Origin of the sequence: Dorea sp. AM58-8 (assembly GCF_003464045.1) — a bacterium.
Lineage (GTDB): Bacteria > Bacillota > Clostridia > Lachnospirales > Lachnospiraceae > Claveliimonas > Claveliimonas ammoniilytica.
Genome location: NZ_QSDM01000002.1, coordinates 115,344 through 226,877 on the forward strand (window position 1 = coordinate 115,344; position 111,534 = coordinate 226,877).

Annotated in this window: 141 protein-coding genes, 6 pseudogenes and 1 other annotated feature (2 of these 148 running past the window's edge); of the genes and pseudogenes, 134 read left to right on the top strand and 13 right to left on the bottom strand. The window is 43.6% G+C overall.

The features are described 5' to 3' along the window. A protein-coding gene (locus DXA18_RS02185; protein ID WP_243006998.1) for a LysR family transcriptional regulator crosses the window boundary here: on the bottom strand, positions 1–160 show its beginning. Its footprint begins 779 nt before the window's first position; 160 of the gene's 939 nt are visible here — the first part of the coding sequence; its start codon is at positions 158–160; its stop codon lies off the left edge, out of view. Between the two features lie 425 nt (positions 161–585). Here DXA18_RS02185 and rpsJ point away from each other — a divergent pair, with 425 nt between their 5' ends. The 40 genes and pseudogenes from rpsJ (at position 586) to DXA18_RS02385 (ending at position 27,784) form a co-directional block, all read left to right on the top strand. Then, positions 586–903 (top strand): 30S ribosomal protein S10, encoded by a 318-nt coding sequence (gene rpsJ / locus DXA18_RS02190; RefSeq protein WP_118382489.1) that lies wholly within the window; start codon positions 586–588, stop codon positions 901–903. 65 nt (positions 904–968) lie between these two features. Then, positions 969–1,652: a 50S ribosomal protein L3 gene (rplC, locus tag DXA18_RS02195; protein WP_118382490.1), complete on the top strand. Its 684-nt coding sequence runs from the start codon at positions 969–971 to the stop codon at positions 1,650–1,652. 31 nt (positions 1,653–1,683) lie between these two features. Beyond that, entirely contained in the window at positions 1,684–2,304 is a 621-nt protein-coding gene (gene rplD / locus DXA18_RS02200) for a 50S ribosomal protein L4 (RefSeq protein ID WP_118382491.1), read from the top strand. Next, a complete protein-coding gene (gene rplW, locus DXA18_RS02205; RefSeq protein ID WP_118382492.1) occupies positions 2,304–2,609 on the top strand; it encodes a 50S ribosomal protein L23 in 306 nt (101 codons plus the stop codon). The genes rplD and rplW overlap by 1 nt, the downstream gene beginning before the upstream one ends. A 68-nt stretch (positions 2,610–2,677) precedes the next feature. Continuing rightward, complete coding sequence (gene rplB / locus DXA18_RS02210; RefSeq protein ID WP_118382493.1) at positions 2,678–3,520, top strand: 50S ribosomal protein L2; 843 nt, start codon at positions 2,678–2,680, stop codon at positions 3,518–3,520. Positions 3,521–3,543: 23 nt separating this feature from the next. Next, complete coding sequence (gene rpsS, locus DXA18_RS02215; protein WP_118382494.1) at positions 3,544–3,825, top strand: 30S ribosomal protein S19; 282 nt, start codon at positions 3,544–3,546, stop codon at positions 3,823–3,825. A gap of 29 nt (positions 3,826–3,854) precedes the next feature. After that, positions 3,855–4,241 (top strand): 50S ribosomal protein L22, encoded by a 387-nt coding sequence (gene rplV, locus DXA18_RS02220; RefSeq protein WP_118382495.1) that lies wholly within the window; start codon positions 3,855–3,857, stop codon positions 4,239–4,241. A gap of 11 nt (positions 4,242–4,252) precedes the next feature. Then, positions 4,253–4,906, top strand: coding sequence for a 30S ribosomal protein S3 (rpsC, locus tag DXA18_RS02225; RefSeq protein ID WP_118382496.1), 654 nt, complete (start codon positions 4,253–4,255; stop codon positions 4,904–4,906). A gap of 2 nt (positions 4,907–4,908) precedes the next feature. After that, the gene (gene rplP, locus DXA18_RS02230; RefSeq protein WP_118382497.1) at positions 4,909–5,346 is read left to right on the top strand and encodes a 50S ribosomal protein L16; all 438 of its coding nucleotides are present in this window, start codon (positions 4,909–4,911) and stop codon (positions 5,344–5,346) included. Next, entirely contained in the window at positions 5,336–5,539 is a 204-nt protein-coding gene (gene rpmC / locus DXA18_RS02235; protein ID WP_118382498.1) for a 50S ribosomal protein L29, read from the top strand. The genes rplP and rpmC overlap by 11 nt, the downstream gene beginning before the upstream one ends. 29 nt (positions 5,540–5,568) lie before the next feature. Beyond that, positions 5,569–5,823 (top strand): 30S ribosomal protein S17, encoded by a 255-nt coding sequence (rpsQ, locus tag DXA18_RS02240; RefSeq protein ID WP_118382499.1) that lies wholly within the window; start codon positions 5,569–5,571, stop codon positions 5,821–5,823. A gap of 20 nt (positions 5,824–5,843) precedes the next feature. After that, on the top strand, positions 5,844–6,212 hold the full coding sequence (gene rplN, locus DXA18_RS02245; RefSeq protein WP_118382500.1) for a 50S ribosomal protein L14: 369 nt from the start codon (positions 5,844–5,846) through the stop codon (positions 6,210–6,212). A gap of 16 nt (positions 6,213–6,228) precedes the next feature. Beyond that, on the top strand, positions 6,229–6,540 hold the full coding sequence (rplX, locus tag DXA18_RS02250; RefSeq protein ID WP_118382501.1) for a 50S ribosomal protein L24: 312 nt from the start codon (positions 6,229–6,231) through the stop codon (positions 6,538–6,540). A 71-nt stretch (positions 6,541–6,611) separates the two neighbouring features. Beyond that, positions 6,612–7,105, top strand: a pseudogene (rplE, locus tag DXA18_RS02255) (50S ribosomal protein L5). A gap of 11 nt (positions 7,106–7,116) precedes the next feature. Beyond that, a complete protein-coding gene (locus DXA18_RS02260) occupies positions 7,117–7,302 on the top strand; it encodes a type Z 30S ribosomal protein S14 (RefSeq protein ID WP_118382502.1) in 186 nt (61 codons plus the stop codon). A gap of 26 nt (positions 7,303–7,328) precedes the next feature. Continuing rightward, positions 7,329–7,730: a 30S ribosomal protein S8 gene (gene rpsH, locus DXA18_RS02265; protein WP_118382503.1), complete on the top strand. Its 402-nt coding sequence runs from the start codon at positions 7,329–7,331 to the stop codon at positions 7,728–7,730. A 267-nt stretch (positions 7,731–7,997) separates the two neighbouring features. Beyond that, positions 7,998–8,540 (top strand): 50S ribosomal protein L6, encoded by a 543-nt coding sequence (gene rplF, locus DXA18_RS02270; protein ID WP_118382504.1) that lies wholly within the window; start codon positions 7,998–8,000, stop codon positions 8,538–8,540. 19 nt (positions 8,541–8,559) lie between these two features. Next, a complete protein-coding gene (rplR, locus tag DXA18_RS02275) occupies positions 8,560–8,928 on the top strand; it encodes a 50S ribosomal protein L18 (protein WP_118382505.1) in 369 nt (122 codons plus the stop codon). Positions 8,929–8,942: 14 nt separating this feature from the next. Continuing rightward, positions 8,943–9,452 carry a 30S ribosomal protein S5 gene (gene rpsE / locus DXA18_RS02280; protein ID WP_118382506.1) on the top strand — a complete coding sequence of 170 codons (510 nt, stop codon included), beginning with the start codon at positions 8,943–8,945 and terminating at the stop codon, positions 9,450–9,452. 18 nt (positions 9,453–9,470) lie between these two features. Continuing rightward, on the top strand, positions 9,471–9,650 hold the full coding sequence (gene rpmD, locus DXA18_RS02285) for a 50S ribosomal protein L30 (RefSeq protein ID WP_118382507.1): 180 nt from the start codon (positions 9,471–9,473) through the stop codon (positions 9,648–9,650). A gap of 30 nt (positions 9,651–9,680) precedes the next feature. Continuing rightward, positions 9,681–10,121, top strand: coding sequence for a 50S ribosomal protein L15 (gene rplO, locus DXA18_RS02290; RefSeq protein ID WP_118382508.1), 441 nt, complete (start codon positions 9,681–9,683; stop codon positions 10,119–10,121). Next, on the top strand, positions 10,121–11,437 hold the full coding sequence (gene secY, locus DXA18_RS02295; protein ID WP_118382509.1) for a preprotein translocase subunit SecY: 1,317 nt from the start codon (positions 10,121–10,123) through the stop codon (positions 11,435–11,437). Before rplO ends, secY begins: the two co-directional genes overlap by 1 nt. A 60-nt stretch (positions 11,438–11,497) precedes the next feature. Continuing rightward, complete coding sequence (locus DXA18_RS02300) at positions 11,498–12,142, top strand: adenylate kinase (RefSeq protein ID WP_118382510.1); 645 nt, start codon at positions 11,498–11,500, stop codon at positions 12,140–12,142. Positions 12,143–12,145: 3 nt separating this feature from the next. Beyond that, positions 12,146–12,910 (top strand): type I methionyl aminopeptidase, encoded by a 765-nt coding sequence (map, locus tag DXA18_RS02305; protein ID WP_118382511.1) that lies wholly within the window; start codon positions 12,146–12,148, stop codon positions 12,908–12,910. 21 nt (positions 12,911–12,931) lie between these two features. Next, entirely contained in the window at positions 12,932–13,180 is a 249-nt protein-coding gene (locus DXA18_RS02310; RefSeq protein WP_118382512.1) for a KOW domain-containing RNA-binding protein, read from the top strand. Positions 13,181–13,193: 13 nt separating this feature from the next. After that, the gene (gene infA / locus DXA18_RS02315) at positions 13,194–13,412 is read left to right on the top strand and encodes a translation initiation factor IF-1 (RefSeq protein WP_004607275.1); all 219 of its coding nucleotides are present in this window, start codon (positions 13,194–13,196) and stop codon (positions 13,410–13,412) included. 139 nt (positions 13,413–13,551) lie between these two features. After that, positions 13,552–13,665, top strand: coding sequence for a 50S ribosomal protein L36 (gene rpmJ, locus DXA18_RS02320; protein ID WP_005339020.1), 114 nt, complete (start codon positions 13,552–13,554; stop codon positions 13,663–13,665). A 416-nt stretch (positions 13,666–14,081) separates the two neighbouring features. Further along, positions 14,082–14,450 (top strand): 30S ribosomal protein S13, encoded by a 369-nt coding sequence (gene rpsM, locus DXA18_RS02325; protein WP_118382513.1) that lies wholly within the window; start codon positions 14,082–14,084, stop codon positions 14,448–14,450. Between the two features lie 28 nt (positions 14,451–14,478). Further along, positions 14,479–14,874 carry a 30S ribosomal protein S11 gene (rpsK, locus tag DXA18_RS02330; protein WP_118382514.1) on the top strand — a complete coding sequence of 132 codons (396 nt, stop codon included), beginning with the start codon at positions 14,479–14,481 and terminating at the stop codon, positions 14,872–14,874. Between the two features lie 53 nt (positions 14,875–14,927). After that, a complete protein-coding gene (gene rpsD, locus DXA18_RS02335) occupies positions 14,928–15,521 on the top strand; it encodes a 30S ribosomal protein S4 (RefSeq protein WP_118382515.1) in 594 nt (197 codons plus the stop codon). 39 nt (positions 15,522–15,560) lie between these two features. Next, the gene (locus DXA18_RS02340) at positions 15,561–16,520 is read left to right on the top strand and encodes a DNA-directed RNA polymerase subunit alpha (protein ID WP_118382516.1); all 960 of its coding nucleotides are present in this window, start codon (positions 15,561–15,563) and stop codon (positions 16,518–16,520) included. Between the two features lie 119 nt (positions 16,521–16,639). Then, positions 16,640–17,176, top strand: a complete 537-nt coding sequence (locus DXA18_RS02345; RefSeq protein ID WP_118382517.1) for a bL17 family ribosomal protein — start codon at positions 16,640–16,642, stop codon at positions 17,174–17,176. Positions 17,177–17,589: 413 nt separating this feature from the next. Then, positions 17,590–20,210: pseudogene (gene adhE, locus DXA18_RS02350) on the top strand (bifunctional acetaldehyde-CoA/alcohol dehydrogenase). A 154-nt stretch (positions 20,211–20,364) separates the two neighbouring features. Beyond that, positions 20,365–20,955: a hypothetical protein gene (locus DXA18_RS02355; RefSeq protein ID WP_118382518.1), complete on the top strand. Its 591-nt coding sequence runs from the start codon at positions 20,365–20,367 to the stop codon at positions 20,953–20,955. Continuing rightward, positions 20,936–21,772 carry a Cof-type HAD-IIB family hydrolase gene (locus tag DXA18_RS02360; RefSeq protein WP_317258762.1) on the top strand — a complete coding sequence of 279 codons (837 nt, stop codon included), beginning with the start codon at positions 20,936–20,938 and terminating at the stop codon, positions 21,770–21,772. Before DXA18_RS02355 ends, DXA18_RS02360 begins: the two co-directional genes overlap by 20 nt. A 32-nt stretch (positions 21,773–21,804) precedes the next feature. Continuing rightward, entirely contained in the window at positions 21,805–22,632 is an 828-nt protein-coding gene (locus DXA18_RS02365) for an undecaprenyl-diphosphate phosphatase (protein ID WP_118382519.1), read from the top strand. Positions 22,633–22,825: 193 nt separating this feature from the next. After that, the gene (locus tag DXA18_RS02370; RefSeq protein ID WP_118382520.1) at positions 22,826–23,506 is read left to right on the top strand and encodes an amino acid ABC transporter permease; all 681 of its coding nucleotides are present in this window, start codon (positions 22,826–22,828) and stop codon (positions 23,504–23,506) included. Positions 23,507–23,518: 12 nt separating this feature from the next. Further along, positions 23,519–24,241, top strand: coding sequence for an amino acid ABC transporter ATP-binding protein (locus DXA18_RS02375; RefSeq protein ID WP_118382521.1), 723 nt, complete (start codon positions 23,519–23,521; stop codon positions 24,239–24,241). 124 nt (positions 24,242–24,365) lie between these two features. Continuing rightward, a complete protein-coding gene (locus DXA18_RS02380; protein WP_118382522.1) occupies positions 24,366–25,169 on the top strand; it encodes a transporter substrate-binding domain-containing protein in 804 nt (267 codons plus the stop codon). Positions 25,170–25,318: 149 nt separating this feature from the next. After that, the gene (locus DXA18_RS02385) at positions 25,319–27,784 is read left to right on the top strand and encodes an Ig-like domain-containing protein (protein ID WP_158567076.1); all 2,466 of its coding nucleotides are present in this window, start codon (positions 25,319–25,321) and stop codon (positions 27,782–27,784) included. A gap of 80 nt (positions 27,785–27,864) precedes the next feature. Here the strand turns inward: DXA18_RS02385 and DXA18_RS02390 are convergent, their stop codons facing one another. Then, positions 27,865–29,016 carry a double-cubane-cluster-containing anaerobic reductase gene (locus DXA18_RS02390; RefSeq protein WP_118382524.1) on the bottom strand — a complete coding sequence of 384 codons (1,152 nt, stop codon included), beginning with the start codon at positions 29,014–29,016 and terminating at the stop codon, positions 27,865–27,867. A 243-nt stretch (positions 29,017–29,259) separates the two neighbouring features. Here DXA18_RS02390 and mutY point away from each other — a divergent pair. From mutY to proC, 6 genes and pseudogenes are all read left to right on the top strand, one after another. Next, positions 29,260–30,311: pseudogene (gene mutY, locus DXA18_RS02395) on the top strand (A/G-specific adenine glycosylase); the annotation flags it as partial. Positions 30,312–30,322: 11 nt separating this feature from the next. Then, a complete protein-coding gene (locus DXA18_RS02400) occupies positions 30,323–30,961 on the top strand; it encodes a GntR family transcriptional regulator (RefSeq protein ID WP_118382656.1) in 639 nt (212 codons plus the stop codon). A 30-nt stretch (positions 30,962–30,991) separates the two neighbouring features. Continuing rightward, positions 30,992–31,684, top strand: a complete 693-nt coding sequence (locus DXA18_RS02405; RefSeq protein WP_330424362.1) for a diacylglycerol/lipid kinase family protein — start codon at positions 30,992–30,994, stop codon at positions 31,682–31,684. Continuing rightward, positions 31,681–31,914 carry a diacylglycerol/lipid kinase family protein gene (locus DXA18_RS16520; protein ID WP_330424382.1) on the top strand — a complete coding sequence of 78 codons (234 nt, stop codon included), beginning with the start codon at positions 31,681–31,683 and terminating at the stop codon, positions 31,912–31,914. Before DXA18_RS02405 ends, DXA18_RS16520 begins: the two co-directional genes overlap by 4 nt. 18 nt (positions 31,915–31,932) lie before the next feature. After that, positions 31,933–32,754, top strand: coding sequence for a glycerophosphodiester phosphodiesterase (locus DXA18_RS02410; protein WP_118382525.1), 822 nt, complete (start codon positions 31,933–31,935; stop codon positions 32,752–32,754). Positions 32,755–32,875: 121 nt separating this feature from the next. Next, positions 32,876–33,670, top strand: coding sequence for a pyrroline-5-carboxylate reductase (proC, locus tag DXA18_RS02415; RefSeq protein ID WP_118382526.1), 795 nt, complete (start codon positions 32,876–32,878; stop codon positions 33,668–33,670). A gap of 66 nt (positions 33,671–33,736) precedes the next feature. Here proC and DXA18_RS02420 read toward each other — a convergent pair whose 3' ends face one another. After that, on the bottom strand, positions 33,737–34,399 hold the full coding sequence (locus DXA18_RS02420; RefSeq protein WP_118382527.1) for a phosphatase PAP2 family protein: 663 nt from the start codon (positions 34,397–34,399) through the stop codon (positions 33,737–33,739). A gap of 244 nt (positions 34,400–34,643) precedes the next feature. Here DXA18_RS02420 and DXA18_RS02425 point away from each other — a divergent pair, with 244 nt between their 5' ends. The 7 genes and pseudogenes from DXA18_RS02425 (at position 34,644) to tyrS (ending at position 42,178) form a co-directional block, all read left to right on the top strand. Then, the gene (locus DXA18_RS02425; RefSeq protein ID WP_118382528.1) at positions 34,644–35,162 is read left to right on the top strand and encodes a peptidylprolyl isomerase; all 519 of its coding nucleotides are present in this window, start codon (positions 34,644–34,646) and stop codon (positions 35,160–35,162) included. A gap of 48 nt (positions 35,163–35,210) precedes the next feature. Beyond that, positions 35,211–36,055, top strand: a pseudogene (locus tag DXA18_RS17260) (energy-coupling factor transporter ATPase). After that, entirely contained in the window at positions 36,040–36,891 is an 852-nt protein-coding gene (locus DXA18_RS02435) for an energy-coupling factor transporter ATPase (RefSeq protein ID WP_118382529.1), read from the top strand. The pseudogene DXA18_RS17260 and the gene DXA18_RS02435 overlap by 16 nt, the downstream one beginning before the upstream one ends. Then, complete coding sequence (locus DXA18_RS02440; protein WP_118382530.1) at positions 36,884–37,708, top strand: energy-coupling factor transporter transmembrane component T family protein; 825 nt, start codon at positions 36,884–36,886, stop codon at positions 37,706–37,708. Before DXA18_RS02435 ends, DXA18_RS02440 begins: the two co-directional genes overlap by 8 nt. Before the next feature lie 23 nt (positions 37,709–37,731). Continuing rightward, positions 37,732–38,483: pseudogene (gene truA, locus DXA18_RS02445) on the top strand (tRNA pseudouridine(38-40) synthase TruA). Positions 38,484–38,672: 189 nt separating this feature from the next. Further along, positions 38,673–40,424, top strand: coding sequence for a Na/Pi cotransporter family protein (locus tag DXA18_RS02450; RefSeq protein ID WP_118382531.1), 1,752 nt, complete (start codon positions 38,673–38,675; stop codon positions 40,422–40,424). Positions 40,425–40,559: 135 nt separating this feature from the next. After that, positions 40,560–40,839, top strand: a binding site (T-box leader). A 118-nt stretch (positions 40,840–40,957) separates the two neighbouring features. Next, on the top strand, positions 40,958–42,178 hold the full coding sequence (tyrS, locus tag DXA18_RS02455; protein ID WP_118382532.1) for a tyrosine--tRNA ligase: 1,221 nt from the start codon (positions 40,958–40,960) through the stop codon (positions 42,176–42,178). A 153-nt stretch (positions 42,179–42,331) separates the two neighbouring features. On the opposite strand, the gene DXA18_RS02460 is transcribed toward tyrS, so the two are convergent. Continuing rightward, a complete protein-coding gene (locus DXA18_RS02460; RefSeq protein WP_118382533.1) occupies positions 42,332–43,639 on the bottom strand; it encodes an alpha-amylase family glycosyl hydrolase in 1,308 nt (435 codons plus the stop codon). A gap of 149 nt (positions 43,640–43,788) precedes the next feature. Further along, entirely contained in the window at positions 43,789–44,514 is a 726-nt protein-coding gene (locus DXA18_RS02465; protein WP_118382534.1) for a helix-turn-helix domain-containing protein, read from the bottom strand. Between the two features lie 337 nt (positions 44,515–44,851). Between DXA18_RS02465 and DXA18_RS02470 the strand changes: the two genes are divergently transcribed. The 4 genes from DXA18_RS02470 (at position 44,852) to rpsI (ending at position 48,422) form a co-directional block, all read left to right on the top strand. Further along, positions 44,852–46,141: an MFS transporter gene (locus tag DXA18_RS02470; RefSeq protein ID WP_118382535.1), complete on the top strand. Its 1,290-nt coding sequence runs from the start codon at positions 44,852–44,854 to the stop codon at positions 46,139–46,141. Between the two features lie 62 nt (positions 46,142–46,203). Beyond that, complete coding sequence (locus tag DXA18_RS02475) at positions 46,204–47,220, top strand: M24 family metallopeptidase (protein WP_118382536.1); 1,017 nt, start codon at positions 46,204–46,206, stop codon at positions 47,218–47,220. Positions 47,221–47,572: 352 nt separating this feature from the next. Next, a complete protein-coding gene (gene rplM, locus DXA18_RS02480) occupies positions 47,573–48,001 on the top strand; it encodes a 50S ribosomal protein L13 (protein WP_118382537.1) in 429 nt (142 codons plus the stop codon). 28 nt (positions 48,002–48,029) lie between these two features. After that, positions 48,030–48,422, top strand: a complete 393-nt coding sequence (rpsI, locus tag DXA18_RS02485) for a 30S ribosomal protein S9 (RefSeq protein WP_118382538.1) — start codon at positions 48,030–48,032, stop codon at positions 48,420–48,422. Positions 48,423–48,627: 205 nt separating this feature from the next. Here rpsI and DXA18_RS02490 read toward each other — a convergent pair whose 3' ends face one another. From DXA18_RS02490 to DXA18_RS02500, 3 genes are all read right to left on the bottom strand, one after another. Further along, a complete protein-coding gene (locus tag DXA18_RS02490; RefSeq protein WP_003506114.1) occupies positions 48,628–48,966 on the bottom strand; it encodes a hypothetical protein in 339 nt (112 codons plus the stop codon). A 13-nt stretch (positions 48,967–48,979) separates the two neighbouring features. Continuing rightward, entirely contained in the window at positions 48,980–50,071 is a 1,092-nt protein-coding gene (locus tag DXA18_RS02495) for a tyrosine-type recombinase/integrase (RefSeq protein ID WP_118382539.1), read from the bottom strand. A gap of 165 nt (positions 50,072–50,236) precedes the next feature. After that, entirely contained in the window at positions 50,237–50,806 is a 570-nt protein-coding gene (locus DXA18_RS02500; RefSeq protein WP_118382540.1) for a hypothetical protein, read from the bottom strand. A 70-nt stretch (positions 50,807–50,876) separates the two neighbouring features. On the opposite strand from DXA18_RS02500, the gene DXA18_RS02505 reads away from it, so the two are divergent. After that, the gene (locus DXA18_RS02505) at positions 50,877–51,020 is read left to right on the top strand and encodes a helix-turn-helix domain-containing protein (RefSeq protein ID WP_243006999.1); all 144 of its coding nucleotides are present in this window, start codon (positions 50,877–50,879) and stop codon (positions 51,018–51,020) included. Between the two features lie 310 nt (positions 51,021–51,330). On the opposite strand, the gene DXA18_RS02510 is transcribed toward DXA18_RS02505, so the two are convergent. Both DXA18_RS02510 and DXA18_RS02515 read right to left on the bottom strand, forming a co-directional pair. Next, positions 51,331–51,519 (bottom strand): hypothetical protein, encoded by a 189-nt coding sequence (locus DXA18_RS02510; protein ID WP_141711045.1) that lies wholly within the window; start codon positions 51,517–51,519, stop codon positions 51,331–51,333. After that, positions 51,516–51,887, bottom strand: a complete 372-nt coding sequence (locus DXA18_RS02515; protein WP_118382541.1) for a helix-turn-helix domain-containing protein — start codon at positions 51,885–51,887, stop codon at positions 51,516–51,518. Before DXA18_RS02515 ends, DXA18_RS02510 begins: the two co-directional genes overlap by 4 nt. Positions 51,888–52,310: 423 nt before the next feature. On the opposite strand from DXA18_RS02515, the gene DXA18_RS02520 reads away from it, so the two are divergent. From DXA18_RS02520 to DXA18_RS02750, 51 genes are all read left to right on the top strand, one after another. Beyond that, on the top strand, positions 52,311–52,574 hold the full coding sequence (locus tag DXA18_RS02520) for a DUF6874 family protein (RefSeq protein ID WP_069424308.1): 264 nt from the start codon (positions 52,311–52,313) through the stop codon (positions 52,572–52,574). A 250-nt stretch (positions 52,575–52,824) separates the two neighbouring features. Then, positions 52,825–53,142 (top strand): hypothetical protein, encoded by a 318-nt coding sequence (locus DXA18_RS02525; protein WP_004605244.1) that lies wholly within the window; start codon positions 52,825–52,827, stop codon positions 53,140–53,142. An 85-nt stretch (positions 53,143–53,227) separates the two neighbouring features. Further along, positions 53,228–53,449, top strand: a complete 222-nt coding sequence (locus DXA18_RS02530; RefSeq protein WP_003506129.1) for a hypothetical protein — start codon at positions 53,228–53,230, stop codon at positions 53,447–53,449. 5 nt (positions 53,450–53,454) lie between these two features. Beyond that, positions 53,455–53,616, top strand: coding sequence for a hypothetical protein (locus DXA18_RS15755; protein WP_003506130.1), 162 nt, complete (start codon positions 53,455–53,457; stop codon positions 53,614–53,616). Between the two features lie 307 nt (positions 53,617–53,923). Beyond that, a complete protein-coding gene (locus DXA18_RS02535) occupies positions 53,924–54,844 on the top strand; it encodes a rolling circle replication-associated protein (RefSeq protein ID WP_118382542.1) in 921 nt (306 codons plus the stop codon). Beyond that, on the top strand, positions 54,841–55,632 hold the full coding sequence (locus tag DXA18_RS02540; RefSeq protein ID WP_118382543.1) for a lytic transglycosylase domain-containing protein: 792 nt from the start codon (positions 54,841–54,843) through the stop codon (positions 55,630–55,632). The genes DXA18_RS02535 and DXA18_RS02540 overlap by 4 nt, the downstream gene beginning before the upstream one ends. Positions 55,633–55,742: 110 nt before the next feature. After that, entirely contained in the window at positions 55,743–56,258 is a 516-nt protein-coding gene (locus DXA18_RS02545; RefSeq protein WP_069424306.1) for a VRR-NUC domain-containing protein, read from the top strand. 14 nt (positions 56,259–56,272) lie between these two features. Next, positions 56,273–56,557, top strand: coding sequence for a hypothetical protein (locus DXA18_RS02550; RefSeq protein ID WP_069424305.1), 285 nt, complete (start codon positions 56,273–56,275; stop codon positions 56,555–56,557). A gap of 15 nt (positions 56,558–56,572) precedes the next feature. After that, a complete protein-coding gene (locus tag DXA18_RS15590) occupies positions 56,573–56,713 on the top strand; it encodes a hypothetical protein (protein WP_004605252.1) in 141 nt (46 codons plus the stop codon). Positions 56,714–56,749: 36 nt separating this feature from the next. Then, complete coding sequence (locus tag DXA18_RS02555) at positions 56,750–57,529, top strand: ParA family protein (RefSeq protein ID WP_069424304.1); 780 nt, start codon at positions 56,750–56,752, stop codon at positions 57,527–57,529. Between the two features lie 2 nt (positions 57,530–57,531). Continuing rightward, on the top strand, positions 57,532–58,320 hold the full coding sequence (locus DXA18_RS02560) for a hypothetical protein (RefSeq protein WP_081337313.1): 789 nt from the start codon (positions 57,532–57,534) through the stop codon (positions 58,318–58,320). 15 nt (positions 58,321–58,335) lie between these two features. Further along, positions 58,336–58,497, top strand: coding sequence for a hypothetical protein (locus DXA18_RS15595; protein WP_158567077.1), 162 nt, complete (start codon positions 58,336–58,338; stop codon positions 58,495–58,497). Beyond that, positions 58,472–59,446: a DNA cytosine methyltransferase gene (locus DXA18_RS02565; RefSeq protein ID WP_118382544.1), complete on the top strand. Its 975-nt coding sequence runs from the start codon at positions 58,472–58,474 to the stop codon at positions 59,444–59,446. The genes DXA18_RS15595 and DXA18_RS02565 overlap by 26 nt, the downstream gene beginning before the upstream one ends. A gap of 25 nt (positions 59,447–59,471) precedes the next feature. Beyond that, positions 59,472–59,867, top strand: coding sequence for a hypothetical protein (locus tag DXA18_RS02570; protein ID WP_227056826.1), 396 nt, complete (start codon positions 59,472–59,474; stop codon positions 59,865–59,867). A gap of 14 nt (positions 59,868–59,881) precedes the next feature. Continuing rightward, on the top strand, positions 59,882–60,199 hold the full coding sequence (locus DXA18_RS02575) for a hypothetical protein (RefSeq protein WP_243007000.1): 318 nt from the start codon (positions 59,882–59,884) through the stop codon (positions 60,197–60,199). Continuing rightward, complete coding sequence (locus DXA18_RS02580; protein ID WP_118382546.1) at positions 60,141–61,505, top strand: ParB/RepB/Spo0J family partition protein; 1,365 nt, start codon at positions 60,141–60,143, stop codon at positions 61,503–61,505. The genes DXA18_RS02575 and DXA18_RS02580 overlap by 59 nt, the downstream gene beginning before the upstream one ends. Positions 61,506–61,532: 27 nt before the next feature. Beyond that, positions 61,533–62,114, top strand: a complete 582-nt coding sequence (locus tag DXA18_RS02585; protein ID WP_118382547.1) for a type II toxin-antitoxin system PemK/MazF family toxin — start codon at positions 61,533–61,535, stop codon at positions 62,112–62,114. After that, on the top strand, positions 62,111–62,698 hold the full coding sequence (locus DXA18_RS02590; RefSeq protein ID WP_118382548.1) for a hypothetical protein: 588 nt from the start codon (positions 62,111–62,113) through the stop codon (positions 62,696–62,698). Before DXA18_RS02585 ends, DXA18_RS02590 begins: the two co-directional genes overlap by 4 nt. Then, positions 62,695–63,126 carry a single-stranded DNA-binding protein gene (locus DXA18_RS02595; RefSeq protein WP_003506157.1) on the top strand — a complete coding sequence of 144 codons (432 nt, stop codon included), beginning with the start codon at positions 62,695–62,697 and terminating at the stop codon, positions 63,124–63,126. The genes DXA18_RS02590 and DXA18_RS02595 overlap by 4 nt, the downstream gene beginning before the upstream one ends. Positions 63,127–63,146: 20 nt before the next feature. Next, positions 63,147–63,521, top strand: a complete 375-nt coding sequence (locus DXA18_RS02600; RefSeq protein ID WP_069424299.1) for a hypothetical protein — start codon at positions 63,147–63,149, stop codon at positions 63,519–63,521. Further along, positions 63,469–63,906 (top strand): hypothetical protein, encoded by a 438-nt coding sequence (locus DXA18_RS02605; protein WP_003506159.1) that lies wholly within the window; start codon positions 63,469–63,471, stop codon positions 63,904–63,906. Before DXA18_RS02600 ends, DXA18_RS02605 begins: the two co-directional genes overlap by 53 nt. A 250-nt stretch (positions 63,907–64,156) precedes the next feature. Next, on the top strand, positions 64,157–64,690 hold the full coding sequence (locus DXA18_RS02610) for a hypothetical protein (RefSeq protein ID WP_243007001.1): 534 nt from the start codon (positions 64,157–64,159) through the stop codon (positions 64,688–64,690). A 64-nt stretch (positions 64,691–64,754) separates the two neighbouring features. Beyond that, entirely contained in the window at positions 64,755–65,297 is a 543-nt protein-coding gene (locus tag DXA18_RS02615; RefSeq protein ID WP_003506163.1) for a phage terminase small subunit P27 family, read from the top strand. Further along, positions 65,298–67,091 carry a terminase large subunit gene (locus DXA18_RS02620; protein WP_118382549.1) on the top strand — a complete coding sequence of 598 codons (1,794 nt, stop codon included), beginning with the start codon at positions 65,298–65,300 and terminating at the stop codon, positions 67,089–67,091. After that, complete coding sequence (locus DXA18_RS02625; protein ID WP_055062305.1) at positions 67,088–68,518, top strand: phage portal protein; 1,431 nt, start codon at positions 67,088–67,090, stop codon at positions 68,516–68,518. The genes DXA18_RS02620 and DXA18_RS02625 overlap by 4 nt, the downstream gene beginning before the upstream one ends. 2 nt (positions 68,519–68,520) lie before the next feature. Beyond that, positions 68,521–69,348, top strand: a complete 828-nt coding sequence (locus DXA18_RS02630; protein WP_003506170.1) for a head maturation protease, ClpP-related — start codon at positions 68,521–68,523, stop codon at positions 69,346–69,348. Between the two features lie 19 nt (positions 69,349–69,367). Further along, the gene (locus DXA18_RS02635; RefSeq protein WP_100932005.1) at positions 69,368–70,735 is read left to right on the top strand and encodes a phage major capsid protein; all 1,368 of its coding nucleotides are present in this window, start codon (positions 69,368–69,370) and stop codon (positions 70,733–70,735) included. Positions 70,736–70,788: 53 nt separating this feature from the next. Beyond that, positions 70,789–71,100, top strand: a complete 312-nt coding sequence (locus tag DXA18_RS02640; protein ID WP_003506174.1) for a head-tail connector protein — start codon at positions 70,789–70,791, stop codon at positions 71,098–71,100. Next, positions 71,097–71,414: a phage head closure protein gene (locus DXA18_RS02645; protein ID WP_003506176.1), complete on the top strand. Its 318-nt coding sequence runs from the start codon at positions 71,097–71,099 to the stop codon at positions 71,412–71,414. Before DXA18_RS02640 ends, DXA18_RS02645 begins: the two co-directional genes overlap by 4 nt. A gap of 29 nt (positions 71,415–71,443) precedes the next feature. Next, entirely contained in the window at positions 71,444–71,899 is a 456-nt protein-coding gene (locus DXA18_RS02650) for an HK97-gp10 family putative phage morphogenesis protein (RefSeq protein ID WP_118382550.1), read from the top strand. A gap of 5 nt (positions 71,900–71,904) precedes the next feature. After that, positions 71,905–72,273, top strand: a complete 369-nt coding sequence (locus DXA18_RS02655) for a hypothetical protein (protein WP_004605269.1) — start codon at positions 71,905–71,907, stop codon at positions 72,271–72,273. Then, positions 72,270–72,905 (top strand): major tail protein, encoded by a 636-nt coding sequence (locus tag DXA18_RS02660; protein ID WP_003506181.1) that lies wholly within the window; start codon positions 72,270–72,272, stop codon positions 72,903–72,905. Before DXA18_RS02655 ends, DXA18_RS02660 begins: the two co-directional genes overlap by 4 nt. Positions 72,906–72,937: 32 nt before the next feature. Continuing rightward, positions 72,938–73,273 carry a phage tail assembly chaperone G gene (gene gpG, locus DXA18_RS02665; RefSeq protein WP_118382551.1) on the top strand — a complete coding sequence of 112 codons (336 nt, stop codon included), beginning with the start codon at positions 72,938–72,940 and terminating at the stop codon, positions 73,271–73,273. Next, the gene (locus DXA18_RS02670) at positions 73,270–73,794 is read left to right on the top strand and encodes a hypothetical protein (protein ID WP_055062299.1); all 525 of its coding nucleotides are present in this window, start codon (positions 73,270–73,272) and stop codon (positions 73,792–73,794) included. Before gpG ends, DXA18_RS02670 begins: the two co-directional genes overlap by 4 nt. A gap of 20 nt (positions 73,795–73,814) precedes the next feature. Further along, complete coding sequence (locus DXA18_RS02675; RefSeq protein WP_243007002.1) at positions 73,815–77,168, top strand: hypothetical protein; 3,354 nt, start codon at positions 73,815–73,817, stop codon at positions 77,166–77,168. 4 nt (positions 77,169–77,172) lie between these two features. After that, on the top strand, positions 77,173–77,880 hold the full coding sequence (locus tag DXA18_RS02680; RefSeq protein WP_055062298.1) for a phage distal tail protein: 708 nt from the start codon (positions 77,173–77,175) through the stop codon (positions 77,878–77,880). 11 nt (positions 77,881–77,891) lie between these two features. Then, positions 77,892–78,902, top strand: coding sequence for a phage tail protein (locus DXA18_RS02685; protein WP_207724089.1), 1,011 nt, complete (start codon positions 77,892–77,894; stop codon positions 78,900–78,902). Between the two features lie 4 nt (positions 78,903–78,906). Further along, positions 78,907–79,758 (top strand): BppU family phage baseplate upper protein, encoded by an 852-nt coding sequence (locus DXA18_RS02690; protein WP_055062297.1) that lies wholly within the window; start codon positions 78,907–78,909, stop codon positions 79,756–79,758. 17 nt (positions 79,759–79,775) lie between these two features. Then, on the top strand, positions 79,776–80,162 hold the full coding sequence (locus DXA18_RS02695) for a hypothetical protein (RefSeq protein WP_003506196.1): 387 nt from the start codon (positions 79,776–79,778) through the stop codon (positions 80,160–80,162). Beyond that, complete coding sequence (locus tag DXA18_RS02700; protein WP_118382552.1) at positions 80,162–81,400, top strand: hypothetical protein; 1,239 nt, start codon at positions 80,162–80,164, stop codon at positions 81,398–81,400. The genes DXA18_RS02695 and DXA18_RS02700 overlap by 1 nt, the downstream gene beginning before the upstream one ends. A 457-nt stretch (positions 81,401–81,857) precedes the next feature. Further along, the gene (locus DXA18_RS02705) at positions 81,858–83,156 is read left to right on the top strand and encodes an RNA-directed DNA polymerase (protein ID WP_118382553.1); all 1,299 of its coding nucleotides are present in this window, start codon (positions 81,858–81,860) and stop codon (positions 83,154–83,156) included. Between the two features lies 1 nt (position 83,157). Next, a complete protein-coding gene (locus DXA18_RS15600; protein ID WP_004605279.1) occupies positions 83,158–83,307 on the top strand; it encodes a hypothetical protein in 150 nt (49 codons plus the stop codon). A gap of 1 nt (position 83,308) precedes the next feature. Beyond that, entirely contained in the window at positions 83,309–83,461 is a 153-nt protein-coding gene (locus tag DXA18_RS02710; protein ID WP_081337312.1) for an XkdX family protein, read from the top strand. After that, positions 83,458–83,697 carry a hypothetical protein gene (locus DXA18_RS02715; RefSeq protein WP_003506202.1) on the top strand — a complete coding sequence of 80 codons (240 nt, stop codon included), beginning with the start codon at positions 83,458–83,460 and terminating at the stop codon, positions 83,695–83,697. Before DXA18_RS02710 ends, DXA18_RS02715 begins: the two co-directional genes overlap by 4 nt. Next, entirely contained in the window at positions 83,687–84,001 is a 315-nt protein-coding gene (locus DXA18_RS02720; RefSeq protein WP_004605281.1) for a hypothetical protein, read from the top strand. The genes DXA18_RS02715 and DXA18_RS02720 overlap by 11 nt, the downstream gene beginning before the upstream one ends. A 48-nt stretch (positions 84,002–84,049) precedes the next feature. Continuing rightward, a complete protein-coding gene (locus tag DXA18_RS02725; protein WP_003506207.1) occupies positions 84,050–84,418 on the top strand; it encodes a hypothetical protein in 369 nt (122 codons plus the stop codon). Further along, on the top strand, positions 84,415–84,780 hold the full coding sequence (locus DXA18_RS02730) for a hypothetical protein (RefSeq protein WP_004605283.1): 366 nt from the start codon (positions 84,415–84,417) through the stop codon (positions 84,778–84,780). Before DXA18_RS02725 ends, DXA18_RS02730 begins: the two co-directional genes overlap by 4 nt. Further along, positions 84,773–85,108 carry a hypothetical protein gene (locus DXA18_RS02735; protein ID WP_055062292.1) on the top strand — a complete coding sequence of 112 codons (336 nt, stop codon included), beginning with the start codon at positions 84,773–84,775 and terminating at the stop codon, positions 85,106–85,108. Before DXA18_RS02730 ends, DXA18_RS02735 begins: the two co-directional genes overlap by 8 nt. Next, a complete protein-coding gene (locus DXA18_RS02740; protein WP_118382554.1) occupies positions 85,105–85,920 on the top strand; it encodes an SH3 domain-containing protein in 816 nt (271 codons plus the stop codon). Before DXA18_RS02735 ends, DXA18_RS02740 begins: the two co-directional genes overlap by 4 nt. A gap of 17 nt (positions 85,921–85,937) precedes the next feature. After that, complete coding sequence (locus DXA18_RS02745) at positions 85,938–86,663, top strand: hypothetical protein (RefSeq protein WP_118382555.1); 726 nt, start codon at positions 85,938–85,940, stop codon at positions 86,661–86,663. Between the two features lie 341 nt (positions 86,664–87,004). Continuing rightward, a complete protein-coding gene (locus DXA18_RS02750; RefSeq protein ID WP_118382556.1) occupies positions 87,005–87,202 on the top strand; it encodes a zinc ribbon domain-containing protein in 198 nt (65 codons plus the stop codon). 334 nt (positions 87,203–87,536) lie between these two features. Here the strand turns inward: DXA18_RS02750 and DXA18_RS02755 are convergent, their stop codons facing one another. The 3 genes from DXA18_RS02755 to DXA18_RS17265 are packed head-to-tail and all read right to left on the bottom strand — an operon-like array spanning position 87,537 to position 89,472. Then, positions 87,537–88,439, bottom strand: a complete 903-nt coding sequence (locus DXA18_RS02755) for a TlpA disulfide reductase family protein (RefSeq protein WP_118382557.1) — start codon at positions 88,437–88,439, stop codon at positions 87,537–87,539. 27 nt (positions 88,440–88,466) lie between these two features. Next, the gene (locus DXA18_RS02760) at positions 88,467–89,339 is read right to left on the bottom strand and encodes a 4Fe-4S binding protein (protein ID WP_118382558.1); all 873 of its coding nucleotides are present in this window, start codon (positions 89,337–89,339) and stop codon (positions 88,467–88,469) included. Beyond that, a complete protein-coding gene (locus DXA18_RS17265; protein ID WP_118382559.1) occupies positions 89,332–89,472 on the bottom strand; it encodes a CD1871A family CXXC motif-containing protein in 141 nt (46 codons plus the stop codon). Before DXA18_RS17265 ends, DXA18_RS02760 begins: the two co-directional genes overlap by 8 nt. A gap of 159 nt (positions 89,473–89,631) precedes the next feature. Here DXA18_RS17265 and DXA18_RS02770 point away from each other — a divergent pair, with 159 nt between their 5' ends. The 25 genes and pseudogenes from DXA18_RS02770 to DXA18_RS02885 all read left to right on the top strand — a co-directional run. After that, the gene (locus DXA18_RS02770; protein WP_243007011.1) at positions 89,632–90,255 is read left to right on the top strand and encodes a response regulator transcription factor; all 624 of its coding nucleotides are present in this window, start codon (positions 89,632–89,634) and stop codon (positions 90,253–90,255) included. Then, entirely contained in the window at positions 90,252–91,409 is a 1,158-nt protein-coding gene (locus DXA18_RS02775; protein WP_118382561.1) for a sensor histidine kinase, read from the top strand. Before DXA18_RS02770 ends, DXA18_RS02775 begins: the two co-directional genes overlap by 4 nt. Positions 91,410–91,486: 77 nt before the next feature. Next, a pseudogene (locus DXA18_RS02780) lies at positions 91,487–93,069 on the top strand (glucose-6-phosphate isomerase). Between the two features lie 108 nt (positions 93,070–93,177). Further along, positions 93,178–94,008, top strand: a complete 831-nt coding sequence (rfbD, locus tag DXA18_RS02785) for a dTDP-4-dehydrorhamnose reductase (protein ID WP_118382562.1) — start codon at positions 93,178–93,180, stop codon at positions 94,006–94,008. An 11-nt stretch (positions 94,009–94,019) separates the two neighbouring features. Further along, positions 94,020–95,300, top strand: a complete 1,281-nt coding sequence (locus DXA18_RS02790; RefSeq protein WP_243007003.1) for a dicarboxylate/amino acid:cation symporter — start codon at positions 94,020–94,022, stop codon at positions 95,298–95,300. 272 nt (positions 95,301–95,572) lie between these two features. Further along, positions 95,573–96,271, top strand: coding sequence for an ABC transporter ATP-binding protein (locus DXA18_RS02795; protein ID WP_118382564.1), 699 nt, complete (start codon positions 95,573–95,575; stop codon positions 96,269–96,271). A 10-nt stretch (positions 96,272–96,281) separates the two neighbouring features. Then, positions 96,282–97,319: an ABC transporter permease gene (locus tag DXA18_RS16540; protein WP_330424365.1), complete on the top strand. Its 1,038-nt coding sequence runs from the start codon at positions 96,282–96,284 to the stop codon at positions 97,317–97,319. Positions 97,320–97,413: 94 nt separating this feature from the next. Next, a complete protein-coding gene (locus DXA18_RS16545; RefSeq protein ID WP_330424366.1) occupies positions 97,414–98,610 on the top strand; it encodes an ABC transporter permease in 1,197 nt (398 codons plus the stop codon). A 129-nt stretch (positions 98,611–98,739) separates the two neighbouring features. After that, positions 98,740–99,243, top strand: a complete 504-nt coding sequence (gene greA, locus DXA18_RS02805) for a transcription elongation factor GreA (RefSeq protein WP_118382565.1) — start codon at positions 98,740–98,742, stop codon at positions 99,241–99,243. A 37-nt stretch (positions 99,244–99,280) separates the two neighbouring features. Further along, positions 99,281–100,018 carry an amino acid kinase family protein gene (locus DXA18_RS02810; protein WP_118382566.1) on the top strand — a complete coding sequence of 246 codons (738 nt, stop codon included), beginning with the start codon at positions 99,281–99,283 and terminating at the stop codon, positions 100,016–100,018. A 15-nt stretch (positions 100,019–100,033) separates the two neighbouring features. Continuing rightward, a complete protein-coding gene (locus DXA18_RS02815; RefSeq protein ID WP_330424368.1) occupies positions 100,034–100,291 on the top strand; it encodes a hypothetical protein in 258 nt (85 codons plus the stop codon). 382 nt (positions 100,292–100,673) lie between these two features. Continuing rightward, the gene (locus tag DXA18_RS02820; RefSeq protein WP_158567078.1) at positions 100,674–101,759 is read left to right on the top strand and encodes a pyridoxal-phosphate dependent enzyme; all 1,086 of its coding nucleotides are present in this window, start codon (positions 100,674–100,676) and stop codon (positions 101,757–101,759) included. Further along, positions 101,746–102,489: an amino acid ABC transporter ATP-binding protein gene (locus DXA18_RS02825; RefSeq protein ID WP_118382568.1), complete on the top strand. Its 744-nt coding sequence runs from the start codon at positions 101,746–101,748 to the stop codon at positions 102,487–102,489. The genes DXA18_RS02820 and DXA18_RS02825 overlap by 14 nt, the downstream gene beginning before the upstream one ends. Before the next feature lie 10 nt (positions 102,490–102,499). Continuing rightward, positions 102,500–103,318, top strand: coding sequence for a transporter substrate-binding domain-containing protein (locus DXA18_RS02830; RefSeq protein ID WP_158567079.1), 819 nt, complete (start codon positions 102,500–102,502; stop codon positions 103,316–103,318). A gap of 34 nt (positions 103,319–103,352) precedes the next feature. Next, entirely contained in the window at positions 103,353–104,021 is a 669-nt protein-coding gene (locus DXA18_RS02835) for an amino acid ABC transporter permease (protein WP_118382570.1), read from the top strand. Then, positions 104,014–104,823, top strand: coding sequence for a M55 family metallopeptidase (locus DXA18_RS02840; protein WP_118382571.1), 810 nt, complete (start codon positions 104,014–104,016; stop codon positions 104,821–104,823). The genes DXA18_RS02835 and DXA18_RS02840 overlap by 8 nt, the downstream gene beginning before the upstream one ends. A 9-nt stretch (positions 104,824–104,832) precedes the next feature. Beyond that, complete coding sequence (locus DXA18_RS02845) at positions 104,833–105,282, top strand: GNAT family N-acetyltransferase (protein WP_118382572.1); 450 nt, start codon at positions 104,833–104,835, stop codon at positions 105,280–105,282. Between the two features lie 131 nt (positions 105,283–105,413). Continuing rightward, positions 105,414–106,304, top strand: a complete 891-nt coding sequence (locus tag DXA18_RS02850; RefSeq protein WP_118382573.1) for a YitT family protein — start codon at positions 105,414–105,416, stop codon at positions 106,302–106,304. A gap of 113 nt (positions 106,305–106,417) precedes the next feature. After that, positions 106,418–107,131, top strand: a complete 714-nt coding sequence (locus DXA18_RS02855; protein WP_118382574.1) for an IMP cyclohydrolase — start codon at positions 106,418–106,420, stop codon at positions 107,129–107,131. 13 nt (positions 107,132–107,144) lie between these two features. Next, on the top strand, positions 107,145–108,323 hold the full coding sequence (locus DXA18_RS02860; protein WP_118382575.1) for a phosphoribosylaminoimidazolecarboxamide formyltransferase: 1,179 nt from the start codon (positions 107,145–107,147) through the stop codon (positions 108,321–108,323). Positions 108,324–108,508: 185 nt separating this feature from the next. Further along, positions 108,509–109,144, top strand: a complete 636-nt coding sequence (locus tag DXA18_RS02865; RefSeq protein ID WP_118382576.1) for an endonuclease III domain-containing protein — start codon at positions 108,509–108,511, stop codon at positions 109,142–109,144. 58 nt (positions 109,145–109,202) lie between these two features. Then, positions 109,203–109,496, top strand: a complete 294-nt coding sequence (locus DXA18_RS02870) for a hypothetical protein (protein ID WP_118382577.1) — start codon at positions 109,203–109,205, stop codon at positions 109,494–109,496. Beyond that, positions 109,493–110,059 carry a glycerol-3-phosphate responsive antiterminator gene (locus tag DXA18_RS02875; protein WP_118382578.1) on the top strand — a complete coding sequence of 189 codons (567 nt, stop codon included), beginning with the start codon at positions 109,493–109,495 and terminating at the stop codon, positions 110,057–110,059. The genes DXA18_RS02870 and DXA18_RS02875 overlap by 4 nt, the downstream gene beginning before the upstream one ends. A gap of 114 nt (positions 110,060–110,173) precedes the next feature. Then, positions 110,174–110,386 carry a helix-turn-helix domain-containing protein gene (locus DXA18_RS02880; protein ID WP_118382579.1) on the top strand — a complete coding sequence of 71 codons (213 nt, stop codon included), beginning with the start codon at positions 110,174–110,176 and terminating at the stop codon, positions 110,384–110,386. Between the two features lie 3 nt (positions 110,387–110,389). Continuing rightward, positions 110,390–111,534, top strand: partial view of a type II toxin-antitoxin system HipA family toxin gene (locus DXA18_RS02885; RefSeq protein ID WP_118382580.1) — the 5' portion only. Its footprint extends 139 nt past the window's final position; 1,145 of the gene's 1,284 nt are visible here — the first part of the coding sequence; it begins with the start codon at positions 110,390–110,392; its stop codon lies beyond the right edge, outside the window.

Consider the following 111,534-nt stretch of genomic DNA (forward strand, 5'->3'; position numbering starts at 1 on the left):
TGCCGGACTGTGTGTAGCCCAGCTCTTCGCCTACGCGGGTAAAGCTGCCGTAGTCATCTGCGGCAAGCATGACTTTCCATCTTTTTGTATCCATGTAATTCCCTTCTTTCCTATTATAATGGATATATGATATGATGGTAAAAGAAGAATCCTTAACCATAACGTTTCCTTATATATAACATGATATAATATAATGGCACAATGGTCAATGGCAATAGAAATGGATATTTCTGGATAACAGGTATGGTTTTTGAATGTGAAAAGTGTAAAAATACCGGACTCGGGATTGTATGTAAAAAAGTACAATAAAAACAAAAAAAACCTTGCAAATATAAAAGATATCCGATATACTGAAAAAGCTGTGACATTGATAGCTGTGAAGCGCGAGGTTGCCGTCTGAAAATGACGGGTTTTCCGTGGAGCGAATGTCAAGTTAGGAAACTGGCGACAAGTCACTGTACGAAACTATAACGGCCACTGAGATGTGGTAACAACGTGTGAGTTTCTCACGACACACACGGGAGAGTGTACAGTCACCGCTTGTCGTACTGAAGTTAAAAGTACGAAAAGGAGGCGACTTTTTTTATGGCAAGTCAAGTAATGAGAATCACTTTGAAAGCGTATGATCATCAGCTGGTTGATGCGTCCGCTAAGAAAATTATCGAAACTGTAAAGAAGAATGGAGCACAGGTGAGTGGACCGGTTCCGCTTCCAACTAAGAAGGAAGTTGTAACAATTCTGAGAGCCGTTCACAAATACAAAGATTCCAGAGAACAGTTCGAGCAGAGAACTCATAAGAGACTGATTGATATCATCGCACCTACACAGAAAACTGTAGATGCACTGTCCAGACTGGAAATGCCGGCTGGTGTTTATATTGATATCAAAATGAAAAACAAATAAGCAGTCCTAACATTTAGGATGAACACTCATGTAGTGTTCCGCTGTAAATCAAGGAGGTAATTATAATGAAGAAAGCTATTTTGGCTACGAAGGTCGGAATGACTCAGATCTTCAACGAAGACGGAGTACTGACTCCTGTAACAGTTCTTCAGGCTGGTCCTTGTGTAGTAACACAGATCAAGACTGCAGAGAATGATGGATACAGTGCAGTACAGGTTGGTTTTGTTGACAAGAAAGATAAGACAGTTAACAAAGACAAAAATGGTAAAAAAGAAATCGTTCATCGTCACGGTGTGACAAAGGCTGAGCAGGGACATTTTGCAAAGGCTGGTGTTACAAGCAAAAGATACGTGGCAGAGTTCAAATTTGAGAACGCTGATGAATATGCACTGGCTCAGGAAATCAAAGCTGATATCTTTGAGGCTGGTGACAAGATCGATGCAACTGCAATCTCTAAAGGTAAAGGATTCCAGGGCGCGATCAAGAGACACAATCAGCACAGAGGACCTATGACACATGGTTCTAAGTTCCACCGTCATGCTGGTTCCAACGGAGCTGCATCTGATCCGAGCAAGGTATTCAAAGGAAAGAAGATGCCAGGACAGATGGGTAACAAGAAGATCACAATCCAGAATCTTGAGGTTGTTCGCGTAGACGCTGAAAAGAACCTACTTCTGGTTAAGGGATCTGTACCGGGACCAAAGAAATCTTTAGTAACAATCAAAGAGACAGTAAAGTCTGGCAAGTAGGCTTTAACTAAGGAAAGGAGGAACGCTAGAGATGGCAAACGTAGCAGTTTACAATATCGAAGGTAAAGAAGTTGGTACAATGGAACTGAACGATGCTGTATTTGGTGTAGAAGTTAACGAGCACTTAGTACACATGGCAGTTGTTAACCAGCTTGCAAATAAACGTCAGGGTACACAGAAAGCTAAAACACGTTCTGAAGTATCTGGTGGCGGAAGAAAACCATGGAGACAGAAAGGAACAGGTCATGCAAGACAGGGTTCTACAAGATCTCCACAGTGGACAGGCGGCGGAGTAGTATTCGCACCGACTCCAAGAGATTATTCATTCAAGATGAATAAGAAAGAGAAGAGAGCTGCTCTGAAATCTGCGCTTACAGCAAAGGTTGAAGAGAACAAGTTCATTGTTATCGACGAGATCGCACTTAGCGAGATCAAGACAAAGAGCATTGCTAACATGCTGAAGGGCTTAGATGTAAGCAAGGCACTGGTTGTTCTTGAAGATGGTAATGTAAATGCAGAGATCTCTGCTAGAAACATTGCTGATGTTAAGACAGCTAAGACAAATACAATCAACGTATTTGACGTTCTGAAATATAACACAGTAGTAGCTACTAAGGCTGCTGTACAGGCAATTGAGGAGGTGTACGCATAATGGCAAACATTCAGTATTATGATGTAATCCTTAAACCAGTAGTAACTGAGAAGAGCATGGAGCTGATGGGTGAGAAGAAATACACATTTCTGGTACACACAGAGGCAACAAAGTCTCAGGTAAAAGAAGCTGTAGAGAAAATGTTCGCAGGAACAAAAGTAAAGAGCGTTAACACCATGAACCTTGACGGAAAACAGAAGAGAGTACGTGGAACATGGAAGTTCGGTAAGACAGCTAAGACTAAGAAAGCAATCGTTCAGCTGACAGATGACAGCGCAGATATCGAGATTTTCGAGGGACTGTAAGAACGAAACTGAGTATACGGTGCAATTCCGTGAGATGAATAATTAGTAATTCGAAAGGAGAAGTAATCATGGGAATTAAGACATATAACCCATATACGCCTTCCAGAAGACAGATGACTGGATCTGATTTTTCAGAGATCACAAAGAAGACTCCTGAGAAATCTCTGCTGGATTCTAAGAGCAGACAGGCAGGACGTAACAACCAGGGTAAAATCACAGTTAGACACCGCGGAGGCGGAGCTAAGAAGAAATACAGAATCATCGACTTCAAGAGAAGAAAAGATGGTATTCCGGCAACTGTAATCGGAATCGAGTACGATCCGAACAGAACAGCTAATATCGCACTGATCTGCTACGCAGATGGTGAAAAAGCATATATCCTTGCACCAGCTGGACTTACAGATGGTATGAAGATAATGAATGGACCTGAAGCAGAGGTTAGAGTAGGTAACTGCCTTCCTCTTTCAGAAATTCCGGTAGGTACACAGATCCACAACATCGAGCTGTACCCTGGAAAAGGTGGTCAGCTTGTTCGTTCCGCTGGTAACAGCGCGCAGCTGATGGCTAAAGAAGGCAAATACGCAACACTTCGTCTTCCATCAGGAGAGATGAGAATGGTTCCGATCGTTTGCCGTGCTTCTATCGGTGTGGTTGGTAATGGAGACCACAGCCTGATCAACATTGGTAAAGCAGGACGTAAGCGTCACATGGGTATCAGACCTACAGTACGTGGTTCTGTTATGAACCCTAACGACCATCCGCACGGTGGTGGTGAAGGTAAGGCTGGAATCGGACGTCCAGGTCCGTGTACTCCTTGGGGTAAACCGGCACTCGGCCTGAAGACCCGCAAGAAGAACAAGCAGTCTAACAAGCTGATCGTAAGAAGACGTGATGGTAAAGGTATTAAATAATAGATTCGCAAGGAGGTAGAACCATGGCTCGTTCACTTAAAAAAGGACCATTCGCAGACGCTAGTCTGCTTAAGAAGATTGATGCTATGAACGCATCTGGCGACAAGTCAGTTATCAAGACCTGGTCTCGTCGTTCTACAATCTTCCCAAGCATGGTTGGACATACAATCGCCGTTCATGACGGAAGAAAACACGTACCGGTGTATGTGACAGAAGATATGGTTGGACACAAGCTTGGAGAGTTTGTTGCAACCAGAACATACAGAGGACACGGAAAAGACGAAAAGAAATCTAAAGTTAGATAATTAACAGTATTTGAAAGGAGGGTTCATCCATGGCTAAAGGACATAGATCCCAGATCAAGAGAGAAAGAAATGCTAACAAGGACACAAGACCTTCAGCAAAGTTATCTTACGCTAGAGTGTCAGTTCAGAAAGCATGCTTCGTATTGGATGCCATCAGAGGTAAGGATGTACAGACAGCACTTGGTATTTTAACTTACAATCCAAGATATGCTTCAAGCTTAATAAAGAAATTATTAGAGTCAGCAATCGCAAACGCTGAGAACAACAACGGTATGAGCGCTGATAACCTTTACATTGCAGAAGCTTATGCAAATAAAGGACCAACAATGAAGAGAATCAGACCTAGAGCCCAGGGTAGAGCTTACAGAATCGAAAAGAGAATGAGCCACATTACACTGGTACTGGATGAAAGATAAGGAGGGCAATCATGGGACAGAAAGTTAATCCTCATGGCTTAAGAGTCGGTGTTATCAAGGATTGGGACTCTAAGTGGTATGCTGAGAAGGAATTCGCAGATTACCTTGTAGAAGACCATGAAATCAGAACATTTCTTAAGAAGAAATTATATAGCGCTGGTGTTTCTAAGATTGAGATCGAAAGAGCATCTGACCGCATCAAGATCAGCATTTACACTGCTAAACCGGGCGTAGTTATCGGTAAGGGCGGTTCTGAGATCGAAAAAGTAAAAGCTGAACTTGCTAACTACACAGACAAGAAGTTGATTGTAGATATCAAAGAAGTTAAGAGACCTGACAAAGACGCTCAGCTCGTAGCTGAGAACATTGCACTGCAGCTGGAGAATCGTATTTCGTTCAGACGTGCTATGAAGTCTTGCATGTCCAGAACAATGAAGTCCGGAGCACTTGGTGTGAAGACATCTGTTTCAGGACGTCTGGGTGGAGCTGATATGGCTCGTACAGAGTTCTACAGTGAGGGAACAATCCCGCTTCAGACACTGAGAGCAGACATTGACTACGGATTCGCTGAGGCCAATACAACTTACGGAAAAGTTGGTGTTAAGGTATGGATTTACAAAGGCGAAGTTCTTCCGGAAAAAACAGCTAAGGAAGGAGATAGATAATCATGTTAATGCCAAAAAGAGTTAAACGTCGTAAACAGTTCCGTGGATCCATGAAAGGAAAAGCTCTTCGTGGAAACACTCTTTCATATGGTGAATTTGGTATTGTTGCAACAGAACCTTGTTGGATCAGATCTAACCAGATCGAGGCTGCCCGTGTTGCTATGACTCGTTATATCAAGCGTGGTGGTAAAGTTTGGATTAAGATTTTCCCAGATAAACCAGTAACTACAAAACCAGCTGAAACACGTATGGGTTCCGGTAAAGGTACCCTTGAGTACTGGGTAGCAGTTGTGAAGCCAGGCCGCGTAATGTTCGAGATCGCAGGCGTATCTGAGGAAGTTGCAAGAGAGGCACTTCGTCTTGCTACACACAAATTACCTTGTAAATGTAAAATCGTTTCTCGCGCAGACTTAGAAGGCGGTGATAACAGTGAAAATTAATGCATTTGTAGAAGATTTAAAGACAAAATCAGCTGCAGAGCTGAATGAAGAATTAGTAGCTGCTAAAAAGGAACTCTTTAACTTGAGATTCCAGAACGCAACAAACCAGTTAGACAATACCAGCAGAATCAAAGAAGTTAGAAAGAATATCGCAAGAATCCAGACTGTGATCACTGAGACACAGAGAGGTTAATTAGCTTCTTAAAGAAAGGAGTAAATGTCGTGGAAAGAAATCTTAGAAAAACACGTGTAGGCAAAGTTGTCAGCAATAAGATGGATAAGACTATCGTAGTTGCTGTAGAAAATCATGTGAAACATCCACTTTACAATAAGATTGTAAAAAGAACTTATAAATTAAAAGCTCACGATGAAGAGAACACATGCAACATCGGAGATATTGTTAAAGTTATGGAGACAAAGCCAATCTCTAAGGATAAGAGATGGAGACTTGTCGAAGTTATGGAAAAAGCGAAATAGTATAAGGAGGGAAACCTGCAATGATACAGCAAGAAAGCAGATTGAAAGTAGCGGATAATACAGGTGCTAAAGAGTTACTTTGCATCCGCGTGCTTGGCGGCTCAACCAGAAGATATGCAAGCATTGGCGACGTTATTGTTGCAACTGTTAAAGATGCAACACCAGGCGGCGTTGTTAAAAAAGGCGACGTTGTGAAAGCTGTAGTTGTTCGTACTGTAAAAGGTACTCGTCGTAAAGACGGATCTTACATCCGTTTTGATGAAAATGCTGCTGTAATTATTAGAGACGATAAGAACCCAAGAGGAACCCGTATCTTTGGGCCAGTAGCGAGAGAGCTTCGTGACAAACAGTTTATGAAGATTGTTTCCTTAGCTCCGGAAGTACTTTAAGGAGGTGCGATCACAAATGGCGACAATGAAAATCAAAAAAGGCGATATGGTTAAAGTAATTGCCGGAAAAGATAAAGATAAAGAAGGCAAAGTTATCGCTGTTAATCATAAAAATGGAACAGTCCTTGTCGAAGGCGTCAATATGCTGACAAAGCACACAAAACCAAGTATGGCTAACCAGAATGGTGGAATCATTCACCAGGAAGGACCGATCGACGCATCTAACGTTATGTACCTTCACAAAGGTGAAGCTACAAGAATCGGTTTCAAGATGGATGGCGACAAGAAGGTTCGTGTTGCTAAGAAAACAGGCGAAGTAATTGATTAATTTGAGGAAGGAGGTCCAGAGCTTTGAGTAGCAGATTAAAAGAACAGTACCAGAACGAGATCGTTGATGCAATGATCAAGAAGTTCGGTTATAAGAATATTATGGAAGTACCAAACTCGATAAAGTTGTTATCAACATGGGTGTTGGTGAAGCAAAAGATAATGCAAAAGCTTTAGATTCAGCAATCGCTGATATGGAGAAGATCACAGGACAGAAAGCCGTTGTTTGTAAGGCTAAGAAGTCAGTGGCTAACTTCAAGATCAGAGAGGGCATGGCAATTGGATGCAAGACTACCTTAAGAGGAGATAAGATGTACGAGTTCGTTGACCGTCTGGTTAACCTTGCTCTTCCACGTGTACGTGACTTCAGAGGTGTTAATCCGAATGCATTTGACGGAAGAGGAAATTACGCTCTTGGTATCAAAGAGCAGCTTATCTTCCCAGAGATCGAGTACGATAAGGTAGATAAGGTTAGAGGAATGGATGTTATCTTCGTAACAACTGCTAAGACTGACGAAGAAGCAAGAGAACTGCTGAAACAGTTCAACATGCCATTCACAAAATAAGGAGGTAAATTATGGCTAAGACAGCAATGAAAATCAAACAGCAGCGCAAACCAAAATTCTCTACAAGAGAATACAGCCGTTGCAGAATCTGCGGACGTCCACATGCGTATTTGAGAAAATATGGAATCTGCCGTGTTTGCTTCCGCGAACTGGCTTACAAGGGACAGATCCCAGGCGTAAAGAAAGCTAGCTGGTAAACATTAGAAAAGGAGGATACAGATCCATGACTATGAGTGATCCAATTGCAGATATGCTTACAAGAATTCGTAATGCGAATACTGCTAAACATGATACAGTAGATATTCCTGCATCTAAGATGAAGATCGCAATCGCTGATATTCTGGTAAATGAAGGATATATCGCAAAATATGACATCGTAGAAGACGGAGCGTTCAAGACAATCCGTGTAACACTGAAGTATGGTGTTGATAAGAATGATAAAGTTATTACAGGTCTTAAGAGAATCTCTAAACCAGGTCTGCGTGTATACGCTAACTGCGAAGAGCTTCCTAAAGTTCTTGGAGGACTTGGAACAGCTATCATTTCTACAAATCAGGGCGTAATCACAGACAAAGAGGCTAGAAAAGCCGGTGTAGGTGGAGAAGTACTTGCATTTGTATGGTAGGCACTGAACACTTGGCAAAGCCAAGCGTCCAGCGCCGGCTGAACCTAGTGTGAAGGTCGTTCTTTGAGCTTAGCGAAAAGAACTTCTATAGATAGAGCACACGTTGTGTGAAGGAAACACCATCGTCACTAGACTTGTGGGAAACCTCGTCAAGTGCCGAGGTGTACGTTCGCACTAAACTCGGGAATACCTCGTTAAGTGCTCATAGTAACTGAAAACAGAGGAGTTAATGACTTCTCCGAGAATCTAAGTTAAGGAGGAAAGGCAATGTCACGTATCGGAAGACTGCCAATCGCAATTCCAGCAGGAGTAACTGTTGAAATCGCAGAGAATAATGTAGTGACCGTTAAAGGTCCTAAGGGAACTCTTACAAAAGAGCTTCCAGTAGAGATGGAAATCAAGCAGGAAGGCGAGACCATCGTAGTAACAAGACCAAACGATCTGAAGAAGATGAAATCTCTTCATGGTCTTACAAGAACACTGATCAATAACATGGTTGTTGGTGTTACCGAAGGATACAAGAAAGTTCTGGAAGTAAACGGTGTTGGTTATAGAGCGGCTAAATCAGGAAATAAACTGACTCTGAGCCTTGGATACTCTCACCCGGTTGAGATGATCGATCCAGAAGGTCTTGAGACTGTTCTGGAAGGACAGAATAAGATCACTGTTCAGGGTATTGATAAAGAAAAAGTTGGCCAGTATGCGGCTGAGATCAGAGACAAGAGAAGACCGGAGCCATATAAGGGCAAGGGAATCAAGTATGCTGATGAAGTAATCAGACGTAAAGTTGGTAAGACAGGTAAAAAATAATTAAGGAGGGTGAGAGATAATGGTTAGCAAGAAATCAAGAAGCGAAATTCGTGTTAAAAAGCACATGAAAATACGTAACCGTTTCAGCGGTACACCTGAATGCCCGCGTTTAGCAGTATTCAGAAGCAATAATCACATGTATGCTCAGGTTATTGATGACACAGTTGGAAAGACTCTGGTATCCGCTTCCACTCTTCAGAAAGATGTGAAAGCCAATCTGGAAAAGACCAACAATGTAGAAGCTGCTGCATACCTTGGAAAAGTGATCGCTGAGAGAGCACTTGAAAAGGGCGTTAAGGACGTAGTCTTTGACAGAGGCGGATTCGTTTATCATGGAAAGATTAAAGCATTAGCAGACGCAGCAAGAGAAGCTGGTTTGAATTTCTAGAAGGAGGAGCACACATGAAACAGGAACGTATTGATGCTAGTTCATTAGAATTAACAGAAAAAGTAGTATCAATTAAGCGTGTTACCAAGGTTGTTAAGGGTGGTCGTAATATGAGATTCACAGCTTTAGTAGTTGTTGGCGATGGTAACGGCCATGTTGGTGCAGGCTTAGGAAAGGCAACCGAAATTCCGGAAGCTATCCGCAAAGGAAAAGAGGATGCAGCTAAGAAGCTTATTTCTGTAGCATTAGATGAAAATGGAAGTATTACACATGATTTGATCGGTAAATTCGGAAGCGCTTCAGTATTACTGAAGAAGGCACCTGAAGGTACTGGAGTTATCGCCGGTGGTCCGGCACGTGCCGTTATCGAGATGGCAGGTATTAAGAACATCCGTACAAAATCTCTCGGATCTAACAATAAGCAGAACGTAGTTCTTGCTACTATTGAAGGTCTGAAAGAGGTTAAGACTCCAGAAGAAGTGGCTAAGCTTCGTGGAAAATCCATCGAAGAGATCTTAGGCTAATAAGGAGGTAGAACCGAAATGGCAAATTTGAAAATCACATTAGTAAAATCTACAATCGGCGCTGTACCGAAGCATAAGAAGACTGTAGAAGCTCTTGGACTGAAGAAGGTTAACAAGACTGTTGAACTTCCAGACAACGCTGCTACAAGAGGTATGATCAAACAGGTACAGCACCTGGTAAAAGTTGAGGAAGCTTAATTAATTTATATTGAGTAAGGAGGTGTCACGATGGACTTATCTAATTTAAGACCAGCTGACGGAGCAAAGCAGAGCGATAACTTCAGAAGAGGACGTGGACATGGTTCTGGAAATGGTAAGACTGCAGGTAAGGGACACAAGGGTCAGAAAGCTCGTTCAGGCGGCACAAGACCTGGTTTCGAAGGCGGACAGATGCCACTGTACAGAAGAATTCCTAAGAGAGGATTCACTAACAGAAATTCTAAGACAATCGTTGGAATTAATGTAAGTGCTCTGGAAGTATTTGATAATGATGCTGTAGTTTCAGTAGAGACATTGATCGAAGCAGGAATCGTTAAGAACCCAAGAGATGGCGTTAAGATTCTTGGTAACGGTGAACTGACAAAGAAACTTACAGTTCAGGCAAATGCATTTAGTGCCGGTGCGGCAGCTAAGATTGAGGCTCTTGGTGGAAAAGCAGAGGTGATCTAATGTTCAAAACAGTTCGGCGGGCATTTCAGATTGAAGATATTCGAAAGAAAATCTTTTACACCTTCATGATGCTGGTTGTGGTTCGTTTAGGATCACAGCTGCCGACTCCAGGTGTAAACCCGGACTATATTAAAAACTTTTTTGCACAGAACACGGGGGATGCGTTTAACTTTTTTAACGCATTCACCGGTGGATCTTTTGAGCAGATGTCAGTATTTGCTCTGAGTATTACACCATACATTACTTCATCTATCATCATTCAGTTGCTCACAATTGCAATTCCTAAGTTAGAGGAAATGCAGCGCGAGGGCGAGGATGGAAGAAAGAAGATCGCATCTTTTACAAGATACCTTACTGTAGCTCTGGCATTGATGGAATCAACTGCTATGGCAATTGGTTTTGGACGTCAGGGTCTGCTTCAGGAATACAATTTTGTAAATGCAGCAATTGTTGTATTAACGCTGACTGGCGGATCCGCACTTCTGATGTGGATTGGTGAGCGTATCACAGAGAATGGTGTTGGAAATGGTATTTCAATCGTATTGTTGATTAATATCCTTTCGCGTGTTCCTAGTGATCTGAACACACTGTTTGAACGTTTTGTAAAAGGCAAGACTATTGCTAAGGGCGGACTTGCAGCAATTATTATTGCAGCAATTATCCTGGTTCTTGTTGTAATGGTTGTTATTCTTCAGGATGGAGAACGCAGAATTGCCGTGCAGTATTCACAGAAGATGCAGGGTAGAAGAACTTATGGCGGTCAGTCAACTCATATTCCTATGAAGATTAATACTGCTGGAGTTATTCCTATTATCTTTGCTTCTTCTCTGATGCAGTTTCCGATTGTAATCGCATCATTCCTTGGAAAAGGTAACGGAAGCGGGATTGGAAGCGAGATTCTTCGAGGAATGAATCAGAGCAACTGGTGTAACCCACAGAATATTAAGTATTCCTGGGGACTGGTTGTATACATTATATTAACCGTATTCTTCGCTTATTTTTATACCTCCATCACATTTAACCCGATGGAGATTGCAAATAATATGAAGAAGAGCGGTGGATTTGTCCCAGGTATCAGACCGGGACGTCCAACGGTCGAGTATTTGACCAGAATTCTGAACTACGTCATTTTTATGGGCGCAGTTGGACTGGTAATCATTCAGTTTGTGCCGATCCTGTTTAATGGATGGCTGGGAGCAAAAGTATCATTTGGTGGTACTTCCCTTATCATTATCGTCAGTGTTATACTGGAGACATTGAAGCAGATTGAGTCGCAGATGCTCGTTCGCAATTACAAAGGATTTTTAAATAACTAAGCATTTTGACCTGCGGATTATTTCGCGGGTTAAAATACTATAAAGGAGGATGTGTATAGTATGAAGATCATTATGCTGGGTGCACCTGGTGCAGGTAAAGGAACACAGGCTAAGAAAATTGCTGCAAAATACGGAATTCCGCATATTTCTACAGGAGATATTTTCCGCGCCAATATTAAGAACGGAACAGAGCTTGGAAAAAAAGCTAAGACCTACATGGATCAGGGACTTCTTGTTCCAGATGAACTGGTAGTTGACTTGGTAGTTGACCGTGTCAATCAGGATGACTGTAAGAATGGTTATGTTCTGGACGGTTTCCCGCGTACGATTCCTCAGGCTGAAGCATTGACAGAAGCTCTTGAGAAAATGGGACAGAAGGTAGATTTTGCAATTGATGTAAATGTACCGGATGAGAACATTGTAAAACGTATGGGCGGAAGAAGAGCATGTGTGACATGTGGTGCTACATATCATATGGTATATGCTCCGACCAAGAAGGAAGGTATCTGTGATACCTGTGGCGGAGAGCTGATCCTCAGAGATGATGATAAGCCGGAGACAGTTCAGAAGAGACTGAATGTATACCATGATCAGACACAGCCGTTAATTGACTACTATACCAGTCAGGGAATCCTCCGTACAGTGGATGGAACTGTAGATATTGATGATGTATTCCGCGCAATTACGGAATTTCTGGGAGCATAAGTTATGCCGATTACCGTAAAATCACCTAGAGAAATTGAACTGATGGCTGAAGCAGGACGTATCCTGAGTCAGGTACATCAGGAACTTGGTAAGGCATTGCACCCTGGAATGAGTACCCTGGATATTGACCGATTGGGTGAGGAGATTATAAGGGGATACGGATGTATCCCTTCTTTCCTTAATTATAATGGCTATCCGGCATCTATCTGTGTATCATTGAATGAAGAGGTCGTCCATGGAATACCGTCAGCTGACCGTATTATCAAAGAGGGCGATATAGTCAGCCTGGATGCAGGAGTCATTTACAAAGGCTACCATTCTGATGCTGCCAGAACTCACGCAGTGGGCGAGGTCAGTAAAGAAGCCGAGGACTTGATCAGAGTTACCAGAGAAAGCTTTTTTGAAGGCATAAAATATGCGAAAGAAGGCAATCATTTATTTGATATCTCCGGAGCTATTGGCAGATATGCTGAAGAACGAGGCTATGGGGTAGTAAGAGATCTGTGCGGACATGGAATCGGGACAGCACTTCACGAAGCGCCTGAGATTCCGAATTACGAGATGAATCGTAAAGGTGTGCTTCTGAAAGCCGGTATGACGCTGGCAATTGAGCCGATGATCAATGCCGGAAGCTGGGAAGTTGACTGGATGGATGATGACTGGACCGTAGTGACCAGAGACCGTCGCCTGTCAGCGCATTATGAAAATACCATATTAATCACAGACGGAGAACCGCGCATTCTGTCCCTGACGGAAGATACACCGTAGTGCGGAAGAAGCGAGGGATATATGGACAGATATAGAAAAGGAATGCTGGTAAGGTCAAAAGCCGGACACGATACCGGAAAGGTATATATAATAGTAGAAAACGTAGACACATATGTGCTGGTCTGTGACGGCAGGATCCGGACACTTGCCAATCCGAAGAAAAAGAAGTTCAAACATTTGCAGATCATTAACCGGGAATATCCGATCGAGACAATGAATGATGTTCAGATCAAACGGATATTGAAAGAATATAACAGGGAAGAGATTTAGGAGGATATAAGATATGTCAAAGGCTGACGTAATTGAAATTGAAGGAACAGTTGTAGAGAAACTTCCAAATGCGATGTTTCAGGTAGAACTTGAGAATGGACATCAGGTTCTCGCACATATCAGTGGTAAGCTGAGAATGAATTTTATCAAGATCCTTCCGGGAGATAAGGTAACACTTGAGCTGTCACCATACGATTTATCTAAGGGAAGAATTATCTGGAGAGATAAATAAAAAAAGTATTGACGTAGTAATATTAGTGATGCTATAATATGTAAGCACGTTTTTGGGTGCTTTTATTTCGTTATGCAATTTTAAAGGCACACAAAGCAAAGAAACTAAAGGCAAAGCAATGGATGAAAGGAGGATCCCCGTGAAGGTTAGATCATCAGTAAAACCAATTTGCGAAAAGTGCAAAGTAATTAAAAGAAAAGGAAGCGTTCGTATTATTTGCGAAAATCCAAAGCATAAACAGCGTCAGGGATAGGCATTGAACACTATTATTTGAGATGCATTTATGAATTTTGGAGTGAATTAGGCGGCTGATAGCAGATACGCCAGGCGGCGTGTAAGCTATTTAATATACAAGGAAGCACCAAAGCCGGTGAAGTCCTCGTATATTGCTTCTAATGCCGGCTCGTCATTACCGGGACAAGACCGGTGGCCGGAAAGGGCGTGATACCGAACACGCCTGGGAACCAGGAGTTCCCCTATTAAAGACAATATGTAACACAAAGACGAAGTGGCGAGGACGTAAAGTCTGACGTTGCAAGCTCGCTTGCAAAACGGCAGAACTCAAGGACGAGTTAGGGCGTTAGCCCGACATCGAGGCAGAGCGAAGCGAAGCCGAGATGATCACTTCGGCAGAACAGCAAAAAGCAGGAAAAATGGAGGAAAAATCACATGGCTCGTATTGCAGGTGTAGACTTACCAAGAGACAAACGTGTTGAGATCGGATTGACTTATATCTACGGAATCGGTAGAACAAGTGCAACTCGTATTTTGACAGAAGCAGGAGTTAATCCTGACATTCGCTGCAGAGATCTGACAGACGAAGACGTTAAGAAGATCAGTGCAGTAATCGATGAAACTCAGGTTGTAGAAGGTGATCTTCGTAGAGAGATCGCTCTGAACATCAAGAGATTACAGGAGATCGGATGCTACAGAGGTATCCGTCACAGAAAAGGACTTCCGGTTCGTGGTCAGAAGACAAAGACCAATGCAAGAACAAGAAAAGGTCCTAAGAGAACAGTAGCTAATAAGAAAAAATAAGTTAAGGAAAGTGTAGGTTAGTTTTATTATGGCAAAGAAAGTTACAAAAAAAGTGACAAAAAAACGTGTCAAGAAAAACGTTGAACACGGACAGGCACATATCCAGTCATCTTTCAACAACACAATTGTTACATTAACAGATGCACAGGGTAATGCTCTTTCATGGGCAAGTGCTGGTGGTCTTGGATTTAAAGGTTCAAGGAAATCTACTCCATATGCAGCACAGATGGCAGCTGAGACAGCAGCTAAGGCAGCATTAATTCATGGTTTGAAGACAGTAGACGTATTTGTAAAGGGACCTGGTTCAGGAAGAGAAGCAGCAATCAGAGCACTTCAGGCATGCGGAATTGATGTAACAAGCATCAGAGACGTAACACCGGTACCGCACAACGGATGCCGTCCGCCGAAGCGCAGAAGAGTCTAGTCGAAACATTGATAACCATAAATTGGCGAAATAATTAGGAGGATATATAGAACATGGCAGTAAATAGAGTTCCGGTTCTTAAGAGATGCCGTTCCCTCGGAATGGATCCGGTATATTTGGGAATTGATAAAAAGTCTAACAGACAGTTAAAGAGATCTAATAGAAAAATGAGTGAGTACGGTCTTCAGCTGCGTGAGAAACAGAAAGCTAAGTTTATCTACGGCGTACTTGAGAAACCTTTCAGAAACTATTTCGAGAAAGCTCAGCGTCAGCCGGGTATGACAGGTCCTAACCTGATGATCCTGCTTGAGAGCAGACTTGATAATGTAGTATTCCGTATGGGTCTTGCTAGAACACGTCGTGAGGCTCGTCAGATCGTTGACCACAAGCATGTTACAGTTAATGGTAAGCAGGTAAACATCCCATCTTACCTTGTTAAAGCTGGTGATGTGATCGAAATCAAAGAGAAATGCAAAGGATCTCAGAGATACAAAGATATCCTTGAGGTAACAGCAGGACGTCTCGTTCCAGGATGGATTGAAGCAGATCAGGAGAACCTGAAAGCTACAGTTAAGGAACTTCCTACTCGTGATGAGATTGATGTTCCAGTTGACGAGATGCTGATCGTCGAGTTGTATTCTAAATAATAAGATTTAGGTATTCATCCCACAAGGAGGGACTATATAGTGTTTGATTTTAATAAACCAAATATCGAGATAACCGAGATTTCAGATGACAAGAGATATGGAAGATTTGTTGTAGAGCCTTTGGAAAGAGGATATGGTACAACACTTGGAAATTCTCTCAGAAGGATCATGCTTTCTTCACTTCCTGGTGCTGCAATCAGCCAGATTAAGATTGATGGAGTACTGCATGAGTTCAGTTCCATCCCGGGTGTAAAAGAAGATGTTACAGAGATCGTTATGAACCTGAAATCACTGGCGATCAAGAACACATCAGAAACTGACGAACCAAAGACTGCTTACATTGAGTTCGAAGGTGAAGGTGTGGTAACAGGCGCAGATATCCAGGTGGATTCAGACATTGAGATCATGAATCCTGAGACTGTTATTGCCACATTGAATGGTGGAGCTGACAGCAAGCTGTATATGGAACTTACCATTACAAAGGGTCGTGGATATGTGAGTGCAGATAAGAATAAGACAGAAGACCTGCCAATCGCAGTAATTCCGATCGATTCTATCTATACACCGGTAGAGCGCGTTAACCTTACTGTGGAGAATACACGTGTTGGTCAGATTACAGACTTTGACAAACTGACATTAGATGTTTGGACAAACGGAACTCTGCTTCCGGATGAGGCTGTAAGTTTGGCAGCAAAGGTATTAAGTGAGCATTTGAAACTGTTTGTAGATCTGTCTGAGGTGGCTCAGTCAGCAGAAGTAATGATCGAAAAAGAAGACGATGAGAAGGAAAAAGTGCTTGAGATGAGCATTGATGAACTTGAGTTGTCTGTTCGTTCTTACAACTGCCTGAAGAGAGCGGGAATCAATACAGTAGAGGAACTTACAAACAGAACACCAGAAGACATGATGAAGGTACGTAACCTTGGTCGCAAGTCTCTGGAAGAAGTATTAGCAAAGTTAAAAGAGCTGGGTCTCGAACTCAGCCAGGGAGAGGAATAGAATTCCGTCCTTACGTAAATATAAACCAAGGTATCAGTAAGACCAAAGAGCGTGATATCGCATTTGGCTAGTAAGCCCGATGAATGCATAACCAAGTGTCAAAATGGAGGAAATAAGAGATGGCAAAGTATAGAAAGCTCGGCAGAACATCAAGCCAGAGAAAAGCATTAATCAGAAACCAGGTAACAGCACTTCTGAACAACGGTAAGATCGTTACAACAGAAGCGAAAGCAAAAGAGATCCGCAAAGTTGCTGAAGGTCTGATCGCTATGGCTGTTAGAGAAAAAGACAATTACGAAGAAGTAACTGTTAAGGCTAAAGTTGCTCGTAAAGACAAAGATGGTAAGAGAGTTAAAGAAGTTGTAGACGGTAAGAAAGTAACTGTATACGACGAAGTTGAGAAGACAATCAAGAAAGATATGCCTTCAAGACTGCATGCCAGAAGAGAAATGCTTAAAGTTCTCTACCCTGTAACAGAAGTTCCTGCACAGGGAGCTGGAAGAAAGAAAAATACTAAGGAAGTTGATCTTGTAGCTAAGCTGTTTGACGAGATTGCACCTAAGTATGAGAATCGTAACGGTGGTTACACAAGAATCGTTAAGATCGGTCTCCGTAAAGGTGACGCAGCAATGGAAGTTCTTCTTGAGCTTGTATAATAACGATATAGAACAGAAAGCATATAGACGCACTCTGAGAAATCAGGGTGCGTTTTCTTTGTGTATTGTGCTTAAATATCAGATAAAAAGGTATTCTGCAGGGTTAGGAAAATAGCTTGTAAATGTTATAAATATAACAAAAAATTATCTATATCAGAAATAGTAAATGATTTAATTGTGCACACAATAATGATGAGTTATCAAATAAGTTTTTGCTATATAAAAATACTATAGTATTTCTCACCATGCATTTTGTGAAAAACTCACAATGAAATCTTGAAATGTTATAAATGTTTGAATATATTCACAAATTCGTTAAAAATATATCATTTTTAATTGACAATTAATTAACGGAGGAATATACTTGGAGACAGTTAAAGCAAGACGATTTCTACACAAGGGAGGATATAGTTATGGCAAAAGAAGTAAAACAGGCAGTGGCAGAACCAGAGGTAAATACCGCTGAATGGTTGGAGCAGAAGATGGCCAAGATGAAAGAGGCCCAGAAGATCTTCGCAACATACACTCAGGAACAGGTTGATAAGATTTTTTTCGAGGCGGCTATGGCAGCTAATAAGGCACGTATTCCGCTGGCAAAGATGGCAGCCGAAGAGACAGGAATGGGAATCGTAGAAGATAAGGTTATCAAGAATCATTACGCAGCAGAATATACATATAATCAGTATAAGAGAACCAAAACCTGTGGTGTGATTGAAGAAGATAACTCATACGGAATTAAGAAGATCGCAGAGCCGGTTGGTCTGGTTGGAGCTATTATTCCTACAACAAACCCGACATCAACAGCAATTTTTAAAACACTTATTGCATTAAAAACAAGAAATGCTATTATCATCAGTCCACATCCACGTGCTAAGAAATCAACGAGAGCAGCAGCAATGCTGGTATATGAAGCAGCTGTTAAGGCAGGAGCACCGGAAGGCATTGTAGAATGTCTGGAAGAACCTACGGTTGAGATGTCTGGTCTGATCATGGCTAACGCAGATGTGATTCTTGCAACAGGAGGTCCTGGAATGGTAAAGGCAGCTTACTCTTCAGGAAAACCGGCCATCGGTGTTGGACCTGGTAATACACCTGTTATCATGGATTCAAGCTGTGATATTCAGACAGCAGTGTATTCAGTTATCCACTCTAAGACATTTGACAATGGTATGATCTGTGCATCTGAACAGTCTGTTACAGCACTGGCTGACATTTATGATGATGTGAAGAAAGAATTCATTAAGAGAGGATGCCATGTACTGAACAAGAAAGAACTGGATATGGTTCGTGAGATTATCCTGACACCTGCAGGAAGCGTTAATCCTAAGATTGTAGGACAGCCTGCGGCAGAGATCGCTAAGCTGGCTGGATTTGAAGTTCCGGAAGATACGAAGATCCTGATTGGTGAAGTAACCTCTGTTAACGTAGAAGAGCCATTCGCACATGAGAAATTATCTCCTGTACTTGCTCTTTATAAAGCAAAAGATTTTGAAACCGCGCTTCAGATGGCAGAACAGCTTGTTGCTGATGGTGGATACGGACATACATCTTCTCTTTATATAAATGTAAGTGAAAAAGAAAAAATGGCAGAACATGCAGATCGCATGAAGACCTGTCGTATTTTGGTAAATACACCTTCTTCACAGGGTGGTATCGGTGACCTTTACAACTTTGGATTAGCTCCATCTCTGACTCTGGGCTGTGGTTCTTACGGCGGTAACTCTGTATCAGAGAACGTAGGAGTAAAACATCTGTTAAATGTTAAGACGGTTGCTGAAAGGAGAGAGAATATGCTGTGGTTCAGAACACCTCAGAAAGTATACTTTAAGAAAGGATGTCTGCCGGTTGCACTGGATGAGCTGAAGAATTATTATAACAAGACGAAGGCATTTATCGTAACTGACGGATTCCTGTTCAGCAGCGGAATGACAGCTCCGATCACAGATAAGCTTGATAAAATGGGTATCCAGCACGCATGCTTCTATGAGGTAGCGCCAGACCCGACATTGCAGATCGCAAGAAAAGGTCTGGATCAGCTGAAAGCATTTGGACCAGATGTGATCATCGCACTTGGTGGTGGTTCAGCAATGGATGCAGCGAAGATCATGTGGCTGATGTACGAGCATCCGGAGTGCAACTTCGAAGATCTGGCTATGGACTTCATGGATATCCGTAAGAGAGTATACACATTCCCGAAGATGGGCGAGAAAGCTATGATGGTAGCAATTCCTACTTCATCAGGTACAGGTTCTGAGGTTACACCGTTTGCAATCATCACAGATGCAGACACAGGTACAAAATGGCCGATCGCTGACTACGAGCTTCTGCCGAACATGGCAATCGTAGATACAGACTTCATGATGACTCAGCCGAAGGGACTGACCAGTGCGTCAGGTATCGATGCCCTGACACATGCTCTGGAAGCATATGTATCTATCATGGCTACTGATTATACAGATGGTCTGGCTCTCAAAGCTGGTAAGAACATCTTCACATATTTGCCAGATGCATATGAGAAGGGCGCTGCTGATCCGATCGCAAGAGAAGGAATGGCTAATGCATCTACAATGGCTGGTATGGCATTTGCCAATGCATTCCTGGGAGTTTGCCACTCTATGGCACACAAGCTTGGTGCATATCACCACCTGCCACACGGTATTGCTAATGCATTGCTGATTGAACATGTAATGCGCTTTAATGCAGATCCGGCACCGGCTAAGATGGGAACATTCTCTCAGTATCCATATCCGAGGCTAAAGAGAGATATGCTGAATTTGGAAGATTCTGCGGAGTAACAGGAAAGAATGATGATGAAGTATTTGAGAACTTCATCAAAGCAATCGCAGACCTGAAGGCAAAAGTTGGAATCAAGAGAACAATTAAAGATTACGGTGTTAAGGAAGAAGATTTCCTCGCTACATTGGATGAAATGGTAGAGAATGCATTCAATGACCAGTGTACAGGTGCTAACCCAAGATATCCTCTGTTTAAAGAGATCAAAGCAATGTACCTGAAAGCATACTACGAAGGTTAATCAATTTACAGCATCATAACAAAATAAAGCAATAGATCCACGCGTTGTATATTTATTAAGATATTTATACGGATGCGTGGATTTATTGCTTTATTTGTATTTTTTTGGTATAGTGGAAATGTTAAATAAAAATATTATGGCAAAGGAGCCAGTTATGAAGAAATACGAAGAAGAACATTATTTGTATGATAATATTAAGGATCAGATTTATCCGTGGGTGTCAAGCACATTATCACTGCCTGAGACATTGAATGGTAAGAATATATCCGAGAAAGATACACCATTAATTGAATTTGTAGGTGCTTTGAAGATCCTGTTTGTCATAAAGAGAGGCGAAGAAACATATGAAGTCATTAAAGATAATATGCTTCCGCCGGAATGTGATATACCGGCATTATATCATCAGGCATGCGAGAATTTGGTGCGGGACGTGGAATTTGTAATCGGTAATACCATGTATGGAGCATTTTCTATTCTGGCAGATGGCAAGCATGAGGCAAGTTCCCTGTGCTTTCAGCATATCTGGAATGTATGCTCGGAGAAATTACAGGACGATCTGCTGATTATGGCACCACGTACAGATACGGTGTTGTTTGCGCCGCTGTCTCAGCCAAAAGCAATAGAAACGATGAAAACACATGCGGAACAGGCATATACAATGGGAACGAACAAAATCAATACAGATATGTATTTATTTACGCGAGACGGGAAGGAATTATTGACTTATGATGAAACGCAACATTAAGATGATCGGTTTTGACCTGGATGGAACGCTGTTAAACAGTAATAAGGAGATCAGTGATTATACACGGGACGTCATGAGGGAAGCTGTTGAGCAGGGCGTGATCATTCTTCCGGCGACGGGAAGACCGCTGACCGGTATACCAAAGCCAGTTATGGCACTTCCTGGCATCCGATATGCAGTCACAGCTAACGGTGCCAGAGTAGTAGACGTGCAGGAGGATAAAGTTCTGCATGAAGCATTGCTTCCATATGAAAAAGGTAAGGAATTGCTGGAGATCTTTGCAAAATACGATACATACAGGGAAGTGTATTATGAGGGATTCGGTTATGCAACTGCGGATATGGTAGAGCGTATTGAGGAATATATGCCGATTAAGCCGATGATTGAATATATGCGTACTACCAGACGCCGGGTGCCGGATGTGGAAGCTATGTTCCATGAGAAAAAGATGGCAGTGGATAAGCTACAGGCACTGTTTCGCGATACAGAAACAAGAGATCTGGCAATGAAAGAAGTAAAAGAGAAGGTTCAGGGAGCAGCCGTTACCAGTGCGTTAGGCAATAATATTGAAGCGAACGGGGAAGATGCACAGAAGGGTATCGCGCTTTTGAAGCTGGGAGAGATCCTTGGTATTAAGAAGGATGAGATCATGGCATTTGGTGATGGTTCTAATGATATGGATATGATTCGCAGAGTCGGTTTTGGTGTGGCTATGGAGAATGGTATTGATGAGATCAAAGAAGCAGCAGACTATATCACTGTGACCAATGATGAGCATGGCGTTGCAAAAGCAATTGAAAAATTTGTATTGAGGTAGTATCTGGCAGATGTGAATAAAAGGAGGCAGATATGTTAGATTTTATTAAAGTTGTGATCCTGGGTATCGTAGAAGGAATCACCGAATGGCTTCCGGTCAGCAGTACCGGCCATCTGATTCTGGTCGGCAGCGTATTGAAGCCGGGACTCAGTGATGCATTTATGGAAATGTTTGACGTGGTGATCCAACTTGGTGCGATCATGGCTGTTGTGGTGCTCTATTTCCACAAATTGAATCCGTTTTCCCCAAGAAAATCCGAACGTCAGAAGATGTTGACCTGGCAGATGTGGATTAAAGTGGCGATCGCGTCAGTTCCGGCAGCGATTGTGGGATTATTGTTTAATGATTATCTGGATGCGATTTTTTATAAACCGGTGCCGGTTGCAATCATGCTGATCGTATATGGTGTGTTGTTTATTATAATAGAAGATAAGCACAGAGGAAAACAGCCAAAGGTTACCAGGATTTCACAGCTTACACTTAAGATGCTGTTGTGGATCGGTGTGTTCCAGATGCTTGCATTGATTCCGGGAACTTCAAGATCCGGTGCGACAATTGTAGGAGCGCTAATCATTGGAGTATCCAGAGAGACAGCGGCGGAATTTACATTTTTCCTTGCAATTCCGGTTATGTTCGGAGCAAGCTTCCTGAAGCTGTTGAAATTTGGATTAGCATTTTCAGCGGCAGAGTTCGGTTTCCTGATGCTTGGATGTATTGTATCATTTGGGGTATCTATATTTGCTATCAAGTTTCTGATGGGATATATTAAACAGCATGATTTTAAGGTATTTGGATATTATCGTATTGCGCTTGGAGTATTGATTCTGATCGTGTCGATCTTCCAGGTGATCATGGGATAATATAAAAGAAGAAATTAAGGGGCATTTTTGTACGAAATAAATTAATTTTGCATAAAAATACCCCTTTAAATGTATAAAAATACAGTTGCAATTTGGCGTGAACGTGCTAAAATATAACGCATAGTGTGGAATAAGTAGGAATAAAAAATGCATAATCATAAGATTATGAAGAGAGGCGGTTATTTATGAATAGTTGGACGGCGGATATGCAGATACATTTGCGCGCTGCTTTATCAGAGAAGATAGGTATAAACTTCTGATCAGTGGTATTGGTGTGACGATTAAAGTGTCAATCGTAGCGGTTATCCTTGGAATTCTGATCGGTTTTCTGATTGCACTTTGTAATTTGTCTAAGAACAAATTCCTCAGAGCAATCGGTAAGATATATACTGATATTATTCGAGGTACACCTTCAGTCACACAGCTGATGATCATTTACTTTGTAATTTTTGCGACCGTTGATATTGAAAAATGGATTATTGCAGCGATAGCATTTGGTATTAATTCGGGTGCGTATGTATCGGAAATCATCCGTGCCGGAATCCTTTCTATAGATAAAGGACAGACGGAGGCGGGAAGATCATTGGGATTAAATGCTTACCAGACGATGACAAGAATCGTAATCCCGCAGGCATTGAAGAATATTTTTCCGGCACTTTGTAATGAATTTATTGTACTTATCAAAGAGACTGCAATTGTCGGTTACGTTGGACTGATGGATATTCAGAAAGCAGGAGATTTCATTAAGAGCGCTACGTATGAGGCATTTATGCCGTTGATCGGTACAGCAATCATTTACTATGTTCTGATTAAGGTTCTTACATTGATACTTGGCATATTTGAGAACAAGTTGAGAAAATCGGACATAAGATAAGGGGGCTGTGAGATGATAAAAGTAAAGAATCTGCATAAAAAATTTGATGAATTAGAAGTATTAAAAGGAATTGATGAACATATCAGACCAGGAGAAGTAGTTGTAGTCATTGGACCATCCGGTTCGGGAAAAAGTACTTTTCTCCGTTGCCTGAATCAGCTTGAGACAGCTACAGAAGGCGAGATTTACGTAGATGATGAATTGATCACAGATCCGAAATGTGATGTAAATAAAGTTCGTCAGAAAATGGGAATGGTATTTCAGCAGTTTAATCTATTCCCACACCTTACGATTCTGGAGAATATTACGCTTGCGCCGGTTATGTTGAAAAAAATGACAAAAGATCAGGCGAAGGAAAAAGCGATGGAACTGTTAAAGAGAGTTGGTCTGGAAGAAAAAGCGGAGGCATATCCGGTACAATTATCCGGTGGACAGAAGCAGCGTGTAGCAATCGCGAGAGCACTGGCAATGAATCCGGAGATCATGCTTTTTGATGAGCCGACTTCCGCACTTGACCCTGAGATGGTCGGAGAGGTTCTTGATGTAATGAAGGATCTTGCAGAATCTGGTATGACGATGGTTATTGTAACTCATGAGATGGGATTTGCCAGAGAAGTTGCATCACGTGTGATTTTTATGGATCAGGGTATCATCATGGAGAACGGAACACCGGAAGAAGTGTTTACGAATCCGAAAAATGAGAGAACAAAGCTATTCTTAAGTAAAGTGTTATAGTCAGGTGCTGCAATGATATTTGATATTCTGCAAACAGTGTTTGCATGATATAGAGATAACCGATCAATGTTTTGATCAATGTAAAAGCGCAGGTAACTACTTGTGAGGAAAAGGAGAATGTATTATGAAAAAGATGACAAAAATGCTTTCTGTTATTCTTACAGTTGCAATGATGGCAGCAATGCTTGTTGCATGTGGAAGCAGCGACAGTAAGAAGAGTGATGAAAAGACAGAATCTACAGATTCAAAAGATACGATTAAATTCGGTACAAATGCTGAATTTCCACCGTTTGAGTATGTAACACAAGAAGGTGTGATCGGAGAGTTTGATGGTATTGATATCGCAATCGCAAAAGATATCGCTGAAGAGAATGGAATGGAAGCTGAAGTCGAGAACATGGAGTTTGATTCCCTGATCGTTGCTCTTCAGAATGGACAGGTTGATGCTGTTATTGCCGGTATGACTGTAACAGATGAAAGAGCAGAAGCAGTTGATTTCTCTACACCATATTATACAGCTACTCAGGTAATGGTAGTAAAAGATGGTTCTGACATTACAAAAGCATCTGATATGGAAGGAAAGAAAATCTGTGTTATCCAGGGATACACAGGTGAGACTTGCGTAAAGGATCTTGGCTATGATTACGAAGCATTCAAAAAAGGTACAGAAGCAATCATGGAGCTTGTAAATGACAAGTGTGATGTTGTTGTTATCGACTCTGCAACAGCTCAGAAATATGTTGCTGATAATGACGGTCTTAAGATTGTAGAGGATAACGATGCATTTGATTCTGAGGAATATGCTATTGCTGTTCAGAAAGGCAATACAGAACTTCTGGATAAGATCAACACAGCAATCGAGAAACTGATCAGCGATGGAAAAGTTTCAGAGTATGCTGCAAAATATACAGACGCAGACGCTGAATAATCTGAATTAAATCTGTTAAAAGGGAGCACCGCTTTAGCGATAAAAATCGTGAAGCGGAAGCTCCTTTTTTGTTGCATTCGAATTGGGGGGGGGTACTATAGGAGATAAGAGGAACCATAGACTGGGAGCGCACAAATGGAGGAATGAGAATGAAAAAACGAATATTAAGTTTGATGCTTACTTTATGCATGATATTAGTCATGCTTCCGGTGACTGCATTTGCAGCGGGTAACATTACGGAAGTGACAACGAAAGAGGAGTTGACTGCTGCGCTTGCAGATGCCAGTATCAAGGAGATTCATGTTGCTGGGGATGTGACATTTACCGATTCGTTAAATGCCAGTAAGCTGATTGAAGTAGAGCCGGGAGTGACATTGACGATCGGAGGATATCAGACAACAGTGTCCGGCACGATCGTTAATAATGGTACGATCAAAGTGACCAGCACAAGGCAATGCATCTGGAAGGCTACGACAAGTGGAAACGGCAAGCTTGTGGCTGCGAATCAGAAGTGGGGCGAATATCAGACCTATGTAGATTATGGATGTGTTCCAGAATCGATGATGGAGAACTGCAAGATTAATATCGTGAAGGATATTTCCGTGCAGCCAACGGTCAGCCTGCCGGAGAACATGCAGGTGGGAGATACGATTACACCGACAGTTACGAATCTAATCGATGGCGTGGACATGGCAAAAGTATTTCAATATACATGGAAGAATGGAAACAGCAGCGTTGTGTATAACGGTTCGGCAAATCCTACACTGACAGCGAAGGGAACATTGAAGCTGAATCTTGCCGCAAAAAATCCCTATGTGATGTGCTCAGCTTCCGGAACTTATGGAAGCATCGATGTATCAGGAACTGTTAAGGAAAAGACGCTGGATGTCGTGTATGTAGATTCTACTAACGGCAGTGATTCTAATATAGGAGACGGCGCATCGACAGCACTGAAAAACATTAGTACAGCAGTGGATAAAGTGAATGCTGGTGGAAGGATTGTGCTTTGCGGAGATTATTCCAGAACGATGGCATATATAGAAAAGAATGTGACAATCGGAAGCAATAGTGAGGATACAGTAAAGCTTGCACTGAGTGGTTTCGATGGTCTTATGATTGCCGGAGGAGTGAGCGTGACGCTGGATCACATTGATATGGCAGGAACTAAGGTTACGGCTTCTGGAAGCGGTTCGGACAGAACCATTGTATTCAGCAATTGCACAGGGGAGACGGAACTTACCAATGGAAAGGCACAGTTTGGAACAGTGACGCTTAATAATAGTAATCTGTCCGGATATCTCTATGTGGCGGACAGCCTGACAATGAATGCTTCTACATTTTCCGGACAGTTTGTGACAAAGAACTTTGCATCTACAGGAACCAGTAGGATTATTTCAAAGAAGAATGCGCCAGTCAGCATTGACGGTACTATTACGACGGAATCACCGGTAATAATCACGCCGGCTGAGTTAACAAGAGGTGAAAAGCTTGTAGAAGTGGCGGAAGGTTCTGCTGATGATACAGAGAATCACTTTGTGCTTGCAGACAGTCAGAATGGTAAGTATGTGATTAAATGCAGAGTCCGCTATAATGGTACATATATTGGAGTATCTGAACGTGTGGCATCTGAGAATGTAAGATTTGCAGTGGCGGATGAACCGGTTATTGGTGAAGCAGTGCCGGATAAGGGTGTGATAAACATAGACCGTACGAAAATCGGCTCAGCAGGAATATCGATCAGTGCAATGTGGAGCGGATATGCAGACGAGAATAATAAAAAGTGGAGTCTTGGAGATTTTCCAAAACTTACAATAACGATGAGTACCGATGTATATGATAATCCGTTTTCACATTTTGATGATAGCTTTGATGTCAATGAGTTAGGAATCTGTACCTGGGCAGACAAGGATAATGAGCCGTCAAGCTTTGATGACGCTCTGTTGAATAAAGCGGTAACGTGTGGAGAACGACAGATCAGTGATGATGGACGGACATTGACATTTACTGTCAGTTATCCGGAAGTAACCAGATTGCAGCAGAAGATTAAGATAGATACTGCTGAACGTGCAGCAAATTGCGGTGATGTACTGGAGGCAAGAGAAGCATCCGCACAGAGCAGAATCACATATGAAAGCAGTGATCCTAAGATCGCATCCGTTGATCCGGAGACTGGTGAGATTACGGTGCATAAGGCTGGTGAAGTGACGATCACACTCCGGGCAGAACAGACCGATATATACGAAGCGGCAGAAGCGGAGTATAAGCTTATCGTAACACATAAGTTTTCAGATGAATGGAAACATGATGATAAGGAACACTGGAAAGAGTGTGCTTGCGGAGAAAAAAGTGAAGTGGGTGCTCATTCTGGCGGCAAGGCAGATACAGCTCATAAAGCGAAGTGTTCTGTATGTGGCACCGAGTATGGAGAGTTAGTAAAAGCTGATAATACTCAGACGAAGAATAAGACGAAGAACAGTGGAGCGCAGCAGAATAATAATCGCAAAGGTGTTGTGAAGACAGGAGACTATCAGCCTGTTATGATGTGGATAATGTTACTCCTTATCAGTGGTATGGTTGTGGCGGTAGTGATGTTGAGAAGAAAAGACAGAACATAAGATTGTAAGAAGACAAAATGACGGTAAAATAATAGGGGCTGTCGCACATTTTAGTGCGACAGTCCCTATGTTGATTAATATTACAACATCTCGAGGAATGCGGTCAGTCTGGTATTAAGCTGTCCGATATCGGCCTGAGAGTAATCAGTCTCTACATGGATATATGGAATACCTTTCTTCTCATTGACAAATCTGCGGATTGCAAGTGTCTCTACATTGTATGTATGGCATGCCTGCAGAGTCATCTCTACGACACCGTCTACCTGGAACTCATCGATCAGCTCATCGAGCAGTTTCAGACGGTTTGGATTCGGAGTCATCACGGAACATCCGATATTCAGGTATCTCTTGGCGATTGCATCATATACATCCGGATTCTCTTCATCTACTAACTCAGCAGTAGATTTGGCACCGGAGCAGTTCTCGTAAGCAACTACGATACCGCCGTTGTCTTCGATAGCGCGGATTACCTTTTCAGGAGCACCTCCGATCGGACATCCTGTGATCAGGATACGAGGTTTCTTTTCCTCCATTTTGCCTTCTGCGTATTCTTTTTCAATCTTATCTACCAGAGCATTGATCTCTGCCGGAATCGCTTTGCGGTCAAATTTGAATCCGCTTCCGTATAATACTTTCCACAGATCGTATCCCTTGATCGGTGCCGGATTGTATTTCATTACACCGTACAGATTCTTAAGAGCGGTACGAACAGCGTTCTCTTCTTTGATCGCTTCTTTAACGGCTTCGTCTGTGATCGTTGTCTCAAAATGCTCTTCCAGATATTCCTTAAAACGAATGATCTCACTTTTCCATAACTTCTGGGCTGCTTCGTTCTGTGTGTTCGGCAGTTCCATAATGTAGACGTTCTTGAAGTCAGACATATACTCGTACATCTTCTTCTTACCATCACAGGTGGTCTCACCGACTACTACATCGGAGAAGTAGAAGAAAGGACATTTGTCTGTTACTGCGAATCCGTAGCTGGATTTGATCAATGGACATAAATTCTTTGGCAGATCTTTCTCTGCATCCGGGATTGTCTCATCAGATGTAGAGCATAAGCCGACAGTGACAGCTCCCATGGCCATGGCGATCTCTCTTGGAAAGTAAGTACAGTATGCACCGACTACCGGTGTGCCCTGATCTTTGATCTTCTTTAATGCCAGAAATGAATTCTTACGCTGTTCGGCAAATTCTTCAAATACTTCTGGCAAATCTTTAATTAATTCCATAATGTATCTCCTTTTGTGTTTAATCATTACCTATATTTTATCACTAATGAAAATAAACGACAATGAAACAAGGGGAAAATCGAAGGATTAGTCATTTGAAAATATAATGAATGTGAGGATATATTTAGATTATCTATAAGTACAGAAAGACTTTTTTAGTATGGAATAAAATGTTATACTTAAATTAAATACGGAGATATAGAAAAGCAGGATAGATTTATGATTTATGAGAATATACAGGAAGAATTACAGATATTAAAGCAATTACCGGAGCCTGTAGTGACATGGTTTCGTGCTAATAAGCGGGAGCTCCGTGGCGGGATCATCCGGATGCTTACCGCGTGTGGGTGTCGGAGATCATGCTGCAGCAGACCCGTGTGGAGGCGGTGAAGTCTTATTATCATAGATTTCTGGAAGCGTTGCCGGATGTGAAGGCACTGGCAGAAGCAGAGGAAGATCAGTTATTGAAACTGTGGGAAGGGCTTGGATATTATAATCGTGTCCGCAATATGCAGAAAGCGGCAACGCAGATCATGGTAGATTACGGCGGCGAGTTTCCGCAGACATATGAAGAAATCCTGAATCTGACCGGTATTGGAAGCTATACAGCAGGGGCGATCAGTTCGTTTGCATATGGACTGGCAAAACCTGCGGTGGATGGTAATGTGCTCCGGGTAATTTCGAGAATTACCGGAAGTGACCGTGATATTATGAAGCAGAGTGTCAGAAAACGGATGGAGACGCTCCTGGAACAGGTGATCCCGGCAGACGCATCCAGTGATTTTAATCAGGGGCTGATTGAAATTGGGGCAATCGTCTGTGTGCCAAATGGCGAACCAAAGTGTCAGGAATGTCCGGCAAAGGAGTTCTGTGTGGCACATAAAAAGGGCATCGAGATGGAACTCCCTGTGAAGAAGAAGGCAGCAGCCAGACGGATTGAGAAGAGAACGGTATTGATCTTCCGGGACGGAGAGACCAGAGGTATCCGCAAACGTCCGGCAAAAGGACTGTTGGCAGGCTTATATGAACTTCCGGGGGTGGATGGACACCTGACGATGGAAGAAGCGATAGAATATAGCAAAAAGATTGGGCTGACGCCGGTCCGCGTAAAGGAGGCAGGCGAAGCAAAGCATGTATTCAGCCATGTGGAGTGGCATATGATCGGGTATCAGATCCAGGTGGATGAGCTGGAAGAATCCTGTACAGAGGATATGATCTTTGCACATCCGGAAGAGATCCAGCAACGTTATCCGATTCCGTCAGCATTTGAAAAATATATGAAGTATGTGATATGAGAGGAGCAGCTATGAGTGGAAAAGCAAAGTCACTTGCCGATCAGGCATATGAGACGATCAAACAGAATATATTGAACCTGACGTATCCGCCGGGCATGCCTTTGACTGAGGCGAAGCTCGCAGAGGAACTGGGGATGAGCCGGAGTCCGGTACGTACTGCGCTTCGCATGCTACAGACAGATGGACTTATTGTGACTGATTATTATAAATCTATGACGGTCAAAGAGATTACCGAAGAGGATATTAACCAGATTTATCAGTTAAGAGAATTGATAGAGCTTCCGGCGTTTAAGCTGATTTTTGATTCAGATAAATATGAAGAATTCTCTTACCGTATCGAGGAAAAGGTAGTGCGCATGTGTGCGGTAGCATCCGATCCATTTGCATGGGAGATTGCGGATATTGCATTTCATATGGAAATTGTAAGTATCTATGAAAATGAGCGGATCGATCGGATTTATCATAATAATCTGTCGGAGCTTACTCGTATGGGTGTGCATTCGGTCAAGAATGGCATGGAGATCCAGCAGACGAATGACCATTTGAAGGATCTTGTGGAGTATATGCGTCAGGGAGATTATGAACATGCAGTAAAGATATTGAAGGATGATCATTTTGGTACAGGAAGAACGACTGCTATGTCAAAATGATAGCGGTCGTGATACGAAGGAGATAAAGCTATGTACGATTTTATAGTGAATCCGAATGCCAGATCAGGGCTTGGTGGCAGGATCTGGAAAGAACTCGAGCAACTTCTGAAAGAGCAGAAGGCAGAGTATCGGGTACATTTTACCAAATACCAGAGGCATGCAAGCCGGATTGCGGAAGAGATTACCACAGATGGGGAAGAACATACCATTGTGGTAATTGGCGGTGACGGCACGGTAAATGAAGTGCTGAATGGAATTACCGAATTGTCTAAGGTGACGATGGGATATATTCCTATGGGTTCCAGCAATGATTTTGCCAGATATTTTAAGATGGCAGCAGAACCTGTGGAATGTCTGACACGGATATTGCATCCTAAGAAAATGGTGGATATGAATGTGGGAATCATGTCTTATAAAAATGGTGAAAAGTCCAGACGGTATGCGGTCAGCACAGGAATCGGATTTGACGCGGCTGTATGTCATCAGGCGGTCATTTCTAAGATGAAGGTATTCTTAAATAAGATTCATCTTGGTAAGCTTACCTATCTTGGAATTGCTCTTTCCCGCATGATTGCATTGCGACCGGGTAAGATGCGGGTCCGTCTGGATGATGGAGAATGGATTGAATACGACAGAGCTTATTTCGCGACAGCGATGAATCATCATTCGAAGGTGGAGGATTTAAGTTTTGCCCGGATGCAGATCCGTGTGATGATATCCTGAATGTGACGGTGATATCTGGTTTGCCGAAATGGAAGGTGCTGTGCCTGCTTCCAACTGCGTTTAAAGGATGGCATATCCGCTTCAGAGGCATTGATACATATACCTGTAAAAAAGTTGAGATTGACAGTGAGCAGGCATTGCCGGTACATACAGATGGAGAACCGGTATTTCTGCAGCGGAAAATGACAGCAGCATTAGAACCGGACAAGATCAGACTTATTGTTGGATAATTTGAGGAGGCGCAGAAAATGGCAGCAGGATATATTTTTCTCGTGGTGTTATTACTTGGTGTATTGTATCTGCTGTTGATCCGACCGGAGAACCGGAATGCAGAAATGGCAGTATATCGACGCACGATGTTTGCACATCGGGGATATCACAATAAGGAAAAACTGATTCCGGAGAATTCAATGGCCGCATTTCGGGCAGCAGTCGCTCATGGCTATGGTATAGAACTGGATATACATATTACCAGAGATGGAAAAGTGGTGGTATTTCATGATGATACACTGGAGCGGATGTGCGGAGAACATGGCAAGGTAGAAGATTATACATTGGAAGAGTTACAGAAGTTTCATCTGCTGAATACGACAGAGAGGATCCCGGAATTACAGGAAGTGTTGGAATATGTGGATGGCAGGGCACCACTTCTGGTTGAACTTAAGATACCGGGACGGGATCTGAGGGTCTGTGAGGCATCATATGATATTCTGAAGACATACCATGGAAAATATCTGGTGCAGTCATTCAATACATTAGGGTTACAATGGTATCGCAAATATGCACCGGCGATACTGCGAGGTCAGCTTTCGTCCAACCTTACTGCAGATCCATTGAATGATCCATACATACTCCGGTTTCTGGTAAAATATCTGATGCTGAATGTGATTGGAAGACCAGATTTTATTTCTTACAAATTAAAGGACCTTCCGAATTGCAGTGTTCTTTTATGCAGATGGCTATGGAGAATTCCGGTAGCAGTGTGGACGCTTCGAACGGAACAGGCACTTCAGCAGGGAAAAGCGAAGTATGATATGTACATTTTTGAGAAAAGCGGAGAAAATTATTAAAAGTTACCACCATAGTATTGACATGTAATTAACGAGGTGTTATATTGTAGAAAACAAGTTGTATACAAATTATAGATTTGTATACAATGAAACTTTTCTCAAATATTAAGGAGGTAACGTCATGAAATTAGGGTTTATCGGAACTGGTAATATGGCTTCAGCAATTATGGGAGGAATCATTTCAAAAGGAGTCATCCCGGCAGATGAGATCATTGGAGCTGACCTGTTTGCCCCTGGTAGAGAACGTGTAAAAGAGAAATTTGGAATTCATGTAACCGCAGATAACAACGAAGTAGTAGAGAAGGCTGATGTAGTACTTCTGTCAGTAAAACCTCAGTTCTACGCAGATGTTATCTCTGGTATTAAAGATAAGATCAGACCGGATCAGATTGTGATCACAATTGCACCTGGTAAAACACTTTCATGGCTTGCTGAGCAGTTTGGTAAAGATGTTAAGATCGTACGCTGTATGCCGAATACACCGGCTATGGTTGGTGAAGGTATGACTGCTGCATGTCCGAATGAGCATATGACAGAAGAAGAAATCGAATATGTGAAAACACTGCTTTCAAGCTTCAGCCTGGTAGAGATCGTACCTGAGAAGCTGATGGACACGGTTACAGCAGTAAGCGGAAGTTCCCCGGCCTACGTATTCATGTTTATCGAAGCGATGGCAGACGCTGCTGTATTAGATGGTATGCCGAGAGCGCAGGCTTATAAGTTTGCAGCACAGGCTGTATTGGGAAGTGCTAAGATGGTACTTGATACAGGAAAGCACCCGGGAGAGCTGAAAGATATGGTATGCTCACCGGCAGGTACTACAATTGATGCAGTACGTGTGCTGGAAGAGTGTGGATTCAGAGGAACAATCATTGACGCTGTTCAGACATGTGTAGAGAAGTCGAGAAGTCTGTAAATAGAAGAATAAGGAATTCAAAAAAATAAGAACCTCAGGATTGACCTGAGGTTCTTTTGCTATACTTTAAATGACCGGTTCATGCATCAGCTTGCGTGCCTGTCTGGCCTGCCTGGCATAGACCAGCTGATATAAAATGCCATCCATTACCAGAGCAGCTGCTACATCTGTTACCGAATGCTGCTTCAGAAACATGGTAGAAAGCACAATGATAAATGAGAGGATTCCGGCGGCAATTCGGATGCCGTGTTTATCCTTTAGTGCCGGCGTACGGTTCAATGCCATGCACATACCTACGGAGAGGAATACATGCATGCTTGGCAATACATTGGTCGGCGTGTCTGTGGAGTAGACAATCTTTACAAGATCAACAAATACATTATCGTGAGCAAAGACGGTTGGGCGTAATGCCAGACCATTTGGAAATATTGTACAGATGATCAGGAAAATGGTCATGCCGCTGATCGCAAATCTGGCTGCCTGCAGGAATCCTTTTTTGTCTTTGAAAAAAAGAAAACATGCACCGACTGCAAGATATACGAACCACAGTAGATAAGGAACGATAAAATACTCCACAAATGGTATATAATCGTCCAGAGGTGAGTGGATCAGATAAAAATCAGCAGTCACATGGCGCTCTAGATATGTGAACCATGGCATGTAGATCAGTGCATATAACAGTACCCACGCATGATTATATTTTTTAAACAGTTCTTTTAACTTCTTCATGCAGATACACCCTTTCGATGTATATAGTATAAGATTAATATATTTCAAACCCATAGGATTATAACACGAAAAAATTGAATCAACAACCGACTTTACAAGGAATTAATAAAATCTTTTGAAACAGGACAGATGTAAGAACTCCGTATCCTTTGCGTTGATTTTGCATAAGTGACGTGTTACAATTGACTCAATATGTGATCCGATATGGATAGAAATAAAGAAATAAAAAAGCGAGGTATATAAAATGGCAAATCCAATCGTAACTTTTGAAATGGAAAATGGCGATATTATGAAAGCAGAACTGTATCCGGAGATTGCACCGAATACGGTCAATAACTTTATCTCATTGGTAAAGAAAGGATTCTATGATGGATTGATCTTTCACCGTGTCATTAATGGATTTATGATTCAGGGCGGATGCCCGGACGGAACCGGTATGGGTGGTCCGGGATACCAGATCAAGGGCGAGTTTTCTCAGAATGGCGTGAAGAACGACCTGCTTCACACAGAGGGTGTGTTGTCTATGGCACGAGCTATGCATCCGGATTCAGCAGGTTCCCAGTTCTTTATCATGCATAAGAACTCGCCGCATCTTGACGGACAGTATGCAGCATTTGGTAAGATTATTGAAGGTATGGACATTGTGAATAAGATTGCAACAGTACAGACAGATTTCAGAGATCGTCCGCTCCAGGAGCAGAAAATGAAAAAAGTAACAGTAGATACACAGGGAACTGAGTATCCGGAGCCGGAGAAGGCATAAGACTGTTACGTGAATAAAGAGAAGGAGGCTGAAACTATTATGAAGAAAATGGTTCAGACCGATGACCTGATATTTGAATATGCAAAGAGAGACGAAGAAGGCAATGTGATCGGCAGCTACCGCGCTATTGATCAGGTGAATCTGGAAGTGGAAGAGGGGCAATTTATTGCTGTGTTAGGGCATAATGGCTCCGGAAAATCGACGCTGGCGAAGCACCTGAATGCGATTCTGGTGCCGACAGAAGGTACAGTGTGGGTAGATGGAACGAATACCAGTGATCCGAATGAATTGTGGAATGTAAGGCAGTCAGCGGGGATGGTATTTCAGAATCCGGATAATCAGATCATCGGGACGGTGGTAGAAGAAGATGTGGGATTCGGACCAGAGAATTTGGGTGTGCCGACGGATGAGATCTGGCAGCGCGTGGAGGACAGCCTGAAAGCAGTCGGAATGATCAGCTACAGACATCATTCGCCGAATAAGCTGTCCGGCGGTCAGAAGCAGCGTGTAGCGATTGCGGGAGCATTGCCATGAAGCCGAGATGCATTGTGCTGGATGAACCGACTGCGATGCTGGATCCGAACGGACGAAAGGAAGTCCTTCGTACCGTAGAGGAACTGCGCAAAAAAGAGAAGGTTACGGTAATACTGATTACGCATTATATGGAAGAAGTGATTGATGCAGATAAAGTATTTGTCATGGATCACGGACATGTGGTAATGGAAGGAACACCGCGGGAGATATTTTCGCAGGTGGATACATTGAAAAAGTATCGGCTGGATGTGCCACAGGTGACCATACTTGCAGATGAATTGAAAAAACGCGGACTGGATATTCCAGCCGGGATTTTGAGGAAAGAAGAATTGGTAGAAGCGATATGTCGATTAAAATAGAACATTTGAATTATGTATATAGTGCAGGTACGGCGTATGAGAAACAGGCACTCAAAGATATCTGCCTGGAGATTCCACATGGGGAATTTGTAGGTGTGATCGGACATACGGGATCCGGTAAGTCTACGCTGATCCAACATCTGAATGGTCTGATCAGGGCTACGAGTGGAGCATTGTACTATAACGGAGAGAATATTTACGAAGACGGTTATAATATGAAAGCGCTTCGTAATCAGGTGGGACTGGTATTTCAGTATCCGGAGCATCAGCTGTTTGAGGTGGATGTGCTGTCGGATGTGTGCTTTGGACCGAAGAACCAGGGGCTTTCTAAGGAAGAATGCGAGAAGAGAGCCAGAGAGGCGCTGAAGCTTGTAGGCTTAAAGGAAAAGTACTATGATGCATCGCCGTTTGAACTGTCCGGCGGACAGAAGCGGAGAGTGGCAATCGCAGGCGTGCTTGCCATGGAACCGCAGGTGCTGATCTTGGATGAGCCGACCGCAGGACTTGATCCGAAAGGCCGTGATGAGATTTTGGATCAGATTGCATATCTTCATAAGAAAAGAAATCTGACGGTTATTCTGGTGTCCCATAGTATGGACGATATTGCAAAATATGCAGATCGCATTATTGTAATGAACCAGGGCGAAGTGATGTATAACGATGTGCCGAAAAAAGTATTTGCGCACTATAAAGAACTGGAACAGGTCGGACTTGCAGCGCCACAGGTGACTTATATCATGCATGAACTGAAAGCACATGGCCTGAATGTGAATACAGAGGCGACTACGATCGAAGAAGCTGCAGACAGTATTATGGAGGTGATGGCTCATGATTAGAGATATTACCATTGGACAATACTATCCGGCGAAAAGTGTACTGCACCGTCTGGATCCGAGAGTGAAGCTGGTGGCAACACTGTTGTATTTGATTTCGTTATTCTTATTTAAGAACATTCTGGGATATCTTGTGACGACAGTATTCCTGATAGCCATTATAAAGCTGTCAAAAGTGCCATTCCGCTATATCATGCGGGGTATGAAGCCGATTATGATGTTACTGTTGATCACGTTGTTGTTTAACCTTTTCCTTACGAGGGAAGGAGACGTGCTGTTCCATGCGTGGATTTTTACAATTACAGAAGGTGGTTTGCGTACAGCAATCCTGATGGCAATCCGCCTGGTGTATCTGATTACAGGGTCTTCATTGATGACGTTTACTACGACACCGAATGAACTGACAGACGGTATTGAGAGTCTGTTGAAGCCATTGAATAAGATTCATGTGCCAGTGCACGAGATTGCAATGATCATGTCGATTGCGCTGCGCTTTATCCCGATCCTGCTGGAAGAGACGGATAAGATTATGAAAGCACAGATTGCCAGAGGTGCAGATCTGGAAAGTGGTAATATGATCCAGAAGGCAAAGAGTATGGTGCCGATCCTGGTGCCGTTATTCGTATCTGCATTCCGAAGAGCCAACGATCTGGCCATGGCAATGGAAGCGAGATGCTACAGAGGTGGTGACGGACGTACCAAGATGAAGCCCCTTCATTATACTGGAGTTGATCGTACAGCGTATGTACTGGTGATCTTTTATGTGGCAGCAGTTGTAATAATAGGAAGATGTGTTCCTTTCCATGTATGGATTTTCTAAATGACCTGGGAGAGAACAGATATATGAAAAGAATCAAACTGACGGTAGCTTACGACGGAACCGCCTATTGTGGATGGCAGGTTCAGCCCAATGGAGTTACCATCGAAGAAATACTAAACCGGGAGATCAGCGGTCTGACAGGAGAAGAGATCCGGGTGATCGGAGCCAGCAGAACAGATTCGGGCGTGCATGCGCTTGGCAATGTTGCGGTATTTGACACAAAATGTTCGATTCCCGCTGAACGGTTTGCTTATGCTTTGAATCGGAGAATGCCGGAGGATATTGTAATTGTTCGATCTGAACAGGTGCCGGATGACTGGCATCCACGCTATCAGGATGTGATTACAAAGACATATGAGTATCACATTTACAATGCGTCTGTGCCGAATCCTATGAAACGGCGGACTTCTACATTTGTATCCTTTCCACTGGACATAGACCAGATGCGGAAAGGAGCATCTTATTTGATCGGAGAGCATGATTTTGTAAGCTTTTGCAATGTCAGAACGAATACGTCCGATACGGTCCGTACAGTGTATGATATTATGATCGATCAGAATGGCGAGGATATCTGTATCCGGATTACGGGAAATGGTTTCCTCTATAATATGGTCAGAATTATAGCCGGAACACTGATCCGTGTGGGGAGAGTTTTTACACACCAGAACGGGTGAAGGAAATCCTGGAAGCCGGAGAGCGTACGGAAGCCGGAGTGACGGCACCACCACAGGGGTTGGTGCTGGTAGAGATACGGTATGGTAATGAAAATGAATAATGTGTAGCGGATAGACTGTGTGAGAATGCACAGTCTATTTTATATTGATTTAAACCAAATTTTACATTTTGTTAAAGTTAACGTAGACTTCTGTAGAAAGTGATGGTATATTAAAAATTGACAAAGTAGGAATATTCATAGAATAGAAGGATAATAAAGCGGCTATGTTATATAGTCGGGGAGGACGTTATGGACATATTTTCGATGATGCTGTCACTGCTTAGTGGAGTTGCGTTATTCTTATTTGGTATGCAGCTTATGGGTGACGGACTGAAAATGGTTGCGGGAGACAAGCTTGAGTCGTTTCTCTATAAAATGACCAACACATCTCTGAAAGGAGTGGCACTTGGAGCCGGAGTGACATCGGTTATCCAGTCGTCATCAGCGACGACGGTTATGGTAGTCGGATTCGTTAACTCAGGTATGATGAAGCTGAGACAGGCAATCGGTATTATCATGGGTGCCAATATCGGTACCAGTATTACCGGATGGATTCTGTGTCTGTCTTATATTAACGGTTCCAGCGGAATTGCCAAGATCTTATCGACAGCAACGATCAGTGCGGTAGTAGCAATCGTTGGTATTGTTATGAAGATGGTATCCAAGAGAACCGTATACCGTAATGTGGGTAATATCATGCTTGGTTTTTCCATTCTGATGTTTGGTATGCAGACTATGAGTGGGGCTGTGGCACCGCTGAAGGAAAGCGAAGCATTTACAAATATGCTGACGATGTTTTCTAATCCGTTAGCAGGTATTCTGCTCGGTATTGCGTTTACCGCAATTTTGCAGAGTGCATCAGCAGCAGTTGGTATTCTGCAGGCATTGTCTGTGACCGGATCATTGACATTTGCGACTGCATTCCCGATCATACTGGGAATCGGTGTTGGTGCAGCCTGTCCGGTATTGATCTCTGCGATCGGTGCCAATAAGAACGGACAGAGAACAGCATTGGTATATCTGATCAATGACTTGTTTGGTATGGTGATCTGGGGAACTGTTTTTTATGTAAGTAATATATTTATACACTATCCATTCCTGGATATGACTATGAGTCCGGTTGCGATCGCGATTATTAATACCGCATTCCGTGCAGCAACTGTATGTGTACTGTTTGGATTTATTCCGAAGATTGAGAAGTTAGTATGTAAGCTGATCAAGGACAGCCCGGAGGATCTGGAGGACATGGCAGACAGCGCAGACTTTGATCTGTTGGAAGAACGTCTGCTTGCATATCCGGCTCTTGCTATCGGACAGTGCCGTCGTGTGCTGCGCGGCATGTCTAAGAATGTGCGTAAGAATGTTGGGCGTGCACTGGATCTGGTAGATGGATATGAACGTGAACGTTATAATAAAGTTCAGAGCAAGGAAGAACTGATTGATAAGTACGAGACGAAGATCGGCGAGTATCTGATGCAGCTTACCAAGCGTGAGATGAATACGGCACAGACCAGACAGGTGTCACTGTATCTGCATATCATCAGCGATCTGGAGCGTGTGGGCGATTATGCATCCAATGTTGCCAGAGTGACCAATGAGATCAATGAAAGTAATATTGAATTATCTAAAGAAGCCATTGAGGAACTGGATGTGATCATGGGAGCGGTTCGTGAGACAGTAAGCCTGACGGAGACGACTCTTCGAGAGCGTGAAGAAGAAGGGGCATACCGTGTCAGATCCCTGTCTTTGGTAGTAGCAGCGCTGGCAGAAGAGATGAAGATGCGTCACGTGACCAGATTGAGTCACGGAGACTGTGAACTGAGACAGGGTACAGCGTTTAATGAATTACTGAACAGCTTTGAACGTATTACAGCGCATTGTACCGGTGCGGTTACAGCAGTGATCAAGATGGAAGAGAATGATCCGGATATGCATATTCATTCATCTATCTGGATGAAGAACAGGATATGCAGACCAAGGAGAAAATGCTTGCACAGGTGAAGACACACAAACCGATTCTGGATGAGTACCGTAGGAAGTATAGTATTGATTAATTGATGGTGCATTGCCAGACGGTGAACGGAATAGAAGGTCTTGACAAGAGGCTGGAAATCAGTTAATCTTTTAAACAATAGTGGAAAAGCGAAGAAGAGAAAAAGTAACATTGCTTGCACCCATACAGAAAGTTGCCGGTTGATGAGAGGCGCATGAAGGAAAGTAGTGTGAATACATCTCGGAGCTGCACAACGAAAGAATCTCAGATAGATATGAAAAGGCAGAATCTGATGTGAGATTTAAGTAGACTGTGACGCTGGCGCACGTTACGCGCAGAAGCTGTGAATGCAGCCACAGAGGCTGTCAGTGTGAACTGATGGTGAATTAAGGTGGTAACACGGAGTATAGACCCGTCCTTATCGAGAGATAAGGATGGGTTATTTTATCTCAGTCGAGAAGACTCCACCTCTTCAGGAGGTGAGTAATAGCAAATTTGTCTCACGGACGTTCGACTTGAATAATAAAAAAAGGAGAAGATTATGGGTATTTATGAAGAACTTCAGGCGCGCGGACTGATCGCGCAGGTGACTGATGAAGAGAGAATCAGAGAACTGGTTAACAATGGAAAGGCAACATTTTATATTGGATTTGACCCGACGGCAGACAGTCTGCATGTAGGTCACTTCATGGAATTGTGCCTGATGAAGAGACTGCAGGAAGCAGGAAATAAGCCAATTGCATTGATCGGTGGCGGTACAGGATATATCGGAGATCCGTCTGGAAGATCTGATATGAGAAGCATGATGACGCCGGAGCAGATCCAGCACAATTGCGACTGCTTCAAGAAGCAGATGAGCAAGTTTATTGATTTTTCAGAAGGCAAGGCGCTGATGGTTAACAATGCTGACTGGCTTCTGGATCTGAACTATATCGATGTACTGCGCGAGATCGGACCACACTTCTCGGTTAATCGTATGCTGACAGCAGAGTGTTACAAGCAGAGAATGGAAAAGGGACTCAGCTTCCTGGAGTTTAACTACATGATCATGCAGGCATATGACTTCTATGAGCTGTTCCAGAATTGCGGATGTAACCTGGAGTTCGGTGGTGACGACCAGTGGAGTAATATGCTGGCAGGTACGGAACTGATCCGCCGTAAGCTTGGCAAGGATGCGAGCGCGATGACCATTACGCTGCTTCTGAATTCAGAAGGCAAGAAGATGGGCAAGACACAGAGCGGCGCTGTGTGGCTTGATCCAGAGAAGACATCTCCGTTTGAGTTTTATCAGTACTGGAGAAATGTAGGAGACGCTGACGTGCTCAAATGTATCCGCATGCTGACATTCCTTCCGTTGGAAGAGATTGACAAGATGGACAGCTGGGAAGGTGCGCAGCTTAATACAGCAAAAGAGATTCTGGCTTACGAGCTGACAAAACTGGTGCACGGCGAAGAAGAAGCTGAGAAGGCACAGGCAGCAGCGAAAGCATTGTTCAGTCAGGGGGCAGCAGCAGACATGCCAACAACAGAACTGACACCAGAGGATCTGACGGACGGAAGCATCGATATCCTGGGTATTCTTGTAAAGAGTAGCTTGGTTCCATCAAGAGCAGAAGCACGACGTGCTGTACAGCAGGGCGGTGTAACTGTTGAAGGTGAGAAAGTCGGAGATATCAAGACTTCTTATACAGCAGATACATTGGGAAAAGGTTTGGTAGTAAAGAAAGGCAAGAAGAACTTCCGTAAAGTAGTAATGAAATAAGATGCCAGTGAAAAGTGCGGAGTGATCCGCAGGCATCTGCTGATATATGTATGAAATGAGGCTGTGATTAATCAAACACTTTTGATTAGTAATCAAAACGAATGATTAGTCACAGCCTCGTATTATATATAGTTGTCCACAACAGATATGTTTTTAGAATTTCAGATAATTGACACTGTAAGGTGCCATGTCAAATTGTCCGTTCAACGTTATCGCATTACCACTTAAAAGTTCTGTTGCCGTGCCATTCAGATCACCATGGTAAGCAGTGTAATGATCACTGGATGCATTAATTGCTACCAGAATCCGTTCTTTTTCAGAAGCGCGTTCAAAGATTAACTGATGGTTGGTCAGAACTACATTGCGGTAACTGCCATTGCATAGACCATCACTCGATTGCCGTATGGCAATCAGCTTCTCGATAAATTCTGTCAGTTCATTTGGCTTTGGTGCATCAAAACACGGTCGCAGTGCATAATCATTGTCTGGTGCTTTTGTACCTTCTTCACCCCATTCACTGCCATAATAGAGACATGGAATGCCAGGCATACCCATTAACAGACCATAAGCCGGGCGTATATGTTCTTTGTTCGTCAGAATGGAAGCGAGTCGGGTGACATCATGGTTGTCTACAAAGTTCATCAGATGCTTGCCGCGGTAAATGCACCATGGGTCCGGACCATATTGGCGGTGCAGTGAATGTGCGATCTCGAACATGTTCATAGAATTGAAACTGGAGTAGATGCCCTTGTAGCATTCGTAGTTGGTGCAGCTGTGCAGCATTTCATCATTCACGATCAGATTATAATCACCGAATAAAACTTCTCCGATCAGTGCAAAGTCTGGTTTGAGTTCGTTGGTAAAATGTCGGAGACTGCGCATAAAGTTATGATCTAGGCTGTACGCTACATCCAGACGAAGCCCGTCAATATCAAATTCCTCGATCCATCCGCGCACGCAGTCCAACAGATAATCGGTCACGGTCGAATTCTGAAGGTTCAGCTTCACCAACTCATAATGCCCTTCCCAGCCTTCGTACCAGAAGCCATCGTCGTAGCAGCTGTTGCCGTCAAAGCTGATGTGAAACCAGTCTTTGTATGGAGAATCCCATTTCTTTTCCTGCACATCGCGGAATGCCCAGAATCCTCGTCCTACATGATTGAATACGCCGTCCAGCACGATGCGGATACCATGCTCATGAAGTGTGCGGCAGACATCTGCAAAATCTTTATTCGTGCCAAGGCGACAGTCAATCGTACGGAAGTCTCTGGTGTCGTAGCCATGATTGTCTGAATCAAAGATCGGATTCAGCAGGATGGCATCAACACCAAGTTCTTTTAAATAATCAGCCCATTCTCCAATCTTGAGGATGCGAGAAACGCAGATGCCGTCATTGGCATATGGCGCACCGCAGAAGCCAATCGGATAGATCTGATAAAATACACTATTATAAGCCCACATATAATAACCTCTTTTTGTATGTTGTAATTGTTCAGAACTCACCCCACATATTCGAGTTCCCTTGAAATACGAAAAATTGCTACTTTCATGCAAGCATGACGTATCAGTTTTTTTGTATTTCAGAGGAGTTCTGAATAGTTGCCGTATGTTTAATAAATGACTAAGGAGTTTACACGCTTCAGCTCTGCAAGAGTTGTTTTATCTGAGATGCTAAGTTCAGCCCGGAGCGTGTCGTCCATAGGCAGCGGATTCAGCGAAAAAATCACTTTGGTCGCGTAAGGATTACGCAGTGACTGCGATAAGGCAATCAGCAGTCCGGTTGTTGTATTCTTTAAAGAAAATGTCGCTTTGGCGCAGATGGACAAGTCATCACTTTCGTTATATGGATTCTTGCAGTAGATATTGGTGATGAAGTCGTGAACAAACATAGTTCCTTTGTAAATGTACTGCGCATCAGTATAATTATATTCGTCAGCGACATCGTAGTAAAGAATGATGTCATCGTAATCGTGTTCCGGATTCGCCTGTACTTCCAGTACACAAGGGTAAATCTTGCGGTCAATTGCAAAATACTGATACATATAGAAGATATTGGAACGCTTGAAAAAACTGCGCTCGTCTGTTTTCTCAAGCCGTGGCTTGCCGGGAGCCTGGTAATCCGTCAGCTGATTTACCGATACATTCAATGCATCTGCAATTTCAAACAATGTAGCTACATTTAATGCAAGTCGGCCGTTCTCGTATTTCGAAATGGTAGATGTGCTTACATGGAGCTTGCGTGCCAGAGTATCGATGGTCATATGCTGTCTGGTGCGATACATACGGATTCTCTGGGCAACGTGTTCCGCCGGCGTATGCACAGTATTGATTGCCATATAATCACTTCCTTAGTATATAGATATTTACAATATTTTTCCTTAACAGATAGACTGCTACAATAACTAATATACCATATATTTCCAAAAAGGAAAGATTTTTTTGAAATTACTAAGACAATAATAGACTGATGTGCAGTATTTTCTAAAAATACAATCTTTCTTTCTGAATTAGACAAAAAAGTCTTAAAAGTTTCCATAGAGGAAAAAATCACCGGTTTGATAAATATGAACCTGAATGATAATCTTTTATCAAGATAAATACTGAGTTGCGCATAAGTATTTCTTATATCAGGATAAGTAGTTTAACAGGAGACCGGAGAGAAAGGGTGATTATATGGAAACACGTGGTTATAAACAAAATCGAGTTGTCATCATGTTAGTTGCATTGGCTGGAATGAGTGTGTATCTGCTTCCATACTTCCGTTACTATTATTACGATGCGTATGTTTCGTATTTTGGAATCAACGATCTGCAGATGGGAACACTGGGAAGCATCTATGGAGTGCTTGCAATCGTAGGATATTGTCTGGGCGGTTGGGTAGCTGACCGGGTATCTCTGAAGCTTGCGATATCTGGATCCTTGGTAGTAACAGGACTCGGAGCGTTCGTGCTTCTTCTGAAACCGGCATTTCCGATTCATGTAGGAATCTATGCATTATGGGGTGTTACCTCTATTATGACATTCTGGAATCCGTGTATGAAAGCACTGCGGGCACTGTCAAAAGCAAGTGAGCAGGGACGAGGCTATGCGTTGTTTGATATGACAAGAGGAATCTTGAACTTCCTTTCAGGACTTGTGATTCTGGCAGCATTTACCGCTGTTACGAAAAAAGTCGGCGAAGCAAACGGCATGACAGGGCTGATTCTCTTTTATGGTATTGAAGCAATCGTAGTAGGTGTGGCTGTATACTTTGCATTGCTGAAATGCCTCCCGAAGTCACTGGATTCTAATACAGAGAAGGATACAAGCTTTGGAAAGAATGTATTGAAAGCGTTGAAAATGCCGACTACATGGTGTGTAATCGTGATCATGTTCATGACGTATGGAGTTATCATTACATATAACTATGTAGTGCCGTATTGTACAGCAGCATTTGGAATGTCTGCAGCACTGGCAGCGATTATGGGGTATGCGGCAAATGGATTCCGCTTTGTGGGATGTGCGATCGGTGGACAGATCGCCGACAGAAAAGGTCTTTCAACCATGATGCTGGCAGATGTTATTCTGATGATCGTAGGAGTTGCCGGTATTCTGTATACACCGCGTTCTATGAAATTTATGTGGATGTTGATCATCAGTATAGCATTGTTGTGTATGTTCATGTACAGTGCACAGGCATTACACTATGCGGTTCTGGAAGAAGGCGAATATCCGGTAGAAATCATGGGTGCAGTTACATTTATCATCTCTCCTCTTGGATACAGCGCAGAAAGCATTATGCCATTGTACAATGGCTGGTGTCTGAATCATTTCTCAGGACTGGAAGGATACGAGATGATCTTCAAGACCTTTATTGGTATGCTGTGCATCGCAATTGTAGCGATCATCATTTTCCGTAAGCTGACCAAAGAACGACGGATGGAACTGGCTGAGATGAGAAAGAAAGGCGAAGAAGCAAGTTAAACAGTATATATAGAAAATGGACATACATAATGGTAAAAGAATACAAAAGGAGGTAGCAGACTATGATGAACAAAGAAAGATTTGCAAGAGTTGTGGAAGAGATGAAGCGGCAGGGACTTACGCAGATACTGATTGCAGATGATCCGGCCATCTTCTGGCTGACAGGACGCATTGTGAATCCAATGGAACGTTGCGGAGCAATTCTTCTGAAGGATGACGGAGAAGTACATGCATTTATGAATAATCTGTTTTGCTTTGAGCCGATTGATGGCATGACAATGCACTATTATGCAGATGGAGAGAATCCATATAAGTTGATTGCAGATGAGCTGGCTCCGGGAAAGGTTGGATTTGATAAAAATTGGGCTTCCAAGCATACGATTTCTGTACTGAAAGAACGTGATGATATTATTCCGGTACTTGGTTCTGATCCAATCGACGTTTGCAAATCACACAAAGATGAAGCGGAAAAAGAAGCACTTCGGCATGCGGCTAATATTAATGACATGGCAGTAGAGTTTGGAATTAAGCATATTGATCCGAGTCTTGATGAGTTGACACTGTCCAACATGATCGAAGAATTCTTTGAAGAGCATGGTGCGGTTCAGGACATGCAGTTACAGTATGTATGCTATGGAAAAAATGCAGCAGAGCCACATCACGGAGCAGTTGCCGGAGAAATGCTGAAAGAGGGAGATGCAGTATTATTTGATCTCTGGGCACCGATTAATAATTACTGGTGTGATATGACACGTACAGTATTCTATAAGAGCTGCAGTGAAGAGCACCGCAAAGTATATGAGATTGTAAAAGCGGCACAGCAGGCAGCAATAGATTTCGTAAAGCCTGGAGTGAAAATGTCGGATGTAGATGCAGTGGCACGTAAAGTCATTACAGATGCCGGCTATGGAGAGTATTTTCTGACCCGAACCGGACATGGCGTGGGCATGACTGTTCATGAACCGCCGGAGGCCAGCCCATCCTGTGATCTGATCGCAGAGCCTGGAATGTGTTTCTCCATCGAACCGGGAATCTATCTGAAAGATGATGTGGAGTCCGGATCGAAGATCTGGTTATAGTAACAGAGGATGGATGTGAGGTGCTGACGAAGTATCCAAAAGATCTTCAGATCGTAGGAAATGATTAATTGTGGAAAAAGGTGATAACTTAAGAACAGTTACGTTAAAGGTTTATTAGCTTAATATAGGAAAGACCTGCCTCTCATCTGGTCAGAAGAGTGGCAGGTCTTTTCTGTGCGTAGATAGTACCACAAAATATACGGAAAAAGCTTGACATGCAAAAAAACGTATAATATAATAAATCAGTATGACGATGGGAGAAACAGAATGCTCTCCAAAGCCCCGGAAGCATCTGATTTCGATAGAGTTAATTGTTAAATAAGCAATGTAATGAATCACAGGAGGGAAACCAATGAAAACTTATATGGCTAATCCAGATAAGATTGAAAGAAAATGGTATGTAGTTGATGCAACAGATTGCACATTAGGACGTCTGGCATCAGAAGTAGCAAAGGTTTTAAGAGGAAAGAACAAACCGGAATTCACACCGCATGTTGATACAGGTGACTATGTAATCGTAGTTAACGCTGAAAAAGTTAAAGTAACTGGTAAGAAACTGAGCCAGAAGGTATATTACAATCACTCTGACTATGTTGGAGGAATGAAAGAGACTACTCTGGCAGAGATGATGGATAAGAAACCAGAGCGCGTTATCGAGCTGGCAGTTAAGGGAATGCTTCCAAAGGGACCTCTCGGAAGATCTATGATCAAGAAGCTTCATGTATATGCAGGACCGGAGCACGAGCAGCAGGCTCAGAAGCCGGTTGAACTGAAATTTTAATTAGGAAGGTCGAAAGGAGGATATAACAGTGGCTACAGCAAAATTCTACGGAACAGGAAGAAGAAAAAAATCAATCGCAAGAGTATATCTTGTACCTGGAACAGGTAAGATTACAATTAATAAAAGAGATATCGATGAGTATCTTGGACTTGAAACTCTGAAAGTTATCGTTCGTCAGCCATTAGTACTGACAGATACAGAAGGTAAATTCGATGTAATCGTTAACGTAAAGGGTGGCGGTTACACAGGACAGGCAGGAGCAATCCGCCATGGTATTTCAAGAGCACTTCTTGAGGCAGATGCTGATTACAGACCAGTGCTTAAGAAAGCCGGATTCCTGACACGTGATCCACGTATGAAAGAACGTAAGAAATACGGTCTTAAAGCAGCTCGTCGTGCTCCACAGTTCAGCAAGCGATAATTCAACCGAATATCGAAAAAGAGCAACAAACCCCGAAAATCCAGTATTTTCGGGGTTTTCTTTATATTCTGAAAATCTATCAAACATCCTCAAAACACACGAAAATGTTCCGGTAACTAACAGGTAACACACAGGTAACTAACACGAAAAAAGGTGTCCTCCGTAGGACTTTGCGTGTCCTCCGTAGGCAGAAAAAAAGACGGTATCAACCGCCTTTTTCAGTGCAATGGTCTATGATGCAAGACCGGACATCCTTTTTCGTGCGACAGTGGCAGGAATAACCATCCTTGAATATGATGTCATATCCGTCGTGCATGTTTCCAGTGATTCCGGAAATCATTTCTCTGTTCCTCTCTGCAATCTGCATCGTGTCAAACATTCCGCACTGGTCTTTTCTGACGAGGTCTTGCAGATACGCATTGACAGACATTCCCTTGTCATTAGCAAGAGATTTGATAATACTTTTCATTCCTTTAGGAACTTTCAACTCTATTCGTTCATAGCGTTCCCTATCAAAAGCCTGTTTATATTCTTTTCTATCCATCGGTACACCTCCATCAAATCAAATTGATTGCCTCAAGTTTGGTCGGGAGTTCAATGTGGGTGTAGACGTTTTCGGTCACACCCTGTCCTTTATGCCCGACAATTTTCTTGATGAATCTCTCGTCAACTTCCTTTTCAGTGAGGAGAGAGATGCAGGTGTGTCTTGTATCATGCGGGCGGTGTCCGTCATAGACAGGTTCTTTTTTCGTTTCATCAATGACGAATTTCCCGAAACCGAACTCAAGCATCAGAGGAATCCAGTAAGAATCATAATAATTCCGGTACTGAAAAGGTTCGTCGTCGGGTGTACAAATCAGATGGTCACATTTCCGGTTCATCCAGTATTCAAAGAATGGCACAATCTTTTCAGCAATTGGAACTTCTCTGATTCCTGCCTCTGTTTTGGATTCTTTCACATAGAACCATCGTTCATCAAGATGGATGTCCTTTTTCTCAAGGTCGAGGAGTTCCCCGATACGGACACCGGAATAAATCATAATAAGGATGACGGTCACATATATGTTTGAATCCTTGCATTTCCACAGAATAGAAATCTCTTTCTTTGAAAAAGGTTTCCGGTTGTATGCGTTCGGATTTCCCGCCTTGCTTATATCGACGTATCTGACCATGTCTCTTTTATCTTGAGACACTATCTCGTGAATGACAGCATAGTCGTACATGAGACCCCACAGGATTTTCAAGGTTTTAAGTGTGGGAGTATTTTTGCCGGAACTATCGACGACACCTTGCAGGTGATCCAGTTTGATGTCAACAAATCTCATTTTCCACAGGGGTTTCGATGTGTTAAATGCAGCCTTATAACCATTCGTGTCCTTGATTTTTTCAAAATGGATTTCTGACCAATTCTCATATACTTCCTCGAAAGTAATAGTTGCATGGTGTAAATCAAAGGGGTCTTTATTGTATTCTGCTAATGCAGTGAGAGCCTCTTTGCGTGTCGGGTAATATCCGACGGTTATATATAATTGTTTTGATTTTCCGGTTATAGGGTCAATTTCCCACCCTTTTGTCTTTTTTGCTACATAGGGATTTCGTCGGTTTCCGGATAATTTATAGACCGACCCGAACCCGTTCGGTAGTTTCATTCAATCACCATCCTAAAAAAGAGTATAAAAAATAAAACCAATGCAAAAAGCACGGTTTATGATAGAATGGTGTTTGCAGGAACATTCTGTCAGTGCTTTTTGCAGGAGCATGAGACGGAGGTTTCACAAGGACGATTCGTGTTGCAGCACGGGTCGTCTTTTTTGTTACGATTTTTTATATTTTCGTCCGACAATGATGGACAATACACCTCCGGCAATCGCAGCAGCACCGCCAAGCGGAGCAATTAACAATAAAACAAGACCGACGAGGATAAGCAAAGCACCGATAACGGTGAACATTACACTATATACACGATTTGTCTTGATTGATTCTGCGTTTTGAACAGGAGCAGAAACAGAATCATCGACCATTGCAGCGATCGGGGATTCGTTCTGACTGAAATCCGGAGCAGAATCATATATGTCTATATTGATAACACATCCATATTTCAGACCGGAATCACCTCCGGTGATGTCATCAACAGAAACAGCAAAATAACAATCTTTATATTTCTGATAGATTGTCGCAGCCAATTCTTTCGAGACATGTCCGATGCAGTTTCCGAGAGCATCCGTCACAGCATAGGCGGGTTCGTTTTCGTATTCATGATAATTCAGCAACAGAGCCTCTCCAACAGACAAGCCGGAAATGATGTCCTGCCTGCTTGTTCCGTCATCATTATCAAATGACACACCGACAACTCTCGTTGTCATGCTTTTCAAAAGTTCACTCATGAAAACACCTCCATTCTACAAGTGAATAACGCATACTGTACTCTTTTCATTGTGAAAGGAGGTGGACAGTATGCAAATTCGTTTGTGGGAAATGAGAACCGCAAAAGGTCTCACATTGATGGAGTTGGCGAAGAAATCCGGAATCGGAAAATCGACGCTCAACAACATCGAAAACGGTAAGGTGTCACCGACATTGTTTCAACTGAAACGATAGCGATTGCACTGGAGGTCAGAATCACAGACCTGTTTGAATCCGAGTACAAATAAAATTATTATAGCATGATGTGACGAATGGTCGTCCGTTCGGGGAGATATTTCCACAATTATGGAAATGATGTCCGATTTTTCCACAATCATGGAAAAATGTGCTATTCTGTACTACGGAAAGGGGTGGTGTTCCCTTGCATTACAAAGAGACTATCATTGAGTTAGTCGGTAAGATACAAAGCGAAAAAGTCCTCAAGAGGATATATAAATTCGTTTTATATCTGTACACCCATGAGACTGGCAGTTGAAAAAGACTGTCAGTCTTTTTTTATTTCACGCAGGTATTTCATCGAATCGTCCTCCGACAAGATTTTGCGTCCGAGCAAATAACCGGAAAGACTACACAAACGCTGAACCTGTTCCTCGTCATCAAGCATGTTAAACATTTCAAGCAAAATCAACTCTCGACGAGTGAGAGAATATAATTCAGATGCTTTTTTCATCATTTCTCCTCTCTCAATGAAATGTAATAATCAACAAGTCTGTCAAATGCCTTGATGTCATCATCCGAGGCATACAAGAGCATTTTTATCATATTTTTGCGGGTCTCATTTTCACCCACCATGATGCGGTCGATTCTTTCAAAAAAGTCATCGTCGGTCTCAACGAACATTTCTCCCTCTCCAGTGGTCAACCACATATAATCTACACCAAACTCTCGACAAATGGATTTTGTCATCTGTTCAGTGAGACTACGTTCACCCTTTTCAAGACGAGAAATTGCGGTTTTGGTCACACCAAGTTTTTCACCGAATTTTTCAAGGGTAAGACCGAGCGAATTTCGCACATCTTTGATGCGTTCACCCTGCGTCATATCGAATCACCTCCTTTGTTTTGCATAAAGCATAACACGGTAACTGACAAAAATCAATAAAAAAGTAACCATAGGCAACAAAAAAGTATTGACAAGGTGGACACAGGTCACTATAATGTAACCAAAGGCAACAGAAAGCAGGAAAGAATGGGTGAAGCGATAGGGCTACACGCAAGTGACATGGTGGTCAGGCTGCCGGATAGCAGATAGAGCGTGTGAAGAATAAACATGACCCGTCAAAGTAGTTGAAGAAAACAGGAACGGTAGGGCAAGAAAGCACAGTGTACCGCACTATTTGAAGAAAGCGGACAGGCTGAACCAATCAGCACTTTACCCCTATTCCAAGAAACCGTTAAGTGGAAGAATCAACCGAGCGAGAGGACACAGCACTGTTGCCCTTTTATAAGAATAGGAGGAATGGAAATGGAAAAAGAAAGATACTTGAAATATGTGAAAATCTGCGAGAGAGCAGAAAGAATGAAAATTGACACAGGTGATCGCATGGGAGCACTGATGGACATCGAGAGTGCAGACAAGAAATTCAACATGAGACTGGATGACTGGTTGCAAGCAGATGATTTCAATTTCGCACATGACTATTGTGGTATTCAAAACAATATAAAACGAGGAGAATTTCCGGCAACGGATTTCGGATTTTTTCTCCCAAGATTCGCAGGTACACACTAAAAGCCGAAACGGGGCAGCAGTCGCCCCGTCAGCGTCCGGATGGCGACCGACGCTCTGACGATGGCAAGCCGAAAGACAGCGTCGGAATACCGTGAGAAACATGGCAGCGGGTGAACTTGCTAAAAGGTTCATAGTTGGATGACAGGTTTTCGGTGACTTTTTAAGGCGAAAAGACACAACACGGTAAATTCAGCCGGAACAGAGGCGAGGTCATGAACAGACCGAGAGAGCCTCCACAGGAGGAAACAGGATGCAGGAAATGAAATATTTCAACGAGGGAAATGATTGCGACATCTGCAAAAACCAACTCATGACAGGACGAGACGGAACGGTCGAGGATTGCCGGAGGAGACAGAATGGGTTGTCATGCAGATTCGAGGAGCGTGACATTCGGACATGTCCGGTGTGCGAACATGAGGTTGATCGTGAGGATATGTATTTCACAAAGGATTGTCATGGAATCCCGTTCAGACTGGTGTGTGACAGATGCTATCAGAGAATCATGTCAAAAGGATATGACGGGGAATATTACACAGAGGCAGACGAACAGATTGAGGACGACTATTGAGAGCCGAAACGGGCAGCAGTCGCCCGTCTGTGTGGGATGACCGCCCACGCATTGACAAGGCAGGTCAGAACAGGAGGTCAGACGGATGGAAGTCGGACGTATATTGCCAACCGAGGCAGCAGTCATATTGAATGTATCACCGCAATTCATCCGAATAGCGATGCAGCAAGGGAAACTCCCTATCGGAACAGCGGTGCAGATGTCATCAATATGGACTTATCACATTTCGGAGAAACTGCTTGCAGATTATTCCGGAAAAGACATACAGGCAGAACTTGAGAGAATCAGAGGAAAGAGAGGAGCGTGACATATATGTCAAAGGATGAAAGAAAAGAAATGATTGAGAATATCGCAGAGCGGTTCACACAGATGGATGACGTTGACAAGTCCTATATTGCCGGATATATGGCAGGAAAACAGGAGGAACGTCAGAAATGGGAGCAGCAGGGAAAGACAGCGGTTGCAACAGCGTGAGGATGACTTGTGTTTGATACGGAGGGGGCGATTTACGAGGAATACACCTAAAAAATGAATATGCAGAGCATGAGAAAAAAGAGCAAAAAGAAAGGAGACCGTTGCAGCGGTCTCCCGTTTAGCAGTCTGTGTCAGACGCTTAAAACACTAAAAATATTATAGCAAATCTGACACCATATTGCAAGCATGAAAAAGCGGGAAAACCCCGTAGTTTCAAAGGGTTTTAGACCCTTTTGACGACCTTGTGATGGATAGTAACAAGTCGTTGAAAAGTATATATAAGGGCAGCAGGAGGAACGGTGTCAGAATGGCAAAGAGAAAGAAAGGGATGACGTTCATCCCGTATGACTATGAGGCAGCATATAACAAGAGCCTTGAGGATATGCACGAGTTCTTTGTTGAGCAGATGTTCAAGCAAGGGAAAAAGGTTGTATATGCACTCAAGGAGATACGAGCAGGAGACCAGTTCGAGGTTGAGATATATCCACAGTTCAAGAAAATGGATGAAGTACCTCCGGAGGGTCGGAGTATCAAAAAGGACAATGACAAGGCTCAAAGGAATCTGAATGACAAGAACGCAAGGAAATATGTGGAGCGTCTTATCAATGAGAATTTCACGGACAGGGATTTGTGGCTCACGTTTACATATGACAATGAGCATCTCCCTCCGGACGGAGACATCGACGCAGCAATCAAGAACGTGCAGAAATTCATCCGACGGGTGAATTATCAGAGAAAGAAAAGGGGTCTCCCGAACGCAAGATATGTCTATGTGACCGCCTACAATCCGACAGAGGAAATCCGGTGGCATCATCACATTGTCATGGATGGCGACATGGACATGGATGTGGTTGAGGGATGTTGGAAACAGAGCAGCAGGAACGAGGTTCGGAGACTGCAAAAGGACGAGAACGGTTTGACAGGAATGGCAAAGTATATCGTCGAGGAAAAGAACAGGGTGAAATCGGAGAAACGGTGGAACTCCTCACAGGGATTGAGAGACCACGACATCAAGGTGGTTCATTCCAAGAGACCGACAGCAAAAGCCGGAGGATATAAGAAAATCGGAACATACGTCGAGACCATGAGAAAAGGACATGAGCAGGTTCGTGAGCAGATGTTGAAATGGTATCCGGATTTTGATTTTACAGATGCGGGAATCTATTACAACGATTTCAACTCAATGTTCTACATACGGGCGAGAATGAGGAAACGGAGGCAGCAATGAAAGCAAAAAGAAAGAGAAGAATGAGCAGGAGGAGACGGGAACGGACATATATTGCGGTGATGGTATTACTGGCGATCGCTGTGAGCATAGGTCTGACACGCTCTGTCATGCGAGATGACAAGGAATTTGAGGAGCATGAGCAGCAGTCGCAGGAGTTCAATGCACGGATGCAGAGAATCGACGAGAAAAGAGAGGCATCCGGACAAAATGCAATGCTTGAGCAGGTGCGAACATGGCAGCAGGAGCAGGACACAGAACCGGACAAGTATGCAGTATTTGACACCATGTCGGCAGACTGGGGAGGCGAGGAGGATGGATTCGTGCTCTATGAGATACCGGAGGAATACAGTCGGACAGGTGGCTATTTTCCGGAAAAGATGCAGGTATATACATATTGCGTCTGCAAGCAGTACGGGGTCAGATATGACCTTGTGGTAGCTCTGATTGAGAAAGAATCCGGATATAAATTCGACAAGGTTGGTGATGATGGTCATTCTATCGGGTACATGCAGATATATGAGGAGTGCCACAGAGACAGGATGGAGCGTCTGAACGTCACAGACCTCACGAACCCATATCAGAACGTACTCGTCGGGATTGATTACCTGTCGGAACTGATTGAGAGATACGGAACGATTCAAGATGCACTTGCAGCGTATAACTACGGGGAGCAGGGAGCAAAACAACATCTATGGAAAAACGGAATCTATGTGTATGAGTACAATCAGACCATCATGAGCCGGATGAAAGAAATCGAGGAGGAACTGGAGCAAGATGCAGGTGATTGAGAGGATTCTGCACATGTTGAGGGTCAAGGATTGCAGACATGTGTGTCTGTTCTGCGAATATTATGACATGTGCAAGCAGGAGATAGGCAGCAGGAAAGAGGTGAAAGAGAATGAACATGAGATATGCAATGAGAAGTGAGGACACGGAGCAAATCAATGTCGTGTCATGGGCGAACTGGAACATGAACCGCTATCCGGAATTGAAATGGCTGCACCATGTACCGAACGGAGGCAGCAGGAACAAGCAGGAGGCGGTGAAACTCAAACAGATGGGTGTCAAGGCGGGAGTGAGCGACCTTTGCTTGCCATATCCGAAAGGAATTTATTGCGGACTATACATCGAGATGAAGTTCGGAGACAACAGGCAGCAGGTATCACAGAAAGAGTTCCTCAAAGACATGGCAGAGGCAGGTCATTTCGTGGCGACCTGCTACTCCGCAGAGGAGGCAATCGAGGTCATCAAGAAATATTTATCTCTCAATAGTTGGAGGATGAACGATGTCATGATTGTGATGGGGCGAGCGAGTGGAAAGCAGGACGCAATCGAAAAGATGGTCATGGATATACCGAACAACAGCATCCTCAAGAATGGGGAAATCAAAGAGAGCAAACCGAGAAAGAAATGAGGAGGTGCAGCAGGATGACGGTCAAGGATGTTATGACGTTGCTTGAAAGTCCGGACAGGGTTCGGGTCATCAAGGACGGTGAGGAGATATACAACCAGTATTTCGCAAACATGGAGGTCGACAAGGACATTGTCGCACAGATAGGAGATGCAGAGGTCAAGAGATTCCGAGCAATTCCGGAGATCACTCACAGGAAATACAAGGAACGGGGTCTCATTGCACCGATGAAACCGGAGGAAACACCGGACTATTCTTTCAGAGATTTGCAGTTGTGTATATACCACACAATCACGATATAGCGGGGAGGTGAGGACATGAGGAAAATCATCATTGTGGCAGCAGTCGTTGTCATAGCACTGGGAGCAGGGTTCACATATACACTCTACAAGGTGGGCGAGGGGATGCACCTGCACCGCTGCGGATGGAGACAGCCGGACGACAGAGGTTTCATGTAACAGGTAACAAGAGGATAACAGGAGGAACAGAAAAAAATGAAAATTATTGCAGTTATGTCACCGAAAGGTGGAATCGGAAAGACAACGACATCGGATGCAATCGCCTACATGTTGGGAGAGGAGCAGGAGAAACGTGTTCTCATTCTCGACGGAGACCCACAGGGCGATACATCCAAGACATTCGAGGCATACGAGCCGGAGGGAACAGGAATGAGTGAACTGCTTGAGCGTCATGTGAGCGTAGGCGGGTCATACCGGACAACGGACTTGATAAGACCCACACAGTACAGTCACATTGACATCATTCCTGCAAACGGGTATCTCATGCAGACAGACATGAAACTGCTGCTCAAGCAGGAGGCAAATCAAGTCACGAGGCTGCGGGATGCACTGGAGGAAATATCCGAGGCATACGACTATTGCATTTGTGATTGTGGTCGTCTGCTTGATATGGTGGTCATCAACATTCTACTGGCAGCAGAACTCGTCATTGCACCCGTAAAGGTCGGAGGATATGAAAACGAGGCGATTCACAACTTGCAGGAGCAGGTTGACGACCTGCGGGAAATCAATCCGGAACTCCGAATCAAAGGTCTTGTGACCATGAGACAGAAAAACAAGACATCACTGGATTTCGAGGAGTGGATGAAAACCAGTTCCGGATTTGACATGTTCGTCACACCGATTCGTCGGTCGATTGTAGCGGAAAAGGCATCCATGAGAATGGCAGTCCTCCCACAGTTTTCAAAGAACTGCATCGTGTCACAGGACTATCGCAATGTGGTTCATGAGTTACTCAAGGAAATGGAGGGGTGAGCGTGGGAAAGAGAAAAATCACATGCAACAACAACTCATGCAAACATCACACTAATGGAGGATGCGACACCTGCATAACACTTGACGGTTCGGGAAAGTGCAAATCGTTTGAAAAAGGTTTTGCATATTACTTTCACATTGTATGGGATGCACTGGACAATAAAAATTTCATTGACATGGTCGAGATTCGCATGAATCCGGATTTGAAAACGGGATTGTTTTATGTGATGGAGTGCTACGATTTGGGATTCAGTGAGATGGAATGGGGAACGTGCCGGATGGTCATGCTCAAGGACGGGAAAGAGGGAAAACCTCTGAAATACGAGGAAATCATTGAGCGTGAGATGAACATGGAAAAGTTTTCAAAGCATCTTGAAAATTTCAACAATGGAATAATGCCACAGATGCAGCAGGAGCAGGAGCAGGACGCAGCAGGGCAGCAGGACAAGGAGGAAAAAGAGTTCGGGTGGTTGTCTCCGACAGGAGTTTTCACTGAATCACCGTTCGGAACTCATGAGGAATCAGCAGAACAAATCTGTGAGGAAAAAGGGTTCACGGAGGAATATTGGAACTGGGTGAAAGAAAATAGAGGCAATGAAATTAACCATCTCATGAGAGATTTTCTATCAGAGGTAAAGGGATATTGCTTGATTCACAATCCATCCGGATATACCGGATATATAGTGACAAACATGAAAAATCTGACAAAGCAACAGAAAGAGTTTTTATACGGTTATTTCATGGATATGGGAGACCGATTCAAAGCGGAACAATTCGTTGATTTTGATTAGAGAGGAGATTTGAACATGAGCGGTTTTTGCAGATGGTACGGAAAAGACATGGAGGATGTGACGGAACACGAACAGGAACAGTGCGAGGAGAACGGTCAAGACTGTCGTGAATGTCCGGATTTAGCAATAAAGGAACAGGAGGCAGCAGGACATGAACAATACAATACAGATTCTTGAATTATTCGGGGGAATTGGTTCGCCTCGATGTGCCTTGAGAAATTTGAACATCCCAACAAAAGCAATCGACTATGTGGAGATCAATGAAAAAGCAGTCCGGTCATACAATTCGATGTTCCGTGAGGAATTAGAATATAAAACACAGACGGTCGTCGGATGGAATCTGAAACCGGATATTTTGATTCATGGTTCGCCTTGTCAAGACATGAGCATCGCAGGACATCAAGGGAAAGCGACAGGAGACGGAAGAATCAACAGAGGGAAAGGTTCAGACGAGGGGAGCGGAACACGTTCCTCTCTCATGTGGGAGACAATACATATCATTGAGAATATGGGAGAATGGCGACCTCGCTATGTGATATGGGAAAACGTGAAGAATGTGAAATCAAAGTACATGAGACAGAATTTCGACAGATACATGGTCGAGATGGAAAAACTGGGGTACACGAATAATTATGCGGTTTTAGATGCAAGAGAGTTCGGATTGCCACAAGCGAGAGAAAGAGTGTTCACGATTTCTGTTCTGAACGGTGAAAAATTTGAGTTCGATGACCTCATAAGGACACCGATGCGAAACCTGCAAGAGTTCCTTGAGGATGACGTTCCGGACATCTACGATGTGACACAACCGTCTGTCCTTGCATGTATCGGAGAAAAAGGAATCCGGAGAGCGACGGTCATCAAAGATTGTGCATATACAATCACAACAAGGCAAGACCGGACACCTGCACAGGTCATCGACCGAGGAGATGGACGGTATCGGTATTTGACAGAGCGTGAGTGTTGGAGATTGATGGGATATTCAGACGAGGATTTTGACAGGGCGAAAGCAGTTCAAGAAAGAAACGGGAAATACTACAAGGCTTTATATGACCAAGCAGGGAACAGCATCGCAGTTCCGATATTTGAGAGCATATTCAGAAAGATAATTTTGCAGGAGGTCGCATGAGAGCGACAGAAAGAGAGGATTGAACATGGGAAACATCATCAACACAGCACCGTGTCGATTCTGCGGACAGATGGTGCAGATTGACAGCGAGGAGAAATTGACACAGCCACAGGCAGAGGAACAGGCGACAATGTCCTGCACCTGCGAACAGGCGGTTGAGTATCAGAAAGAGAAACAGAGGAAAGAAAAGGCGATGCAGAACGTCGCTGCATTGTTCGGAGAGGCAGCAGCACCGGAAAAGAGATGCAGTGAGGGCATCGTGAATATTCTCAAGGCAGCAGTTGAGGAGATATACACCGGAGGACTGGCAAAGGTCACTCTGAACCTCCGAGGCGGGGTCAAAGCATCTATATCGCAGAATAGCAAAGGCGAGATAAACGTCGAGCGTACAGAGACCAAAAAGCAGAAATTAACAGAATAGGGGAGCGGGTGCGTGTGACCGAAAGAGAGATATGCGGGTCATTCCGGAGAGCAGAGAATCAAAAGCAACAGATTCAGATTTTGACGGAACTGACCTGCAAGAGTAAATATCAGATAATCGGTATATTGCTGCGGAATGGCGAGAAAGTACCGAAAAGCATTGAAAACCAGTTATTCAAGAGACTGGATGCACTCGACGCACAGATTTTCGAGTGTGAAATGGAATACAAAGAAATCGTGACCGCATTGACGGGAGAAAACAGGAGGAAAGAAGATGGCAACAGGATTCAGCGTCATGGACGCACTGAACAAGAACAGCAAGGCAGGAGTTGACGAATCACCGAGAGCGAGATTCCGGACAAAGGACATTTCAATTTTCAAGATGTACCGGAACAAACTCAATTTCTATGATTTGGCAGATATTGAGGAACTTGCAGGAGACATCCTCATGTATGGTCTCAAACAGAATCTTGAGGTCGTATTTGAACCGAATGAGCAGGGCGAATATAGAATCGTGGCAGGTGAGAGACGGTGGCTTGCACTCAAGCACCTTGTCGAGCAGGGATATAAAGATTTTGAGATTGCGACCTGCAAACTGACCACACCGCAGGACGAGGACGAGGAGCAGGTGGAAATCATCATCGCAAACGCATACCGGACAAAGTCTCTCAAGGATGTCATCGAGGAGGAACAGCGTCTCAAAGCGTGTCTTGAGCGTATGAAAACGGATGGAAAGAAAATCAAAGGATATGACCTCCAGTCCGGTCGCCTCCGTGATGTTATCGCATCAATGCTCAAGATGTCAAAGACCAAGATCGCACAGATTGAGAGCGTCAACAACAATCTGATTCCGGAGTTTCGGGAGGAACTCAACAACGAGCGTCTCACATTCTCCGCAGCGTACGAGTTGAGTGGGATGTCTCCGGAGATGCAGCAGGAGGCACTTGCAAAATACAAGGAAAACGGAGAATTGTCCTATACGGAAATCAAGGACATGAAATCACCGCAGAAACCGGAGCAGGAGCAGGATGCAGCAGGGCAGCAGGACACCGTGTCAGATTCAGACACAACAGGGCAGCAGTCATCAGAAAACAGCATGAATCCTCCGGAAGAAAAGAAAGCGGGCGACGATTATGAGACACCGCATCCGGAGGGAATCACATCAATCTGCTATTCCTGCACAGAATACGAGACCTGCAACGTAAAGACCGGAACATGTACCTCATGCGACCAGTACAAGAACCGTGCAGAGGCATACAAGACAGACGAGCAGAGATATAACGAGGAGCAGGATGCAATCGACCGTGAGACGAAAAAGAAACTCCGTGAACAGGCAGAGGAGGAGAAGATGAACAACCTCCCGTCAGACACACAGGAGAACGGTCAGAAAGTGCATCACATTAAACTGGGAGCGACATTTTTTGAGGAGGTTGCATCCGGAGAAAAGACATTTGAACTCCGGAAGAATGACAGAGGCTATAAAAAAGGCGACATCCTTGAGATGATGGAGTTCAAGGACGGAAAGAACACAGGACGCACCGTGAGAGTGCTTGTGACATATATCCTTGAGGAGTTTGCAGGTCTTGAGGACGGATATTGCATCATGGCAACATCACTCATGAAAGAGGATGCTGAATGATGGTGGTGGAATAAGGAGGAAAAGGCAATGGATAACATCAGACGAGGAGAGATATTCTATATCGCACGAGGGGGGGCGACGAACGGGAGTGAACAATTTGCGGACAGACCCGCAGTTGTAGTCAGCAATGACGAAAACAACAAGCACTCCGGAGTGATTGAGGTTGTGTATATGACGACGCAACCGAAAACAGACCTCCCGACACATGTGACCGTCCGCAGTACCGGACGATTATCCACAGTATTGTGTGAACAGGTATCGTCAGTATCGACCGACCGTGTGAATAACTACATCGGGCAGGTATCGGAGCAGGAAATGAAAAACATCGACATCGCTCTCATGATTTCCTTACAGTTGAGCGGTGGAGGAAAGACATCAAAGCAGTACAATGAGACGATTCAGAAACAGCAGGAGGAAATTGAATACTATCGCAACAAAATTCAAGCGATGCAGCAGTCGTTAGAAGAAAAGAAAACCGAAAAGCCACAGGAGGCAGCAGGAGAGACATCGGAGATTGTTGTGAGGCTTGAGACCGAGCGTGACACATTCAAGGCACTATATGAGCAGTTATTTGAGAGGCTGCTGACTATGGGAGGAACAGGAAATTGAAAAAAGGGCAATTAAAAGCATTATTCATTGAGGCAAAGGGAACAGGTCAGAAATACATCGGTGTGATGATTCAGACAGAGGGCAGCAGTGAGCCGGAGGTCATCATCAATCCGAAAGAGAATTTCAATGCAAAATTCGACTATTACATGGCAGCGTATGACGATGATTTGATTCTGATTGCAGCAAAAGGGAAAAAGGACATCAGAATCACGGGAGCAGCAGCGGGAGCATCGTTCGAGGACATCCAGTCACAACTCATTGATGAAAAAGCGTCATCCGGATGGAAAGAACAGATTGCGGATGCGGTGGACAGGGTTGTCGATAAGATGCTGAAAGAAACTCCTCCGGAAACGGAGGAGGAGAGACAGAACTGCGAGACCATGAGAGAGACAATCAAAGGAATGTTCCTCACGCAGAGACGTTCAAAGACAGAGGCAGCGTTCATCACCGAGAATATTGACAGATATGAGGAATTGTTTGAAATCTGCATGAATGGAGATGATGCACAGTTCAAAAAGGGCATCACGGAATTGCAGAAAGCACAGAATGAGTATGTTTTGCAGAAAGAGAGGGAAAACGGATGAACAAGGTCATTTTGATGGGTCGTCTCACGAGAGACCCGAATGTCAGATATTCACCGAGAAATAATTCACAGGAGGAAATGGCAATCGCACGATATACACTTGCGGTTGACCGCAGAGGAGCAAAAGACGGGCAGCAGTCAGCGGATTTCATTTCCTGCGTTGCGTTTGGACGAGATGGAGAGTTCGCAGAAAAATATCTCAAGCAGGGAACGAAAGTGGTTGTCACTGGACGGATTCAGACGGGGTCATATACGAACAGAGACGGTCAAAAGGTCTATACCACGGACGTGATTGTCGAGGAACAGGAATTTGCAGAGAGTAAGAAAGCAGCAGGGCAGCAGGACGGGAACAACGGAGGGTATTCGGACGCAGGTGACGGTTTTATGAATATTCCGGACGGAATCGACGAAGAACTCCCTTTCAATTAGGTGCGGAGGAGGATGGAGACATGGGATTCGTGGAAAAGGTGAAAAACGTCATTTCAAAACTGCGGGCAGCGGGAAAGACAGAGAAAGAGGTGTCTGAAATCATCGAACAGGCAGCAGAGGCAGCAACGGTCTTGAAAAAGACGGAATCTCCGGAGCATCCGGAGAAAATCAAGGCAGCAGGAGGAGAAAACCTGCAAGATGCTCTTTTGAAAGTGGGAATCAGTGCAAAAGAGGCATTGACCGCATTTGAGAGCATATACAGACTGAGGAGGCAGGAAAAGTCGAATAATTGGAGGAAATATCATGGCTTGCCTCTGAAAAGGTCAAAAGGAGGAAAACGACGTGGAGACAGAAAAAGAAATGACAGCAATTCAGAAAACACAGGTATATCTTGAGAATTATCGGGAAATAGAGCGATATATCAAGGATGCAATTTCGGAAGTATCACAGATTGACGATGTATCAAGATATAACATTTCGGCAGAGAAAGCGTTCCTCCAGTCCATCAGAGAGTGCAAGGCAGAGACGGTCATTCTGTTCGAGCACATGAAAAAGGCTCTTGCATCGCTGAAAGAGGATGCAGAGGCAGCAGGTGAGGGGTACAAGTACGACGCACTTGAGGCAGTATATATCAAGGGCAAGTCATACGAGGATATTGTGAGGGAGACAGGATGCGGAAAGAACTCACCGAAAAAGTGGTGCAGATCAATGACAGAACGTCTCTCAATCAAATTATTCGGTGCAAAAGCAATCGAAAATGACAAAATCGGAGTGAAATGAGAGTGAAAACGGGGTGAAATGAGGGTGATTTCGGGGGTAAAAAGTGGGTGAACAAAAGCAAATATAAACGTGCTAATATGATAACGTGAACAGTTGAGTGAGCGATTGCAGAGATGCAGTCGCTTTTTTCTTGCCTGTTTGCCCTCCTGTTATATGCGGGCAGCAGGACACTATCATGTGCGATGTATGCCCGCCTCTTGAAAGACATGAGAGGCAGCAGGAGACCGATGGACAGAGAGGAGTGAGCAGTGTGTTATTGAAAGCATGTAAGGGATGCGGTCGCCTTATCCCACAGGCATTGACCATGTGCGAGCAGTGCGAGGCAAGGCAGCAGTCAAGGCATGTGACATATAACAATACACGCAGAGACCCACGAGCAGCAGAGTTCTATCTGTCAAAGGAATGGCGGGAGTTGAGACCTGTCATCATGAGTGTGTATGAATATGTGGATATATATGCTCTGTATGTTGAGCACCAGTTGATAACACTGAAAGATTCAGACCCCATCCACCACATCATAGAACTTGAGGAGGACTGGGAGCAGAGGTTGAACCCATTGAACTTGATACCCTTGAGCCATCGGACACACAACACAATCACAGCACTATATAAACAGAGCAATGCAAGCATGAAAGCAACACAGACACAGTTGAGGTCGCTGATTGATTACCATTTCAAAGAGGCAGGGGGATATGAAAAAGTTTTATGTGACCGTTTCTTAGTCGCACCCCCTCTTTTCTTTGGAGAAAACTCCCCACGAGAAAATCAAGACACAGGGGAGTGACGAAAAGGTGTCAGAATGTGACACGAAACTCGTGAACACTGGACGGAAAGGGGGTTGATGCTGCATGGCAGGACAGAGACAACCGACCGATTTGGTGGTCATGAAAGGGAAAAAACACCTCACAAAAGCAGAGATTGAGGCGAGAAAAAATGCAGAGGTGGTCGCCCCAAACGACAAAGTCAAGCCTCCGGCATATTTGACACCGGAACAAAAGAAGAAATTCCGGAAATTGTCAAAAGAACTGCTTGCAATCAAACTCATTGCGAACGTGGATTGTGATGCACTGGCGAGATTACTGATTGCACAAGACCAATACATCGAGATAACGGACAAAATCAGAGAAACTCCGTTGATGGTCGATGTTCCGGTCTATGAGATGCGAGAGAATCCGGACACAGGAGAACAGGAACGTGTACAGGTCGGAACACGGGAGGTTGTGAACGGTGAGAGGGAGCGTCTCATGATTATACAAGACCGCTGCATGAAACAATGTCGGCAGGGGGCATCGGATTTCGGAATGACGGTCAGCAGTCGGTGTCGGTTGGTAGTTCCGAAAGCAAAGGAAACAAAACCGGAGAACAAATTCGCCAAGTATGCGAGTTCATAAATGGCAGCAGGGGCAACAGTGACCGACCGTTGCACACAATACGCTCTTGATGTCGTTGCAGGTGTCATCGTTGCAGGTGAATATGTCAAACTGGCATGTCAAAGGCATCTTGACGACCTTGAAAAAGCAAAAGCAGCACCATACAGATTCTATTTCGACGTTGAAAAGTCCGAGGAAATCATCAATTTTGCGGAAGAATTAACGATCGCAGAGGGTGACGAACAGGAGAATGTGACAGCGTACCCGTTCCAGTGTTTCATTTTGGGGTCATTGAACGGGTGGAGGACGAAAGAAAAGGGTCACAGACGGTTCAGAACGTCCTATGTGCAGTTAGGCAGACAGAACGGAAAATCGTTCATCAACGGAATTTTAGCGTGTTACTATGGCAATTTTGACGGGTACAAATACGGAAAAATCTTTTGTACTGCGACAAAACAAGACCAAGCGAACATTGTTTTTGATGAAATTGTAAAATTCATCAATTCCGACGAGGATTTGTCGGAGTGGTTCAAGGTGCATGAGCATAATCACACGATAGATTGTCTCTGTACACATTCGGAAATCAAGGCATTATCCGGAGATACCAAGTCACTGGACGGACACCGTGCATATTTGGGAATCGTTGACGAATACCACGCTCACAAGACAAATCAGATGTACAAACTGCTTGAGGGAGGTATCAAGAAATTAAAATCCGCACTGATCTCCGTCATAACGACAGCGGGGTTCGATTTGAAATCGCCTTGCTACAAGTTATATGAGTATTGCTGCAATCTGCTGAAAGGTGTGTTTGAGAACGACAGTCAGTTCGTGTATATAGCACAGTTGGACACAGCGGATGACCTATACAAAAAGGAGAACTGGATAAAAGCAAACCCGATTCTCGAATATGACGAGGATGCACTGGAGAATCTCGTTCCGATTGCGAACACTGCCCGTGATATGGGCGGGGAAGATTTGCGAGATTTCCTCGTTAAGCAGTTAAACATGTGGATGCAGTGGTCAAACGCACTGTACATCAAGGACATTAAAGACTGGAAACGATGTGCAGCATTGCGAACGCTCAAGGATTTCAGAGGCTCAAAATGTTATGTCGGAGTTGACCTGTCGTCCGGAGGCGACTTGACATCCATCGCAATCGTCATCCCGTACATGGTTGACGGTGTGAAAAAGTATTTTGTGCATACTCACTCATTCATACCTGCGAGCAGAGTGGACGAGCATATCAAGACGGACAAAGTTCCGTATGATGTATGGATTTCAAAAGGTCTCGTGACAGTCACGGAGACACTGGGAGGAATAAAGACAGATTACAAGTACATCATCAAGTACCTTGAGGATTTAATCAAACAGAATGATTTGAAACCTCAACTTGTGTGTTATGACCCACACAACGCATCTGCGTTCCTGTCAGACCTTGAGGCACTGGGATTCGATTCTGTGGCAATTACACAGACAGCAAAGGAACTCAATGACGCAACAGTTGATTTCAGACTGGAGATAAAAGCAGGAAACGTCGTGATTGAGGGAACAGAAGTCGGAAAAGGCAAGGTTGTTCCGTTCGATGAACTGCTGACGTGGTCGATTGCAAACGCAAAGACTATCTCGAACAGTTACGGTGAAATCAAAATCGACAAGGCACTCGACGAGGACAGAATCGACCCGATTGACGCAATCATCGACGCATGGAAAGCAGCAATGAAAGAGGAGTACAAGCCGGACACAAATGAGGTTGTGAATGAATGGCTTGAAATGTATGAGAAATACATGGGGAAAGGCGGTGAGAAAGAATGAACCCATTTAGAAAAATAGCAAACAGTTTGATGAACTGGTGGAAAGGTGAAACTGCACCGGAGGTCAGTGATTCAACGGAACTGACAGGCGGGGTGATGACGCTCAACTCACCGTCATTCCTTGAGAGCATGGGTTTAAGCAGGAGGAGAAAGACAACATCAGAGGTGACATATTTCACATGTCTCAAGATGCTGTCGGAAACTCTTGCGAAAATGCCTATCAAATATTATCAGAGAACGGACAAAGGAATCATTGAGGCAGAACAGACGGACACGTCGAGACTGCTGACCAAGAGACCGAACCCGTTCATGACACCGACGGTATTTTGGAACACAGTGGAAATCAACCGCAATCACTACGGGAACGCTTATGTGTACATGAGAAAGAAATTCATCCGGAAGAAATACGGAGGAGAGGTCAAAATTCTTGACCTGTGGGTGATGCAGTCGAATTGTGTTCAGATTGTTGTGGATGATGCAGGCATATTCGCAGGAAAAGGACGCTTGTGGTATGTCTACACAGACCCGACATCCGGAAGTCAGTATGTATTTGACACGAGTGAGGTCATGCACTTCAAAACATCATTCAGTTTTGACGGTGTGACAGGTTTACCAGTTCAGCAGATTCTCCGTGACACGATTTCCGGAGCATCAGCGTCACAGAGATATATGAACAGCCTATATGAGAGCGGACTGACAGCAAAAGCGACGCTTGAATATACGGGAGAGTTGAATGATAAAGCGAAAGAGGCACTTGTGAAGTCGTTCGAGGATTTTGGCAGCGGAGCGAGGAACACAGGGAAAATCATTCCCGTACCGTTAGGGATGAAACTGACACCACTCGACATCAAATTGTCAGATTCACAGTTCTTTGAATTGAAAAAATACACTGCATTGCAGATCGCAGCAGCGTTCGGTGTGAAACCGAATCAAATCAACGACTATTCAAAGTCGTCCTATGCAAACAGTGAGCTGCAGCAGTTGTCTTTTTACGTTGATACAGAACTGTTCGTCATCAAGCAGTATGAGGAAGAAATCAACTATAAAATGCTGACGGACGAGGAACAGGATGACGGTTTTTATTACAAATACAATGAAAAAGTTCTTTTCCGGACAGATTCAAAGACACAAATGGAATACCTGAAAAACGGTGTCAGTGGCTCAATCATGAAACCGAATGAGGCACGACGCAAACTTGACCTCCCCGATGGAGAGGGTGGCGACACTTTACTTGCAAATGGCAGCATCGTTCCGCTGACAATGGCAGGAGCAGCATATCAGAAAGGTCAAATCGAGCAAGAGGAGACCGAAAAACCGGAGCAACCGGAGGAAGAAACAGAGCCGGACACAGAGCAGCCGGACACAACAGGACAACCGGACGAAACCGACGAGGCAGAGGACGAGGAAGAACAGGAGGGAGGTGAATAATCATGGCAAAGAAAAGACGTTTTGATTTCACAAAAAAGAATAAACGCAGCGGAAAAGTTGAAAATGTCGGCTATTTGGATTTGGAACAGGACGAGGAACAGAGCAGATGTTCCTTGTATTTCTACGGTGACATTGTATCAGCAACATGGGAATCCATGTGGTTCGAGGAGGACAGATGCCCGCAGGACATCGCAGATTTCCTCAACCAGTTGGATGGGTATGAGGACATCGACATCTATTTCAATTCCGGTGGCGGTGATGTATTCGCAGGACTGGCAATCTATAACCAGTTGAAACGATACTCCGGACACAAAGTCGGATATGTTGATGGAATGGCTGCGTCAATCGCATCTGTCATCATGTTCGCATGTGATGAACTGCATTTTGCGACAGGAGCACAGGCGATGATTCACAAGCCTTTATGTATGGCATGGGGCAACGCAGACGATTTCAAAGAGGTCATCAAACAACTTGATTTATGCGAGGATTCAATTCTCGACGTTTACGAGGAACACTTGAAAGAGGGTGTGACGAGAGACAAAATCAAGTCTTTCATGGCGAAAGAAAAGTGGTTCAGCGGTGCAGAACTGGCAGAGTATTTCGACGTTTTGATTGATGAAAAGGCAGCAGTCGCAGCGTGTGCATCAGATTATTTTGAAAAATACAACCATGTTCCGGAGAGCATCAAAGGAACAGCCACAAAGGACATTGTCGATGCGGTGCTTGCGGAACTGGAGAACAGGAACAATGCAGCAGCAGAGGCAGAGAAACAGAGAATCGAGGCAGAAAAGCAGGATATTCTTGCAGACCTCGACATGTATGGAATTTAAGAAAGAGAGGACATGATTCATGAACAAGGAAATGCAGAAACTGTTGAAAGCAATCAACGACAAAAAGAATGAGGTCAAGAGCCTTGTGAACGATGGAAAACTCGACAAGGCAAAGGCAGCAAAAGAGGAACTCAAAGAGTTACAGGAAAAGTTTGACCTCCTGTTCGATTTGGACGAGGAGGAACATGAGGAGATCGAGGACAAGGTGGCGACGGGAACAGCAAAGACCATCGGGGCAAAAGCAGACAAGAAAAACCTCGTGAAAGCGTTCGTCAATATCGTCAAATGCGGATTCTTAAAGAGAGAACCGGACGAGGGAGATGTCAAGGTGTACAAGGATGCGTTAAGCACAGACACCACAAAGGGAGACGATGATGAAATGGGAATCGGTGTCACCGTTCCGGAGGACATCAGAACAGACATCATCGAGTTAAGACGTTCAGAGGATAATCTGGAGCAGTATGTCAATGTGGAGGGAGTGACCACAAAGAGCGGTTCTCGAAACATTGAGGTCGATGCAGATTCCACTCCGTTCGACAATGTGGACGAGGAGGCGGATTTCCCCGACATGGATGAGCCGAAGTTCAAAAAGATTGTGTATGCAATCAAGAAAAAAGGTGGCATCTTAAAAATCACCGCAGAACTGTTTGAGGACACCGCAGCCAATGTCATGGCATACATCAACAAATGGATTGCCAAGAAAACAAAGGCGACAAGAAATGCGATGATTCTCAAGGTTGCGGACGAGATGACAAAGGGAAAAGAGGTTGTGATTTCCACAATCGACAGCCTCAAGGACGTGTTCAACGTGGGTCTCGACCCTGCTATCACAACCGGAGCAATGGTCATCGCAAATCAGAACGGGTACAACTACCTCGACAAGTTAAAGGATAAGGATGGAAAGTACATTTTGCAGCCGAATCCTACACAGCCGACACAGATGATGTTGTTCGGTAAATATCCGATTGTCAAGGTGTCAAACAGGACTGTGAAATCTGAACCAGTGTACTCACCTGCGTTCACAATCTCCGGTAGCAAATTAGCAATCGACGGAACAACCACAGCAATCGACGCATCAGCAACGTCCGACGTAACAGCATGGAAAGTCGTGAAAGGAAAGTATGTTGTAACTTGCAAAGGACAGGAGCAGGAAACGACAGTCGATGCAAAGGTGTCCGCATACAAGCATCCTGTGTATATGGGCGACTTAAAAGAGGCTATCACATTATTTGACAGAAATGTCATCACAATCGACATGAACGACAAGGCAGCAGGTTTGTGGGAGAAAGACATGACCGGAATCAAGGTTCGTGACCGTTTCGACGTGCAGCCTGTTGATGATGGAGCAATCATCAAAGGCAACATCACGGAAGTTGTGCAGGGATAAGAAATGCAGCAGGGCGGGAACACCCGCCCTGTGATTGAAAGCAGGTGAATGAAATGACGGACGAGGAAAAGAAAGAGTATAGAGACAAACTGGTTGAGGACTGCATGAAATACAATCACATCGACTATGACGACGACAAGGACATTGTCGAGACTATGGTTGAGGCGATTGCATCAGAGGAATTGATGGAACTGATTCCGAATTTCGACCCATACAATTTGACCGCCCGTCAGAGATTGCTTGTATATTCTTTCGTCAAGGAATTGTATGACCACAGGGAGAAGTATCAGAACGGTACACAGCAACTCACAAATGCGGTCTCAACCATGCTACTCAATGAAAAGTATGGAGGGAGCAGTGAATGACCGGACGGGTGAAAATAATCAGAGTGACCACAGAAATCAAGGAGGGCAGGAAAGAACCGACCACAGAGGTGTTTTATGAGTGTTGGTGCGATGTTCAGAGTTTGGGAACAAATGAGAAATACACAGCACTGCAAGCAGGTCTTGAGAACACCATTGTTTTCAAGGTTCGGAATTGCAAGCGGATGAAAGAGGTCAGAAAGAAAATGAAAGAGTTCTATGCAGAGTATGACGGAACACGATTCGACATCTATGACGCATCACCGATGTTCACAGATAACGGATGGGTGCTTGTGAAATGTCGTGCGGTTGCATAGGTGTCACATTCTGACACGGAGGTGAGGACATGAAAATTGACATTGAGTTCAAAGGACTGGAGGAACTGGTAAAAGCGTTTGAAAGTGCTGCATCGGATGAAGATATTGCACAGGTGAATAAAACGATCGCTGAAAAAGGAGAACCAGTTGTACAGAGAATCATGTCCGGAAAAATCCCAAAGTCAAAGGACATCAAAAAAAGTGGGCGAGGGTTCGGTTCAAAATCATCAGTGTCCGCACATGCAGCAGATGAAATCCCTATCGGGAAAGTAAAGGTGAACGGTACGGGAGCGACAGCAGATGTCGGATGGGAAAAGAACACACAGGACGAGGGCGGTCATTTCTACGTCCGTTTTATTAACTGGGGAACGATTTACAGACCGCCACAAGAGTTCATATATGCAACAGGCAGGGAGGCAGATGCAGAACTGCAAAAGATAGCAGAACAGGAATATCAAGCGTATTTAGACAGGACAGTGGGGTGATAAGCATGGACAGCAGTCCGGACATCATAAAAGACGCATCAGACGCACTCAAGCCGATAGAGGACAGAGGAATCACCGTGATGCAGGGGTGGTATGACAAAGACCTCAACAAATGTCATGTGACATTGTGGGATTTGGGCGAAACCGATGATAATTTTTCGGATGATGATGCGGAGGGAGTGACACTTTCCTTGCAAGTCACCATTTTCTCAAAGGAGGACGAGGTGGAACTGGCAAGGGAAATCAAGTCTCTCATGAAAGAGAATGGGTTCTCATTCGAGGGGAGAAACGGAGACGATTCAAAACCGGAGGATGGAATCTATATGAAAGCACAGCGATTCACAAAATATTATGAAAGCGAGGAAAAATCATGAGCGAAACAGTAACACAGGTAAATGAAACCACACAGCAGATTGTAAGGAGTAGAACTTGCGGTCTGAAAGATTTCTACATCGCACTGGTGCAGAGCAATACTGCAACAGCATACACAGCCGGAACTCCGGTGAAATTAGCAAGGGCAATCAAAGCGAAAATTGATGAAAAGTGGACAAGTGAGAAAATCTACTCCGACGATAACACCGAGGAGGTCATCACCTCATACGAGGGAACAGATGTCGAACTGGAAATCAATGCTCTTGCACCGCAGGACAGAGTGATTCTGTTCGGGCAGTTGTACGAGAAAGGATTCTTGAGAAAGTCATCTGACGACAGAGCACCGGAGGTCGCTGTCGGATGGAGAGAAAGAAAACTCAACGGAAAATATGAGTTCAAGTGGCTTTATGTCGGAAAGTTTGCAGAGGGTATCAGCGAGGAGGCAAGCACTAAAGAGGGAAAACTGTCACCTACAACCAAGAGCATCAAGGGCAGTTTCTACGAGCGTAGCATCGACAATCTGTATGAGGTATCTGTTGATGAATCCAACCTTGTAGCAGAGGACACGGATGCAGCAACAGCAATCAAAGACTGGTTCTCAAAAGTGCAGGAAGCACCGGACGCAGCAGCGTAAAACAAGAGAGGATATAACAGGAGGATAATTCAATGAATAGAAAAATTATCGTGAATCATAAAGAGTTCAAAATGGAGAAAATGTCTGCGGACACATACATGGAATATCTCGATCTTGCAGAACAGATTGACGCTGCGACATCCGAGAGAGCGTCAAAAAGATACTCACGACAGGAAATTGAGGCGATGATGTTGTTCATCTGCAAAGCATACGGAAATCAGTTCACGGTTGACGAGTTAAAGGACGCAGAGAGCGGACTGGATGCAGCAGGAATCGTCATCGAGTTCAACATGATTGACATGGGAATCGCAGAGGAAATGAACAAGAGAATGGACAAGATGATGAAAAATTTTCAGAGTGGCAAGTGATTCCGGAAATAACAATCACTTGCAGCACAGGAAAAGTATTCATCAATAACATAACGGTTGAGCAGTACAAGAAATATGCTGCACTCATGGAGAAAAACGGTTCGGACAAAATAACGGATGCACTGTTTTTCAACAAAAGAATTATTCAAGAGATATTCGGAAACAGGATGTCTCTCGATGAACTGGGTGAGGTGGATGTCATTGAATTTCTGACAGCATCAAAGGGGATTCATTTCATCATGCAGGATATTGTTTCCGATGCGTTGCTGAACATTGTCGAGACAGAGCCAATCGAAAGAGAGACATCTGCGTTCGACGAATATGACCGTGAGAATGGGTATGAGGACGAGGAGCAGGAAGAACAGAACACATGGAAGATATGCGGAGAAATCGTTGACCGTGTGACAAAAATTGCGATTCGGCTCATGCGGGAATCATACGGGCAGTGCATGAAAGAAAATATCATTGAACTGCTGAAATATCTGAAATTTGAACTTGAAACGGTGAACGAGAACACATAACACAGAGAGGAGGAGAACCGATGGCACATACAAGCGTGAAGATTTCAGCAAATTCGTCTGATTATCAGTCACAAATGAAATCCGCTGCGTCACAGATGAAAGTGTTATCCAGTGAGTTCAAACTGGCACAGACGCAAGCAAAAGCGTTCGGTTCGGCAGCAGACCAACTCAAGGCGAAAGCCGAGAGCCTCACTCAAAAAATCACTCTGCAAAAGAATATCGTTCAATTAAACAGTGAGCAACAAGCAAAACTCACACAGAAACTTTCAGACCAAAAGACAAAGCAGGAGGAATTGAAAACAAAGGTCGAGGCAGCAAAGAAAGCCTATGAGGATTCAACAAAGGCGACCGGAGCAAATTCAGAGCAGTCAAAGGCACTGAAAGAGGAACTCGACAAACTGGAGCAGGAATTTAAGGCAAACGAGACAGCAATAGGAAAGACGGAGACTGCTCTTGCAAATCAGACCACAAAGACGAACGCATCAAAAGCATCACTCGTCGAGATGGAATCTGAACTCGAAAAAGTAAACAAGGAACTGAAAAATCATAAACTGAATGAATTTGCAAGCGGTTGTGACAAAGCAGGACAAAAGATGGAGAGTTTCGGAAAGAAAATGTCCGTCGTTTCTGCGGGAATTGCTGCAATAGGAGCAGCATCAATCGCATCGTTCAAGGAACTCGACGAGGGATATGACACGATAGTGACAAAGACCGGAGCAACCGGAGAGGCACTGGAGGGATTGACCGCATCTGCGGACAATGTTTTCGGAAGTATGCCGGAGGACATGTCAACGGTCGGAGAGGCTATCGGTGAAGTAAACACGAGATTTCATTCGACAGGAGAGGAACTGGAGAGCCTGTCAACGCAATTCATTCAGTTTTCGAGCATAAACGGAACGAATGTGACACAGTCTGTTGACCAAGTGGACAAAATCATGAAAGCGTGGAACATAGACACATCACAGACGGGGAATCTGTTGGGATTGCTGACATCAAAAGCACAGGAGACAGGAATTTCCGTTGACAAACTCGAAAGTTATGTACTGGATAACAATTCAGCGTTCAAAGAGATGGGGTTGTCATTACCACAAGCAATCAATTTGATGGCTCAATTCGATGCGAACGGTGTTGATTCTACGACAGCACTGGCAGGACTGAAAAAGGCATTGCAGAACGCAACAGCCGAGGGAAAGTCAATGGATGTCGCACTGGAGGAGACAATCGGCAGCATTAAGAACGCAAAGACGGACACAGAGGCTTTACAGATTGCGACAGAACTGTTCGGGAAAAAGGGTGCTGCGGAAATGGCGACAGCAATCCGAGAGAACAGAATTGACCTCACAAGCCTGTCATCCTCAATGTCAGAATATGGAACGACGGTCGAGGACACATACAACGGAACACTCGACCCGATTGATAATGCAACAATAGCGATAAACAATGCAAAACTGGCATTGTCAACACTGGCGACAACAGCACAGACCGCAGCAGCACCAGTCATCGAAAAGGTGACGACAAAGATTCAAGAACTGACAAAGTGGTTCACCTCTCTTGACGAGGGGCAACAGCAGACAATCATCAAGGTCGGTCTTGTGGTGGCTGCGGTGGGTCCTTTAGCAATCGGATTCGGAAAAGTAGCACAGGGAATATCGACGACGGTGAAAACAGGTCAACAGTTTGCATCGTTTGTCGGAGGAATCATCGCAAAGATAACAGCCAAGACAGCAGCAACCGCAGCAGGAACAGCAGCAGACACAGCAGGGGCAGCAGCGGAGGCAGCACATACCGCAGCAACAGCGACAGCGACCGGAGTGACTGGAGGAATGACGGTGGCACAGACCGCCCTCAATGCAGTCATGAATCTGTGTCCGATTATTTTAATTGTGACACTGATTGCAGGACTGATCGCAGCAGGAATCGCTTTATATAAAAACTGGGATAAGGTCAAAGAAAAATTATCCGAGTTGTGGAGTAACGTCAAGGAGAAATTCAACGCAATCAAGGAAACCATAACGGGAGCGTTCTCGAAAGCAAAAGAGGCGGTCACGAATAAGGTGAACGAGATAAAAGATTCGGTTGCGAATAGTGCAGTCGGACAAGCAGCGACAAAGACGTTTTCAGCGGTGAAAAATACTGTCACAAAGTTCATGGGGGCAGCAGTTGACACTGCAAAGGAGAAACTGGGGAACATGAAAACCGCCTATGAGGAAAACGGGGGCGGTATTAAAGGAGTAGTTGCAGCAGGATGGGAGGGAATCAAAGGCTATTACACAGCCGGATTCACGTTCGTTGATAATCTGTCGGGAGGAAAACTGACAGAAATCAAGACAAAATTCTCCGAAAAGACATCGGAAATCAAGACGAAAGTCTCCGAGGGTTGGGAGAATATGAAAACGACGGTCACATCCAAGATGACCGAGTGGAAAACAAACGCATCAAATAAACTGACGGAAATCAGAACCGATTTCACGACGAAGATTTCCGGAATACAGTCCTATGTGTCAACCGGATGGTCTCACATGAAATCGACGATTTCAACGACGATGCAACAGTGGAACACAGATGCGAGCAACAAACTCCTGTCACTCAAGAACGATTTTACAAACAAGGTCGAGAGCGTAAAACAGGGATGGTCAACGAGGTTTACAAACATCAAGGACACAGCGACGAATCTCATGGAGACCGCAAAGACCAATGTTTCCACAAAACTGGAAAATATGAAATCTGCCTATAACGAAAAAGGCGGGGGCATGAAAGGAATTGTGTCGGCTACATTCACAGGCATCAAGGACACGATGAACTCGCTCATGTCCACAGCGAACACGTTGACAGGTGGAAAACTCGACAGCATCAAGTCATCTTTCTCGACAAAATTGAACGGTGCTCTTTCAACGGTCGGTTCAGTCATGGAGAGCATACGAGCAAAATTCAGCGAAAAGATGGAATCCGCAAAGACAGCGGTCTCAAACGCTATCGACAAAATCAAGGGATTTTTCAATTTTGAGTGGTCATTGCCACATTTGAAAATGCCACATTTTAGTATATCCGGTTCGTTCAGTCTGAACCCTCCATCTGTACCGTCATTCGGTGTTGAATGGTACAAAACAGGAGGAATCATGACAAGTCCGACAGTGTTCGGAATGAATGGAACGAGGCTCATGGTCGGAGGAGAGGCAGGAGCAGAGGCAATTTTGCCACTTGCAGAGTTCTACACAGAATTGAACTCAATGCTTGACCGAAAGCTGAAAGCGATCAATCAGAATGTGAACGCTTTTATCGAGGTTCACAACTATATTGACGGAGACGAAGTGGCAAGCAGAACGACCGAAAAGGTCAGTGATAATCTTGCAATAGCAACAAAAAAACGGAGGTGAGGACATGAAAATTGACAGCATAGACATTCGGTCATTCGATGCAAAGCAGTTGACAGTTGATTTCGAGCCTCCACAGACGGGGGTGACGGTGGAGATGTTCGACGGGGCATTGATACCGTCGGAATCCGAAACATACACACCATTGTCCGGACTGACAGTGACAGTCCTGTTCAGAGGAAAAGACAGAGACGAGGTTCAAAAACATGTCAGTGATTTCAATGCAGAGTTGCAGAAAGGTGTTGTCCTTACACTGGACGGGTACAGTCGCCATTTTAAGGCATATATGACGGGGAACTCGTTGAGCAAGACAATAACGAAAACACGGTACACAGCAGAGTTCAAATTCACGGGGTACTGGTTCAGCGACGAAGTGAGTTTGAACTGGCAGGGAGCGTATGAGGCAATATTTGAGGCACAGGGAAACAGGGCGACACCGTGCAGACTGACAATCACAGCAACGGAGTACATTGAGCAGTTAAGAATCAACGGTCTTTCCTGCGGTGAAATTATTATCGACACGATTCCGAGAGGAGCAACCGTCATCATTGACGGAGAAACAGGATTCGCAACGATGGACGGAGAGAACAAGTTCAAGGATGTGTCATTGATGGAATTTCCGTATCTCACAACAGGGCAGGAAAAGGAACATCATCTCATTTTCTCTGACAATAACGCACTTGTCACATTGCAGTATAAACCTATGTGGTTATAGGAGGCGGTCAGATGGATTTGTACAATGATTCACACGAAAAGGTGTGTATTTTATCCGGAATAAAAGAAACGTGCATCACAAGCACTCTCAAGACCGGAGATAAGGAAATCACATTCGAGTTCCGAAAGACAAACAGGTATGCAGCGGACATCAAAGAGGAGGGATATATCAGAACCGACACGGACGAATTTGTTATCAAGCAGGTCGAGCCGAGCGGGGAATGGTACAAATGCACCGGAACATTGAACGTCGAGGAACTGGAGGGCAAACAATATCCGCAGGGATTTGAGACTGTGGAAAAGACGGTCGATGAATGTCTGACAGAGGCAATCGACGGAACTGGATGGAAAGTCATCCGGTGCGATGTTTCCAAAAAGAGAACAATCCGGATAGAACAGAACTGTTCTGCATGGGATGTCGCTCAACAGGCAATCACAACGTATAGATGCGAGATGGTGTTCGATTCTCTGAACAAGGGAATTTCGGTATATGAGAAATACGGAGAGGACAGAGGAGCATATTTCATTGAACGTCTGAATCTCAAGCGGTTGCAGGTACAGTCAAACTCATACGACTTTGCAACAAGGCTCATTCCGATAGGGAAAGATGGATTGATGCTGAATATCGACGGGAAAAATTATGTTGAGAATCACCAGTATTCAAAGAAAGTGAAAACGATGACGTGGAAAGATGAAAGATACACGGATGCGGAATCACTGAAAGAGGATGCGGAGGCGAAACTGGACGAACTTTCCAAACCATACAGGTCGTACACAGCAGAAATCATCAATCTTGTTGAGGCAGTGCAGGACGAGGAGAAAAAAGAACAGTACAAAGAGGTGTTCAGTATAGCACTGGGAGACACGGTGCTGCTGATCTCCAAGTCAACGGGAATCCGTGAGAGCCACAGGATTGTGAAATTCTATGAATACCCGTTGACGAAAGAAAAGAACAAGGTCGAACTGGCAAACACAAGACTGTCATTCGAGGAGGTTCAGAGAACCGAGCAAGAATTGTCATGAGGAGGTGAGAAAATTGGAAATCATTAGACACATCAAAGTGGATTTGTATGGAGACACACAGCATTTTGCAGTTGCAGCGAAACAGATGGATATGGGAACACGGTACATCGGAGTGACGCTCATGGAGGACGGTGTCGTGTATGAGATACCGGACAATGTGGAGGTCATTATCAACATGACCAAACCGGACAAGACACACGTTCACAACGATGGAGAAAAGTCCGGAAATGAGGCTCTCATTCCTCTCACAAGAGGCATGTTGCAGGTTCACGGAACAGCATTATGTGAGGTGCAGTTGTATCAAAATGGTGCATTGCTGACGAGTGCGACGTTTGAGATGGAGATTTTTCCGTCACAGCGGGATGAATCGGAAATCATTCACTCCGGAGAATATACAAGACTGGAGAACACCATTGCAGCAGCGAGAGAGGCTCTGCAAATCGCACAGGACACACAGAACACCATTGATGCAGCAGAGGCGGTCAGACAGGCACAGGAGCGGTTGAGAGAGGCTGCTGAAAAGGCAAGAGAAATCAAAGAGAGCCGGAGAGAGGATGACACCGCAAAGGCGATTGCAAAATGTGTCGAGGCGATGGAGGCAGCAATCGAGCAGACAAAGAAATGTCTGACAGCGACCGAGGAGGCAAACAAAATCATCATCAGTCAGTCCGGTCTTGATGCGATACTGGCAGCAGTCAAAGACTATTATGAACGCATCAGAGAACTTGAGACGGACATCAACATCAATGTGGATGGAGGAACACCAAAATCAACCGACCTCCTGCTTGTCAAGGGAGGAACACCGTTCACGACCGATTATGACAAGTATATCGCAGGAACGTCACACACAATTTGAGAAAGAGGTGAAAAAGAATGGCAACAGCAACAATCACTCTGAAAAAGGGAACGACCGCAGAGTGGACGGAGAGCAAGAGGGTTCTCGATGATGGAGAACTGGGTCTCGAAACCACGACAAGCGGTCACAGAATCATCCGAATCGGTAACGGTTCGACCGAGTTCATGAGCCTCCCTGTCGCATTTGACATCGAGGAGGTCAGAGAAATCAAGACCGGAATGGACAAAGATGCAAAAACGTACTATGACGACATGGTCAAAAAGGGAACGGAGTTGCTTGCAGAAATGAAAGCACTGGCAACGACTGTCGAACTGGAGGACGATGCGACACAAATCAAGTATCGAATGGGTATCTCAAACGGTACGTTGTATTTTGAGGAAATCACAAAGGAGGCAAGTGAATAATGGCAGCAGGTGACAGAATATTCATGGCGAAAGAATCCACGTCGCAGGAGATTCTTTCCAACACAAAGAAAATTATCGAGGACGCAAAAGCAAAACCGAAAAGATACGGAATGAGAATCAACCTCCTCGACAGCAATCCGGCAACCCGTGTCAAATATCTTTATGATGCGGTTGGAATGACACCCGCAGGAATGAATTTCGCAGGAGGCGGGTTCGATTATGGAGACTGGGGAGATATTTGGTTCGTAAAGAAAAACCGTCCGGTCATGGTAAGAACTGACGGAACGGTTGACTATGAACTGAATCATGAAAACCATGCTCTCAAGCTGAACGGAGGAGCATCGGACATCACAAAAACATCATACGGTGGAAATGCAATGTCCGAGATTCCTCTGATTTGGGTCAAGAGATGGACACAGAACAATTATCATTTTGTTGTGTTCTGTGAGGAGCAGTACGATGACACATACAAAGCATACGCACACACCGACGCAGACGGAAATGTCCTGCCCGTGACATATTTCCCGATGTACGAGGGTTCGGTTGTCAACAGCAGGATGCGTTCGCTCTCCGGTCTCACACCGACAGCGTCCATGACAGACGAGCAGGAGACGACCGCAGCAAAGCAGAACGGTGACAGATGGGATAAACAGTCATTTTCTGAAATCAACCTCATGTATGAAATGTGTACGATGATTACATGCAGCACCAATTCACAAGGCAAGTTTGGAAACGGAAACAGTCAATCCGACAATTTCTTGCAGACCGGAACACTCAACGGAAAAGGACAGTTTTTCGGTTATACATCGACCACACAGGCAGTCAAAGTATTTTACTGCGAGAACTTCTTTGCGAACTACTGGAAACGTTTGAGAGGTCTGCTGCTTATCAACGGAGTGTATCATGTGAAAGCAGTTCCTCCGTACAACTCAACAGGTGCGGGGTACACAAACACAGGACTGACACCGTCCGGAACATCCGGAGGCTACTGTTCAAGAATGGAAATGGCATCCGACATCGGAAGAATCCCGACCGTTGCATCCGGAAGTGAGACCACATACGAATGTGATGGGTTATGGTTCAACAATACGATCGTTGCAGTTGCCCTGTTCGGTGGCCGCCGTGGCGACGGGTCGAAGTGCGGTTTGTCGTGCTGGAATGTGAGCAACCCTGCGACGGACGTGAACACGTACATCGTGGCGAGCCTTTCTTGTAAACCGCCTGTTGCTGCTGCGTAAGCAGCGAGGGGGAACGGGGGAGATACTCCCCCGCAATAAAAAGGGAGGTTCGGAGGGTTTACCCTCCGAGGTGTCCGGTACGACAAGGATTTTCCACGATGATGGAAACGGGAGGCACATCCGACACAAACAGAAAAAATTGTGATAGAATCTCCGACATGACAAAAAGATGACCTTGACATGACAGGGGAATCGGTGTGCGTCCTTGCCCTGTTCGGTGGCAACCGTGGCAACGGGTCGAAGTGCGGTTTGTCGTACTGGAATGTGAACAACCCTGCGACGAACGTGAACACGAACATCGTGGCGAGCCAATCTTATCAAATTATGGAGCATTTAACCAAAAGCACACCTTTTTCCTACACCGCAGGGTGTTGAAATACACCTAACCAGTGGAAATGATACCGATGCAGGCAGGGTCGAGTAAGAATATCAGAAAGACCTTGAGGTGATAAGAAAGATGGGAAAGAAATCCGTCAATAACCTGTACAAGCCTATGTTAGAACATAGCAATGTTGAGCAAAAATTTCATAAAGCAGCAAAGGGCAAAACAGAACGTCCGGACGTTGCGGTGATATTAGAGCCGACCAACATTCAGAGACATGTCAAGAACGTCGTCGAGCAACTTGAGAACACTGCACCGGAGGGGTACGACGTACCGCATCCGGAAAAGGCATGGAAACCATCAAGACACGGGAAAGTTTGCATCAACGAGGGAACGAGCAGAAAAGTGAGAATGATTGAGAAACCTCGATACAATTATGAGCAGGTGATTCACCACATTGTCGTCTCTGCGTGTTATGACATTTTCATGAAAGGGATGTATGAGTTCTCGTGCGGGAGCGTTCCGAACAGGGGTGCTCATTATGGGAAAAAGTACATCGAGAGGTGGATTCAGCGAGACAAAAAGAACTGCAAATATGTTCTCAAGATGGATATTCGACACTTTTTCGAGAGTGTTGACCATGATGTCTTGAAAGCGTGGCTCAAGAAGAAAATCAGAGACGAGAGAATGTTGTACATCCTCGAACTGATAATTGACGGGAGCGAGGTCGGGTTGCCTTTAGGGTTTTACACATCGCAGTGGTTGTCAAATTTCATGTTGCAGCCTCTCGACCATTTCATCAAAGAACAGTTGAAAGCGGTGCATTATATCCGGTATATGGATGATATGGTGGTGTTCGGAAAGAACAAAAAGGAACTCCACAGGATGCAGCAGGAGATTGAGAGATTCTTGAGAGAAAAGTTCAACTTGCTGATGAAAGGAAACTGGCAGGTGTTCCGGTTCGATTACACAGAGAAAAAGACCGGAAAGAGAAAAGGGAGACCACTCGATTTCATGGGATTCCAGTTCTATCACGACAAGACGATTCTGCGGGAAAGCATCATGTTGAGTTGCACACGGAAAGTCAACCGTGTCGCAAAGAAAGAGAAAATCACATGGTACGATGCGACCGCAATTCTGTCATACATGGGTTACTTGAGCAATACAGACACATACGACATGTACCTGCAAAGGGTCAAGCCTTATGTGAATGTTAAGAAATTAAAGAAAATAGTTAGCAAACATTCAAAGAGAAAGGAGCGAGAAAAACATGAAAGAATGGAGAGAAGTGTTCGGAACGGAGGCAGAACAGCCGGAGGAGTTCGACACAACAGCATCACCGACAACGGTATATCAGAGACGCAATATCAAGAAAGCAACGAAAGAGGATGCAGACGGAAAGAAAATCACCGGATGGCAGCGAGAGGAGCGTGAGATGTCACGGGAGGAATATGACAGATTGACGCTCATGCAGGAGGTTGTTGCATCCAACACAACAGGAATCGTTGAATCCGTGACACAGTTTCAGAAAGATGCAGTCATCGACGAATACACACAACAGTTGATTGAGGAGGGGTTGATTTAATATGAAAATACTTGTCGAAAGTCTGAAAAGAATGTACAAGAAAGGCACTCTCACCAAGGAACAGATCGCAGAGCGTGTCACAAAAGGAAGTATTTCAGCGGAGGAATATGAATACATCACGGGAGAAAAATATTCCGGTGGTGAAGTAAAATGACACCGCTTGAAATAATATCACGGTTGTGTGAGATAACGGAGGAGTTGTCCGGAATCGTGAAAAAGCAGCAAGAAATGATTGAACGCTCAAAAGTGGAGGAGGGGGTCAAAGAGGAACTCCGGAACATGGTCAATGAGGCAGACGGGAAACTGGATGTCCTTGAGTACCACATGAGACGATACTGCGACACCGACGACGTGGGAGCGTTCGGAAAGGAGCAGCCGAGTGACGATTGAACTCTCATTGTTGTTGAGCGGGATTTCCGTCGCATTTGCAATCTTTTTCGGGATTTCCAATAAAAAGCGGAATGACAAAAAGGATGCAGAGCAGGAGACGGAGGAACGTGCGACAGCGAACACACTCATGATGACAAAACTGGAGAACATTGCCGACGATGTCAAAGACATCAAACGTGACTACAAAGAGACACGGGCAGAGGTGCAGGATTTACACGACAGGGTTCTCATAGTTGAGCAGTCATTGAAATCGTATCACAAGAGACTGGACGGGATGAATTTGAACATTAAGACCGACCAATAACAGGAGGGCGGGAACAGGCAAGAATCAACCACATAAAGGAGGCAACAAGTGAACAAAAGCAGGATGACGAACGCAGAGCGTCGCATGTATTTCCGGCATAAAAGAAAATTGTACCGGATAGAACAGCGGGCAGCAAAGCGGAAAAACAAAGTCTCCGGTCAGTTCATGAATCGTGTTGTTATCTGTATGATTCTTGCAGCATTTATCTACACAGTTGTGGCGATTATAGTGTTTGTGAGAGTGGGTGCTGAACCATCAACATTGACAGAGAATGTATTTCGATTCCTGTCAGTGGAGGGCGGTGCGATGGCACTCATTAAGTCAGTAAAGACGGTTACAAAGAAAGATACAGGAAAACAGCACGAGAACGAACCGGATGACATCAATGCAGACAATAATGAGGAGGTGCAGGGATGAAATTCATCGTTGAAAATTGGTTTGTTATCGTGGCAATAGCAGCAGTGGGAGGCTCTATCGGGTACGCAATTTATTCTTTTGTGAAAATGCCATCTGATAAGCAGTTGAACAAGGTCAGAGAGTGGCTCTTGTATGCGGTGACAAAAGCAGAAAAGGAACTGGGAGCAGGAACAGGAAAACTCAAACTCCGGTATGTGTACGACATGTTTGTGGCAAGGTTTGAGTGGCTTGCAAAGGTCATCACATTCGACATGTTCAGCATGATGGTGGACGAGGCTCTTGAGCAAATGAGAACGATGCTTGACAGCAATGAGGCGGTGCAGAAACTCATTGCGAACGAGGCAGGTGAGGGCAGTGAGTGAAATTGAGATTTTCATGTCACAGCACTGGAGCACGATGGTGACGGTGTACATCATCGGGGCAGCAGTTACATTCGTTTTGACGTTTGTTATTTTTTGGATGCTTGAAAGGCAGTCCGAAAAAGAGGAGCGGGAAAAAGAGTTGTTTCCGGAATACTACGAGGAACAGGAAACGAAACAGGACAGAATCATGGTCAAACTGACATTTTTCATTTTGTCGGTATTGGTGGCGGTGATATGGATAGGAGTTCCGTTCATACTGGCTTTTATATTCATTATGTCAGTGATAGATGATTCCGGAGATAAGAAACAAAAGGAGGAAAAGAAATGATTTCAAATTGCGGACACGACGAGAGAGGAAAATATTCCGGAGGAAAAGCCGGAGATCAGACGGGAACAGAGTGGCAGGTTATAAACTGGTATAACAGACCGTGGAAATGCGTTCTCCGTCATCCGGATGCAGCAACGAGAAAACTCATTGCACAGATGGCAAAGGCAGCAGCAGTCAACAATATGGTCGGATATTGTCAGTCGCACAGGGGAACATTTTGGACGAACCTTGCGGATTCAAATTTCGACCCTGCTCAAATCACAGTTCCGTGCGAGGCTGACTGTTCGTCCGGTGTTGCTGCAATCGTAAAAGGTGCAGGATATAGACTGAAAAATGAGAAACTGAAAAATGTGAGCACTGCATGTTATACCGGAAACCTGCGGGCAGCACTCAAGGCAGCAGGATTCGAGGTGCTGACAGATAAAAAATATCTGACATCAGATGCGTATTTGCTTGAGGGCGACATTCTGTTGAACGATGGTGCTCATGTGGCGACGAACCTCACCAATGGAGCAAAGACATCCGGAGGAGGTGCATCGCAGACAGTTCCAATCAATAGCAACGTGAAACTGGAGACCGCAAAAGGGTTCAACAAGAGCCTTGCAGGAACGTACAAGGTAACGGGAGCAGGAGCGTTGAATCTACGGTCGGGAGCAGGAACAGGAAAAGACAAGAAAGTCTTGACGACAATGCAGAGCGGAGAGACGTGTCAGTGTTATGGATATTACACGGATGTGTCCGGAGTGAAGTGGTTGTATGTAGCATATAAAAACGTGGTGGGATTTGCGTCGAGCAAATATCTCAAAAAGTAGCAGAGGAGGGCGAAAACATGTTATACTATTTAGGCAAAGGAACGGAGTTCAAAAAAGAGGACTGCAAGGAATACAAGACAATCGAGGGAGCGTTGAAAGCAGCAGCAAAAAACGAGGAACTGGTTGTGTGGGATGAAAACGGAAACGTCATCGGCTCACTCACGGACAATGTTCCGGAGGGAGCACTGGAGACAAATCCCGACGGTAGCGTGAACACCTACAATGCAGACGGGAACAAGGTCGGCACGATGACCGCAGAGGAACTCAAAGCAGCAACAACCCTCACCGATGAAAAGGATGCAGAGGGACAGCAGGGCAACGCAGGAGCGTCCACAGACGACGAAAACGGAGGCACTGGAGGAAATGCACCAGTAGAACCGGAAAACGGGCAGAATGGGGCAAATAGCGAGCAGGAGAACGGACAGCAGACCTCCGGCGATGGAGACGATGCAGCAGGGCAGGAGACATCCGGAGACGATGAAAGAAAAGCAGAGGAACAGGTGTCCGATTCTGACACAATCTATCCGGAAAAGACCACAAGAGCGATCGTTGATTGTGATGGTGCTCTGAATCTCCGTCGTTCTGCATCATGGGGAAATGAAAGTATCTGCGGACGTGCAGTGAGAGGACAGTCGTATTATATCAAGGCAATTCACACAGTAGAGGGAAAGAAAATGCTTGAGACTATCGACGGAATTTTCCTGTCCGGTCAGCCGGAGCATGTTCGCATCATTGAGGTGTAAGTTCCGGACGGGTGTGTTATAATAAAACAACGGGAGAACTCTCCGAGGGGTTTGAGTAACACACGGGTAACTGACAAAATGCTTGAAAAGCCTTATTTTTCAAGGGTCGGAATTATGCAAGCGATAATCGTTTGGAACGTAAAAAGATTTATAAAACCTCAGAAACCGCGTGTTTCTGGGGTTTTCTTTACTTTTCGATTCTGTGAGGCGTCCAGAAATGTGATGAAAATTGGTGGATATGTAGCGAGTATACAGCAAAAATCACAACAACTATGAGGTCAGATTGAAAAATAAAAAGACAGGTTTATGAGATAGACAAATCGGATTTGGAGGTATATACAATGAGAAAATGTCAAAAGTGCGGAGCAAGCATGAAATTGGATTTGAGACTTAAAGTTAGCGGCGGTGGTTATGGGATTGTTGTTCGTGTAGATGAAAAACAAAAGGCGACAACTATAGATGATGTTAGAGTTGCAGTTTGCCCAGAATGTGGATATACAGAAATGTATTTAGAAGATTTATCGAAATTGAAGGATTAAGAGACAAATTCAGTTTGTTTTATTGAATAAAATTATATTTGATTGAGTTGATTAAGAGCGGCTATTGCCTGTGAGAGGAAGCCATTACAACAAGGTTTACTCCGGTAGTTTGAAGAATGGTGAGGGTTTCGACAGCATCTATGAACGATTTGGTCTGTATCATCCTGATGACTTATATTCGTCATTCAAAATCAAAAACAGGATTTTCAAGATTTAAGCTGCATAAAAACTGCCAGCAGATAAATTTCTGCTGGCAGGAAAAATTTATATTTTTTCAATTGTCTACTTGACGGGAAGCAGTTCAGTTCACTTCACGACAGCTCCTTTTTCTCTATTATTTATTCGTATTATCTGCATCAATTACAGATTGAATCTGTTTCATCAAAGTATCATAGTTATCCTGGTTATCAATTCCACCGAGCATAGGATCACCCACAATATTACCATTTCTGTCAACTAGTATTGTTGTAGGAAATGCCATAATACCGGAGGCGTATTTGCCTGCATCTGAAGTAGAGTCAATGGAGAGATTGCGATATTTGGCACCCTGACTTTCGAGAATGGATGCTGCTTCTTTAATGGCAGATTTATTTTCGTCGAAGGTTTCGGTGTTGATGCCTATTACTTCGCCTCCCATTGCCTTAATGGCATCGTTCAATTCGTTAAGCTTAGACAGCTCAGCAACACAAGGTTTGCAGCCGGTAAACCAGAAATTAACGACAGTTACTGCATTTTTGGAAAACAGGCTTTCATCAACAGAATTGCCATCATAATCTTTGCCGGAAAAATTCTTAAAAGGAGATGCATCGTCGGAAGTGTTTTTCTGGCTATCTGATGCGGCATTTTTCTTTTCGAGTTCTGCGATCTGCTCCTCGATTTTTCGTATCGTTTCAATATCATCTGTAAGTATTTTCAGTTCGTCATCTGTAAAAGAATCTTTGTTTGATTCAACTGTGTCAGCCAGATAATCCGCATAATTTCCGTTTGGATCAGCAGCGCTTTTATTCATCATGCCAAATGCTTTGTCCCATACGTCTTTATGATCTGCAAAGAGCTGGTTTTCCTGCTGATACAAATCATCCAGTTTCGTATTGGAACCGTCAGAAGAGTCTGTGCTGGATTCAGTCTGGGTATTCTGAGAATTTTCAGTGTCTGAAGTTTTGTTTCCGTTGCATGCTGTAAGTAATAATGCTACGCAGAGTGTAAAAATAGAAATAAATGTTCTTTTTGTTTTCATGAATAATTGCTCCTTTAAATAATAGTATTAAGATGAATGGTTACCCATAAACTCATAGTGGATGGCATCTTTCGGACAAGCCTTTATACAGGCTCCGCATCGTATGCATTCTGGATGGTCTGGAGTTTTACACACATCGACATCCATTTTGCATGCCGTTGAACATTGGCCGCATCCGACGCATTTGCTGTTCTCAACTTTGATCGAAAGAAAGCTTACCTTATTAAACAATGAATAGATTGCTCCAAGAGGACAAATCCATTTACAGAAGGGTCTGTAAAATATAACACTTAACACAATAACTGTGATTAGAATAACGCATTTAAAAGAAAAAAGCGTTCCCAGTGCAGACCGTATAGCAGCATTTCCAAGTGAGAGAGGTATAGCTCCTTCCAAAACGCCTTGCGGACAAATGTATTTACAGAAGAATGGATCACCCATTCCTATTGAGTTCGTTACAAACATTGGAAGAAGTATAACGAAAATAATAAGAATGATATATTTTAGGTATCTTAGCGGTTTCAGGCGGGCTGTAGAAAATTTTTTCCCCGGGATTTTATGAAGCAAATCCTGAAACCATCCAAACGGGCACAAAAAACCACATATAAATCTTCCAAGTGTCACACCGAGCAAAATAAAAAAACCGGTTATGTAGTATGAAAATTTAAAGCTGGATGATCCGATAACCGCCTGAAAGGCTCCGATCGGGCATGCTCCCGTTGCAGCAGGACAGGAATAACAGTTTAATCCCGGTACACATACTGTTTTAGCATTGCCCTGATATATGGTTGCTTTAAACAAATTGGGAATATGAATATTGGTGAGCAGCGTGGCACCTGCCTGTATCCATCCGCGTATTCCGGCTATTTTTTTTGACAGTAAATTCTTTTTCTTATCCAATTCCGACACACTCCAGACATAGTTTTATTGCTTTACCAAGCACGACAGCTGCTTCACCCCTGATTACACCATAGCTAACCATAGTTATACTTGTGATGAGCAAAACAATTTGAGATGATTTTTTGCATTTCAAGTTTTTATTACTCCTTTCGTTTGTTGTATTTGTTGACCAGCTGACATTGGTATTATACAATAGCTGGTGTAAAATTATTGTTAAGAAACAGGTGAAAGAATCTTGAGATTATTAATAGTTGAAGACGAGAAACAAATATGTGATACGGTTGCAAAAAGAATGTATGATATTGGGTACGAGGTGGATACCTGTTATGACGGAGAGGATGCTCTTGAATGCATTCTGGCAGAGAATTATGATTTGATTGTTCTGGATCTGAATCTGCCCGGCATGGATGGGATGGAGATCCTAAAGGAACTTCGGCAGATGAATGAGGAGACAAAGGTTCTTATATTATCTGCAAGGGGGCAGATTGCGGATAAAGTTGAAGGACTGGATGCAGGGGCAAATGATTATATGGAAAAACCATTCCACTTGCAGGAACTTGAGGCACGTATCAGAAGTCTGACAAGAAGGAAATTTGTGCAGAAGGATGTATGCCTGGAAAGCGGCGAGATAGAATTCAATACGATAAAGCGTGAGGCATATGCAAAAGGGGAAATGATTTCTCTGACAAGAAAAGAAAAGGGTATTTTGGAATATTTACTTCTTAATCTGGGAAGACCGGTAAGTCAGGAGGAATTGATGGAGCATGTCTGGGATGCATCTGCAGATAGTTTTAGTGGAGCTATCAGAGTACATATGTCTTCGCTGCGAAGAAAGCTTAAGTCAGTGCTTGGATATGATCCGATTATGAACAAGGTAGGAGAAGGATATAAAATAAGAGAGGAGTCCGATCAATGAAACGAATGTCACTGCAATGGAGGCTTACCTGCATAACTACATTATGCATTGCGATCATATGTGGCTGTCTGACGATGTTTATTTATAAAAATGGTGTGTATTATATGGATTCGCTGCAAGAGGCCGTTGATGCCCGGGAAGATGATAAAGAGGGGGATTCAGAAGAAATATACATCAGCATTCCGGAGGATAAGTGGGATGAGTTTGCAAATGATTTTTCTGTTCAGGTGTACAATAATAAGGTAGACTACAAAAGAAACAGTTTGATTATTTCAGCCTTACTGGCTCTTCTTGGAGGGGTAGCTACATATTTTATAAGTGGGCATGCACTCAGACCAATCAATGAGTTTTCAGATAAAATCGAAGAGGTACAGGCACAAAATCTGGCAGCTTCACGAATAGAAGAAAATAAGATTAAAGAGCTGAATCAGCTTAGTGTTTCATATAACAAGATGCTTGAACGACTCTCAGATGCATTTGAGATACAGAGACAATTTACTGCAAATGCGGCACATGAGCTTCGAACCCCATTATCTCTGATGCAGGTACAGCTTGATCTATACAATTCCACCCGACATCCGGATCAGGATGCAGACACATTACAGACGATAAAGATGGTTACGGAACAGAATGACAGACTCAGCAAAATGGTAAAGACGCTGCTTGATATGAGCGAGCTTCAGACAGTAGGGCGGGATGAAAAAATTATAGTTGACGCTCTTATTGATGAAGTATTGGAGGATCTGGAACCGCTCGCACAGGAAAAGAATATAAAACTGATTGGGAAATGTAAGGATATAACGATGATTGGAAGTGATATCCTTATTTACAGGCTGGTATACAATCTTGTTGAAAATGCTATAAAATATAATCATTTGGACGGACAGGTTACAGTAACAGCATACCAGAAGGAAAAACATATTTATCTGTCAGTAGAGGATACGGGAAGCGGAATTCCTGAAGATCTAAGAGAGCGCGTGTTTGAACCGTTCTTTCGTGTGGATAAATCCAGAAGCAGGGAGCTTGGCGGTGTAGGACTTGGACTTGCGCTGGTACGGGAAATCGTGCGAGTACATGATGGCAGTATTACGGTCAGAGCCAATCCGTCCGGGGGGACAATTTTTGATGTGATGTTTACTCAGGGATATATTTAACCATTCGTTGAAAAACGTTAGAGATTTTAGTATACTATAAAAGAACTTAGAGCATTTGAAAGAAGGGAATGATTAAGATGGAATGGAAGAATTTTGACTTGCTTGAGTCTTATAAAAAACTTGAAGCAATGAAAGAACCTGTCAATGTAAAAGAACTCATGGCCGGAGAGAATGGTGCAAAACGTGTAAAAGAATATCAGATGCCGATGGCCGGCGGAATGACATATTGTTATGCTGCTAAGCAGGTTGATGATAAATTACTTGAAGTTTTGCAGGAGCTCGCTGATGAGGCAGAACTTGCAGATAAATATAAAGCATTGTACAACGGTGCTGTAATTAACACAGGTGAAAAGAGACTGGTTCTTCATCAGCTGACACGTGGACAGCTTGGTGATGATGTTGTGGCTGATGGTATTAATAAGAGAGAATTCTATGTTGCCCAGCAGACAAGAGCGGCTGAATTTGCTAATAAAGTACATGCCGGTGAGATTGTGAATGAGAATGGTGAGAAATTCACTACAGCAGTACAGATCGGTATCGGCGGAAGTGACCTTGGCCCTCGTGCGTTATATTTAAGCCTTGAGAACTGGGCAAAGGTCAATGGCACCCATAAGATGGAAGCCAGATTCATCAGCAATGTTGATCCGGATGATGCATCAGCAGTGCTTGCATCTATTGATGTTGCTCATTCAATTTTTGTACTTGTGTCAAAGTCAGGAACAACTCTTGAGACATTGACAAATGAAGCATTTGTTAAAAATGCTCTTACAAGTGCAGGACTCGATCCGTCTAAGCACATGGTTGCCGTTACAAGTGAGACTTCACCACTCGCGGGTAATGCAGACTATCTCGATTCTTTCTATATGGATGACTTTATCGGAGGAAGATATTCCTCTACATCAGCTGTTGGTGGCGTGATCCTTTCACTGGCGTTTGGACCGGAAGTATTCGGACGAATTTTGAAGGGATGTGCAGAGGAAGATGAGCTTGCAAAGAATGCAGACATTAAGAAGAACCCGGCAATGTTAGATGCATTGATCGGCGTTTACGAGCGTAATTTCCTTGGATACAGTTCTACAGCAGTGCTTCCTTATTCGCAGGGATTAAGCCGTTTCCCGGCACACTTACAGCAGTTGGATATGGAGTCTAACGGTAAGAGTGTGAACCGTTTTGGAGAAAAGATTGATTATGTGACAGGACCGGCGATTTTCGGTGAGCTGGAACAAATGGTCAGCATTCGTTCTACCAGCTCCTGCATCAGGGAACAGGAATTATTCCACTTCAATTTGTGGGATTTAAGCATAATCAGATGGACAATGATGTAGTGATCCAGGGAAGTACGAGCCAGCAGAAACTCTGTGCAAATGTAGCAGCTCAGATTATGGCATTTGCCTGCGGTAAGGATGATGAGAACCGTAACAAATACTTTGAGGGCGGAAGACCATCAAGTATCATCGTAGGTGATCAGCTGAACCCGGAGACACTGGGAACACTGCTTGCACATTTTGAAAATAAAGTAATGTTCCAGGGATTTGTATGGAACATCAACAGTTTTGATCAGGAAGGCGTTCAGCTCGGTAAGGTGCTTGCGAAGAAAGTGCTTGCAAAAGAGACAGATGGAGCACTCACGGAATACAGTAAATTACTTGGAATCTTTTAAATGAAAAGATAATAATAGTAACATTTATAAAAGTCCAGACAGCAAAACATGAGACCAATCGTATTTGTGTTGTTTGGACTTTTCTGAGTTCGCAAAAGGAGAAAGATTATGTCGAAAAATATGATTTGGATTACGGGAGCAGATGGTCATGTAGGGACAGCGCTCCATAAAGTACTTCCGGAACACGGATATCATGTACTGTGTACGAATAAAGAAGATGTCGATGTGACAGATATGGACGCAGTGCGTCTCTATGCAGAAATGAATCGCCCGACGGTTATTATCAACTGTGCAGCATTGACAAATCCGTCAGAATGTGAAGCAAATCCGGAAGAAGCGTATAAGGTGAATGCAATTGGTGCAAGAAATCTTGCGACCGCGGCAGAACGTCTGGGTGCCAAGCTGGTCCAGATGTCTACGGATGATGTGTTTGATGGCGACAGCGAAGTTCCGTATAACGAATTCGATAATCCGGTGCCGAGATCAATTTACGGCAAGTCCAAGCTTGCAGGAGAGCAGATGGTCAGTAGTCTGTGTACCAGACATATCATTATCCGTTCATCCTGGGTGTATGGAACAGGCGCAGATTTTGTACATGAATTTCTGGAGGCAGATGGCAGGATTGAAGTGGCTTCTGATGAATGCGCAGTACCAACCAGTGCAAAAGAACTGGCGAAGGTGATCATGAATCTGATAGACGGTACGAATTATGGCATTTTCCATATTGTGTGTACCGGAGGTCCGGTCAGCCGATATGAGTATGCAGTTAAGTTAAAAGAACTGACTGGAAAAGATATCGAGGTGAAAGAGACAGCAGGACAGAAGCATGTACGTCCGGTGTACTCACTCTTAGATAACATGATGCTGCGTATCTGCGGACTGGAAGAGCCGGCAGACTGGGAAGAGAGCCTGCAGGAATTCTTGAAAGAAATGAGATAAGGAGAAAGACAGTGAAAGAGAAAAAGAAAAAAATCAGTCTCACGACGCAGATATTTGCAGCATTGATTCTGGGATGTCTGTGTGGTGTACTCATGCATTACGTTGTACCGTCTGGCTATGTGAAAGACACTGTATTTGTAAATGGGATATTCTATGTAATTGGTAACGGATTTATCCGTTTGATGAAAATGTTGGTAGTTCCACTGGTATTTTGTTCATTGGTATGCGGAAGTATGGCAATGGGTGATACGAAAAGTCTTGGAAAGATTGGTGTGAAGGCGTTACTGTTTTATCTGGTGACTACAGCCCTTGCGATCAGCGTGGCCCTTGCTGTAGGACATTTGATCAATCCGGGTATTGGTCTGGATATTTCGGGAATGGAAGCTGTTGAGACATCGACGGCAGAGGCGGTCAGTACCGCAGATACAATCCTGAATATCATTCCGGAGAACCCAATCGCAGCACTGGCAACCGGAGAAATGCTGCAGGTTATCGTGTTTGCGTTATTTGTGGGAATTCTGATCGCAAAGCTTGGAGAACGTGTGGATACGGTGGCTAATTTCTTCTCTCAGTTTAATGATGTGATGATGGAAATGACAAGCACGGTCATGCTTGCAGCTCCGATCGGCGTATTCTGTCTTATTGCAAAGACATTTTCCGGAATTGGGTTCAGTGCATTTTTGCCACTTGCAAAATACATGATCGGAGTATTGTTGGCGCTTGCAATTCAATGCTTTGGTGTATATCAGATTTTGATGAAGGTATTGACTGGTCTGAATCCAATGAAGTTCCTGAAGAAATTTGCTCCGGTTATGAGCTTCGCATTTTCAACAGCAACATCAAACGCAACGATTCCGTTGTCTATTGAGACCCTGGACGAGAAGCTTGGAGTATCCAGAAAGGTAAGTTCTTTTACCATTCCGTTAGGAGCAACCATTAATATGGACGGAACAGCGATCATGCAGGGCGTGGCGGTTGTATTTGCGGCACAGGCGTATGGAATTGTGCTGAAACCGGCAGATTATGCAACCGTTATCCTGACAGCGACGCTTGCTTCAGTCGGAACTGCGGGTGTGCCGTCAGTCGGTCTGGTAACGCTGTCGATGGTATTTGCATCGGTAGGACTCCCGGTAGAAGCAATCGGTCTGATCATGGGAATCGACCGTATTCTGGATATGAGCCGTACGGCAGTTAATATTACCGGAGATGCTGTGTGTACGACAATCATAGCACACCAGAATAAGCTGCTTGACAGAGACATTTTTAATGCTGATCTGAAAAAGCAGAACTAGGAATTTAGAAATGTGAATAAAACTGGGACATAATGAAAAGACTTGCAATTTGGTATCAGATTGTATATGATAAAGGTGGTTAGTAGGTACTAACCACCTTTTTTGTGCAATAAGCTGCTATGCAGAAATCGTGCTTGCACGAATTTCTATATGGCGGCCAATGTTCATCGAGCCGACAGGCGAGATGACATTGCTTGCACGTCGAGTAGGTGTCGGCCTAATCGATTTTTGATGTATAGTTAGCTGCAACTAATTTGTGGAGAGGAAGAGTTATGTTTTTAGAGATCAAAGGAATTACAAAGCATTTTGGCGATGGAGAAAGTCGTGTAAATGTGCTGAAAGGCATTGATGTGAGTATGGAAAAAGGAGAGATATGCGTGCTTCTGGGACCGTCAGGATCGGGTAAGTCTACGCTGTTGAATATCCTGGGGGGGATTGATCAGGCAGATGACGGATACATTGCTATCGATGGGGAACGGACGGGTGATATGTCAGAGAAAGAACTGACTTTATATCGGAGAAAGCATTTGGGATATGTGTTTCAGATGTATAATCTGATCCCGAATCTGAGTATCCGGGAAAATATAGAAGTTGGTGCATACTTAAGTGACAATCCGCTGGATGTCGATGATCTGATGAAGACGCTTGGATTGTATGAACACCGGAATAAATTACCGAATCAGTTATCAGGAGGACAGCAGCAGCGTACCGCAATTGGAAGAGCAATTGTGAAAAATCCGGATATTCTGTTGTGTGATGAGCCTACAGGTGCGCTGGATTACCATACATCCAAGGAAATATTACAGCTGATCGAAGATGTGAATAAGAAATACGGTAATACGGTCGTGATGGTTACCCATAATGGGGAAATTGAGCATATGGCTGACCGGGTTGTAAAACTTCGTGATGGAGTGATCCGCACGAATTATATGAATGAGCACAAGATACCTGCAATGGATCTGGAATGGTAGGTGGTGAGCGATGAAGAATCCACTGAATAAAAGGCTTCCGCGAGAACTGAAAAGCGAATTTGGTAAATATCTTGTACTGTTTATTTTTCTGGCAGGGATGATCGCGCTGGTGTCCGGGTTCCTGGTGGCCGATGGAAGTATGCTTAAGGCATATGAACAGAGCTTTGAAAAGTATAATATCGAAGATGGTAATTTTGAACTGGATGAAGAAGCGTCAGATGGTACGCTGCAGAAAATCGAACAGGATGGCGTAACTGTATATCCGAATTATTATATTGAAGAAGAGACGAAAGATGTAGACAGTACGATTCGAATCTTCAAACCTCGTACAGATGTTGATAAGGTTTGTCTGATGCAGGGAAAGATGCCGGAGAAGGCAGATGAGATCGCAATTGACCGTATGTATGCAGATAATAATGAATTGAAGGTTGGAGATGATCTGAAAGTCGGTAAGCAGTCATTAAAAATCACCGGACTTGTAGCCTTGTCTGACTACAGCGCTTTGTTTTCCAATACATCGGATATGATGTTTGATGCAACCAAATTCGGGGTAGCAATTATGACAGAAGATGGCTTTACTACATTAGACGACACACATATTCACTATAGTTATGCCTGGAAATATAATGATCCACCGAAAAATGATACAGAAGCCAAGACAATGGGAGAAGATTTTCTGAAAAAACTGGCAAAAAGAGGAACGATTGTGAATTATATTCCGGAATTCGTCAATCAGGCAATTATATTTACGGGTGACGATATGGGAGGAGACAGTGCGATGTTTACTGCTTTTCTGTATATCGTAGTAGCAATTATTGCATTCGTATTTGCGATTACTACCAGTAATACGATATCCAAAGAAGCGACTGTTATCGGTACACTTCGGGCATCCGGATATACAAAACGAGAACTGATCCGGCATTATATGACGATGCCGGTGATCGTGATGTTAGCTGCGGCAGTAGTCGGAAATATACTGGGCTATACTGTACTGAAAGGTTATATGGCTGCCATGTATTACGGCAGTTACAGTCTGCGACCTATGTGACTATATGGAGTGCAGATGCGTTTATCAAAACAACATTGGTTCCGATCCTGATCCTGATGTTGATCAACTACGTGACCTTGCGCAGCAGCTGTCGATGTCACCGCTCAAATTTATGCGGAGAGATCTCAGCAGACGAAAAAAGAAAAAGATCGTACATCTGAGCAGTCGGATTCATTTTGTTACAAGATTCCGGTTCAGAATCATTTTCCAGAATGTACCGAACTATATTACGATATTTGTCGGTGTATTTTTTGCCAATCTGATCCTGTTATTCGGCTTGATGTTCAGTCCGCTCTTAGCTCACTTTGAACAGGATATAACACATAGCATGCTATGTAAATATCAGTATGTGCTTCAGGATATGGATAGTGAAGAATTCTCAGATGCACCGGATGGCACGATGACCAATGTGTTATATAAATTTTATACAGATTCACTGTTGGCTACGTCCACAAAAGGGGCAGAAAAATACAGCATAAATACATTAAAGACACAGGAAGGCAAGCTGAAAAGCGAAGATGTTATGGTATATGGAGTCAGCCCGGGCAGTGCGTATGTGGACATTGAATTCCAGAATCCGGATGATATTTATATATCCAATGCATTTGCGGAAAAACACAATATACATGTGGGTGACAGTGTTACACTGGATGAGCCGTATGATGATAACGATTATACATTTAAGATAGCGGGAATTTATACATATCCGGCATCCATTGCAGTCTTTATGGAACAGGATCAGTATAATAAAGTATTCAATAAACAGGAAGGATACTTTAACGGATATTTCTCTGATAAGAAGATTACGGATATCAGTGATGAAATGGTATCGACGGTCATGACCAAAGACGATCTGGATAAGACATGCAGACAGTTGGAAGTATCTATGGGAAATATGATGGTATTATTCCAGGGATTTGGTGTGATCATGTTTGTACTTATCATTTACCTGTTGTCCAAGATCATTATCGAAAAGAATGCCCAGTCCATATCCATGGCAAAGATCCTGGGATACACGAATCATGAAATTAACCGTTTGTATATCACAGCAACGACCATTGTAGTAGTATTGTCGTTGATCCTTACAATTCCGTTGGCAAATATTACGATTGAGGAGATATGTAAAGCTGCATTTGCTCAGTTTTCCGGATGGCTGCCATATTATGTACCAGAGATTACCTTTGTGAAAATGTTTGCGGCAGGAGTGATTGCCTATGCACTGGTAGCATTATTCCAGATACGGAAGGTGAAACGGATTCCGATGACAGATGCACTGAAAAATGTAGAATAAGAAGCTGTAAGGCAGAAAGAGTACTTCGAAAGAGGTGCTCTTTTTGCAATTTCAGAAGGGATTCAAGCTTTTAATCAATCGGAAACTATGCTAACATTAGGATAGTGTATGGAAGGAGAGGGAGTAATCATGCGGGAGCAATTGACAAAAAGTGATGTAGAGAAGATACAGGAAGAGATCGAGTATCGGAAGCTTGTGGTCAGAAAGAATGCGATCGAGGCGGTCAAAGAAGCCAGAGCGCACGGTGATCTGAGCGAGAATTTTGAATATCATGCGGCAAAAAAAGATAAGAATCAGAATGAGAGCCGTATCCGTTATCTGGAGCGTATGCTGAAGACTGCGGAAGTAATCGATGATTCATCTGCGGATAATGAAGTGGGTATCAACAATACGGTAACTCTTTACTGTGAGGATGATGATGAGACGGAAGTATATAAGCTGGTAACCTCGGTCAGGGGAAGTTCACTGAATGGACGCATCAGCATTGAATCACCGATGGGGAAGGCACTGCTTGGACACAAAGAAGGTGACAGGGTGTATATCGAAGTACAGCCGGGAGCCGGATATTATGTAGTAATCAAAGAGATAGATAAAACAGGAGAAAGCGAAGAAGATACGATTCGTAAATTCTAGGATATAAAGAATACGATAAAGGAGAAAATAAGACACTATGGATCAGAAATTATATGATCAGGTAGAACCAAAGGCAGAGTTCCTGATACAGGCATTACCGTATATCCGGGATTTCAGTGATAAAATTGTGGTAATCGAGTATGGCTGCCGTAAGTATTTAAGTCCGATTGATGAGCAGACACTGATGAAAGATATTGCACTGCTCAAGACAGTTGGCATGCGGCCGGTTGTAGTACATGATACGCCGATGGGAGCGGACAAGTTCCGTGAGAATAAAAGGATTGCCAAGCTGATTGAGCTGTGCGGTGTGAAAGCCATCGGTATCTGTGGCATGGATCTGGATACGCTGCATATGGCATTAGATAATGATTTTATCCCGGTTATCGTACCGAACGATATTGATAATGAATATGAATTGATTGATCCGAAAGATGCATCATTAGAAGTGGCGGTCGGCTTAAAGGCGGATAAGTTAGTCTATCTGTCATCCCACAGAGGTATCTGGAAGGATGTGGAACGCACTAAGGTGTATCCGAGACTTACCGTAGATGAAGTCCATCAGCTGCTGGATGAGGGAAAAGTGACAGAAGGTGTGATAAGCAGAGTAGAACGCGGATTCCGTGCAGTCGAACAGGGGGTAAACCGTGTACATCTGGTAGATGGACGTATACCACACGCACTGATTCTGGAATTTTTCAGCAAAGCAGGTGTCGGAACCATCATTATCAAAGAAAAAGATATTCTGTATCCGCATGAGTTAGAATTGGATGAATAAAAAGAATAGAGGAATGTGCCATGGGTAGTTATCTCAATCCTGGATCGGAATTTCGGAACATTCAGTAATGATATGACAACATTTTCTTCGAAAGATGATATTTTGACACTTTTGGTTCATTTTGGTTATTTGACATATGACAGTGTACACACTACAGTAGAAATCCCAAATCGGGAAGTGGCAAAAGAATATGTAAATGCAATCAGTACAATGGACTGGAAAGAGGTATTTACTGCAATTCAGAACTTTGATTATTGCTGGAATAAACTATGACAAGAAAACAAAACGACATAGTCGCAAGATTGAAAAATTGGAGAAGTAAATTGTTAAAAGCTTAAGATTTAAAATAATAAATTTTTTGTATCGTCAGCCAGGTTATGGCTGGCGATGTTTTTATGCAATAGATTGCTATGCAGAAATCGTGTATGAATTTCTATATGGCAGTTAATGTTCATTGAGCCGATGAAAATGGATATGCATACAGTATTCAAACGTGGAAATTGCACAAAAAGTATATAGATAAACTCTATAAATAAGTACATATATAACAAATAACGATTTGTCGAAAAATGACGGAGATGTTATACTAAAAAAACAGTCTGCTACTTTGAAAAAATAAATGACAGCGGTAAACAATAATCGAAGAGGTCAAAATATGCATACATTAGCTAAAATGAATCTTACTCTTAAACCAACACCTATACAAAGACTGAACCGAATCAGTGAAGAGTATGGGTGTAATATTTTTTTAAAGAGAGATGATCTGTTGGGAGTTGGATTTGGCGGGAATAAGCTTCGCAAGTTAGAGTATATTCTTGCGGATGCACAGAAGAAAAAAGCAAAAGTAATTGTGGCAAGTGGCTCACTTCAAACGAATCATGGCATGCTGACAGCACTTTCTGCATCTAAGACAGGAATGCAGTGCGTATTGTTTCTTTTAATAGAAGAAAGCGGTGAGGAACAATGCCTAAGCGGTAATCTTCTGTTGGATGATTATATAGGCTGTGAAATTGTATTCGTAGATGTGGCAGATATTATGGAAGATCCGGAATTGACGGTGAGTGAAAAAGATCGGAGATCACAGGAAGCACTGGATGAAGCGGTCGGTCGGAAAATGACTGTATATATGAAAGAGCATCAGTATACTGAAAAAGATGTGTATTATGTGCGGTCTGCAGGCAGTACGCCGGTTGGAATCTGTGGATATGTGGATTGTGTAAAAGAAATTGCGGAACAGACACAGGTGAAATTTAAATATATTTTCTCTGGAAATGGTTCTGGAGGTACTTATGGAGGTACTCTGCTTGGAACAAAGTTATATATGCCAGGTACGATAGCAGCCGGAGTTGGTATTGAAGAGATGAATCCGAGTAAACCACAGTTTATTTTAGATTTGATCGCAAAGACAACGGATTTGCTAGGCTGTCCCAATCCTGTGGGTAAAGAGGATATCAGGATTCTGCAGAACAGCGTAAATCTGGGATATGCTATTCCGGATGAGGAGACGATGCATGTAATCGAGACGATTGCAAGATATGAAGGTGTATTTTTAGATCCGGTGTATTCAGGAAAGATTGTAAATGGAGCTCTGAAATATATAAAAGATCAGAAATTACATCAGGATGATAATGTATTGATTGTTCATTCGGGTGGTACGCCGGGGATTTTTAACAGCAATATGGTCAGATATAGAAATGACAGATCACAGATAATAGACAGGTGGAAAAATGATACAAATTAGAAACTTACATAAATCTTTTGGAAAATTAGAAGTTCTAAAAGGCATTGATTTAGATATTCAGGACGGAGAGACGGTTGCAATCATCGGACCTTCCGGGGCTGGTAAATCAACATTGTTAAGATGCATTAATTATCTGGAAGAGCCTCAAAAAGGAACGATTGCCATAGATGGAGAGAGTTATGATTATGAAACGATGACGTCTAAGACAGCATGGAAGCTTCGCCAGAAAAGCTCGATGGTTTTTCAGAACTATAATCTGTTTCAGCATCGTACAGTCTTGGAAAATATAACAGATCCTTTGATTCATGCAAAGAAGATGAATAAAGAGGATGCGAAGAGAAGGGCAGTAGAGTTGCTGCAGATGGTAGGGCTTGAAGAAAAAGCAGGGCAGTATCCCAGAAAGCTGTCAGGTGGACAGCAGCAGAGGGTCGGAATCGCAAGAGCCATGGCAGTGGAGCCTAAAGTAATATTGTTTGATGAACCTACATCTTCCCTGGATCCGGAATTAGTCAAGGAAGTGTTGAGAGTTATAAAAAGATTATCCGATCAAAAGCAGACGATGGTAATCGTGACGCATGAGATGCAGTTTGCCAAACTGATATCGGATAAGATTGTGTTCCTTGATGATGCAGTAATTCAGGAAGAAGGTTCAACAAAAGAACTGTTCGAAAATTCTGAAAATGTGCGACTGAGGAATTTTCTGCAGGCGATCAGTCTAGATGATTTATAGGAGGAAGAAAATGAAGAGAAAAAGCATGTTATTTGCACTGTTAATGACTGGAGCAATGATTCTGTCTGCCTGCTCTGGTGGAACAAAAGATGCAAAGTCGGAGGAAAAAGCGGCTGATGACAGCAAAAAAACACTGAAGGTAGCAACAGAAGGAAATATGTATCCATGGACTTATACTGAAAATGGAAAAATCGTAGGATATGAAGCTGATATGATGGAAGAAATCAGCAAGAGAACTGGCTACGAGATTGAAATGGAAGCAGTAGACTGGTCTGGTATATTTGGGGCACTTGATGCAGGGCGAGTAGATACCATTGCTGATATTATTACAATTACAGATGAACGTATCGATAAATATGAATTTACTCAGCCATATATTTATAATCCAATGGTACTGGCAACTAAGAGTTCTAATGATGAAATAAACTCCATGGAAGATATTGATGGACAGAGCATCGTTGTAGAAGTAGGATCATCTGATGAATTAGTGTTGGATCAGGTACAGAAGAAATTTGGAGTAACACTGAAGCCTGAATACTACGAAGGAATTTCTATTACAGACGTAGAAAATGGAAGAGTTGCACTTTGGATTGGTGGTAAACCGTCTCTGACCGTTCAGATTAATGAAGGTGAATATGATCTTAAGATTGTAGGTGAAACAGGATATTATCAGAAGTACGCATATCCATTCCCAAAAACGGAGGAAGGAAAAGCACTCTGCAAAGAGTTTGATAAAGCACTTACTGAGATGAGAGAAGATGGTACTTTAAAGAAGATTTCTGAAAAATGGTTTAACATGGACATTACAACAGAGGATTCTGTAGAATAGTAAGTTATTATAAAAAGCAGAAGAGGAATCATGTATGAGATTTAGTGTTGAAGGTGTATTAAATGTATTGAAGGCTATGCTTGAAGCAATGCCGACAACGATGCTGTTGTCAGTAAGCGTGCTGATTATTTCGCTTGCAATTGCTACGGTGATGGCATTTTGTGAATTTTTTCATGTGAAATATGTGCAGGGGTTTATAAAAGTATATACTTCATTCTTTCGAGGAACGCCGTTAGTCGCACAATTGTTTTTCTTTTATTTTGGTCTTCCGAATATTATACCATCGCTGATTTGCATTACAGGATTCACTTCTGCGATTGTTACGATGAGTTTGAATAACTCAGCGTATATAAAGGAGGCTCTGAGAGGAGCTTTGCTTTCTGTAGACAAAGGACAACTGGAAGCAGGAAGATCTTTGGGATATACAGAGAAACAGGTTGTGAGGCTTATTGTAATTCCGCAGGCAATCCGAGTCGCGATACCGGCATTGGCTAATAGTTTTGTAGATATCTTAAAGGGTACATCAATGGCATTTACGGTTGGAGTGATAGAAATTACAGCAGCAGCACAATTGTATTCGGCATCTACATTACGCTTTTTCGAAGGATATTGCGGCTTGATTCTTATGTATTGGGTACTCGTGGTTATTCTTGAACAGCTGTTAAAACTATTGGAAAAGAGGATGAACAGAAGCTTTGAATAATGGTAATAAAAAGAGAATATTTATCAGTGCTGATATTGAAGGAACTGCAGGGGCTTTTTTGTGGGAAGCAGGCAGAAAAGGTACAGAAGAATATAATAGACAGTGCAGGATTATGACAGAAGAGGTGCTGGCAGTAGTAGAGTCTCTGAATGAAAGATATGAATCCTGTGAGATCATGATAAAAGATGCTCATGCCACAGGAAACAATCTGGATATCACAGCATTTCCAGAGAATTGCAGCATTATATCCGGATGGGATGATGGACCTTACGGTATGATGCAGGAATTAGATGATTCTTATGATTTTGCAGTGTTGATAGGGTATCACAGCGGAGCAGGAACAGGTGGAGCACCACTTGCTCATACATTGAATTCCAGAAAATATTCATCTGTTGAATTAAACGGAGTTAAGATATCAGAATTTGTACTTAGTTATTATACGGCATTAATGACAGGGGTTCCTATTGCGTTGGTCAGTGGCGATTATGCACTATGCCAGGAAATAGAAGTATATGATCAAAGTATATATACGGTAGCTGTACAAGAAGGCAGAGGTGGATCTGTAATCACCAGATCACCGGAGAAAGTTAAAAGTTTATTAAGGGAAACTGTAATAGGCATGAGTGAACCGTTTTTGCGTGGAGAAATGCCAGATGAATTTCATTTAAAAATTGTATATTACAGTCATAGTGATGCGGTTCGGAATTCGTATTATCCAGGGTGTATTTGTACGGCACCGAAGACTATTGAATATACAACTAATGATTTTTATGAAATCTTACGAGCCTTTGTGTTTATTTGAGGATAGATTATGGATGAAAAAATAGAATTAATTCATACAATGGCATATCAGCAGTTTATACCACTTTTTGTGCGGGCAGGGTTAGAAATTGATGAAAATGAAGAATGCCCGGAAGGTCTAATTACATGTCTTGAGTTGAAAGACTGCCGTACAGAAAAAACAGTAGGTGCGGCGGTGTTGGTGTATACAGAAAATGTATATGTGATGAAAGCTGTTGCAGTAGAAAAGGAGTATCGTGGAAACGGACTCGGTGTGTTGCTTGTGCGGGAAATTCTTAATGAGGCAGAACGCAGAGGTGTCGATAAAGTATTTTTAAATGCTAAAATTCCTGACTTTTACCAAAAGTTGGGATTCGAAATTTTGCAGAGAGAAAAGGCTCCGGCCATTTCTGATTGTAGTACCTGCTCCAGATATCTTCATGGATGTGAACCTGAGATTATGGTGAAAAAGCTCTCTTGAATTATTGCACATATACAAGTATAATAACACTGTATTAGGCGATGCCTTGATCCACGTCTGTTAGGGAAAATTCTCTGACAGGCGTGTTTTTGTTGTATAGCATATTTTAACAAAAATATTCGGAGGTTTTTATGGAAAACATATATTTAAAACGGATAAGTACGGTTGCGACGGTGATTTTTGGAAATGTATTCTATGCACTTGTGGTCAAGCTGTTTTTGCTGCCGGGCAATCTGATGACAGGAGGCACGACTGGTATCGGTCTGGTGGTGAACCATTTTACAGGATTGTCCATTTCCGGATTTGTACTGGTGTTCAATATTATAATGCTATTAGTCGGAGTAGCATTTCTTGGTAAAAAGTTTGCACTGACTACGGTGATAAGTTCTTTTACGTATCCAATCGCATTGGAAGCAGCCAACCGAATTTTCGGGAATTATGTGATTACGGAGAATGCCATGCTGAATACAATTTTTGCCGGACTTGGTGTCGGCATAGGACTTGGCGTGGTTATCCGTACAGGCGCATCTACAGGTGGTATGGATATTCCGCCGCTGGTATTGCATAAGTATTTCAGGATTCCGGTATCTGTGAGCCTGAATGCATTTGATATGCTGATACTGGTCATGCAGGTAATCTATAATCCGCCGGAAAGAGTACTATATGGGATCCTTCTTGTACTTGTGTATACGACCGTGCTGGATAAAGTGCTGATGATGGGAAGTACGAAGACGGAGGTCAAGATCATCAGTAGTCAGGTGGAAGAGATACGACAGGCGATACTGGCTCAGGTGGACAGGGGTGTGACGATGCTTTACGGTGAAGGTGGATACCGTCAGGAACGAACTCAGATCGTGCTGAGTATTGTATCGAATCGTGAACTTCCACAGGTAGAGAAGCTGATCAGACAGATCGATCCGGAGGCATTTATGATTGTCAGCAGGGTTACAGAAGTGCGCGGACGAGGCTTCTCATTGAGCAAACATTACGGAGAAGAACAGAAAAATGGCGATGCTCTATAAGCAGTGATTATAAATAGCTCCAAGGATAAATAAACAGTCAGCTACTGGAAATGACAGCCATAGTTCTATATAATGATACTGTATCTAATTGTTCAGTAAAAGGAGAAGGATTCATGGAAATGTTGTCAATTGAGAAGGAACTGAAGGAAAATGCATATCCTGGAAGAGGAATTATCATTGGAAAGAGTGCTGATGGCACAAAAGCGGTAACAGCTTACTTTATTATGGGAAGAAGCGAGAACAGCCGTAACCGTATTTTTGTAGAAGACGGAGAAGGCATCCGCACACAGGCATTTGACGAGTCCAAGCTGACAGATCCAAGCCTGATTATCTATGCGCCGGTACGTGTGCTTGGCAATAAGACGATCGTGACAAATGGAGATCAGACAGATACGATCTACGAGGGCATGGACAAGCAGCTGACTTTTGAACAGTCACTGAGAAGCAGAGAATTTGAGCCGGACGGACCGAATTACACACCTCGTATTTCCGGAGTTATGCACGTTGAGAATGGAAGATATAACTACGCAATGTCTATCCTCAAGAGTAATAACGGTGATCCGTCAAGCTGTAACCGTTATACATTTGCATATGAGAATGCAAAAGCGGGAGAAGGACATTTTATCCATACTTATATGCATGATGGTAATCCGTTGCCAAGCTTTGAGGGAGAGCCGAAGCTTGTGGCAATCCCGGATGATATGAATGCATTCACAGATCTGTTATGGAACAGTCTGAATGAGGATAATAAAGTATCTCTGTTTGTGCGTTATATTGATATTGCAACAGGTAACTATGAGTCAAAGATTGTAAATAAAAATAAATAAGGAGCGGATAAGGATGAAAGAGTTAGAACTGAAATACGGATGTAACCCGAATCAGAAACCATCAAGAATCTATATGGCAGACGGAAGCGAACTCCCGATCAAGGTGCTGTGTGGACGTCCTGGATATATCAATTTTCTGGATGCATTTAATGGATGGCAGCTTGTAAAAGAGCTGAAGAAAGCAACCGGACTTCCGGCAGCTACATCTTTCAAGCATGTATCGCCGGCAGGTGCTGCAGTGGGACTTCCGCTTTCTGAGACACTGGCGAAGATCTACTGGGTAGATGACCTTGGTGAGCTGTCGCCGCTTGCCAGTGCATATGCAAGAGCCAGAGGTGCCGACCGTATGTCTTCCTTCGGTGATTTTATTTCTCTGTCAGATGTCTGTGATGTAGATACAGCCAGACTGATCAAGAGAGAGGTTTCGGACGGTGTGATCGCACCGGGATATGAGCCGGAGGCACTTGAGATTCTGAAACAGAAAAAGAACGGCAATTACAATGTGATCCAGATCGATCCGGATTATGTACCGGCTGCACTGGAACACAAGGATGTATTTGGTATTACATTTGAACAGGGAAGAAATGAGCTGAATATTGACGAGCATTTCTTCGATGAGATCGTAACAGAGAATAAAGAGATGACTGAGCAGGCTAAGATTGATCTTGCGATTTCGATGATCACACTGAAGTATACACAGTCCAACTCTGTATGCTATGTGAAAGATGGACAGGCAATCGGTATCGGTGCCGGACAGCAGTCACGTATCCACTGTACACGACTGGCTGGTCAGAAGGCTGATAACTGGTGGCTGAGACAGTGCCCGAAGGTGCTGAATCTTCCATTTAAGGAAGGTATCCGCCGTGCAGACAGAGATAATGCGATCGATCTGTACATTGGCGACGAATACATGGATGTGCTGAACGATGAAGCATGGCCGAACACATTTTCAGAGAAGCCGGAAGTATTTACCAGGGAAGAGAAACGCGCATGGTTAGACAAGCTGACAGATGTAGCACTTGGATCTGATGCATTCTTTCCATTTGGCGATAACATCGAGCGTGCACATAAGAGTGGCGTAAAATATATCGCTCAGCCGGGCGGATCTGTCAGAGATGACAATGTAATCGAGACCTGTAACAAATACGACATGGTTATGGCATTTACAGGCATCCGTCTGTTCCATCACTAAATATAAAAGATGTTGCCAAGGTCTTTCATCCACTTATGAGCAAGCTCATGTGGATTTAGACCTTTTGACCCTGGCATCATATAAAATAGAGTATATCCGATGCGTGTCATTCAGTTGGCACGCATCTTTCTTTATGAATAAAAGAATGTTATAATGGGCGAAAAGCTTATAATCGGAGGATGACAATGAGGAAGAAAGAACGGGCGCTGGAAATCATACAGCGTTTAAAAGAAGAATATCCGGATGCAGACTGCACGCTGGACTATGATCAGGCATGGAAGCTGCTGGTCAGTGTCCGGTTGGCGGCACAATGCACCGATGCCAGAGTGAATGTTGTGGTAGAAGATCTATATGCTAAGTATCCGACGGTGGATGCGCTGGCAGCAGCGGAGCCGGAAGAGATCGAGGCGATTGTGAAGCCGTGTGGATTAGGGAAAAGCAAGGCGCGAGACATCAGTGCCTGTATGCGGATCCTGCGTGATGAATATGGCGGTAATGTGCCGGACGATTTTGATAAATTATTGAAGCTCCCGGGAGTCGGCAGAAAGAGTGCGAACCTGATCATGGGAGATGTGTTTGGCAAACCGGCGATCGTAACGGATACACATTGCATCCGTCTGACGAACCGAATGGGACTGGTAGATGGTATTAAAGATCCGAAAAAGGTGGAAATGGAATTATGGAAGATTATTCCGCCGGAGGAAGGCAGTGATTTCTGTCACCGACTTGTAAATCATGGACGGGAGGTCTGTACGGCAAGAACGAAACCGCATTGTGACAGATGCTGTCTTGCCGATATATGCAAGAAAGTCGGAGTGTAACGCGGTCGAATATAAAGTTGATAGCTGATGCTAATGATGATAATGGAGTGTGATATAAATGGCAGATATTGCAGGAATGCTGGATGAATTACAGTATAAGACAGCGCATAATCCGGAATGGAAGGCAAGATTTCTTGCGTCCAGAGAGGAAGCAGATCCGATTTCCGCATTTTGCAGGATTTGCAGAGAATTTGGATATGAGATCTATGAGATGGATCTGATCTGTGCCGGAGAGAACTTTTATGCATCGATGCGCAGAAGCACCAATGGCGGAGGAGAAAATTCGCCCAAATTACTAGGTGAGGATGATTTCTATGAACTCTTTTTCGCCGGATTGGAGAATGATAAATGAATCATGCATTTCGAGAAATTATAGAGGACTGCCCTGTGATCGCTACTGTGAAGGACATGGAGAGTCTGGAAAAGAGCTTTGAGACGGACAGTCAGATTATATTTATATTATTCGGAGATATCTGTAATATATCCGAGATTGTAGAGCGCGTCAAAACAGAAGGACGGATTGCTATGGTGCATCTGGATCTGGTCAGTGGATTTGACGGACGGGAGATTGCAGTCGATTTTATCAGGCATAACACCAGAGCAGATGGTATTATATCCACCAAGACTGCACAGATCAATCGTGCGAAGGAACTGGGATTGTATGCAGTGCATCGCTTTTTTGTGCTGGATTCCCGTTCGCTGGAAAATATCAGACGCCAGAGTGCGGCAAGCAAGCCGGACTGCATCGAGATCCTGCCTGGGATTATGCCGAAGGTGATTAAAAGAATCGTGCAGCACCAGCATATTCCGGTAATTGCGGGCGGACTGATTGATGATAAAGAAGATATCATGACAGCACTTAAAGCAGGGGCGACAGCCATATCCACGACGAGACAGGAGTTGTGGTTTATCTAGGCTTGACAGAGCCGTACGGCATATATTATATTAAAAACAAAAAAATTAGCCGTACGGCAAAGAAAACTAGAACAGAAATATAAATTAGCCGTACGGCATAGTTGGAGAAGAAAAATGAAAATAAATAATACGAAGACATTAGGTGAAACTATACGGGCAAGAAGGAAAGAATTACATTATACACAGGCATATTTAGCAGAGTTCACTGGACTTAGTGTTACATTTATTTCGGATGTGGAAAGAGGAAAAACGACGGCAGAAATAGAAAAAATTATTCGTTTGATTAATGTGTTGGGGTTGAATTTGTTAGTAGAAAAGAGGGAATGATAAATGCAGAGATTGGCTGTTCAAATAGAGGTAAAGGGTGCGTTTAAACAGGTAGGAGAGATTGTAGGTACGAGCTCGGATGATGCACGATTCACATATACGGAGAGTTATTTGAAAGATCCGGAGAGTAGGGCAGTATCTATTAGTATGCCGTTAGAACAGCAATCTTTTAGTGTAGAAAGTACAAGAAATTTTTTCGAAGGATTATTACCGGAAGGGTTTACAAGACGATGTGTGGCAGAATGGTTGCATCGAGATGAAAAAGACTATCTTGCAATTCTTGCCGGACTGGGGCAAGAGTGCCTTGGTGCAATAAAAATTATCGATGAATCTAGAGCAGTACTTCCGTCGAAATATAAAGAGCTTACATCAGAAGAAGTGAAAAAACTGGCACAAGAAGGAGCAACGGAATCGGCAGAAATGGTAACTAAATCACATTTATCGTTGACTGGAGCATCGGGCAAAGTAGGTTTGTATTACGATGAACAAAAAGATAAATGGTACTTGCCAATTGGAGAAGCACCAAGCACTCATATTGTAAAGCAAAGTCATATCAGGCTGAAGCGAATAGTGGCAAATGAACAGTTGTGTTTGCTTACAGCGAAAAATTTGGGGATTGAAATACCGCAAAGTTTTATTATAAAGACGGAAAGTAACGAAGCAGAAGATGTGCTTTTTGCGACAAAGAGATACGATCGGAGAATGCAATCCAATGGAAGAAAATTAAATGGTATGAATATTCCATATAGATTACATCAGGAAGATTTTTCGCAGGCATTAGGAATCCCTGCCTCTGAAAAATATGAAAAAGATGGCGGCTCGTATTTGAGCAAAATGTTTGGAATATTGCGTGATTATTCAGCCTCACCAATTGAAGATCAGTTGAAGTTGTGGGATATATGTGTATTTAATTTCCTGATAGGTAATACCGATAATCATATTAAAAACCTATCATTACTTTACGGGAAAGATTTGAAAACAATTCGTCTTGCGCCAGCATACGATATTGTCAGTACCATGGTTTATGAAAGCAGTACAGAAAATATGGCTTTGAGTATTGGTGGAGATTATAGTATTCGAAAAATTACAGAAGAATCATTTGCAAAAGAAGCTACGAAAGCTGGACTTGGTGTGAAGATGGCAATGAA

Excerpts from the sequence above, each read along its gene's own strand:
- rplM (WP_118382537.1), top strand. The coding sequence starts at position 47,573 with ATGAAAACTTATATGGCTAATCCAGATAAGATTGAAAGAAAATGGTAT.
- DXA18_RS02810 (WP_118382566.1), top strand. The coding sequence starts at position 99,281 with ATGGATCAGAAATTATATGATCAGGTAGAACCAAAGGCAGAGTTCCTG.
- proC (WP_118382526.1), top strand. The coding sequence starts at position 32,876 with ATGAAATTAGGGTTTATCGGAACTGGTAATATGGCTTCAGCAATTATG.
- DXA18_RS02700 (WP_118382552.1), top strand. The coding sequence starts at position 80,162 with ATGGCAGCAGGTGACAGAATATTCATGGCGAAAGAATCCACGTCGCAG.
- DXA18_RS02440 (WP_118382530.1), top strand. The coding sequence starts at position 36,884 with ATGATTAGAGATATTACCATTGGACAATACTATCCGGCGAAAAGTGTA.
- rpsS (WP_118382494.1), top strand. The coding sequence starts at position 3,544 with ATGGCTCGTTCACTTAAAAAAGGACCATTCGCAGACGCTAGTCTGCTT.
- DXA18_RS02880 (WP_118382579.1), top strand. The coding sequence starts at position 110,174 with ATGAAAATAAATAATACGAAGACATTAGGTGAAACTATACGGGCAAGA.
- DXA18_RS02830 (WP_158567079.1), top strand. The coding sequence starts at position 102,500 with ATGAAGAGAAAAAGCATGTTATTTGCACTGTTAATGACTGGAGCAATG.
- DXA18_RS02685 (WP_207724089.1), top strand. The coding sequence starts at position 77,892 with ATGGATTTGTACAATGATTCACACGAAAAGGTGTGTATTTTATCCGGA.
- DXA18_RS02515 (WP_118382541.1), bottom strand. The coding sequence starts at position 51,887 with ATGACGCAGGGTGAACGCATCAAAGATGTGCGAAATTCGCTCGGTCTT.
- DXA18_RS02630 (WP_003506170.1), top strand. The coding sequence starts at position 68,521 with ATGGCAAAGAAAAGACGTTTTGATTTCACAAAAAAGAATAAACGCAGC.
- DXA18_RS02865 (WP_118382576.1), top strand. The coding sequence starts at position 108,509 with ATGAGGAAGAAAGAACGGGCGCTGGAAATCATACAGCGTTTAAAAGAA.
- DXA18_RS02855 (WP_118382574.1), top strand. The coding sequence starts at position 106,418 with ATGGAAATGTTGTCAATTGAGAAGGAACTGAAGGAAAATGCATATCCT.
- rplB (WP_118382493.1), top strand. The coding sequence starts at position 2,678 with ATGGGAATTAAGACATATAACCCATATACGCCTTCCAGAAGACAGATG.
- DXA18_RS02600 (WP_069424299.1), top strand. The coding sequence starts at position 63,147 with ATGGGATTCGTGGAAAAGGTGAAAAACGTCATTTCAAAACTGCGGGCA.
- DXA18_RS02875 (WP_118382578.1), top strand. The coding sequence starts at position 109,493 with ATGAATCATGCATTTCGAGAAATTATAGAGGACTGCCCTGTGATCGCT.
- secY (WP_118382509.1), top strand. The coding sequence starts at position 10,121 with ATGTTCAAAACAGTTCGGCGGGCATTTCAGATTGAAGATATTCGAAAG.
- DXA18_RS02460 (WP_118382533.1), bottom strand. The coding sequence starts at position 43,639 with ATGTGGGCTTATAATAGTGTATTTTATCAGATCTATCCGATTGGCTTC.
- infA (WP_004607275.1), top strand. The coding sequence starts at position 13,194 with ATGTCAAAGGCTGACGTAATTGAAATTGAAGGAACAGTTGTAGAGAAA.
- DXA18_RS02375 (WP_118382521.1), top strand. The coding sequence starts at position 23,519 with ATGATAAAAGTAAAGAATCTGCATAAAAAATTTGATGAATTAGAAGTA.
- DXA18_RS02835 (WP_118382570.1), top strand. The coding sequence starts at position 103,353 with ATGAGATTTAGTGTTGAAGGTGTATTAAATGTATTGAAGGCTATGCTT.
- rplD (WP_118382491.1), top strand. The coding sequence starts at position 1,684 with ATGGCAAACGTAGCAGTTTACAATATCGAAGGTAAAGAAGTTGGTACA.
- rplO (WP_118382508.1), top strand. The coding sequence starts at position 9,681 with ATGGACTTATCTAATTTAAGACCAGCTGACGGAGCAAAGCAGAGCGAT.
- DXA18_RS02820 (WP_158567078.1), top strand. The coding sequence starts at position 100,674 with ATGCATACATTAGCTAAAATGAATCTTACTCTTAAACCAACACCTATA.
- DXA18_RS16545 (WP_330424366.1), top strand. The coding sequence starts at position 97,414 with ATGTCACCGCTCAAATTTATGCGGAGAGATCTCAGCAGACGAAAAAAG.
- DXA18_RS02310 (WP_118382512.1), top strand. The coding sequence starts at position 12,932 with ATGGACAGATATAGAAAAGGAATGCTGGTAAGGTCAAAAGCCGGACAC.
- DXA18_RS02775 (WP_118382561.1), top strand. The coding sequence starts at position 90,252 with ATGAAACGAATGTCACTGCAATGGAGGCTTACCTGCATAACTACATTA.
- DXA18_RS02705 (WP_118382553.1), top strand. The coding sequence starts at position 81,858 with ATGGGAAAGAAATCCGTCAATAACCTGTACAAGCCTATGTTAGAACAT.
- DXA18_RS02345 (WP_118382517.1), top strand. The coding sequence starts at position 16,640 with ATGGCAAAGTATAGAAAGCTCGGCAGAACATCAAGCCAGAGAAAAGCA.
- DXA18_RS02465 (WP_118382534.1), bottom strand. The coding sequence starts at position 44,514 with ATGGCAATCAATACTGTGCATACGCCGGCGGAACACGTTGCCCAGAGA.
- DXA18_RS02845 (WP_118382572.1), top strand. The coding sequence starts at position 104,833 with ATGGATGAAAAAATAGAATTAATTCATACAATGGCATATCAGCAGTTT.
- rpsK (WP_118382514.1), top strand. The coding sequence starts at position 14,479 with ATGGCAAAGAAAGTTACAAAAAAAGTGACAAAAAAACGTGTCAAGAAA.
- tyrS (WP_118382532.1), top strand. The coding sequence starts at position 40,958 with ATGGGTATTTATGAAGAACTTCAGGCGCGCGGACTGATCGCGCAGGTG.
- DXA18_RS02755 (WP_118382557.1), bottom strand. The coding sequence starts at position 88,439 with ATGAAAACAAAAAGAACATTTATTTCTATTTTTACACTCTGCGTAGCA.
- DXA18_RS02535 (WP_118382542.1), top strand. The coding sequence starts at position 53,924 with ATGGCAAAGAGAAAGAAAGGGATGACGTTCATCCCGTATGACTATGAG.
- DXA18_RS02555 (WP_069424304.1), top strand. The coding sequence starts at position 56,750 with ATGAAAATTATTGCAGTTATGTCACCGAAAGGTGGAATCGGAAAGACA.
- DXA18_RS02410 (WP_118382525.1), top strand. The coding sequence starts at position 31,933 with ATGGCAGCAGGATATATTTTTCTCGTGGTGTTATTACTTGGTGTATTG.
- DXA18_RS02530 (WP_003506129.1), top strand. The coding sequence starts at position 53,228 with ATGGAAGTCGGACGTATATTGCCAACCGAGGCAGCAGTCATATTGAAT.
- DXA18_RS02450 (WP_118382531.1), top strand. The coding sequence starts at position 38,673 with ATGGACATATTTTCGATGATGCTGTCACTGCTTAGTGGAGTTGCGTTA.
- DXA18_RS02870 (WP_118382577.1), top strand. The coding sequence starts at position 109,203 with ATGGCAGATATTGCAGGAATGCTGGATGAATTACAGTATAAGACAGCG.
- rpsE (WP_118382506.1), top strand. The coding sequence starts at position 8,943 with ATGAAACAGGAACGTATTGATGCTAGTTCATTAGAATTAACAGAAAAA.
- rpsM (WP_118382513.1), top strand. The coding sequence starts at position 14,082 with ATGGCTCGTATTGCAGGTGTAGACTTACCAAGAGACAAACGTGTTGAG.
- DXA18_RS02730 (WP_004605283.1), top strand. The coding sequence starts at position 84,415 with ATGAAATTCATCGTTGAAAATTGGTTTGTTATCGTGGCAATAGCAGCA.
- DXA18_RS02300 (WP_118382510.1), top strand. The coding sequence starts at position 11,498 with ATGAAGATCATTATGCTGGGTGCACCTGGTGCAGGTAAAGGAACACAG.
- DXA18_RS02580 (WP_118382546.1), top strand. The coding sequence starts at position 60,141 with ATGGCAACAGGATTCAGCGTCATGGACGCACTGAACAAGAACAGCAAG.
- DXA18_RS02650 (WP_118382550.1), top strand. The coding sequence starts at position 71,444 with ATGAAAATTGACATTGAGTTCAAAGGACTGGAGGAACTGGTAAAAGCG.
- DXA18_RS02620 (WP_118382549.1), top strand. The coding sequence starts at position 65,298 with ATGGCAGCAGGGGCAACAGTGACCGACCGTTGCACACAATACGCTCTT.
- DXA18_RS02710 (WP_081337312.1), top strand. The coding sequence starts at position 83,309 with ATGAAAATACTTGTCGAAAGTCTGAAAAGAATGTACAAGAAAGGCACT.
- DXA18_RS02355 (WP_118382518.1), top strand. The coding sequence starts at position 20,365 with ATGAAGAAATACGAAGAAGAACATTATTTGTATGATAATATTAAGGAT.
- DXA18_RS02525 (WP_004605244.1), top strand. The coding sequence starts at position 52,825 with ATGCAGGAAATGAAATATTTCAACGAGGGAAATGATTGCGACATCTGC.
- DXA18_RS02615 (WP_003506163.1), top strand. The coding sequence starts at position 64,755 with ATGGCAGGACAGAGACAACCGACCGATTTGGTGGTCATGAAAGGGAAA.
- rpsC (WP_118382496.1), top strand. The coding sequence starts at position 4,253 with ATGGGACAGAAAGTTAATCCTCATGGCTTAAGAGTCGGTGTTATCAAG.
- DXA18_RS02660 (WP_003506181.1), top strand. The coding sequence starts at position 72,270 with ATGAGCGAAACAGTAACACAGGTAAATGAAACCACACAGCAGATTGTA.
- DXA18_RS02390 (WP_118382524.1), bottom strand. The coding sequence starts at position 29,016 with ATGGAATTAATTAAAGATTTGCCAGAAGTATTTGAAGAATTTGCCGAA.
- DXA18_RS02860 (WP_118382575.1), top strand. The coding sequence starts at position 107,145 with ATGAAAGAGTTAGAACTGAAATACGGATGTAACCCGAATCAGAAACCA.
- DXA18_RS16540 (WP_330424365.1), top strand. The coding sequence starts at position 96,282 with ATGAAGAATCCACTGAATAAAAGGCTTCCGCGAGAACTGAAAAGCGAA.
- DXA18_RS02380 (WP_118382522.1), top strand. The coding sequence starts at position 24,366 with ATGAAAAAGATGACAAAAATGCTTTCTGTTATTCTTACAGTTGCAATG.
- rfbD (WP_118382562.1), top strand. The coding sequence starts at position 93,178 with ATGTCGAAAAATATGATTTGGATTACGGGAGCAGATGGTCATGTAGGG.
- DXA18_RS02625 (WP_055062305.1), top strand. The coding sequence starts at position 67,088 with ATGAACCCATTTAGAAAAATAGCAAACAGTTTGATGAACTGGTGGAAA.
- gpG (WP_118382551.1), top strand. The coding sequence starts at position 72,938 with ATGAATAGAAAAATTATCGTGAATCATAAAGAGTTCAAAATGGAGAAA.
- DXA18_RS02750 (WP_118382556.1), top strand. The coding sequence starts at position 87,005 with ATGAGAAAATGTCAAAAGTGCGGAGCAAGCATGAAATTGGATTTGAGA.
- DXA18_RS15595 (WP_158567077.1), top strand. The coding sequence starts at position 58,336 with ATGAGCGGTTTTTGCAGATGGTACGGAAAAGACATGGAGGATGTGACG.
- rplX (WP_118382501.1), top strand. The coding sequence starts at position 6,229 with ATGGCGACAATGAAAATCAAAAAAGGCGATATGGTTAAAGTAATTGCC.
- DXA18_RS02365 (WP_118382519.1), top strand. The coding sequence starts at position 21,805 with ATGTTAGATTTTATTAAAGTTGTGATCCTGGGTATCGTAGAAGGAATC.
- DXA18_RS02435 (WP_118382529.1), top strand. The coding sequence starts at position 36,040 with ATGTCGATTAAAATAGAACATTTGAATTATGTATATAGTGCAGGTACG.
- DXA18_RS02405 (WP_330424362.1), top strand. The coding sequence starts at position 30,992 with ATGTACGATTTTATAGTGAATCCGAATGCCAGATCAGGGCTTGGTGGC.
- DXA18_RS02825 (WP_118382568.1), top strand. The coding sequence starts at position 101,746 with ATGATACAAATTAGAAACTTACATAAATCTTTTGGAAAATTAGAAGTT.
- DXA18_RS02510 (WP_141711045.1), bottom strand. The coding sequence starts at position 51,519 with ATGATGAAAAAAGCATCTGAATTATATTCTCTCACTCGTCGAGAGTTG.
- DXA18_RS02695 (WP_003506196.1), top strand. The coding sequence starts at position 79,776 with ATGGCAACAGCAACAATCACTCTGAAAAAGGGAACGACCGCAGAGTGG.
- DXA18_RS02770 (WP_243007011.1), top strand. The coding sequence starts at position 89,632 with ATGTATGATATTGGGTACGAGGTGGATACCTGTTATGACGGAGAGGAT.
- map (WP_118382511.1), top strand. The coding sequence starts at position 12,146 with ATGCCGATTACCGTAAAATCACCTAGAGAAATTGAACTGATGGCTGAA.
- DXA18_RS02570 (WP_227056826.1), top strand. The coding sequence starts at position 59,472 with ATGGGAAACATCATCAACACAGCACCGTGTCGATTCTGCGGACAGATG.
- DXA18_RS02635 (WP_100932005.1), top strand. The coding sequence starts at position 69,368 with ATGAACAAGGAAATGCAGAAACTGTTGAAAGCAATCAACGACAAAAAG.
- DXA18_RS02495 (WP_118382539.1), bottom strand. The coding sequence starts at position 50,071 with ATGAAACTACCGAACGGGTTCGGGTCGGTCTATAAATTATCCGGAAAC.
- rplV (WP_118382495.1), top strand. The coding sequence starts at position 3,855 with ATGGCTAAAGGACATAGATCCCAGATCAAGAGAGAAAGAAATGCTAAC.
- greA (WP_118382565.1), top strand. The coding sequence starts at position 98,740 with ATGCGGGAGCAATTGACAAAAAGTGATGTAGAGAAGATACAGGAAGAG.
- rplF (WP_118382504.1), top strand. The coding sequence starts at position 7,998 with ATGTCACGTATCGGAAGACTGCCAATCGCAATTCCAGCAGGAGTAACT.
- rplW (WP_118382492.1), top strand. The coding sequence starts at position 2,304 with ATGGCAAACATTCAGTATTATGATGTAATCCTTAAACCAGTAGTAACT.
- DXA18_RS02420 (WP_118382527.1), bottom strand. The coding sequence starts at position 34,399 with ATGAAGAAGTTAAAAGAACTGTTTAAAAAATATAATCATGCGTGGGTA.
- rplR (WP_118382505.1), top strand. The coding sequence starts at position 8,560 with ATGGTTAGCAAGAAATCAAGAAGCGAAATTCGTGTTAAAAAGCACATG.
- DXA18_RS15600 (WP_004605279.1), top strand. The coding sequence starts at position 83,158 with ATGTCACGGGAGGAATATGACAGATTGACGCTCATGCAGGAGGTTGTT.
- rpsJ (WP_118382489.1), top strand. The coding sequence starts at position 586 with ATGGCAAGTCAAGTAATGAGAATCACTTTGAAAGCGTATGATCATCAG.
- DXA18_RS02745 (WP_118382555.1), top strand. The coding sequence starts at position 85,938 with ATGTTATACTATTTAGGCAAAGGAACGGAGTTCAAAAAAGAGGACTGC.
- DXA18_RS02795 (WP_118382564.1), top strand. The coding sequence starts at position 95,573 with ATGTTTTTAGAGATCAAAGGAATTACAAAGCATTTTGGCGATGGAGAA.
- DXA18_RS02715 (WP_003506202.1), top strand. The coding sequence starts at position 83,458 with ATGACACCGCTTGAAATAATATCACGGTTGTGTGAGATAACGGAGGAG.
- DXA18_RS02260 (WP_118382502.1), top strand. The coding sequence starts at position 7,117 with ATGGCTAAGACAGCAATGAAAATCAAACAGCAGCGCAAACCAAAATTC.
- rplP (WP_118382497.1), top strand. The coding sequence starts at position 4,909 with ATGTTAATGCCAAAAAGAGTTAAACGTCGTAAACAGTTCCGTGGATCC.
- DXA18_RS02490 (WP_003506114.1), bottom strand. The coding sequence starts at position 48,966 with ATGGATAGAAAAGAATATAAACAGGCTTTTGATAGGGAACGCTATGAA.
- DXA18_RS02595 (WP_003506157.1), top strand. The coding sequence starts at position 62,695 with ATGAACAAGGTCATTTTGATGGGTCGTCTCACGAGAGACCCGAATGTC.
- DXA18_RS02500 (WP_118382540.1), bottom strand. The coding sequence starts at position 50,806 with ATGAGTGAACTTTTGAAAAGCATGACAACGAGAGTTGTCGGTGTGTCA.
- DXA18_RS02680 (WP_055062298.1), top strand. The coding sequence starts at position 77,173 with ATGAAAATTGACAGCATAGACATTCGGTCATTCGATGCAAAGCAGTTG.
- rpmD (WP_118382507.1), top strand. The coding sequence starts at position 9,471 with ATGGCAAATTTGAAAATCACATTAGTAAAATCTACAATCGGCGCTGTA.
- rplN (WP_118382500.1), top strand. The coding sequence starts at position 5,844 with ATGATACAGCAAGAAAGCAGATTGAAAGTAGCGGATAATACAGGTGCT.
- rpsH (WP_118382503.1), top strand. The coding sequence starts at position 7,329 with ATGACTATGAGTGATCCAATTGCAGATATGCTTACAAGAATTCGTAAT.
- DXA18_RS02655 (WP_004605269.1), top strand. The coding sequence starts at position 71,905 with ATGGACAGCAGTCCGGACATCATAAAAGACGCATCAGACGCACTCAAG.
- DXA18_RS02645 (WP_003506176.1), top strand. The coding sequence starts at position 71,097 with ATGACCGGACGGGTGAAAATAATCAGAGTGACCACAGAAATCAAGGAG.
- rplC (WP_118382490.1), top strand. The coding sequence starts at position 969 with ATGAAGAAAGCTATTTTGGCTACGAAGGTCGGAATGACTCAGATCTTC.
- DXA18_RS02550 (WP_069424305.1), top strand. The coding sequence starts at position 56,273 with ATGACGGTCAAGGATGTTATGACGTTGCTTGAAAGTCCGGACAGGGTT.
- DXA18_RS02470 (WP_118382535.1), top strand. The coding sequence starts at position 44,852 with ATGGAAACACGTGGTTATAAACAAAATCGAGTTGTCATCATGTTAGTT.
- DXA18_RS02400 (WP_118382656.1), top strand. The coding sequence starts at position 30,323 with ATGAGTGGAAAAGCAAAGTCACTTGCCGATCAGGCATATGAGACGATC.
- DXA18_RS02675 (WP_243007002.1), top strand. The coding sequence starts at position 73,815 with ATGGCACATACAAGCGTGAAGATTTCAGCAAATTCGTCTGATTATCAG.
- DXA18_RS15755 (WP_003506130.1), top strand. The coding sequence starts at position 53,455 with ATGTCAAAGGATGAAAGAAAAGAAATGATTGAGAATATCGCAGAGCGG.
- DXA18_RS02565 (WP_118382544.1), top strand. The coding sequence starts at position 58,472 with ATGAACAATACAATACAGATTCTTGAATTATTCGGGGGAATTGGTTCG.
- DXA18_RS02850 (WP_118382573.1), top strand. The coding sequence starts at position 105,414 with ATGGAAAACATATATTTAAAACGGATAAGTACGGTTGCGACGGTGATT.
- DXA18_RS02520 (WP_069424308.1), top strand. The coding sequence starts at position 52,311 with ATGGAAAAAGAAAGATACTTGAAATATGTGAAAATCTGCGAGAGAGCA.
- DXA18_RS02545 (WP_069424306.1), top strand. The coding sequence starts at position 55,743 with ATGAACATGAGATATGCAATGAGAAGTGAGGACACGGAGCAAATCAAT.
- DXA18_RS02640 (WP_003506174.1), top strand. The coding sequence starts at position 70,789 with ATGACGGACGAGGAAAAGAAAGAGTATAGAGACAAACTGGTTGAGGAC.
- DXA18_RS15590 (WP_004605252.1), top strand. The coding sequence starts at position 56,573 with ATGAGGAAAATCATCATTGTGGCAGCAGTCGTTGTCATAGCACTGGGA.
- DXA18_RS02475 (WP_118382536.1), top strand. The coding sequence starts at position 46,204 with ATGATGAACAAAGAAAGATTTGCAAGAGTTGTGGAAGAGATGAAGCGG.
- DXA18_RS02360 (WP_317258762.1), top strand. The coding sequence starts at position 20,936 with ATGATGAAACGCAACATTAAGATGATCGGTTTTGACCTGGATGGAACG.
- DXA18_RS02740 (WP_118382554.1), top strand. The coding sequence starts at position 85,105 with ATGATTTCAAATTGCGGACACGACGAGAGAGGAAAATATTCCGGAGGA.
- DXA18_RS02540 (WP_118382543.1), top strand. The coding sequence starts at position 54,841 with ATGAAAGCAAAAAGAAAGAGAAGAATGAGCAGGAGGAGACGGGAACGG.
- DXA18_RS02385 (WP_158567076.1), top strand. The coding sequence starts at position 25,319 with ATGAAAAAACGAATATTAAGTTTGATGCTTACTTTATGCATGATATTA.
- DXA18_RS02425 (WP_118382528.1), top strand. The coding sequence starts at position 34,644 with ATGGCAAATCCAATCGTAACTTTTGAAATGGAAAATGGCGATATTATG.
- DXA18_RS02585 (WP_118382547.1), top strand. The coding sequence starts at position 61,533 with ATGGATAACATCAGACGAGGAGAGATATTCTATATCGCACGAGGGGGG.
- DXA18_RS02505 (WP_243006999.1), top strand. The coding sequence starts at position 50,877 with ATGCAAATTCGTTTGTGGGAAATGAGAACCGCAAAAGGTCTCACATTG.
- rpsD (WP_118382515.1), top strand. The coding sequence starts at position 14,928 with ATGGCAGTAAATAGAGTTCCGGTTCTTAAGAGATGCCGTTCCCTCGGA.